Source organism: Thalassotalea ganghwensis (genome assembly GCF_053485795.1).
Genome location: NZ_JBQRUM010000018.1, coordinates 1 through 95,802, shown reverse-complemented (window position 1 = coordinate 95,802; position 95,802 = coordinate 1). Strand labels below are relative to the sequence as shown.

Below are 95,802 nucleotides of genomic sequence, written 5' to 3'. Positions count from 1 at the left end.
GGGTTTAGTATTATGATTGTTTATGGAGTTGCACATTGTTTTGGCATACCAATGCCTATGTTAAGACTACCTGCTAGTTAATTATTTCATAACTTATTGAAATCATTATGTATTTTAATAAGTAATATTTACAGTGTTTAATATGAAACGTCTGGTTTTATTGGGTTTGATAGAAAATTTGATTAAGCCTTCTGTTTGTTAAGGTTTGCATTTTGCTTAGAAAACAATTTTTTATCTTATTCAATAATATAGGAAGTATTATTTATGAAAAATTGTTCTAACATTCCAACAGAAAACTTTAAAAACCTTTTATGGAAATGCGGGTTTACAGACACTTCAACTAAAGGAAACGAGGATATCGCTAAGTACCTGTGTGTTAGTCCAAGAACAATAAGAAGATGGATTAAAACAAATAAACCATCTAAACAAGCCGTTAAAATTCTTAATGATAGAGAACGGATGCTTAACAACTACTGGGAAAACTTTAGAATTCTAAACGACAAAATTATGACCCCTAACGGCTATCGATACTCTGCACAAGAACTAAAAACTTTGTGTATAGAAATAGAAAGAATTAAAAGCCAAATACGTTATGAATAGACATCTATTGAGGACACGAACAAGTGTCCTTTTTAGTGATAGCCATTTTTATCTACTCATTGATTGTAGTCACATGGATTTATTATATTTTCAACAGTTTGCTTTATCTCAACTATTGAGTAGCTTGCTTTTGCTGGAAACCTTATCAATTTTAAGTTCGCCATTTCGCAAATTGAGTTTAAAAAAGCATCTCTTTTTTTAACTGATTTCTTATTATGGCTTTTATCATCTAGTTCAATAACAGCGACTAAATCCAAACTATCTTTATTACAAAGAACATAATCAAAATGTTTAGCTGAAATTCTGTTAAAAGCGATTTGCCAATCTTTTCTATTTAGTCCCTTCTGTGGAGATAAAACATCGGCTACTCTGACTTTTCCAAATATTCGATAATGTTCTGACACTGCCGAATCTAGTACACCAAGAAAAGAGCGCTCTGCTGGACTAAAAAGAGGACCATTTTGTCTATATGAAATAGGTTTATTTAAATTTTTCGAAAGAAACACAAACCCAATTATAATTATAAATAAAAATAGTAATACTAATACCAATTCCATCTGATAACTCGATTATAAAGAATAATTAATACGTTTAAAGTTTATTAAAAAATACTCTTGTTCCCTTGTTTCCTTTTTTCGGTAGCCCGTTGATGTTCGGCTTCTCTTTCCATATCCCTTTTTTTTAAGTCTTCTAAAGAATATGGATCAACAGGTAAAGCTAATGGGACTTTAAAGGAAACCTTACTAAGCGTTGAATTCGTTTCACTTGATTTAACACCACCTCCGATAGAAAGCACAGAAGCCACTTTTAGTTTTCCATCTGCTTCTGTACCAGTGTTTTCAGCTACAGAAATAGCAACATTAAAATCTACTATATATATATTTTGCCCATTAGGTAATGATGAAACATGAGAGTCTCCTTGTTTATGAACCCTTATTGCTGGATTAACCAAGCCACCTAAGTTTTTTACCGCTAATTGTGATTCACTTACCCCTTGTGCAATTTGTATTAATGATTCTGCTACAAAATCTTTTAAGTCCATAAGTTCAATTCTCCCTATTTGTTAGTGATTAACTTTAAAATAAATAATAATAAGTTTAAAGGGTAATTTTGTAGTATTCATCGTAAGATGCATTGTTCTGGTTAATCTACCCCCGTAATACATTTACGGGGGTTAAAGCGACACAAAAATCCTTGACGAACATTGACCAGGCGCAACAAGTTGCTGCTTGGTTAATAGCATTATTGTGATTATGCAAAAGTATCATTTATTAAGTTGTTATTTGCGACTACACTGTATGCGTCTTATTCAACAAACAAGGATTGTTATCATGAATAAAGTTTATTTGTGGTTATTGCTAGCTGCAGTTTTTTCTCCCAACGCGAATGCTTCTATTAAATGTCAGTCAGAATGGCAAAGCCTTAAACACACCCAACAATTAATGCGGCATAAATCTACTGAGACACTACGTCAAAAAGAGCATAAAAAAGCCAAAGCTTATCAAGATTGTCGTCGAGGGAAAACAAAACCCAAAATTGAAATAAATAAAAAAAATTTAACGACAAACTCTACTCATAAACAACGTCAGAACACGGCTTCAAAAAGTAAAATAAATAAAAGTGAGCCGATAAAGTATACGCGCAGCATTAACGTTAGCGGTAAATTTAGCGGTGAAAAGCAAGATGCTTGGTTAAAACATTACCAAGCCCCGAAAGAATGCGCTCATCCAAAAACAACACAGCAATTTGCTAAATGTACCGAGAATAGAAACGAACAAGCAACTAAGTTTTCCGTTGCATGGGAGAAAACAAGGCCAAGATAGTTGCTTGTTCGTTAACCTTCTAGGGTAAGCACAAATACATACTTACCCTATTCCACTTAGCCACTTTGGTTTTTAGTAAACCGTCCAGTAATTTACGCTAACTTGACCCTCATGATGAAGTTCAATGGTTTTGTTCCAGTAAACATCAGTACTGATTTCTGCCCAGTCATGCTCAAAGCTCATGTGATTTTTAGGGCCTTTATATTTGCACTTATATGTCGACTTTTTATAAATGTCAGCTTGTGGTTCAACATAATAATAAATGAACTGCTCTTCACAGCTATCTAACTGATAGTTACCTGCAATTAATTGAAACTTAACAATATTAGTTTGGTAACCCAGTTCAAACACTTCTTCACTGGTTTGGTAGCCAATAAAGGTATTTACGTCTGATAAATCGTTTGCGTAACTCGCATTAGCGGTAACTGCTAAGGCTAAACCAAGTAAAACTTTAGGTAATCTCATCATGTGATCCTTTTTGAAAAAAAAATTAAGGGAAATGTGAGCCAGTCCATCCAACTCACTGAGAATAATCTAACAATCTCAGATTAAGATTAGGTGAACGAAAAGTGATGTTTTTGTTAACTCAAGTTCTGCAACAAAATGTTTAAAAAATGATTTTTAGAAATAAAAAAAAGCCAAAAACAATTTGTTCTTGGTTTTGTTCAATAGTAGAAACTTATAAACGTTATGGGTTAGTCGATGATAGGCAACTTAATAATGCTTGAATTGGATGCCTAGTTTTTTGCCCTTCTAAACGCTTAACTTGGCTTCGACACGAGTACCCTGTTACGACAATTTGCTCTGGCGTATATTGATTAATTTTGGCTTGCCAACTCATTTGATAAAGTTGTTTTGAGTTATCAAGGTTAGCTTGCTCATGCCCATAAGTGCCTGCCATACCACAACATCCAACAGACACGGATGTTAATGAAAGTCCAAAGGCTGAAAATATTTTTTGCCATTGTTTTTCACTTCCTGCTAATGCGGTCTTTTCTGTACAATGAGCGAAGAGTTTAAAGTCAATTACACTGCTTAATTGCTTACTTTTCACATTTTGGTGATCGATCAGATTAATTAGCCACTCATGAGCTAACTGCACTGAAAAGTCACCTCGTTTCTCTTTGAGGATCTGCTGGTATTCATCCCTAAAACAAAGCACTAAAGAAGCATCTAGACCAATCATAGGAATATTAAGTTTGTGCAATTGATTTAGAAAATCAGCGGTATTTTTAGCTGTATTGGCAAAACGGTTGAGAAAGCCCTTTACGTGCTGCGGTTTACCATTGGGTTTAAACGGTAACAATACCGGTTTAAATCCTAGCGTATCAATCAATTGCATCATATCAAAAACCACGTCGGCATCATAAAATGAGGTAAACGGGTCTTGTACAATAAATACATATTCTTGACGCTGCTCTGATTGCATTTGTTCAAAACGAGCTAAGTTAAACGTTTCGTAGTGACTACGGTTAACGCGTTCTTCAAGTGTAGGCACTGATAATAGCGGAGTATCAACATAGCCAATAGTCTTTTTAGAAATCTTATTATAAATTTTAGATGAGAGCACCCTGTTAACCGTATTAGGGATCCTTGCCATCATAGGTGCCATTATTTCTACGTTGGCAACCAAATGATCTTTTAACGGTCTGAAATAACGAGAGTAATAAAGATTTATAAAGCGTGCTCTAAAGTCAGGTACATCGACTTTTATTGGGCATTGGCTAGCACAAGCTTTACATGCTAAACACCCACTCATTGCTTCCATGACTTCATAAGAAAAATCGGTCTTTTTAGCGCGTGTTAAACTGCTTTTTACTTTATTAAGCAGTTGTTTTACGGACCAACCGTTAATGTTTTCTTCTAACTTAAGAACATCTACGCCCTTTTCTTCTAATAATCTCAACCATTCACGCATTAATCCTGCACGACCTTTGGGTGAATGACGTCTATCACGAGTCACTTTACTCGATGGACACATTGGACTGTCAGCGTCGTAATTAAAACACAACCCGTTACCATTACAGTTTAATGCTGAATCAAAAGACTCTTTAACGGTTATCGGTATTTGCCGATCAAAACTACCTCGTTTTATGCCATCGACAGATACAAGTTCATCAGAAGAATCAATCGGGGTACAAATTTTACCAGGGTTCATTTTGTTGAATGGATCAAAAGCAGATTTGATTTTTCGTAGTTCATTAAACAAACTTTCACCGAAAAACTCAGGCCCATATTCACTACGATAGCCTTTTCCGTGTTCCCCCCACATCAAACCACCATATTTTGCAGTGAGTTTGACCACTTTATCTGAAATAACTCTTAATAGCTTTTCTTGTTCTGGATCACACATATCTAGGGCTGGCCTAACATGTAAAACACCAGCATCAACATGGCCGAACATTCCATAATGAAGATTATACTCATCAAGCAATGCTCTAAACTCTACGATAAAATCGGCAAGATTTTCTGGAGGAACCGCAGTATCTTCGGCAAAGGCTAATGGTTTTTGGCTACCTTTGGTATTTCCTAATAAACCTACGGCTTTTTTACGCATCGCATAAAGCTTATTGATACTGTCTAAGTCTGAGGTTACTTGATAACCGATGACGCCGTTATCGGATAAAATGTCTTTATCTAACTGTTGAGTTAATTGCTCAACTTGATGCGCCAGTTCTTCCTTACTATTGCCGTTATACTCGACAATATTAATACCATCCATTGTCTTATTATCTACATCAGAAATAAGATCACTTACTGAATGCCAAATAATATCTTGTTTGGCTAAGTTTAATACTTTCGAATCTATCGTTTCAACGGAAGTAGCGTTCGCTTTAACTAATGTTGGTGAATGACGAAGTGCTGAGTCAAAGCTGTCATATTTGATATTAATTAACGTTTTGGCTTCTGCTATTGGCGTAAGATTAAGTTTAGCTTCACAAACTATCGCTAAAGAGCCTTCTGAACCGGCAATAAGACGAGAAACGTCGACGTGGCTTAAATCTTCCGATAATGCATGTTCTAAATCATACCCGGTTAAAAAACGATTAAGTCTTGGAAATTTAGCGAGTATTTCTTCTCTTTTTCCTTTACAGGTATCAATTACCTGTTTAAGAATTTTACCGTAAGTGGTATCTGTTTGACTTAATTCACTCGCTTGTTCAAAAGTTAACGGCTGGGTGTCTATACGATCACCATTAGCCAGCACAGATGTCAGCGCAAGCACATGATCTGACGTTTTACCATAAACTAAAGAGCCTTGACCGGATGCGTCGGTATTGATCATACCACCAATGGTGGCTCGGTTGCTGGTTGATAGATCGGGTGAAAAGAAGAAGCCATAAGGTCTTAAAAAATCATTTAGTTGATCTTTAACAACCCCCGCTTCTACCCTAACCCATTTTTCCTCGACATTAATATCTAATATACGATTCATGTATTTCGATAAATCTACAACGATACCGGGTGTTAAACTTTGACCATTAGTGCCAGTGCCACCACCGCGGGCGCTAAACTTTATTTCTTTAAATCGTTGCTGATCGGATAACTGGCAAATGGTTTGAATATCTTGCACAGTGCGAGGATGCAACACTAATTGAGGCAGTTGTTGATAAATACTATTATCGGTTGCCACTGCGAGGCGAGAACTATAGTGACAGTTTATTTCACCTTTATAATTTTCGTTAGCAAGTGAATCAGCAAATTCTTGGTATAGTGGAGAAATAAGCTCAATATGAGATAAGCGAGGCAACATAAATAGGATGTTCGTCTAATTTTATCGTTTATTTGTCGACAATTATATCATGGTTATTTTTTAATTGGTGAATAGTAAATAAGAAATAAAACCGAGATTTATATAATTTTTAATAGGCGTACTTCTGATAAACGTCATCAATAACACCGTCATACTTTAACTGTGTTAGTGTTTCATCAATTACATTAAGTAAGTTGGCCTTAGCAGGTTGTACACGCATGCGAATCTTTGCACTATTTACCACTCCGCCTATTTTAAATTTTCGAAATTCAGGATAATTTTTTTGATAATACAAAATAGTGCGGTAACCAATGAATATATGATTGAGACGGTTTATTGAAAGTTGCTTTAATAAATTAATTTCAGAGACGTTTTCTACTTTAGTTATTCTTTGCGTTGCAAAAAGCTCGTCATAACCTGGATAGGAGTAACCTCTTACTACACCAACACGTTGACCGAATAAATCTGACATTTGTATTAGCTCAAAACTATGCTCTGGCGCTGATACAAGTACTTCAGTCGAAGTTTCAAACGCTATTGAATAAACACCAGGGACTTTACTACTCGTTCGCCAGAGTTCACTTACACCGGGCTCGATATCGATTGTCCCTTCATCAAACTCTACTAACACTCTCGCCATCGGCAGAATTTTAAATTCGAAAGTATAATCAGTACGCTTTTCAATTTCCTTGAATAGGTCGACAAAGATTCCACTTGGTATGCCGTTTTCAATGATTGTATAGGGAGGATTTCCACCAGAATAAAGTGAAACAACGATATTTTCAGCTCTAGCAATAAAACTGAACATACAAAGAATAAGGACATTGAGAAAATGCTTCATTTAACAACTCTAATTAACACCTCGCTTTTCAGTATAGTCAGGTTTTTTACAGGCAACAAAAAAGGTCGTGTTTTTCAACACGACCTCTTCTCTCAGTCTTTTATATTTTTAGCGGTTATATTGCTCAGCTAGATACAACCATGTTGGCAATACCGTATCAGGGTTAAGCGAGACACTGTCGATGCCTTGCTCTACTAACCAAGCAGCAAAATCAGCATGATCTGACGGCCCTTGACCACAAATGCCGACATATTTTCCACGTGCTTTACAGGCTTTTATCGCCATTGCTAATAACGCTTTGATGGCAGGATTACGTTCATCAAATAAGTGAGCAATTAAACCTGAATCGCGATCTAAGCCGAGAGTTAACTGGGTTAAATCATTTGAACCGATTGAAAAACCATCAAAATGATCAAGGAATTGGTCAGCTAATAATGCATTGGAAGGTAATTCACACATCATGATAATACGTAAACCATTCTCACCACGCTTGAGACCATTTTCTGCTAATATGTCGATTACTTGCTCTGCTTCTTCTAGTGTTCTAACAAATGGGATCATCACCTCAACGTTAGTTAAACCCATTTCATTACGAACGCGTTTAATGGCTTCACACTCTAGCGCAAAACATTCCCTAAAATCTTCGGAAATATAACGAGATGCACCACGATAACCTATCATTGGGTTTTCTTCATCTGGTTCAAACTCTTCACCACCAACTAAGTTGGCGTACTCATTTGATTTAAAATCTGACATGCGTACAATAACTTTTTCAGGCGCATAAGCTGCAGCAAGCGTAGAGATACCTTCGGTTAGTTTTGCAGTGTAAAACTCGACAGGGTCTGAATAACCTGCCATGTAATCACGGATTTCATCTTGTAAATCTTCAGATTGACTATCGAAATTCAGAAGTGCCTTAGGGTGTACACCTATCATTTTATTGATAATAAATTCTAGACGCGCTAAACCAATGCCTGCATGTGGCAGTTTCGCAAAGGCAAATGCTCGATCTGGGTTACCAACGTTCATCATAATTTTTAATGGCAACTCTGGCATCTTATCAACTTCAGAAGTTGTCACGGTATAATCAAGCTTACCTTGATAAATAAACCCTGTATCACCCTCTGCACAGCTTACGGTAACTTCGTCACCACTGGCAATTTTATCTGTAGCATCACCACAACCAACAACTGCTGGAATACCCATTTCACGAGCGATAATCGCTGCGTGACATGTGCGACCACCTCGGTTAGTGACAATGGCTGATGCTTTTTTCATGATCGGCTCCCAGTCTGGGTCGGTCATGTCTGTCACTAATACATCGCCCACTTCAATTTTGTCCATTTCGTCTAATGACGATAAAACTTTAGCTTGACCACTACCAATCTTTTGCCCGATTGAGCGACCTTGACAGACAATATTAGCCGTTTGGGTTAACTGAAATTGCTCCATGACATTGGCATTTTCACGACTACGAACCGTTTCTGGGCGAGCTTGAACGATATACAATTTGCCATCTAAACCATCTTTCGCCCATTCGATATCCATTGGACGTTGATAGTGCTTCTCAATAATTACCGCTTGTCTTGCGAGTTCCATCACTTCTTCATCAGTTAATGAAAACTGATTAGAAACTTCAGGTTCAACATCAACGATTTCAACCTGCTTACCGTGCTCTTGCGTTTCAGCGTAAACCATTTTAATGGCTTTGCTACCAATGTTTCTTCGAACGACAGCGGGTTTGCCGTTAGCAAGGGTTGGTTTATGCACGTAAAACTCATCAGGATTAACGGCGCCTTGTACAACCATTTCCCCTAAACCAACACTAGAAGTGACAAAAACGACGTCTTCAAAACCTGACTCTGTATCAATAGAAAACATAACTCCCGAGGCTGCAATATCACTGCGAACCATACGTTGTATACCGGCTGATAATGCCACACCACGATGGTCGTACCCTTGATGCACACGGTATGATATTGCGCGGTCATTAAATAATGAAGCGAAAACGTGCTTAATCGCCACCATTACAGCATCTAACCCTCTAACGTTTAAAAAGGTTTCTTGTTGACCAGCGAAAGAAGCATCTGGCATATCTTCGGCTGTTGCTGAGGACCTTACTGCAAATGAAGCATCTTCAGAAAACTCTCCAGCTAATTTTGAATAGGCTTGTTCTATATCAGCCTGCATTTGTGGAAGAAAAGGTGTGTCGATGATCCACTGACGGATGGTTTTACCACATTGGGCAAGCGCATTAACATCGCTCACATCTAGATCATCAAGTAATTGGTATATTTTAGAGTTAAGGCCACTTTGCTCTAAAAATTCATTGAATGCATAAGCGGTTGTAGCAAAACCACCCGGTACTTGAACACCAACGTTAGCGAGGTTTGAAATCATTTCACCTAATGATGCGTTTTTTCCGCCAACACGTTCAACATCATTCATTCCTAAATTTTCATACCAAAGTACATTTTCTTGCACGACAACTTCCCCGTAGTGGATAATTAAAAAATACGTCTATCACTCTAAATTTTAACAATTTTTGTATAAATTAAAGAGTACGGTAAAAATGTTTATGATTGCTATTATAAAAGCTTTCAGTAAGACTTACATTAACAATTTTTTGATAAGATAAAAAAAGAGAGAATAATGAGAACTGCTTTTTACGTCTCAGATGGTACCGCGATCACCTCTGAAGTCTTTGGTCATGCACTTTTGTCACTGTTTCCAACCCAATTTAAACATGAAACGATTTCTTTTGTTGAAACCAAAAAAAAAGCACTAGAAACAAAGGCAATTATTAACAAAGCCGCCAAAGCATCCGGAGAGCCCCCTCTCGTCTTTCATACATTTGTTAACCCAGAAATCAGGGAGATTATCGATAGCAGTGATGCAATAATTTATAACTTTTTAGAGCACTTTATAGGCCCTCTAGAGAATCAGTTAGGCATTAAAGCTAAGCCCAAAGCCCATAGAACACATAGTATTCACGAGAATAGTTATGACTATAGAATAGACGCGGTCAATTATGCTCTAGCAAATGACGATGGTTCCAATATCAGTAATTATGAGCATGCTGATGTTATTTTAGTGGGCGTATCACGCTCAGGTAAAACACCTACGTCATTATACTTAGCATTACAATACGGCATTAAAGCCGCAAACTATCCGTTTATTGATGATGATATGGATGATTTATCTATCCCAGAATTTTTAAAGCCCCACAAAAAGAAGTTGTTTGGATTAACCATCGACCCACAACGTTTAATGGACATTCGAGATGGACGTATGGCCAACAGTAAATACTCGTCCGCACGACAATGTCGTATGGAAGTAAGAGCTGTTGAAAACTTGTATAAAAAAGAAAAGATCCCTTTTCTAAACACGACCAAATATTCTGTCGAAGAAATCACCGCAAAAATACTCGCAGAAACAGGATTACAACGATATAAGTATTAACTTTTTCTAAAAACTAGGTAATAGAATAGCTAGCGTAGCACAGCAACATTACGCTAGCGTTTAGTTTGTCATCTATATTTGTCTGTTTTTTATGTTATTTGAACAACTGTTGGTGTTAATTTTGCTCAAATTCGATAAAGCAGTTCACATAAGCGGCTATTTTCGTTATGTTAGCGCCATATATTTAACCGTAAATAAGTAGTACGGTGTAATGACTTAATTGGAATGTCATGACCATTAAAACAGACGAATTTAGAACTACCCTGATTGAAAGTTTAGTATCACCTGCACAGCTTGCTGAACAAATCCCCCTAAATGATAAAACAGCAAACTTTATTATTGATAGCCGTCAACAAATAGAAAACATTTTAACCGGCAAAGATGATCGACTAATCGTTGTCATTGGCCCGTGTTCTATACATGATCCTGATGCCGCTATCGATTACGCAAAACAACTTAAAGCACTGCACGATGAATTTAGCGACGAATTATTCATTGTTATGCGGGTTTACTTTGAAAAGCCAAGAACAACGGTTGGATGGAAAGGGTTAATTAGTGACCCTGATTTAGATAAATCTTTTCATGTTGCAAAAGGATTAAACTTAGCCAGAACGTTATTAATGGATATTAATAAGCTCGGTTTGCCCGCTGGCACTGAGTTTTTGGATATGGTTACCGGACAATATATTTCTGACTTAATCAGTTGGGGAGCTATTGGCGCTCGCACCACTGAAAGCCAAGTACATAGAGAGCTAGCTTCTGCGTTATCTTGCCCTGTTGGTTTTAAAAATGGTACAGACGGAAACATTCAAATAGCCATAGACGCTATAAAAGCTTCAAGCGTACCCCACGTGCTGTATTCACCAGACAAACACGGTCAAATGTGTATCTATCAAACGCATGGTAACCCTTTTGCTCACGTTATTTTACGTGGCGGAAAAACGCCAAATTATCAAGAAGCACATGTTAAAGATACTAAAGAAAAGCTAGATAATGCGGCGATTGAAGCTGGGATTATGGTCGATTGTAGCCATGGCAATAGCAATAAAGATCATACGCAACAAATCAATGTTGCGCAAAGCATTGCACAGCAACTAAGGCAAGGTGAATCTAAAATTTCAGGGGTTATGATTGAAAGCTTTTTAAAAGAAGGTAATCAAAAAGTAGTACCAGGTCAGCCGCTTGTCTATGGTCAAAGTATCACTGACGCTTGCGTTAATTTAACAACAAGTATAGACATGTTGAGCCTATTAGCGGCTGCTGTTCAAAGTAAGCGTAAGCTTTAAAATAACCCATTAATATTACAAGGTTTATATGTAATTTTAATGGGTATACTTATCATAAGTGCTCAAATAAAACTTAAATCGCTTTATTCATCATATCGACTTTAGCTTTTGATTCATCGGCTGTTGGTACACCGCAAGCGATCCGTTGCTTATCAGATTTAGCTTGACGATCAAAGGGCTCTAATGTCCAAAGTCCATTTTCTTTTTTATATTGTGTTCCCCAGACTTGGGGCTTTCCTAAACTATGTAAATACCTATCCTCTGTCGCGCACGATAACCATTTCGCTACTTTATTGGTATTGTTAAGCTCTACTGATTTTTGAGCTAGTGAATGGGCTAGTTGATAATCTGATGGAGTCTTGCCATGTTGAAATATCATGGCGGCATGAAAGTAATCATCACTGTGAGATAAGCTATTTTCTTTAATAAATTGCCTTACTTTATCACGTCTAATCTCATCTTTTTTTGAAACGATTTTCCAATCGATATTGTTACTTTGACGATCACTTTGATCTTCTTGATATAATTTGTATAGCTCTTGGTTAATTTCGTTTAAGTATGCCGCCTGCCTAATTTCAATAAGTTTAACAACTTCTAGCCACCGAGGGTCATTTTGCAAATTTTTAAGGTCGGAATCTTGTTTTAACCAGTCGGCGTCTTTAAACCCTTTATTTACTGCTAATTTTAAATAATTAAATGCAGAATCTTTTTCATCAATAATCGCCTGACAACACGCCATGTTATATAACGTATTATTGCTCGCTTTATCAATGTTAAATTTTGCTTTTAGTTGCTGGCAATATTCATTATCAGCATAACTATTTAAAGACAATGTGGTAAAAGCTATCAGCGCTAAAAATGCCTTTTTCATACAATAAGTTCCTTTTAGTTTTATTCTTGGATACAGAAAATTAGCCTTTTAATCTCGCGATCAGCCCATCACTTGCATCTTCTACCATATCCAATACCAGTTTAAAGCCCCCTGCTCCACCGTAATACGGATCAGGTACTTCGGTATCGTTAAAGTTTTTTGCATATTTTAGAAATAATTCAAGTTTATCTTGGTGATTGGCTGGACATATAGCTCGCAAATTCGCTAAATTGTCTTCATCCATTGCGAGAATGAAATCAAATTTTTCAAAATCTTCCTGATTTACTTTACGGGCTTTAATTTTGTCAAATGAATACCCACGAGCTAGGCCAGCTTTTTGCGCTCTAGGATCTGGTTTTTGTTTTGCATGCGCACCAATCGTCCCTGCTGAGTCAATCAATAGATCTAAATTGTGCGATAACGCTTTATGGCGAAATACTGCCTCAGCCGTGGGGGAACGACAAATGTTACCCATGCACACAAATAAGATAGCGGTTTTATTAGAAGGTATCGCCATAACAAGTCCTTTGAATGAAAATAATTTAAAAAATAATCGATATAGCCTACTAACTTATTTTTTTTGTTCAAGATTTAAGTTGAATTTTAATGTTAAATAAGTTGTTTGCTACAATAAAACTTGTTAACCAAACTTTTAACTAATAAATAGAAGAAACCCTAAGTGGCGAAAATTTTACAAAACAAACTGTTTTATTTAAGCTCCCTACTCAGCTTTATCGCTGTACTTGTCGTTATTTTTAGTATCTACGCTCACAACAAACAACTTGTCTATCAGATCCAAAACCAAAATATCAGTGATATTGAAAGTCAATTTAGTTTTATAGAAGACGCTAATGATCAACTAACAATTGATCAGTTACTTAGTAAAACTTTACGCCTTCAAGAGGCACTAGATGGCGCTATTCCCTTTACCATGGAAAATCACCCTTATTGGATTCTTTTAAACATAAAGAACACAGGAAGCCAAAGCAAAAACATACAGTTATTTACCGATAACTTTATTTTAGAGCGATTTGATGTCTATCAAGTAAAAGGCAGTACTGTTACCTTGAAAACCAATGTGTTAGCAGGCTCTAGTAACGCAAATAGTTTTTACCCCAATATTTCGATAGCGTTAAACCATCAAGAACAGCATACGTATTATTTAAATATTAAAAGCAGTGCCGCGCCAGATATCCCCATAGTTTTATCTGAAGAATCAAGTTTTGCGTATTTAAACACGTTAACCATCATTGTGCTAAGTGCTTTTGTTAGCGTCATTTTGATCATGACACTATATAATTTGGTCATCTACGTGGCGGTGAAAGATAACGTTTACTTATTTTATATTGGCTATTTATTGTCAACATTGATTGTCATGGCGAGCATCAATGGCTTTGGGCGTTTTCTTTTTCCTGAAACAATAAACCAATGGTTTAATCACTACACTTTATTATTTCATTTCTTGCTCGTTATTTTTCTGACCTTGTTTACAATTTACTTCTTAAAAATAAATATTGAAAGCAGACGTTTTTATCAAGTTGGAATTTTACTGTGCATAATCGCCAGTATCGCGGCCTCTATAGGTTTCTTCTTTGAAAATACGTTACATGCTAAAGTATTCTTTGTTTTACAGCCGCTGTTTTATATATATTGCGTTGTCTTGATTTTAGTTCGATTAAGAAAAGACTTCTCATGGGCTAGATACTATTTCATATCATGGGTACCTTTGCTTTGTGGAGCGGCAATTCAACCACTTTCATTATTAGATATTATTGAACATAACTTTTTTACACGAAATGCTTTTTTATTTGCAGTTTTTATCGAAATTACATTAATGGCATTTGCATTAGCAGAGCGCATGCGAAGGTTAGAAAAAGAAAGGTTGTATTCAATTCAATATCATTCAGACACAGGACTGCCCCAAAAAGTAAATTTAGAAAATACCTTAGAGCGTTTAATTGACATATCGCATGCCTCAATCACCGTAATGACAATAAAACCCGAACATATTGATCGTGTAGCCTTATATTTGAGCCAAAAAGAAAAAAACGCTTTAATTAAAACGCTGTTTTTTAAGTTAGCCGCCTTATATCGGTTTAATGACGCCATTTTGTTTTTAACTGAACAAAGTGAAAAGATAGTTGTTACTGAAGAAAAGGCTTTTGTTGTCCTCATTGATGTAAAACGACTTGAATTACCAATAGAGCAGTTAATTCAATCAACCAAAGATGTTGTTAGACAAAACTTTCTTGTCGACAAGCTTAATTTACCCTTATCCGCTATTATTGGCCTCGCTAATTACCCAGATCATGGCGATAATGCACGCCAGATTATTAACAATGCTTTCTTGGCACAAAATATTGCTGAGCAAACCCCTCATCAATGGCAAGTTTTTCATCCTCAAAAGGTTCTAAAGAATAATAATACATTGCAATTAGCCAAAGCACTCTACAACGCTATAAATAACAACGAATTGGCGTTATTTCATCAACCTCAAATTGATTTAAATACTAATCGGGTATGCAGTAGTGAATGTTTGCTACGTTGGCAAACTAGCCAAGGTGACTACATTTCTCCAGATGTATTTATACCGATAGCTGAAGATATGGGGTTAATTTACCCGTTAACCAAATGGGTGATTAAAACAGCATTAACGCAACAACATCATATTATTAATGAACTTGGTTTCAATCACATGATATCAATAAATATTAGTGGCAAAGATATTTCTAGGACTTCATTTTTTATTGACGTCGTTGATATTATTGAAGCAAGTGGTGTTAGTGCAGACAAGATCATATTTGAATTAACTGAAACGACATCCATCGCTAATAATCTTGAAACGATAGCATTACTGGAAAAACTTACCGAAATTGGTATCACGATTAGTATTGATGATTTTGGAACAGGCTATTCGTCTATGACGCAAGTTAGTACCCTACCATTTCAAGAGTTAAAGGTTGATCGTCACTTTGTTGAAAACATATGCGCTAACCAAAAGCGTAAAATTATTACGCGTTCTACCGTTGAAATGGCAAAAGGGTTGGGCTTAGAAGTGGTCGCCGAAGGTATTAACAGTCAAGAAGACGAAGATACGTTAAGAAAATTTGGTTGCGATATTGGCCAAGGATACTTTTACGCTAAGCCGATGTCGTTTGAAGATTATTCAAATTGGTTAGAAAACTTAGATAAAGGTCGGATAAAACCCACACCGCCAATGCCAGCCCAAGAGTTCATACCTGCGACTAAAACTAAAGATTAAACAAAAAAAGAGGCATATGATATCGTATGCCTCTCGTGCACTTTATTTATTAGCCATTAACGATTTCTATTCGCTACTGCGTCGTTCAACTGTGCTAACAATTTTTCAGTATCTTGCCAACCAATACAAGCGTCAGTAACACTCTGACCATAGGTTTTGACCGTACCGTCAATGATGTCTTGGCGCCCTTCGACTAAGTGGCTTTCCACCATTACCCCAAAGATATCGGTATTCCCTGCTACAATTTGCTGACAGACGTCTTGGCAAACTAGCATTTGATTTTCAAACTTTTTATTAGAGTTTGCATGACTAAAATCTATCATTAGCTTGGTGTTAAGCTGTGCTTGTTTTAATTGTTCCGTAACGCTTTTTACACTATCTGCATCATAGTTAGTGGTTTTACCGCCACGAAGAATAATGTGGCAATCGGCATTACCTGTTGTTTGAACAATGGCTGAATGGCCATATTTAGTGACTGATAAGAAGTGATGAGATGCGCTTGCCGCCCCAATAGCGTCAATAGCAACCTTGATTGTACCATCCGTGCCATTTTTAAACCCTACTGGACATGATAGCCCTGACGCTAACTCTCGGTGCACCTGACTTTCGGTAGTACGTGCGCCAATAGCCCCCCAACACATAAAATCTGCCATATATTGTGGTGTGATCATATCAAGGAACTCACCAGCAGTAGGCATTCCCAAATTATTGAGATCAAGTAGAAGCTTACGTCCGATGCGTAAACCATCATTGAGTTTAAAGGTGTTATTGAGATAAGGATCGTTTATCAGCCCTTTCCAACCAACGGTCGTGCGAGGTTTTTCAAAGTAAACACGCATAACAACCTCAAGATTATCTGCATACTTGTCTCTTAATGCTAATAACCTTTCGCCATATTCAAGTGCTGCTTTGGGGTCATGAATTGAACATGGGCCTATAATAACCAGCAAGCGCTCATCTTTGTTATTGAGAATATTGCTGATTGCTGTTCTACCAGAAAACACAGTTTCAGACGCTTTTTCAGTTGCAGGAAATCGCTCAAGCAAAGCAACCGGTGGTAATAGCTCTTTTATTTTTTCAATACGAACGTCATCAGTTTGATAGAACATAGTGTTTACTCTTTTACATCAAAATTTATATTATATTTATGTCTAGACACCTAGATTAATAATCCCACTGGCTAATCTATCAGTGTTATTTATCGAATACCAACATAAAATACGAAAATATGCGTATAATTAATAAGAATAAACACTAAGTAAAAATTGTCGTTTAAAATCGGCTATTTATTGGACGAAAACACCTTATGTACAATCCTGCCTTACCTGTTATCGATCTACATCGACATTTAGATGGCAACATCCGCCCTGCGACTATCTGGCAATTAGCGAACAAAAACAGTATCGCGTTACCAACTAATGACTTTGCAAAGTTTTTACCTTTTGTACAAATACAGCATAGTGAGCCAAACCTCGTTGCCTTTTTAAAAAAGCTGGATTGGGGGGTAAAGGTATTAACAACATTGGACGATTGCAAGCAGATTGCCTTTGAAAATGTTGAAGATGCGTTTAAAGCAGGAATAGATTATGCCGAATTACGTTTTTCTCCCTATTATATGGCGATGACCCATCAATTAAATGTAGCGGATGTGGTAGCTGCTGTGATTGATGGGATAAATGAAGGTGTTAAGACTTATGATATCAAAATAAATCTTATCGGTATTTTAAGTAGAACATTTGGACAAGAAGCCTGTTTTAAAGAACTTGAAGCCTTGCTTGTTCATAAGCAACACCTAGTTGCTGTTGATTTAGCTGGTGATGAATACAATTACCCTGGTAGTTTGTTTACCGAACATTTTAACAAGGTTCAAAATGCGGGACTTCTTGTCACTGTCCATGCTGGTGAAGCAGCTGGCAGTGAAAGTATTTGGCAGGCTATTAATGAATTAGGCGCGACAAGAATAGGTCATGGTGTCGCTTGTCGTTATGATGAACAATTGATGGATTATATGTGTGAAAATTCTATCGCTATTGAATCTTGTTTAACGTCAAACTTTCAAACAGGAACAGTCACTAATTTAGCGGCGCATCCAATTAAAACGTTTCTCGATAAAGGTTTGCTAGTTTGTTTAAATACCGATGACCCAGCAGTTGAAAACATAGAATTAGCAGATGAATTTCAGCTCGCTAAAAATACGGTAAAATTAACAGATAAAGAGCTTGAGCAATTACAAGTTAATGCATTAAATGCGAGCTTTTTATCGTCTGAGGAAAAAGCTGAATTAAAAAACAAAAAAACAACTTAAATAAGGAGACGTTATGTCCGAAGTTTTACTAGCACTTGTTGCTGGCGCCCTCGTTGGTATCGTATTTTCAATGATTAAACTACCCTTACCCGCACCACCTGTACTTTCTGGCATCGCAGGTATTGTAGGCATCTATTTAGGAGGTATGGGATATCACTGGATCGTTGAAAGGTTTTTCAGCTAAACTTACCCTTCACTTAATTGTGGAACATTAAACATCAGTAAAACACCCTTGATAGCAGAACCGAAGTACTGGCTTGAAACTTACTGAGACATAAAAATATAAGTAATTATAAGGTTATTTCTCATGTCTACACCTCATATTGAAGCACAACCCAATGATTTTGCACCAACGGTTTTAATGCCGGGTGACCCCTTAAGAGCAAAATATATTGCTGAAAATTTTTTAGATGACGCCAAGTGTGTAACCAAAGTACGTAATATGTTTGGTTATACGGGTACCTATAAAGGTAAACCTGTCTCGGTAATGGGGTCTGGGATGGGTATCCCCTCGATTTCAATTTATGCAACGGAATTATACAAATTCTATGGCGTTGAAAATATCATAAGAATCGGTTCATGCGGCGCGGTGAGAGATGATGTGAAAATACGGGATGTCATTATTGGTATGGCAGCAAGTACAGACTCTAATGTTAATCGTAAACGCTTTAACCATTGTGACTTTGCAGCATGTGCAGATTTTCAGTTGCTAAGAAAAGTCGTCGACACTGCTGATAAATTAAATAAAAAAGTGCATGTTGGTAACGTGTTTACCGCCGATCTTTTCTACACACCACAGCCAGAAATGTTTAAAACCATGGAAAGTCTTGGAATTTTAGCAGTTGAAATGGAAGCCGCCGGCTTATATGGCGTTGCAGCAGAATTAGGCAAAAAAGCATTGGCAGTGTTCACCGTTAGTGATCACATAAAAACGGGTGAAGAAACTACTGCTCAGGAGCGCGAAACGACATTCAAAGACATGATGGAACTGACGCTAGAAAGCGTGCTTTAAATTTACGAAGAAGCCGCCAGTGTCCGACTGGCGGCTTAAATAAAAAAGTATTTAAATTTAAAACATAAACCGGCCTTCAATCCCCCAGAATCTCGGCTCATTTACTGCTGCAGTTTGATTTAAGAACGCAACGACATTTTCAACAACAATTTTATCGGTAATATTACGACCAACTAACGCCAACTCCCAATCATCATTATTCTGGTATGAGATTCTTACACCGCCTAACCAACGAGATTCAATGACGTATTCTACTGCCTCATACAAGAAAAAGTTGGACTCACTACGATATGTCCAATCTGTTTGCAGGTTAATAACCCCTGTATCTACAGGAATTTCATAATTTAGATGAATATTACCTAACCATTTTGGCGCTCTGGGTAACGGATTACCATCAATGAATACTGTGGTTACTGGGCCAAAATCGCCTTGAACGGTCTCAACTATTGGATCAGTCGCATTACAATAGGCAAAAGACATTGGATCTAAAGCACAACGTTCTGATTTCAATGTTTCTTGTTGGATTTCTGTTTTGTTATAACTTAAATTTAAGTTTAAACGTAAGTCATCGGTTAACATTGCCTCAAACATGGTTTCAACCCCAGCGCCAAAAGTATTATCAGCGTTTAATAAGGCATTAGTGTTACCGTCAATTCCTGTCGCTACAAGTTGATGGTCTTTTATATCATATGTATATGCAGTAATATGCCATCTCGCATCGCCATCCCAAACATCACCTTTTAACCCTACTTCATATGAAGTTAACGTTTCAGTTTCAGCTTCACTTGGGAATCCAAATCGACCAAGCGTAACTGGGCCTCTAGACGCATTACCTATTCGCGCAAAGCCTGTCCACTCATCATTAAATATATAGCGAGCTGAGAGATCCCAATTGACATAACTATCATCTTTGTCGATTTCAAAACTGATATCGCTACCGCCATTTGGCCTAATATCAAGCTCTTTATCATCACTGGTATAACGAAGTCCGAGCGTTATAGCCAATTGTTCACTACTTTTATATTCTACTTGGCCAAAAATCGCTTTAGAGGTAGTCAATTGATCTATCTGATAAAAATTTAATGTCTCCCCCTCAGATGTTAAATCTTTATTGTTAACGGTATAGTCTTCTCTAAAATAGTAAAGACCGCCTTGATAAAAAAGTTTGTCGGTTTGACCTGATAATCGAATTTCTTGACTAAACTGATAATGGTCATCTAGGCCATCGCCTGACGCTGCATTTCGAAAATATTTACCTAATTCATTTTGTTGTGCATTTACATCTGTATAGCCACCATCTATATCAGCAAAACTCCAACTTTCTAGAGTGTCATAGCCGGTAACAGCGACTAGCGTTAGTTCATTAAAATCATGACTAAATTTAAAACTACCGCCACGATGAGTCATCTCAAAACCTGACGGACTATCGTGATAGATTACTGCTTCATCAAATCCTTTTCTTAAGCCTGCTTTTCCAATTTCTATCGCATTAGCATAAAAAATAGATGGCATATCGCCTTCTTGTTCAAAACCGTGCAGTTTTAATAAAGCTTCAGTGCCTGCGCCATTGTCATAAAGAAACTGTAAGCGAAAAGCCAACTCTTCATAACCACCAACTTTTTCATCCCGAATGACGTTTTTCACCCAAGCATCACGTTCTTGATGCTTCACCGATAGCCTTGCGGCGACAGTTCCTGAAAGTTCGGCATTAATAGCCGTTTCAGCAAACAAGGTGCCGCGATTACCAAAACCAAAGTGAGCATAACCATCATTACTGTATTCAGGCGCGACCGTATCAATTTTTACTATGCCAGCAGGGGTATTTCGACCAAAAAGCGTTCCTTGAGGGCCATTAAGTACTTCAACACGCTCAACATCAAATAATGGTATACCTTTTAATACAGGGTTTTCTAAGGCAATTTCATCAAGCACCATTGAAACAGGCTGACTGGCATTAACATCAAAGTCAGTATTACCTAAACCTCGAATATAGAATCTTGGCGATTGCCGGCCATTGGTGGATTCAATTTGCAGACTTGGAACTCGACCGGCTAAAGCCTTTATATTTTCGCCTGCACCTAAATAATCATTTAGGTTCTCTGCTGATATCGCTGAAACGGTTGCAGGAACTTCTTTTACCGTTTGTATCCGCTTCTGTGCTGTAACGGTTATCGTCTCTAAGCCTTTCTCTTCTTGCTTTTCTTCTTCAGCTGATATGTCAAAACTTGTCAACAGCGCTGCGTTGACACTAATCGCAACAATGGTGTACCCGAACCTTTTCATTCATGCTCTCCCAAGAACCATAATCTAAAAATATTTCTATTTGCTATGTTTGAGAGTGATTGATTTTACATTTGTCGAATGACAGACTAAGCAATGAATTTTGATTAGATACATTGCTTAGTGAGAAGTTTAATACCGCTAAACTAATTTTTATTACAAAAATCAATGTACTCTTTGTAATATCAGTATAGACGTCATTTTTATTTTGGTAGTTTTATTTGCGAAAGAAAGCTTTCGCCGTATTTCAAAGCGTCTAAATCAAAATAATCGGCAATAGTTTGAGCGATATCAGCAAATGTTTTCCGCTCGCCTAAATCTATTGAGCTTATGTTGTGATGGTAAGCTAAAACAGGCACGTATTCACGCGTATGATCTGTTCCAGGCCACGTAGGGTCGCATCCATGATCTGCAGTCAGTATAAGTAAGTCATCGTCAGACATTTCTTGATAAATAGTTGGTAACAATTCATCAAAACCTTGCAAAGCATTCGCATAACCTATCGGATCTCGACGATGACCAAAGTCTTGATCAAAATTCACTAAATTCGTAAAAATAATACTATTATCTTTACTTAATTTAATTTGTTTAATCGTTGTCTCTACAAGTGCGTCAATTCCAGTGGCTTTATGTTTGTCCGTGATCCCTTGATGGGCAAAAATATCGGCTATTTTGCCAACGCTGATCACCTGACCACCAACATGGGTAAATTTGTCTAATACGGTTTCTGCTGGTGGTGCTAAAGAATAATCGCGACGGTTTCCTGTGCGAGTAAAATCTTCACTGTTAGTGCCAATAAATGGCCTAGCGATTACCCGTCCAATATTGTAGTCAGCAAGTAATTCTCTCACTTGCTGACAATAGCGATAAAGGTTATCCAAACCAAAGTGTTTCTCATGTGCAGCAACCTGAAAAACACTATCACCAGAGGTATAACATATTGGCATGCCGGTTTTGATATGCTCTTCACCTAAACGGGCAATTATTTCAGTTCCAGAGGCATGACAATTACCTAGCATGCCAGAATAACCCGTTTTTACGTTTATATTTTCGATTAACTCTGTAGGAAAAGAAGATTCTTTGTTAGTGAAATACCCCCAGTCAAATAATACCGGGACCCCCGCCATTTCCCAGTGACCACTCGGAGTGTCTTTACCAGAGCTTAACTCACGAGCATAACCATAGGCACCTTTAATAGCCTTGTCAGGCTCAATTGGAAAATCCTCTTTTCCAGCTGCCATACAAGCCTGAACCAACCCAAGCTTAGTTAAATTAGGTAATGAAAGTAGTTTATTGGTTTTCTTAAAATAATCCTGAGCGATATGAGCAAACGTGTTTGCTCCTAGATCACCAAATTTTTCTGCATCAGGCGCTGCTCCAATACCAAAACTATCTAAAACCAGAATAATTACTTTTGCCATAGTGAAAACCTTTAAATTTTATCATGACCAATTGGTCAAGATGTGGTAATTTAGCAGCATTAGAAAAAACAACAATGTTAAATTGCACACAATCGTTTTAATTATAGCGCTTTGGCTTAACTTTTTTATCACATTAACCAATGTTTAAATAATTAACTCGTTAGGCCAAGCTTATTGCTCAACATTGTTATATCGTATTATTTATATAGGTTAGTCCGTTGCCAAACTCTCGACCCACTATTATCGCAATCACAGGGGCATCAGCTTCTGGAAAATCATTATTTGCTCAAACTATATATGATGAACTCTTACCAGAAATTGGTGATCATGGTATCTCGATTATTAAAGAAGACGCTTATTATCGAGATCAAACCCATTTAACCATGGAAGAGCGTTTAACAACAAATTATGACCACCCTAATGCGTTCGAACATGAGTTACTAAGCCAACATTTAAAAGAGTTAGTTGGTAATCAGATTATTAACTGTCCAGTGTATTGCTATAAAACTCATACACGTAAAAATGAGTTGTTGCAGATAAAACCTACACCAATTGTTTTAGTAGAAGGAATTTTATTGTTTTCTAATCCACAATTAAGAGAACACTTTGATATAAAAGTATATATGGATACTCCTTTAGATATATGTTTAATTAGACGAATACAAAGAGACACTGTTGAAAGAGAAAGGTCGGTCGAGTCTATTACCAAACAATATTTAAACATGGTTAGACCTATGTATTATCAACACATAGAACCTGCTAAAGCTCACGCTGATATTGTTATTACCCGAGGTGGTAAGAATCGAATGGCTATTGAACTGCTTAAAGCAAAAATACGACAATTAATTTCAAAAAAATAATAATAACGAGGACTTTATGGAGTTATCCGCATTAAGAGGGCTATTAGGAGTTATTGCTTTGCTAGCCATCGCTGTAGCGTTTTCTCATCATCGCAAAGAAATAAATTGGCGAACAGTTGGGCTAGCGTTATTGATACAAATGTCATTAGGCGCATTTGTCCTGTACATTCCTTTTGGAAAAGATGTCCTAGCGTCAATTTCTGGAGGCGTGCAACAAGTGATTGACAGCGCGCAAGTCGGCATTTCATTCTTGTTCGGTGGTCTTGGCACCGATGCCATGTTTGAAAATGGTGTTGGTTTTGTCTTCGCCGTTAGAGTATTGCCTGTCATTATCTTTTTCTCATCGTTGATTGCCGTGCTGTATTATTTAAATATTATGCAATGGGTGGTAAAAATTATCGGCGGTGGCTTACAAAAGCTTTTAAAAACATCAAAACCTGAGTCTTTATCTGCGACAGCAAATATATTTGTTGGCCAAACAGAAGCCCCTTTAGTTGTAAGACCTTATATCGCTAGAATGACTCGCTCAGAGCTGTTTGCCATTATGGTTGGCGGTTTGGCTTCGGTAGCCGGCAGTGTCTTAGTTGGATATGCAACCTTAGGAATCGAACTCAAGTATTTAATAGCAGCTTCATTTATGGCCGCTCCTGGTGGGCTATTAATGGCAAAAATCATTATTCCTGAAACAGAGCACACTAAATTTGATGAACATGATCTGGGCGAAGAAAAACACGATACGCCAACTAACGTAATCGACGCCGCTGCTGCTGGAGCCGCATCAGGCTTAAAGTTAGCCGTTAATGTTGGGGCAATGCTATTAGCATTTATCGCGTTAATCGCGTTGTTAAATCATATTTTATCAGGCACCGCTTCAATTTTTGGTTTTGAAGGCATCACGATTGAATTTCTTCTTGGCTATTTATTTGCACCTGTCGCTTTTGTAATCGGAGTACCCGTCAATGAAATGGTCTCGGCTGGTAGTTTGATTGGCCAGAAAATCGCCGTAAACGAATTTTTTGCTTACATAAATTTCGTTGAAATCAAAAGTACATTGTCTGAGGGAACTCAAGCGATTGTTACTTTTGCATTATGTGGTTTTGCCAACCTTTCTTCAATCGCCATATTGTTAGGCGGGATTGGCTCTATGGCCCCCTCGCGTCGAAAAGATATCGCTCAACTAGGTATGAAAGCGATGTTCGCTGCAACCTTAGCAAACTTAATGAGCGCCGCAATTGCCGGTATTTTTGTCAGTTTATAAGAGACAAACGCTATGGAAAATTTAAATAAACAAAACGCTAAACTAGCCATTTCTTTAATGGACTTAACCAGTTTAACTGGTCACGAAACTGAACAAGAAATCATTAATCTTTGTCAGACGGCTCACACCACTTTTGGTAATACTGCCGCTATTTGTATTTATCCTCAATACATACCCATCGCAAAACAGCAACTGATAAAGCAAGGTACGCCAGAAATAAAAATTGCGACTGTTACTAACTTCCCTCATGGTTCCAACGACATTGCATTGGCGGTTAATGAAACCAAACAAGCAATAGAACTAGGTGCAGACGAAGTCGATGTCGTCTTTCCTTATAAAAGTTTACTCGCCGGTGATAGCCAAATAGGCTTTGACTTAGTGAAGGCGTGTAAAGAGGTATGTGGAAAAACCACATTATTAAAAGTCATCATTGAATCTGGTGAACTAGCAACCGAAGAGCTTATTAGAACAGCGAGTGAAATTGCCATAAAGGCTGGAGCTGACTTTATTAAAACATCAACAGGTAAAGTAAAAGTCAATGCAACACCGCAAGCGGCAAAGACGATGTTGGAAGTGATTAACAAATTAAACCCAAATGTTGGCTTTAAAGCAGCAGGAGGTGTAAAAGATGTTAATGACGCACAAGTATATCTGACACTTGCTTTAGATATTTTAGGATCAGCATGGTTAGATGAGAGTCATTTTAGATTTGGTGCTAGTAGCTTAATGACGAACCTTTTAGCGACTTTAACTGATCAAAACCCTCAACAATCGACATCTGATTATTAAATGGTAATAAAATGGCACAGTTATATTTTTATTACTCAACGATGAATGCTGGTAAGTCTACTCATTTACTGCAATCGTCATATAATTATCGAGAGCGTGGGCAAACTACCCTGCTCTATACGGCTAAAATTGATGATCGGTTTGCAAAAGGTAAAGTCGCTTCTAGAATTGGTCTTCAACAAGATGCTGAATTATTCGAACCAGATACTGAACTCTTTGAGCAAATAAGCGAACAGCACCTAAAACAAAAACTTGATTGCGTGTTAATTGATGAAGCCCAATTTTTAACTAAAGAGCAGGTTAAACAATTAACCTTAGTCGTCGATAGGTTAAATATTCCCGTATTAGCTTATGGTATTCGCACCGACTTTTTGGGGGAGCTTTTTGAAGGAAGCTCAGCATTGCTGGCTTGGGCAGATAAACTTGTCGAGTTAAAAACTATTTGTCATTGTGGTAAAAAAGCTAACTTTGTGATCAGAAGAGATTCTCAAGGTAGACCTGTAAACCAAGGCCAACAAATAGACGTTGGCGGTAATGAAAAATATGAGTCTTTGTGTCGACAACATTTTCGAGAATTCATATGGGATTAGCGACGTCTATAAGTAGTGATTATACTTTTATCGCGTTAACAATTTTAAGGACACCATAATGACTATTACGGTAAGCGAGCATCCGCTGGTTAAGCATAAAATTTCATTGCTTCGAGAAGACGCTATTTCAGTAAAAAGCTTCAGGGAGTTAACTAACGAAATTTCACAACTTCTCTTAGTCGAAGCGAGTAAAGACTTTCCTTTGACGCATAAACCAATTCATTGTTGGTCTGGCACTATATCCGCACCAATGCTTGCAGATAAACAACCTACTTTTGTCCCAATTCTTCGTGCTGGACTTGGCATGTTACAGGGAGCTTTAACTATCTTTCCGAGTGCAAAAGTCAGTGTCGTTGGCTTAAAACGCAATGAGCAGACCTTAAAACCAGATTGCTATTATGAAAATATTGTCAATGATATCGAAGAGCGAACCGCTATTATTATTGATCCAATGCTTGCAACTGGTGGTAGTGCGATAGCTGCAATCGATCTACTTAAAAAAAGCGGTTGTAAAACAATCATTGGTATCTTTATGGTGGCAGCACCCGAAGGTATTGAAGCGATGCAGCAAGCGCATCCAGATGTAAATTTAGTCATCGGTGCAAAAGACAAATGTCTTAATGAACATGGCTACATCCTGCCTGGTTTAGGCGATGCAGGTGATAAGATATTTGGTACATTAGCTTAGGGACTGTTGTTCTTTATCTAGTTTTCTAAAGCTTAATTGAACAAAACGGCGCTTAATTGCGCCGTTTTACTATTGCGGATATATAAATTCCTAGCGAATTGTTTCAATGATAGTGGCTGGAACTTCTGGCATGGTTTCACTAATACTCAGTGCGTCAATATAAGCCTGTTGCGCAAATTTAATCTGATCTTCATCACGTGCATGTAAACGACAGATTACATCGCCGCGATTAATACGTGTACCAACCGGTAAAATGCGATCATACCCGACAGAATGGTCAATCAGTTGGCCATTAGCAGAACGACCGCCTTTCATTGCAACAATTGCCATACCAATCGCTCGAGTATCCATCGCTGAAATAAATCCATGCTCTGGTGCTTTGATTTCAATGATATGAGCTGCTTTTTCCATAGATGCCCACGGATCATCCAACCAATCGGCAGGACCACCTAACGCATGGATCATTTGCGCAAAACGTTCTGCAGCGTCGCCACTTTCAAGCGCGGTGTTAATTTTATCCATAGCTTCGTTTTCGTCTTTAGCTAACTTGGCACTAATTAACATTGCTTTAGCAAGTGATGTCACTACTTGGTGTAATCTTGGCTCTCTTAATTTACCCGTTAAGTACTTAGCGGTTTCATACATTTCAAGCGCGTTACCCGCTGTACTACCTAAGACTTGATTCATATCGGTAATAATCGCTTGTGTTCTAACACCTGCTCCATTAGCGACATTGACAATGCTTTGCGCAAGTGAAACTGCATCGTCATAATTATTCATCATTGCGCCGTTGCCGACTTTAACATCCATAACCAGTGCATCAAGACCCGCAGAGAGCTTTTTAGATAATATTGATGCCGTAATAAGCGGAATAGACTCAACTGTCGCGGTAACATCTCGTATTGAATATAGCCTTTTATCTGCTGGAGCTAAATTGTCAGTTTGTGAAATTATCGCCATTCCGAGGTCTTTCACTATTTGTTTAAATCTCTGTTCACTCGGTGCAACGTCATAGCCGGCAATACTTTCTAATTTATCTGAAGTGCCTCCGGTATGACCTAAGCCACGTCCAGATATCATAGGGACATAAGCTCCACAAGATGAAACAATGGCAGCAAGCATAAAGCTCACTTTGTCACCTACTCCACCGGTTGAATGTTTATCAATAACAGGACCATCTAATTCCGGCCAACTGAGCACATGCCCTGAATTTCTCATCGACATGGTTAAATCAACAATCTCTTGCGTATTCATCCCTTGTTGAAATATCGCCATTGCCATAGAACCAACTTGTGCGTCGTTAAAATCGCCCGTTACTAAGCCGGAAACAAAACTTTCTATTTGTTCAGTTGATAACGATTTACCGTCTCGTTTAACTCGAATAATCTCTTGTGGAACGAACATTGGGTATCCTTACTTATCTAAAAATTTTGGGGTAAATGCGTTAGGCAAAAGTTCTTGTACCTGCCAATGTTTTTGCTCCCCCTTATGATTAATTGCTGAAATAGTCGCCTGTGGAGAAAAGAACTCACTGATCACTTGACGACAAGCACCGCACGGCGGCACTAACTCGTCTTGCTCTGTATAAATAACAAGTGTTTCAAAGCTTTTTTCATTTTCTACCACGGCACTAGCAATACAGTTTCGCTCTGCACAGGTCGTCAGTCCATAAGATGCATTTTCAACATTACAGCCATGATAAACGACACCATTTTTAGTCACTAGTGCAGCACCAACATGAAATTGGCTGTAAGGTGCATAGGCGTGTTTGAATGCACTAATCGCCTGTTGTACAAGTTTCTCTTCAATGGATAACTTCATGATATTTTCCTGACCACTTGGTTAGTTTATATTATGCTTTTTATCGTAAAAGTAAAGCAAACATGTTAAGAATATAGGAAATTAGCGATAAAAAAACCGCGCTTTAAGCGCGGTTTTGTTCTTTAAAATTTACGACTAATTAGAAGTTGTACTTAACACCTAACTTAATAGTCCAAGTAGAAGCACGTGCTTGATATTCAACCGGTGAGTCACCAGGTTCAACGTTTTGGCTCGTGTATACGTATTGGCCTGCATCGTTAATTTCATATCTAAACAAATTAGATGTCGATACACCGTATGGGTTTTTATAAACTTGAGCGCCTTCTTTATCAAAGATTGCTAAAGCATTTTTGATATCAAAGTAGAATAAGCCTTTGTGACCTTCCATAAATCCTGGGATTTCTTGTTCAAATCTGAAATCCATTGTCGATGACCAAGGACCACGGAAAGCATTCTTCTCTATGTATCCACCGTCTGTTGGGCCACCAATAGCGCTAACTTGAGAAATGATTTCGTCATAGCTCATACCGTTAACAAAATCTACTGCTGGATCATCAGCACCCGTTGGGATATATGGGATAAATGCGCTACCAAGATCTAAACCACCTGATAAGCCGTTTGAGCGGTTAGTACGCAATACCCAGCTATATGGACGACCAGATTTTCTTTCCCAGAACATGTGGAAACTTGACTTATAACCTTCAAAGAATTCTGTGCTATAAGATAAGTTTAATGTTAATCGATGCTTAGTTTCGAATGAAGAAGTTCCGATTTCTGGATTTTCAGGGTCAAATACAGGGTTATATTCATAAGCCGTATTAGTCGTAGTACCTGTCGCAGAAATTCTGTCTTCAATGTCTGAATGAGCATATGAGAAGTTAAGGTTTACACCATTATCGAACTGCTTAGCTAATGTAAACGTTTCGATTAAGCTGCTACCACCAGTAGTATTGCTTAACAATACGTCGCGTGCATCACGGTCTTCATCAGCAAAAGTATAAATTGGACGACCTTCTACCGTGTAACCATTGTTACCTTTTGAAGTATCAATTTTACGAGATAAATCAGACCAAATTAGATCGTCTTTAATATCTTTATAAAGGACTTCTGCACTTAAATACCAATCACTTCCTAAACCATATTCTGAAAAGTCGGCAACATAATCAGCAGCTAAGCTGTATTGCCATGTACTTGGAATATTAAAGTCAGGATCAATGGCATCGATGTTTGAATTACCGCTACCTAACTGAGTTGCCGCGATAATATCTTGAGCATGTTGAGGGACTGAGTTTGGATCAGCATTTTGTAAGAACGTATCAGCAGCAACTTGGTCATCAAATGTATCGTATATAGCAATACGGCTACCATCGTTAGTAAACGAGTTTGAAATAAATACGTTAGGACGTCCCCCGCTGAATAATCCGAAACCACCGCGCAAAGTTAGGTTATCTTGCACATCCCAAGTAAAACCAAAACGAGGTAAAATGATATCTTTACCATCAAGGTTTTCATTGTTCGGCATGTTGTAACGCTCAACAAAACCCGAGTTTAAGTTAGGCGCATCTGGAGCCGAAATGCGCTCATAGCGCAAACCGAAAGTCAGATTTAACACGTCAGAGTAATCGAAGCTATCTTCAATATATAACGCATGGTTGTTTAGCGTGAATGAAGCTGCTGCATCATCACGATTCAAACTAGGATTATTTTGATATTCAAACCACTCTGCAACACCTGCTTCAAAATCATCAATGCTTTCGAAATACCAAGAACCTAAGTAATGCTGCATAAAGATGTTATAAACATCTACTGACTCGTATTCCCAACCAAATGATATTACGTGATCTTCATATAGATACTCACCACTAAAACGTAACTGCAGTGTATCATTAGTTAATTTGTTAGCATGACGGCTATCATCTGGACCTAAATTAATTAAGCCACCTTCGTGTTCAATTTTAACTTCACCAAAATCATAACCTGCTAATGGAATTTGACCATTAACACTTTCTTTTGTAGAAACTTTAAATTCTGTAGAGAAGTCTTCTGTCCAGTTAGAAAATAATTGAGCTACGTATGTATCGTACTCATTTGAACGGTTGTACCAGTGTGAAGATAAATATAGTTCATCTGACCAACCGCTACCTACGTTACCAGCGTTATTGCTAAAGCCGTGACTATATGTGAATGTAGCTCGGTGATCATCATTGATGTTCCAATCAAGCTTTAATGAATATTTTTCATCTTCTAATGGAATTGATGAATCCCATCCACCTGCATCAAAACCGTACCTGTCTTTAGCAATACTGACAACACGATCAACATCATCTTGTGTAACGTTTCTTACTTCATTCGCTGCGCCAGAACCCGCAGGGCCTTTGTTTACACTACTAGGTGCTTCGAATGTTTCATATGATGCAAAAAAGAAAAGCTTGTCTTTGATAATTGGACCACCAAACGTAGCACCCCAACTTTCTTCATTAAAGTTTAATTCAATATCATCACCTGTTTCTGGATTTTCAGGCGTTCCACCCCAAGAAGCTTTTGATTGCTCTATAAAAACATTACCGTGGAATTCATTTGTACCAGACTTTGTCACAACACTGATTTGCCCACCAGAAAAACCACCTTCTTTAGCAGTAAATGGTGATATAGCAACGCTTAACTGATCTATTGAATCAAAAGCAATTGGAGAGCGTTCTGTTGGATAACCGTTACCTGCTAGACCAAAATCATCATTAAGGTTTACACCATCAACTTTCAAACTGTTATATCTAGGGTTACTGCCGGCTAAATAAAGAGATGAACCATCGTTACCAACAACAGCTAAAGGATTTTGTTTAACAATATCTTTTAAATCGCGGTTATAACTCGCAGATTTTGTTAAAGCATCGCCACTAAATGTACTTGATGAACCTTTTGAAGGGTCAAAGAATGACGCATTACCTGTTACAGATATAACTTCGGTATTATCATCTTGCATTACTTCACTGATACGCAAAGTTTCGCCTAGCGTCACGTAGATGCCTTCTAATTTTTTACTTCGGTAAGTTTGCGAAGAGATCTCAACAGTGTATGGACCACCAACACGTAAACCTTTCGCTAAAAAAGCGCCCGATTCATTTACAGAAAATGTTTTCTTAGTGCCTGTAGGTTCATGCGTAATAACAATAGTAGCGTTTGAGATAGCCGAGCCAGTTTGCGTAAGCAAATTACCTCTTATACTTGATGTTGTATCGTCTGCTAATGCAGAACTTGATAAACCAAGTGCTAAAACAATAGCGCCGGTGAGTTGTGAGAGGCGATGGGTTTTCATCTTAGTTTCCCTTGTGTCTATAGTGTTTATAATTTGTATAATTATTCAACAATTGACTTAACCTAGTACTCAGCCAAAAGTAGTCTATTTCTTTTTTAATGCTCAAATTTAAGCAAAATATTCTTACAATTTTATTACAGTATTTTAGAACGCCTAAAAACACAAGTTAACTATTTTTTTAAAAAAATAATAATAACCACCAATAATTTGTATTTTTACTCAACTTTACAATCACTTAAGAAATCTATAAAGATAATATAATAGCATTCTATAATTGAAATTTATTTTAATTATAACCAAGCAAAATGAAAGACAATGTAATTTTGTTCAATTGGTCAGGAAAAAATATAACAACCCAGAAAACCAACTAAACGAGCATCTTTAATTAAATATCCATATAACCATACAAACAACTTTAAATTACTAATGAATATAAAATCAGAAAAAATAAATATTTTATTAAACTATCGCACATTTTTGCTATTATTTTACACCAACTCTAATAAATAAAGCCTTATCTCTTGTTTTTAGTAGTTCTTTAGCATGACATTCAAGTAAATATATGACATTATTATCGGTTATAAATTACCCTATTCTGACCTTTTGGTCATAAGGCTAATTAAAACTTATAGTGACATCTACTCAGCAGATTGATAAAACCATCCATAACTTATTAAAAAGAATAGTTTTATGATTTTAACAACGGAAAATAAAGAAGATAAAGAAGATAAAAAACAAGGACAAATTCGCTTAAAAAGCGAGAAAAATATCCTTAATGCAGCCACCGAAGAGTTCATATTGCAAGGTTATCGAGGAACTACTGTTCAAGCCATTGCTGACAGAGCCTCGTTACCTAAAGCTAATGTATTGTATTACTTTAAAAATAAAGAGAACATCTATCATGCGGTGTTACAGCAGACTCTTGATATGTGGGATCAAGGTATTGGTGATATTACTTATGAAGATGGCCCTAAGCTTGCGATAGAAAAGTTCATTGCAGCGAAGGTAGCAATGTCATTTAACTACCCTGCTGCTTCAAAAATTTATGCGATGGAAATTATTCAAGGTGCGCAACACCTAAAAGAGTTTCCACGGACCTATTTACGTAAATGGGTTAGAGAAAAAGCAAAAATTTTCCAACAGTGGATTAGCGAAGGAAGAATGCAAAACGTCGATCCCGTTAAACTTATTTTTCTTATTTGGTCTACAACTCAACATTACGCGGACTTCGACACCCAAATATTGTCGGTAATGAATCGCGCCGATTACGAAGAAGAAGATATTGAAGAAGTTACTGAGTTTTTAACAAGTTTTGTTTTGCGTGGCATTGGGATAAATTAGGACGATATCGTGAATAAATTTGCATTAACTCTATTAGCAGTATGCGCTGGTTTGATGAGTACGAAAATTATGGCAACGCCTAAAAACACTATTCGAATTGCTACCTTTAATGTCAGCATGGAAGCAACTAACTATGTAGAAAAAGGCGCGAAGCTCTCAGGAAATGAGTTAAATGATGCCTTACGAAGTTCACATCAACAAATCAAAAACATTGCTGAAATTATCCAAACACTCGCCCCAGACATCATATTATTGAATGAATTTGATTATCAAGGTCCCAACGACAACGCATTACCGCTGTTTTTAAATAACTATTTAGCAAAGCCTCAAGGTAAACAACAAGGCACAAGTTATCCTTATCACTTTCAAGCACCAGTAAATACCGGAGTGTTAGCAAATGTCGACTTAAATGGTGATGGGAAATTAACACTTCCAGTCGATGCTCATGGTTTTGGACACTTCCCCGGTCAGTACGGTATGGTTTTACTATCTAAATATCCCATTGATCAACAGGCGGTGAGAACTTTCCAATACTTTAAGTGGAAAGATATGCCCGGAGCATCTCAGCCTATTAATCCGGATACGAAACTCCCCTATTATTCAGATAACGCTTGGCAAGAACTCAGACTTTCATCAAAATCTCACTGGGATATACCTGTCACCATAGATGGTAAAACAATACACGTGCTTGCAAGCCATCCAACACCTCCTGTGTTTGACGGCCCTGAAGATCGAAACGGTAAACGCAATCACGATGAGATTCGTTTTTGGCATGACTATATCACCGCTAAACAGTCAAGTTATATCTACGATGATAAAAATGTTAAAGGCGGAATAAAAGATAATAACGCTTTTGTAATCTTAGGAGATTTAAATGCATCAGCAACCGAAGGAAGCGCTATACGGGAGGGAATAACATCGTTACTAAATCATCCGAATATCGTTGACCCCATACCAGCAAGTCGCGGTGGTAAAGAACACAGTAAAGATAACGATAACGCTAAGTACCATACAGCCTTTTGGCGCATGAGAGCTGATTACGTGTTACCGTCAAAATCTGGTTGGGAAGTCGTTGATGCTGGTGTTTTTTGGCCGCAAGTAAACAGCACGGAATATCGACTCATTGATAGTCGTCAAGCATCTTCAGATCATCGCCTTGTTTGGGTTGATTTGAAATTTAACCATTAGTTTAAGAGCTTTAATAGATGAATAAAATACTAAAAATCAGTGCACTCACATTGCTAACCTTCAGTGGCATAACACTGGCAAACTCTGACGCTGCCACCTTAGACGAAAATAAAAAGGTTAAAAATGTTATTATGATCGTTGGTGACGGCATGGGGCCAAGCTATACCAGTGCGTATCGTTATTATATGGATGATATTAACACTGAAGAAATTGAGCAAACAGTGTTTGATCGACATTTAGTCGGTATGTCTTCTACCTATCCCGCTCAAGAATCAGGCCATGTAACTGATTCAGCGGCCGGGGCAACAGCATTAGCAACAGGTCATAAAAGTTACAATGGTGCTATCAGTGTTGATGTTGATAAGAAACCGCTTAGCACAGTGTTACAACATGCAAAATCTATCGGTAAAAAAACGGGTGCGGTCGTAACGTCTCAAGTTAATCATGCAACGCCAGCTTCTTATATTACGCACAATGAAAGTAGAAGAAACTATAATGAAATAGCCGACAGTTATATTGATAATGGCATCAATGTCGATGTGTTGTTAGGGGGTGGTACGCATTATTTTATTAGAGATGATAGAAATTTAGTAGAAGAATTCAAACAAAAAGGATTTCACTACATTGATAACTATCAAGGCTTAATAAACTTACCAAAAGATCAACCAGTGATCGGCTTATTTGCCCCAAAAGGCTTACCATGGGCATTAGATGATACAGAGCGTTATCGTTTATCTAAAATGACGAAAGCTGCATTATCACAATTAGAGAGTGATAACGGTTTCTTTCTATTAATCGAAGCTTCACAAGTCGATTGGGCTGGCCACAGTAACGATATCGCTGCTGCTATGGCTGAAATGGATGATTTAGCAAAAACAGTAGAGTATTTAGAACAATACGTTACCTCTAATCCTGATACATTAGTCGTAATGACGGCTGATCATAGCACAGGTGGTTTAACGTTAGGTGCAAACGGTGAATACAAATGGTTACCACAACAATTCAAGGCAATCTCGCAATCGCCAACAAGTATTGCTAAAACGCTCGCTGAACAAAAACTATCAAAAGCTGAATTAGAGTCTTTACTAACGTTTTCATTAAGTGAAGCGCAATACACAACACTGTTGGAAACAAAAAATGATAAAGCTTACAGCGATAACAATTATAAGAAGCAGTCAGCGTTGTATAAGGCGATAACCGCACTTATCAGTGAAAAAAGTTATACCGGTTGGACTTCAACTGGCCATACCGCGATAGATGTTCCCGTCTTTGCAATTGGCAAAAAAAAACAACGTTTTGAAGGGTTAATAGATAATACAGATATTGCCAAGTTAATTTATTCATTGATGTAAACCTGCATTAATACAAAGCAGACATTAAAAAAGCCGCTAAGTGAAAACTCTGGCGGCTTTTATGTATCTGTCTTATCAGTGCTTATGACCAATCATCATCATAATCATCATCAAAGTGTGGTCTACCTTTCTTTTTAGACTTCTTATTCGATATCTTTTTATGTGAACTACTAGCCGATTTATCTCGAAATCTTTTCGAGTGATTGCGTTCATTATGCCATGATAATTCAAAAGCCAAATCATCATTATTAGTATCAAATTGTTGGGTATTCATAACGTTCTCTTATAACAATGGTATTTACCATCTCACTAAATGTTGAACCGTTTTTGTTAAAATTCAAAATGAATAATATTTGTCATCACCAATAAATATTTTTATTGATAAATAGTAGCGCTAAATAATTTATCTTAGGTAAATTACAGCGAGATGACAAAATTCAAATACCTTTATTTATTAGCTAATTTATGAAACGATGCCCATAAATACATCAGCTCTAACCCAATTGTTGCCCCCGCAAGTGCCGTAATATCACCGCTATCATATGACGGAGCAACTTCGACAACATCCATCCCAACGAGATGAATACCGTTTAATGCTCTAATTATTTTTAGCACTTTATCAGTGGTTAGGCCTCCAATTACTGGAGTCCCTGTTCCAGGTGCATAAGCAGGATCCAAACAATCAATATCAAAGGTTAAATAAACGGGCAGATCACCTACCCTTTGTTTAATGGTACTGACAATTTCATCAACCGACCAATCATTTGCTTGCATAGCATTTACAACCGCAAAAGCATGTTTTTTATGGCTGTAATTCGTGCGTATCCCAATTTGAATAGAATGTTCAGGATCAATCAACCCTTCTTTGGGCGCATGATAAAACATGGTTCCATGATCATATCGTCCGCCTTGATCATAAGTATCAGTGTGAGCATCAAAATGTATTAACGCCATTTTGCCAAACTTTTTATGAAAAGCGCGTAAAATTGGCAGGGTGACAAAATGATCACCACCAAAAGATAACAAGGTATTGTTGTTAGCGATAAGCTCTTCGACAGCTCGTTGAGCCTGCTGACAAAACGCTTTTGCATCCCCAGCATTAAATACTAAATCACCGGCATCGACAATTTGGCAATGTTTGAGTAGATTAAACGACCAAGGAAACTTTTTACCTTCCCACGCCAAATTTGTAGACGCTTGTCGAATCGCCGTTGGACCCATTCGAGCCCCTGATCTACCCGTTGTTGCGAGATCAAAAGGAAAGCCTAAGACAACAATGTCGACACTATCTTCTATTGGAGGTCTTGCCAACGGTTGACGCAAAAACGTCATTGCATTGCCATATAGGGAGCTTTCCACCAAGCCAAATGCACTCTTCATTATCTGCTCTCTAGAAGTCTTCTAAGTAGGTATAACCATTAAGGCCGGATACGAGTTCTTCAAAGAGTGCCGCGCTTTCTTCTGGTGAAAATTTATCAACCAATAATTCAGAATAGGCTTTTTTAAAGGTATTAGCATCAAGATGTACATATGACAACATTTCTTCTACCGTATCTCCTTCATTTATTTCTGAGATTATCGGTTGGCCATGTTCATTAATCGATACTACTGCACTATGCGTATCACCAAATAGATTATGCATATCACCAAGAATTTCTTGATAAGCGCCAACTAAAAAGAATCCAAGCAAATAAGGCTCTTTTTCATTCCACGGTGGTACAGGTAATGTTGTTTCTATACCTTGCCCATCAACATAATGGTCTATTGTGCCATCTGAGTCACAGGTAATATCAAGTAAAACTGCTCTTCTCTCACCAGATTTTTCTAAGTTACTCAACGGTAACACTGGAAAGACCTGATCTATTCCCCACGAATCTGGTAAAGATTGAAACAAAGAGAAATTAACAAAGAACTTGTCTGCTAATTTTTCATTAAGATCATCAATAATGGGTCGATGAAAACGGTTTTTACTATCCATCAATTGTTTTAATTGGTAACAAACTCTTAGATTTACTTGTTCAGCCCATGCTCTATCTTTTAATGTTAATAAACCCATTGCGAACTGGCTATGTACCTCGGCCAAGTCACTTTGAGTATCATGATAAATTTCAATTAACGCTCTATCGTCATTACGGTTATTAAGTTCTTCAAAAGAACTCCACATGTTCTTAAGTAAAACAGAAGCGTCTTGTGATGGCGCTGCTAACTCTTCCGGTTGATAAGATTCGGCGCCGATAACGTTAGAGATCAAAACGGCATGATGAGCGGTAAGTGCTCTACCCGACTCCGAAATAATCATCGGCATCGGCTCACCATAGCTTTTACAAGCATCCCCTATGGTATGGACAATATTATTGGCGTATTCCGCTAGACTGTAGTTCATTGAATTATGTGATTGACTGCGAGTACCATCATAGTCAACGGCTAAACCACCACCAACGTCCATACAAGCAATACCAGCACCTAGTTGCCTCAACTCACAATAAAAACGTGCCGCCTCACTAACACCAACGCGCACATCTCTAATATTGGCGATTTGTGAACCTAAATGAAAATGAACAAGTTTTAGGGCATCCAAGAGTTGATGCTTTCTTAGGACATCGACAACCTTTAACACCTGAGAAGCTGATAAGCCAAACTTTGACTTTTCTCCACCACTAGCTTGCCACTTTCCTTTTCCTTGAGAAGCTAAACGAACACGTATACCTAACCGAGGTGTTACGTTTAATGTTTTAGCTTCTGCTAAGATCATTTCAAGTTCTGACATCTTCTCCAAGACGATGTGAACCTTATGTCCAAGCTTTTCACCAATCAAGGCTAAGCGAACATATTCTCTATCTTTATAACCATTACAAACGATAACAGAAGAGACTTTATGAGCCATCGCTAACACAGCCAATAACTCGGCTTTACTTCCCGCCTCTAAGCCTAATTGCTTATGTTCGCGGTTGTATTGACTAGCAAGAATTTCGTCAACAACTTCTCGTTGCTGGTTAACTTTAATGGGATAAACCAACAGGTATTTTTCTTGATAATCATACTCCTTTATTGCCTGATTAAAGGCTTCACAAAGGCTATATATACGATGATGCAATATTTGAGGGAAGCGCACCAAGGCTGGTAAAGTTAACCCTTTATCTTCAATCATTTTCGCAATTGTGGTTAACTCAACCTTTTGCTCTTTTCTTTGAACATTTGGTGAAACAAATACTTTCCCAGCATCATTGATACCAAAATAATCGCCGCTCCAATGGCGAACATTATAGATAGAACGCACTTTATCCAAGGCTGTTTTATTCATTAATTTTCTCAATCTTCACAATGTGTTAGCTAACTATTAATGGACTTTTATAGTGACTCCATCAATACCACTGAAATTATGGCACGCATTAGAATAAATGCTTAGTCGAAAGTCCAACAAAAATTACTGTATTTCAACAAAAATTATTTTGATGATGATACGAAAATACCTAATCATTAGCAGAGGTTGAATTAGTAACTTTTGGCATTCGTAACAGATTTGTTTCTATGGAAACAAACGGGTTACAAATCTGTCAAGTATCAATTTTTTTTTTTGCTAGAATGCTCGCCATACAATATTTGGATAAAAAATATTCAAATAATTTTGAGATTTATCTATCGCTTTAGCGAATAAGAGTTAAGAGGTCCTTATGAAATTTATAACGAACACAACAACTAATAGTGTACGTAAAGCTTTGGCGATAGCCAGCGTATCATCAATGGTATTAACATCTCCACACTTGCTTGCCGAAGAAGCAGAAAAGATTACCATTACTGGTTCTCGCATTAAACAAACCAGTGCTCAAATGACAACCCCGATGACTATTGTAGATGCAGAAATGATCGAGCAATCTGGTGTTAAAAATATTGGTGATTTAATGAATAAGCTACCTGCTTTACTGAGTGGTGTTGGTGGTAGCGCCATTAACAACAGTAATGGTGGTAACATTAATAATGCCGGTTTAGAGCTTGCGAACTTAAGAGGCTTAGGCACGAATCGTACATTAGTTTTAGTTGATGGTCGTCGTCACGTTGCGGGTTCTGCAGGAACATCTGCGGTTGATATGAGTATGATTCCAGCATCTATGGTTAAGCAAGTTGAAGTTATCACTGGCGGAGCATCTGCTATTTACGGAGCAGATGCTGTTACGGGTGTTGTTAACTTTATCATGCGTAAAAATTTTGAAGGTTTTGAACTCGACGGTTCATACGGTGAAACGAAGTATAATGATGGTGAATCAAGTGATTTATCGATGCAATATGGCATTAACTACGACAATGGCAAAGGTAATGTGACCTTCCATGTATCTTATTCAGAAGAAGAAGAAATTTCGATTCGTAATCGCGATTATGCTAATAAAAATCATACCTTTTCAGCAAACCCTGCTAACACTTCAAATAACGATGGTATACCAGATCTAGTATTTTATGATGATCAACGTTTCCAAGCGTTAAGCGCAGAAGGCTTATTTTACGTGCCTAACGAAAACTTTGTTTTTGGTGATATGCCTATCACTATGGTTTCGAGCATCGTTGGTGCACCAATATTTGCCGATGACCCATTTGGCTTCAATTACGATACCTATACGATTGACCGTGAAGACGGACACTTTAGAGACTTTATCGCTGGTACAAATTGTATGGTTGTACCATGTGAAGGTGGTGATGGTTTTAGAATCAGAGAAACAGGCACGCTGAATGTACCAAGTGAAAGAACCTTATTTTCAGTTTCTTCTCATTACGACATCAATAATGAGCATAGAATATACGCGGAAGCTAAATATGGTAAAACTGAATCTGCCGCCTCAGATCAGGCAAGCGTATTCCATGATGACAATTTTGGTCCGTTAATCACCATAACCAATGAAAACCCATTTAGACCTCAAGAGTTGGTTGATCTTATGGAAGAGCGTAACTTACAAACGGTTGGTTTAGCCGTGGTCGGTATGAACGCTCGTAGTCAAACTACCCGTGAAACTGCCCAGTTTGTATTTGGTGGCGAGGGTGAGTTAGGTGATTATGGTTATACCTACTATGCACAATATGGTGAAGTGAACTCTGAACTACTAAATGATGATGTATTAATAGACAATTATTATCGCGCTTTAGATGCTGTAACAGGTCCAAATGGTGAAGCATTGTGCCGTGATATGGAAACTGACCCAAATTGTGTTGCTTACAACCCTATTTACTTTGGCGCTTCTCAAGATGCGTTAGCTTACTCAGGCGTTAAGCTACTAACAGAAGAAAAAGTTAGTCAATTTAACTTACAAGCAACATTAGCCGGTACGTTATTTGAGACTGATGCAGGATATATTGATTTTGTTGTCGGTGCCGAATACCGAGATGAATCAGCATTAAGTACGCCTGATCCGCTTACGCAGCAAAAAGATGAAAATGGCGTAGGCTTAGGTCTTGTAGGTTCAATGAAAGGTACCACACCAGATACCAATTTATTTTTAAGTACAACGGATGGTAGTTACGATGTCAAAGAAGTCTTTGGCGAAGTACTTGTACCTTTAATTGAAGGAAAGCCTTTTGCTGAGGTTCTAGATCTTGAATTAGCTGCGCGTTATGCAGATAACAGCGTTACTGGTGGCGATTTTACCTATAAAGCGGCATTAAATTGGACAATTATGGAAGAACTTCGTGTTCGCTATACGTTATCTCATGCGGTGCGAGCTCCTAACATTCAAGAAATGTTTGCTCCTGAACAAGCAACTGGTGCAGTCATGTATGATCCCTGCTCTGCTAGCCGAATAAATTCAGGACCACTTGATGGCAATCGTGCCCAAAACTGTGCAGAACTCGGCATAGAAGAAGGTTTTGTATCATCTGCAGATTTTGGCTCTCGTATTGAGCTTCAAGGCGGAAATACAGAGCTATCTCCAGAGTCTGCCGACACATACACTGTAGGTTTAGTCTATACACCAAGTGACGACTTTAGTTTAGCGGTTGATTATTGGGACGTTCAAATTGAAGATGCGATCACCACGTATAACCCGACGTTTATTTTAAATAACTGCGTTGATGGTCAAACATTGAATAACGAATTTTGTCAGTTAATTGATAGAAGCGAAAGTGGTCACATTAACAATGTTCGTACATCATCAATTAATGTTGCTGCTTTTGTTGCATCTGGTGTAGACATTGACGCTAATTACTCTTTAGATATGGACAGTTTAGGTGCATTAAACTTCCATTTAACGGCAACGTATTTAGATGAGCGTCGTTTCTTTAACAACGTTGCAGATCCAAGCGACAATACAAGTTATGCAGGTCAAGCTGGTTCACCACGCGTTCGTGCACTACTTAATACGGTATATCGCTATGAAGATATAACGCTGGCATGGGGTATGAATTTTATCGGCGCTTCTTCATTCAACAAAGAAGCGACCGATGAAACTTACGAAGACTGGTTTGACAATAAAATAGGTTCATATGTTTATCATAACCTTAACTTTGATTACCAATACAACGACGAGTTAACAATGTATTTTGGTGTTAATAATTTAGGTGATAAACGTCCACCAGCATTACCAAATCTAAATTCAGGTGGCCTATTGTACGATGGTATCGGCCGTAAAGTGTATGCAGGTATTCGATACAAGTTTTAACAAAACAAATGAGAAACGAGCCTTTTACGGCTCGTTTTTTTACATTTAATTTCAGCCAGTTAATTGTCTCTTTTTACTATAACTCCTACTTTATTCCGTTTATCTATTTGTCCAAATAATGTTACAAAACCGCAAATTCTAAAAAATGTAAATTTTCAAACAAACAATTAATCTCAGAATAAATCTGGTACTTTGAGATTATTCTCATTAATAACAATAAGATTTACATTGAAGGAAGTAACATTTATGAAAAGCTCAATAAATCGTATAACTAAATCTATGTATTATGGTCTTACCATTACAACACTTTCGAGTTTAAGCTTAACTGCTCCAACGGTTGTTGCGGAAGAAGTAGAACCAGAGAAGATAACGATTACAGGTTCACGTATTAAGCAAACAAGCGCACAAATGACCACACCGATGACCATTATTGACACTGAAATGATCGAGCAATCAGGTGTTAAAAATATAGGTGACTTAATGAACAAGCTACCAGCCTTACTAAGTGGTGTCGGTGGCGGTGCGATAAATCGCTCAAATGGAAATAGCATAAATAATGCAGGTTTAGAACTTGCTAATTTAAGAGGCTTAGGTACTAATCGTACACTAGTGTTGGTTGATGGACGGCGTCATGTAGCGGGTTCAGCAGGCACTTCTGCGGTAGATATGAGTATGATCCCTGCTTCGATGGTTCAAAGGGTTGAAGTTATTACCGGCGGTGCATCAGCTATTTATGGTGCTGATGCGGTAACTGGTGTAGTAAACTTCATTATGCGTAAAGATCTTGAAGGTTTCGAACTAGACGCTTCAACAGGTGAAACCCGCTATAATGACGGGGAATCTAAAGATTTCTCTTTGAACTTTGGTACAAATTATGCCAATGGCGACGGTAATTTCACTTTCCACGCTTCATACTCTGAAGAGGAAGAAATCCCAATTAAAAGTCGTCCTTATGCTAATAAAAACCACGTTTTTTACGCAAACCCTCTTAATACCAGTAACGATGATGACATTCCAGATTTAATATTTTATGAAGATCAACGTTATCAAGCGCTAAGTGCTGAAGGTTTATTTTACGTTCCTAATGACCAGTACCTTTTTGGAAATATGCCAATTACTTCGGTTTCTACTATCATTGGAGCACCAGTTTTTGCAAACGACCCTTTTGGCTTTAACTACGACACCTATACTATCGATCGAGAAGATGGCCATTTTAGAGATTTTCAGCCAGGTACAAACTGCGTAGTCGTGCCTTGTGAAGGTGGCGACGGTTTTAGAATAAATGAAACCGGTACATTAAATGCGCCTAGTGAACGTGTACTATTATCTGCCAGTACTCATTTTGACATCAATCCAAACCACCGAGTTTATGGTGAAGTCAAATACGCAAAAACAGAATCTGCTGCCTCTGATCAAGCGAGCGTATTTCATGATGATAATTTTGGACCATTAATTACTATCTCTAACGAAAACCCTTTTAGACCGCAAGAGTTAGTCGATATTATGGATAATAGAGGACTACAATCAGTAGGACTAGCGGTTGTTGGTTTAAGCGCACGAGCAAATACTAAAAGGGAGACGACCCAATTTGTTTTTGGCGGTGAAGGATCAATAGGTAGCTACAACTACACATACTACCTACAGCATGGCGAAGTAAAGTCTGAGCGTTTAAATGATGACGTTCTAATAGAAAACTATGAAAGAGCATTGGATGCTGTAACTGGTGCCGATGGTCAAGCCGTTTGTCGCGATATGACAACAGATCCAAACTGTGTAGCATACAACCCAATATATTTTGGTGCTACTCAAGCTGCACGAGATTATGTTGGTGTCCAACTTCTCACTGAAGAAGAAATTGAACAAACAGTAATTTCAGCAACACTGGGTGGTTCATTATTTGAAACTGCCGCGGGGTACGCTGATTTTGTCGTTGGCCTAGAGTATCGAGATGAATCAGCATCAAACAATCCGGATGCATTAGCTCAAGCGCGCGATGAAAATGGCAGAGGTCTCGGCCTCTTAGGTTCTACACGTGGTACCACACCAGATACTAATATCTTTTTATCAACAACAAAGGGAAGTTATGATGTTTCTGAAGTGTTTGGCGAAGTGCTTGTACCGTTAGTTGATGGTAAGACAGGCATAGAGAGTTTAGACCTCGAACTTGCTGGACGTTATGCAGATAACAGTGTAACGGGTGGGGATTTTACCTATAAAGCAGCAGTAAACTGGGCAATACTTGATGAATTTCGTTTACGTTATACATTCTCACATGCCGTACGCGCCCCAAATATTCAAGAAATGTTTGCCCCTGAACAAGCGGTAGCAAACAATATGCAAGATCCTTGTTCAGCGAGTCGAATAAACTCTGGCCCATTGGATAGTAACAGAGCTGTAAACTGTGCAGCATTAGGAATACCTGAAGGGTTCGTATCTTCCGCTGATTTTGGTACTCGAATTGAACTTCAAGGTGGTAATACAGAGTTAAATCCTGAAAAGGCTGATACCTATACTTTAGGTGTTGTTTTTACGCCCACTGACAATTTTAACCTCGCAATTGATTACTGGGATGTGGACATCGAAGATGCGATTACTACATATAACCCTACGTTCATTTTAAATAACTGCGTTGATGGACAAGCGTTAAACAATGAATTTTGTCAATTGATCGATCGAAATTCACTAGGACAAATCAATAACGTAAGAACCACTTCTATCAATGTCGCGGCATTCGTCGCCTCTGGTGTTGATGTCGATGCAAACTACTCAATAGATTTAGGAAACGCAGGAGGTTTGAGTTTCCAACTTACCGCAACCTATTTAGATGAGCGTAAGTTCTACAATAATGTCGAAGATCCAAACGATAGATCTAGTTTCGCTGGGCAAGTTGGCTCACCACGTGTAAGAGCTTTGTTAAATTCAGTTTATCGATATGAAGACTTAACATTAGCATGGACAATGAACTACATCGGTCGTTCAATCTTTAATAAAGAAGCAACTGAAGAAACCTACGAAGATTGGTTTGATAACGAGGTTGGTTCATATGTTTATCATAACATTAATTTAGATTATCAATTTACTGATGGCCTATCTGGCTATGCGGGTGTTAGTAACCTAAATGATAAGCTACCTCCTGCTCTACCGGCGCTTAATTCGGGTGGTTTGCTCTATGATGGTATCGGCCGAAAAATCTATGCGGGTATTAGATACAAGTTCTAAGTAACAAGATAAACAATAGAATAAAAAGGCGCTGAAACATTAGCGCCTTTTTTTTAATAGTGATTTCAAATTATGGTGATCGGATATAGAAAAAACTCATAAGATTGGTTGAGCGTTTAATTTTGTGTACTCGTCTCAAAACGCTAGTTTATCAAAACTAAATTTGACGATTCATGTGCAAATAAACTTAATAAGTGAATGTGCCTAATCCATATTAGATACCATAGTTTTATCTATAAAAAACATGGTATGCTAACTACCAGTACCTATATGTTTAGCCATCATATAGCGATATAACATTTGATTATCTAGGGCTTCTGAACAGGCTAGCGCGTTCGTTACGCCCTTTTGATCGTCTACCGACCTCTGCTGGCCCAATTTATCTTTAGCTTCGATGGACGTAACCTTAATCTGAAAACCCACAATACCTTTTGCAAGTTTATTTTTATAGTCAGGATCAATAGTTAAACTAGGTTCATACTTTTTAACCGTTTCATCTAGCATCGCAAACGTAGTATCGTCATCTGTTAATTCGATTATTCCTTTAATATGAATGGCGGCATAATTCCAGGTAGGTACCGCTGGGCTGGAATGATACCAAGAGGGTGAAATATAGGAATGAGGGCCAGAGAAAACAACCAAAACTTCTGTATTGTTTACAGTTTTCCAGTGCTGGTTAGTTCTTGCAAAGTGTCCATATAACATCCCATGCTCTTCTAAATCAGGTTTGAACAGTAAAGGCAAGTGTGAAGCATGAAAATCATTAGATACAACAACGGCAAATCCAAATTGTTCAATAAATTGAATAATCTCTTGTTTAGCGTTCATTTTCCATTTTTCAGGTGTATGCATTAGTAGTACTTTATTATTAGTAATCAACAGGCGTTAAAATAAATCAAACCATGTTAAATACCAATAAATATTTAGATAAAAAAACGACGATAAAATGCCCTCTTTTAGGCCGTTTTAACACTCGCCTTTGTATGAATTTACTACGTGGTTTGACGTTTACTTTTAACACTAATGGTCAATATCACTAAACTTATTGAAATCATTAAAAAGTAAAAAGGAACACTTGCCTGCCAACTAGCAATCGGGTTGACTCCAAAAAAGTCAATATATAATGCTCCTTGAATTGGCCCCATATACCAAAGAGCGGGGTAAAGCACTTCAAACACTCTTTTGGTTCCGGTTAATACGCCACAACAATAAGCAAGAGCTACGGTAAATGAAACCGCAATAATGAGTTGAATGACTAACAGCCACTCTGCACTGCCAACGAAACGTATTAGGCTACCTAAACTTACTAAAACTAATAATATCCAAGCAGCACTGCATGATGCTGCGCTTTGTATTACCATTGATTTATTGCTGTAGGTGATCAACTCAATGGTGTTGTACTGCTTTTCCATTTGCCCTAATTGAGATATAACCAAAACACACCATAACCACGAAATAGGTAAAACTAGACTAACCAGCAATTGGTGACTAATAAACAATTGAATGATATTTAAAGCAAAAACAACGATATACCAATAGACCGATAAAGACTTAAGTTGTAATTTCAGCTCTAATCGCAATAAGCGAGTAAACGCAAAATGCTTTGTGAAGTTGATAAAAAGCTTATCTAGGTTATTTCCCAAACCATGCTTTATCATTTTACTTAACTTCGAAGGCTGCATATGTTCAGACATTGAAGCATTGCTGAATCGATCAAAGAATATAAACGCCATGACTAAACAAGTTAAACTAATGATTAGTAAAGGTAGCGCTCCCCATAAATGGAGTAAACTTGGCTCTATTCCCTGCCAAACAAAAGTACTTATGTCATTTACTTCCTCACTAATATTTATACCAATATTTGTCGGGCCTTGTTGTAAAGGAAAACGCTGTTCAACTTCTCGCTCAATATGTTCAAGTAGCGCTCCTACACCAGAAACACTTTCAACGGAGTGCACAATAGCGCCTACCCACAAAAAGAAATATACGACATTACCCAATCCTCCTTTTAGCCATTTTATTGACTCAAACATTAACGAAAGTCCTGAAATGGCTAACAGAATCGGTAAAACAAAAACAATTTGAGGCCATACTAACGCCCATAAGTTGATATGATAGCTTTCACCATAGTAAATCTGAATCACGAGGCAATTTATTAGCATAATCACAACAATAGAAACTAATATAAGTACATTAGTGAACCATTTTGCGATTAAAAAATTCAACTTAGTAACGGAAGTAGCCGCAATAAGCTCACCAGTCATTGATTTTCGGTCTAATTCAAGCGCATTTTTTATTAGGTAGAAACAAATAAGCGGTAAAAAAAGTACATTCAACATAGCAAGAGACGCACCAAGCCAAGCGCTATTGTATATGCCACGATAACCATTAATGACTAAGGTTTGATATTGGCTATCGGGGGAAGGAAAAAAGAGCAAGGTCAATACGGACATCGCCATTAATGTTACTACAAAGCTATTTTGGCGAGTTCGCTGTTTAAAGTCGGCTTGAATGCATTGAAAAATTTGATGCATTAATTCCCCCTTACATAATCAGTCTGTATTTGCTGATTACGGGTAAAGTATAAGTATGCATCTTCTAGAGTTGGGGTTCTTAAAATTGCACTCTCATCTGGGGAGTAATCCGCAACAATACTAAGATCTATTAAGTTTTCTTTTCTCATGCTATGGCTAACAATAAATTCATGCTGAATTCGCTTGAGATCACTGGCATTGGTACTTAATTGCCAACATTTGTTGGTAACCTTGTTTTGAAGCGCAATGGGGGAATGAAATTGAACTAGGCGCCCCGAATCGATAATGGCTATTCGATCTGCTATCGACTCTACATCAGCCACGATATGCGTGGATAAAATAATACAACGTTCACCCGCTAATTCAGTGAGTAATTGACGGAAATTGGATCGTTCTTGTGGATCCAAACCAACAGTTGGCTCATCAATAATCAATAGTTTAGGATCATTCAGCAATGCCTGAGCAATTCCTATGCGCTGCTTCATACCACCAGAATATCCTTTTAATGGCTGGTGAGCCGCGTGGGTTAAATTGAGTTTATCTAATAACTCTTCAATAACTTGCGTTGCAAGTATGCTATCTAATCCTTTTAAACTAGCCATGTATTGTAAAAACTCGATACCAGACAACTGATCGTACACGCCAAAATATTGCGGTAAATAGCCTAACTCTTTTCTTAGTACTTGAGGAGATACAACAATATCATGCCCTCGCCACAAAATTTTACCTTGGGTTGGCTTTGTTAATGTGGCGAGAATTCGCATCAAACTCGATTTTCCAGCACCGTTTGGACCGAGTAATCCCAAAATTCCTGGTTCAACTTGTAGAGATAGTGATTTAATCGCAAACTTTGTATCTTTGCCACGCTGATATTTATGGCTAAGTGATTGAATATCCAATAGCATTACACTTCCTTTATAAAAAAAAAAGCTCATTTATTCAGCAAATACAGTGCCAGAAAAATCCCGTTAAAAAACAGTGTATTGAAAGAAACCTTTCTTAGGAATTAAAAAAGCAATGGCGAATTTCGCTAACTTTTAGTGGAAGTTTGGTAAAGTGATTAGTTAAAAAGGATTAAATACCAATCTTATAAAAAGACACTTTAAATAGCAGATAACGCTATCAAGTTATTATGGAGCTAACTAAGCATTTATCGCTATTCAACAAAAAAAGGTAAAAAAAAACCGCAACATTTAATCGTTGCGGTTTTCTGAATATGGCGGTGAGATAGGGATTTGAACCCTAGAGGCGCTATTAACACCTGCTGGTTTTCAAGACCAGTGCTTTCGACCACTCAGCCATCTCACCTGATTGTAAAAAAGCGGTTTGCTTTTGAACGAGGCGAATATTAAAGTGTCAAAATCTCCTTGTAAAGCACTAATTTTAACTATTGAACTTAATTGCTAACTTTTTAATCACTTTGCTGCTCAATCAATCAATTTAAGGGAAAATAATGAAAAATAACGCCGTATGTCGTTGTCATTGGCTGGATGAAAGTAAGCCAGATTATGTTAAGTATCATGATGAGGAATGGGGTGTTCCAGTTCACGATGATAACATTATGTTTGAATTTCTTATCTTGGAATCAGCACAAGCAGGTTTGAGTTGGTATACGATATTGAAGCGCAGAGAAGGTTATCGGCAAGCGTTTGACAATTTTAGCGCAAACAAAGTTGCTCAATATACTGAGCTAGATGTCGCTCGATTGATGGAAAACCCTAATATTATTCGCAACAAAGCTAAAATAAACGCGGCCATAAACAATGCTAAAATATTTTTAGCACTACAAAAAGAATTTGGTAGTTTTAGCCATTACCTCTGGGGATTTGTTAACAACAAAACTATCGTTAACGAAATTTCTTCTTTGAAAGACTACCCTTCCACCACTTCTACATCAGATGCCATAAGTAAAGACCTTAAAAATCGAGGATTTAAATTTTTTGGGTCAACAATATGCTACGCCCATATGCAAGCATGTGGCTTAGTAAATGATCACAATCTACATTGCTTTCGTAGACAACAAATAATTGACCAATTTAATCAACAATAGCATTGGCAATTTAAAAACAGCGTGTCATAATATGTCACAAAGTTGGCGCTTAAATTAGAAACGACACTTGAACTTTCATTAAGCGACCTTATCTTAACTAATATAACTAAAGTTCGTAGAGGAATGTTTATGCAATCAAATATGGGTTTTCAAACAGCAAGTCAAAGCTCTGCTATTGAAATCAATAAGGTATTGAAAAATACTTATATGCTATTGTCTATGACCCTAGCATTTAGCGCAGTAACTGCTGGTATCTCAATGGCGATGGGATTATCTCATATGGCAGCGCTTGTTATGACTTTAGTCGCCTTTGGTTTATTGTTTGTTGTTCATAAGCAAGCAGACAAAGCTAACGGCATTTTTTGGATTTTCGCCTTCACCGGTTTAATGGGTGCTTCATTAGGGCCAATGCTAAACTACTATGCTGCTATGCCAAGTGGTGGCTCGTTAATTATGCAAGCATTAGGTGGCACAGCGTTGATATTTTTCGCTTTATCAGGCTACGCGTTAACCAGCAAAAAAGACTTCTCTTTTATGGGTGGTTTTTTAATGGTTGGGTTAATTGTGGTGTTAATCGCAGCAGTTGCTAATATCTTTTTCCAAGTTCCAGCACTTTCATTAGCGATTAGCTCAGCCATCATCATGATTATGTCTGGCTTAATCTTGTTCGACACCAGTCGTATTATTCATGGTGGTGAGCGTAACTACATTCGAGCTACGGTTTCACTATACTTAAATATTTATAATATCTTTACAAGCCTACTTCATCTACTAGGCGCATTTAATAGCGATGATTAACCTGCGCTAAAAAATGATTTATAATAAAAAGGCCTCATTAAGAGGCCTTTTTATTATCCGAATTCTGAATGCTTAAGGACATCCTTTGACACAACAATTAGCGCTGGTGGTTACGACTCCTCCTCATGTTAACCTAACACACACTGCTTACCAATTAGCATTGGCAGCGGCACAGGCACATCAGCTTATAAGTGTATTTTTTTATCAACAGGGTGTACTAAATGCTGCAAAGCACTTGCGTGTGCCGGCTGATGAATACCAACAGATCAGTGTATGGCAGCAATTGTGTAAAGATTACAATGTTCCTTTACACCTTTGTGCGACTGCAGCTGAAAAATTTGGCTTAATTGATGTCAATGATGATTATGCGAATATTCATAGCGAATTCATTCTTTCCGGTCTCGGTGAATTAGTTAAACTCTCAACTCAAGCAGATAAGGTAATTCAATTATAATGCCAGCAAAAAAAAAGCAATTTGCAATTCTAAATACGCAAGCCCCCTTTTCTACTGCTCATGCTAAAGAAGCCTTAGATGTCTCATTAATACTTGGCTCTTATGAGCAATCAACTAACCTTTTTTTTCAGGGCGATGGTGTCTACCAGTTATTGGAAAAACAATCTCCAGAAAGCATCAACAGCAAAAATTTTTTAAAGACATTTTCTGCATTTGAGTTCTATGATATCGAAATGATATATGTCTGTGAGCAGAGTTTAATAGAGCGAAACCTTAACGCTAACTTTCACATCGACGACGCTCAAGTGGTTTCAGCGGCAAAGTTCTCAGAATTGTTGCACCAACAAGAAGTCGTCTTTACTTTTTAAGAGTTATTATGAGTTCACTTCACGTTTTACGAGTAAGCGCACCTCATCAACAAGTTAGCTTGTGTTTATCAAACCTTAAAGATAATGACATGCTGCTATTGGTAGATGATGGTTGCTATAATTTACGCTTACCCATTATGAGTAAGTTTTTAGATACGATAACAATAGAACAATGTTTTATTATTAAAGAACATTTGATTGCACGAGGTGTTAATACCAGTGTTAGCAAAAGCAATCAAATCACCTACCAACAAGCGTTATCACTAATATTTAACGCACAGAATGTAATGACTTGGCAATAATGATCGAATTTAATCAGCAAAAAATTGAGACGGATGAGCAAGGGTATTTATTGGATTATAAGCAATGGAATGAAGCGTTAGCGCCTATTATTGCAAAACAAGATGGTTTGACGCTCACTGAAGCGCATTGGGAAGTGATACGATTCGTTCGTCAGTTTTATTTAGAATACAACACCTCGCCTGCAATACGTGCGCTTACCAAAGCAATGAAAGCAGAGTTTGGTCCAGAAAAAGCCAGTAGTCGCTACTTGTACAAATTGTTTTCTGAGGGGCCTGCAAAACAAGCAACGAAATATGCTGGCTTACCAAAGCCAGCACGATGTATTTAAAGGCACTATCTTTAAACCTTTATGTTAATTTGGTTGCCTTTACTAGCCGTCGGGGCGGGAACTTGACCATTAATATTAGCTGATTGAATTAGTTCCAGCGCCATTTGCCCTTCCAGTTCGGTCTGATTTTTAACAAGCTTTGCGGTTTTAACACCGTGCGCCGTTTCAGTGTTCTGTGCAACACTTGTATTGTTGCCAATTGTAATAGACATAAAACCTCTTTTAAAAAGTACTACTGTTTTAGTTAATATAGGTTATCGGCAGATAAATTGTAAACTTTAGGGATAAACAAAATAAAGGCGCCAACCGGCGCCCTTTGTTTTACTTTATTTAAAAAGTAAAAATTAAACTTTTGGTAATGTTGGAACAACAATTCCTGCCATTTCAAGCATGACGCGAACAACTTGGCAGCTGTAGCCAAACTCGTTATCGTACCAAACATAAAGTACGGCTCTATCATCTTCTACTATAGTGGCTTGTGAATCAACAACACCAGCATAACGGGAACCAACAAGGTCAGTAGACACAATTTCAGTTGACGCTGTGTAGTCAACTTGGTTTTGTAAGTCAGAGTTTAAAGAAATATTACGTAAGTAATCATTCAACTCTTCTGTCGTTGTACCTTTCTTAAGGTTTAGATTCATAATCGCCATTGAAACATTTGGTGTTGGCACGCGAATGGCATTACCCGTTAACAAGCCTTTTAATTCAGGTAATGCTTTCGCCACAGCTTTAGCAGCACCTGTTGAAGTGATAACCATATTTAATGGTGCACTACGACCACGACGAGGCGACTTATGATAGTTATCGATAAGGTTTTGGTCATTAGTGTACGAGTGAACCGTTTCAACATGGCCATTTTTAATCCCAAACTTATCATTAACCGCTTTTAATACCGGTGTAATCGCATTCGTCGTACAACTTGCCGCTGATACAATCTTATCTTCTGGTAAAATCATGTCATGGTTAACACCATAAACGATATTTTTGATGTCACCCTTAGCTGGCGCTGTTAATAATACTTTCGCAACGCCTTTAGACTGTAAATGCTGTCCTAAGCCTTCTTCGTCGCTCCAAATACCTGTGTTATCAACAACTAATGCATTATTGATTCCATACTCCGTATAATCGATTTCTGCTGGAGATTTAGCGTAGATAACTTGAATAAACGCACCATTGGCTTTAATAACATTATTTTCTTCATCAATAGTGATGCTGCCGTTAAAAGCGCCATGGACTGAGTCTCGACGCAATAAACTTGCGCGCTTTTCTAAATCACCTTCTTTACCTGGGCGGATAACGATAGCTCTTAAATTCATTGTTGAGCTTGGACCAGCACGTTCAATTAACAAACGAGCTAATAGACGTCCAATACGTCCGAAACCATACAGGACAACGTCCTGAGGGTCAGCTTTATTTGCTGCCTTACCGATTTCAGCTAATTCTTTTTCTAAATATTGTTCAATTGAAAGGCCATTGGCAGCGCCTTTAAATAAATAACGATACGCTAACTTACCAACATCGATACGCGCTGGCGCAATATCCATCTTATTTAATGCTTCTACAAAAGGGAAACTTTCACGTAAACGTAACTTGGTTTCTTCATGTAGTGCTACTGACTTGTGCGCCTTAATAATGTCTATCGCAGTTGCTGTCATTAATGGGCGACCATATACTGAAACCTCAATGCCTTTATTTCTAAAAAGCTGGCCAATAATAGGTTGCATGTTTTCAGCAAATGTTTGGCGCTCTTGCCAACTCTTTTGATATTGTTCCTCTAGATGAGAAGTCATTACGTAAACCTTTTTATTTCAGTCAAATGAACGATAAGCTATTCTATAGCACTTTTTGAGTATGAATAGCGAAATGCGGCGCATATTGTAATGTAAGCTGGAATATTTCGCCACCAGTTACATCGAAATATTTTTAATTATTTAGGAAACTTAATGCGAACTGCCTACTGCGCTTTTGTCTTGTTATTTATTTTTATAATTGGTTGTGACGCTAAGACAAGTCTTTCAACAATTTGTAATGAAAACCCAGAGCTATGTCAGGAGTTTAGTGAAGACACTTGGTGTCGATTAGAAAGAACTAATGTTATTCACTCGCGTCTTGCTAATAAAATACAGCCGAACGAACAGCATAAATTCGAGCTACTTGTAAATTATGAGAACTATCGGGATTGTTTAGCAAAATCATCATTAATTGAACACAGTGAGTTAAAGTACAAACAAACTAATCGGCAAAGTAACTTACTAAAAGTTAATGTAAAGATTGAACAACTTTCTGAACAAACGAGGTATTCTAAACACCCTAGGCTTTCTTACTATCACTGGTCTCGTAATGGCGATAAACAGGCGCTCGACAGACTTTTAGCAATGGAAGGAACCGAAGCTTTAAATAATCATGAATCACAAGTAGAGCTGGCCAGCTACTATGCTAAACGAGATAAAGATAAAACGATTTCTTTGTTATTTCGTTCGTTAGAGCTGGTAACCCCTGCAACAAAAATTAACGAAGAAGTTTTTAAAGCTATCGCGAACCTCTTATTCGATAAACAAGAATACCAACAAGCTTACATTTGGTTAAAAGTATCGAAACTTTACCGACCAGAAGACCCCGAAATTAGCGAGAGCACCTTGGATAAGGGGGTTGAGATGTATAACCTAGACGTGAATTTTTTAAATAAAGTCGCAGAAAAAACGTTATCAAATATTAAAGAAGGAAAATTTACTTCCCCTAAGCCCTAGCTTTAAAGTCTAAACTTAACGAGTTAACACAATATCGTTTAAAGGTAGGTTTAGGGCCATCATCAAAAACATGCCCCAAATGAGATTGACAATGCTTACATTGTATTTCAATACGATTCATGCCATGTGAATGATCCGGTAAATAAGCCACTTGTCCATCAATCGCTTGATAAAAGCTTGGCCACCCACAACCCGCATTGAATTTAGTATCAGAAGAAAATAAAGGTTGTTCACAGCAGGCACAATAATAAGTGCCTGTTAACCAATGATCGTTATATTTGCCAGTAAAAGGTCGTTCTGTCGCAGCCAGACGACACACTTTAAATGCTTCTTCCGAAAGTTTATCTTTGTAAGGATCTTGGCTCAATTCACTACCCCAAATCGATTAAATTCTTGTCACTGCTCGCCCACTCAACATGAAATTTTTTACCTAATGGTCTGTCCGTTCGTTCAAAGGTATGCGCTCCAAAATAATCACGTTGCCCTTGTAATAGGTTAGCAGGTAATACATTACTTCGCATCGAATCATAATACGCCAATGATGAAGAAAGCGCTCCCGTTGGAATACCAAGTAAAGCGATATCGGCGATCGCGCGTCGCCAGTTAGTTTGGTGTTTATTTAACTGTTCTATAAAAAAGGGATCTAATAACAAATTATCTAAATCAGGTTGACGACCAAATGCTTCTGTAATCGACTGTAAAAAGACTGCTCGAATTATACAACCAGCGCGCCAAATCTTTGCAATACTTGCAAAGTTCAACTTCCAACCATGTTCTTTCTCAGCATCTTTCATTAACTGAAAACCTTGTGCATAAGCACAAATTTTTGCGCAATATACAGCATCATGTAAGTTAGCAATAAACTCGGCTTTTTCAGAATCATCTAACTGATTGGGTTCTGGTCCTTGTAATAGTTGTGCACCTTGAACACGAAGTGTTTTCATCGATGACATTGAACGCGCATACACCGCCTGAGCAATAGTTGGAGCCGGAGTGCCTAACTCTAAGCTACTCATTGCCGTCCAAAGGCCGGTACCCTTTTGACCCGCTTTATCTAAAATAATATCAACAATTGGAATAGACTGACCATCTACATCAACTTTGTGCCGTAATACGTCTACCGATATTTCCATCAAATAACTATCCAATGGTCCGTTATTCCAAGATGCAAAAATATCAGCTATTTCATCTGTAGATAATCCAATACCATCTCTTAGTACATGATAAGCTTCACAAATAATCTGCATATCAGCATATTCGATACCGTTATGCACCATCTTAACATAATGGCCAGCTCCTGCAGGGCCAATATAGGCAGCACAAGGTTCACCTTTATTAACCACTTCCCCTGGCTGCGTACGTTCAATTGGTTTACCTGTTGAGGGATCCACTTTGGCAGAAATGGCCTCCCAAATAGGCTTGATGCGAGTCCAAGCATAAGCTGAACCACTTGGCATTAACGCTGGGCCAAACCTAGCACCAACTTCACCGCCAGACACCGCTGATGAAAACAATATAAATTGGTTTTGATATTTCTTCTCTCTTGCAACTGTATCAACCCACAGACTATTACCTGTATCAATCACAATATCATCTGGTTGGATACCTGCGCCGATTAAACTTTCACATACTTGATCTACAGGCGCACCGGCAGGAACAGATAAAACGATTAAATGAGGTGCTTTCAATTTTGAGAGTAACTCGGTATAAGAAGAACACCCATAAACTCTTGAAGTCTCATTTTGGCTTTCGTGCTTATCTTGTGCAATAGCTGCATCAACTTTATCTTTGTCAAGATCGAAAGCAGCAATGGTGTAACCATTATCAGCCAAATTTAACACTAAATTTTTGCCCATGACGCCAAGACCAATGAAGCCAATATCACAGAGGTTAGGTTGAGTCATTTGAGTTTATCCATACCAATAAAAATTGTGAGCATTTTATCACGGCAATTCCCTCTTTAATACAATATATCGCATTAAATCCGCCAAAAATTCGATTTTTATTGGTAATAATACGCAAACAAAGGTAAACAAGAGCACAAAATGTAATAAATTTACCAAATATAACTTGTATTTTGGCTAGAATGATGTAATTTTACTACATATTGATAATCTATGGAGTCGTTATGACAATTAGAGTAGGTATAAACGGTTTTGGTCGCATCGGCCGTTTTGTCTTTAGAGCTGCGACACTAAGAGACGATATTGAAGTTGTTGGTATAAATGACCTAATCGACATTGATTACATGGCTTATATGCTTAAATATGACTCAACTCATGGCCGTTTTAATGGCACAGTTGAGGTTGAAGGTAATGAGTTGATCGTCAATGGTAAACGTGTTCGTGTTACAGCTGAACGTAACCCCAGTGATTTAAAATGGGATGAAATTGGCGTTGATATTGTTGTTGAATCAACAGGCTTATTTTTAACCAAAGAGACGGCAAGTAAGCATCTTGAAGCTGGCGCGAAAAAAGTAGTGATGTCAGCACCATCGAAAGATGATACACCAATGTTCGTTATCGGTGTAAACCATGAAAGCTACCGTGGCGAAGCGATCGTATCAAATGCTTCATGTACAACCAATTGTTTAGCACCGCTTGCAAAGGTACTAAATGATAAGTGGGGTATTAAAGACGGGTTAATGACAACGGTTCATGCGACAACCGCTACTCAAAAAACTGTTGATGGCCCCTCTGCAAAAGATTGGCGCGGTGGCCGCGGTGCTGGACAAAATATAATCCCTTCTTCAACGGGTGCAGCAAAAGCCGTTGGTAAAGTAATACCAGAATTAAACGGCAAGTTAACGGGTATGGCATTTCGAGTACCGACGCCGAATGTTTCAGTAGTTGATTTAACCGTTAATCTTAAAAACCCAGCGAGCTATGAAGAAATTTGTCAGGCAATGAAAGAAGCTTCCCAAGGTGAACTAGCTGGTGTTTTAGGTTATACAGAAGACAATGTTGTCTCTAATGACTTTATTGGCGAAACATGTACTTCGGTTTTTGACGCTGGAGCAGGTATTGCATTAACAGATACATTCGTCAAAGTTGTTTCTTGGTACGACAATGAAATTGGTTATTCAAACAAAGTATTAGATCTAGTTAGCTATATCAGTGCCAACAATCATTAGTACTTATTAGCCTATACGCAAAACCGAACTATCGTCAGGTTTATTTACTTTAAACCTGACGATAACAATGCCTTAAAAGCTTAATCTAAGACTATGCGTCTTTTTACCTTCACAAAGCAAGCTACTTCTGTGTTAAGTAAAAGAAAATAACGACTTAACTGCTTTAATAGTTTTACTGACTATCCCCCCCTTTCATAAATTTTTACTTTCGTCGTCTTTGATTAGCCATCCACCGTTAATCTGTTTACTTTTACTGGATACATTATACAATCAAGCAAGATTCAATAACCTATTGGAGTATTTATATGGTGAGGTTTTCGTCTGCAGCCATTGCTATTGCACTACTTTCTGGATGCCAGCTAACTCATGAAAACGGTTCTAAAGTCAACACGGTATCTATTGCTGATTACCAACGTGCAGAGCAGTTTCTACCGAAAAATGTTAGCAAGCTCGTTCGCAATCTTGCGGTTGAGCCGCAATGGATAGACAAAACGAGTAATTTTTGGTTTAGCGAAGAAGATAAACAAGGCAATAAAGTTTACTCACTTTATCTGGCAAAAAGCTCAACTGTTGAGCCATTATTTGATCCGTTATTCGCTCGCCAACATTTTAACCTTAGTGAAAATGAGCTCTTCATCCCTAATATTGAAAAAGTTGACCTAAAAAATCAAAAAGTTACCCTTAGCATCAAAGGTGAACGTATTTCTTGTCAACGAAATATACAAAGCTGCATTAAAGTAACCGATGACGACAACCAGTCTGAACTACCTGAGTATTCCTCGCCAGACGGCAAGTATGGATTGCAAGTAAAAGATTGGAACCTCTACTTAATTGACAATAGTAGCAAAGAAACAACACAGCTCACCTTTGACGGAACTGAAGGTTACCCTTACGCGGTACAAAATGAAAACCCCAAGGTTCATATCAATAATAAGGGGGCTAGTACCACACCTAAACTGAGTGTTTATTGGGCGCCAGATAGTAAAACCGTCGTCACCCATCGGCTCAACAGACAAAAGGTTGGCAAGTTACACTTAATTCAATCGGTGCATGATGAAGGGTTGAGACCAAAGTTATTTAGCTATTATTACCCGCTAGCGGGCGATAAGCATATTCCAGAGGGAGAGCTTGTTTCCATCGATGTAGCTACTAAAAAGGCAACTAAGATCAATAGCCCTAAAATACTGCAAACGTATTATGGTGAGCCAATTTGGGGTTGGTGGGAAAGCAACAATCGTTTTTATTTTTTTAATGATAACCGCGGTAAAACCCAAGTTAGCTTTTACGAATATAACCCTAGTACATTGCAAGTTAGGTTACTCATTCAAGAAAACTCTGAGGAGTTTTTAGATCCATGGGCTCAAAGTGCATGGGTGCTACCAGAAAGCAATGAAGTAATTTGGGCAAGTCAACGCTCTGGCAAACAACAATATTACCTTTATGACTTAAACACAACTAAACTAAAAAACCAAATAACACAATGTGATTGCTATGTTCGTGTTTATCGCGCATTGGATAAAGAAAATAGAACGCTTTACTATGAAGCGTCTGGCGCTCACAAAGATAGAGATCCTTACCTTAGACATCTATATCGGGTAAATTTAGATGGTAGCGATCACACGTTACTCACTCCTGAACCTTTAGAGCATAGCACGCGAATATCTCCTGACTTTACAACGTTTGTTGATATTGCTTCGCTTCCTCAAACTGTCCCTACGAGCAAAGTAAGAAGTACCGAAGATGGACTCTTGATTGCTACGGTAGGTAACCCAGACGTAACTGAATTATATGCAACCGGCTGGCAACCACCTGAAACTTTTACCGTAACAGCTAGTGATGGTAAAACTAAGCTTTATGGTTTGCTTTACAAACCGTCTAATTTTGATCCAAACAAAAAATATCCGGTTATTGATGCAACTTATACCGGTCCTCATGGGTTTTTTACGCCAAAATCTTTTTGGACTTATTACCAACAAGCGCAATCTCTTGCGGAGCTTGGGTTTATTGTCATAAAAATGGATGGTAGAGGTACAAGTAAACGTGATCGAGCGTTTCATTTACACGCATATAAAAACCTTGCTGGTGGAGTCGATGACCACGTACAAGCGATTAAAGACTTAAGTAAAGTTCGTTCGTATTTAGACATTTCACGCGTGGGCATTTATGGGTTCTCAGCTGGTGGATACGATACTGCACAAGCAATGTTTAGACACGCTGACTTTTTTAAAGTAGGTGTCGCTGCATCAGGTAATCATGATTTTCGTACCGATAAAACCGGCTGGAATGAAACGTGGTTAGGATACCCTATTGATAAACATTGGGACGAGCAAACCAACCTAAATCTTGACAGTGTGAAAAAACTTAAAGGGAAACTAATGCTTGCACATGGTGAACTCGATGAGAACGTTAATCCAGCAGCAACCATGCAATTGGTCGATAAGTTAATCAAAGCGAATAAAGACTTTGACTTGATGATCTATCCAAATGCTGATCATGTATTAAATAAAAACGACTACTTTATTCGTCAACGATGGGATTATTTTGTTGAGCATTTACTTGGTGCTGAGCCGGTAAAAGAGTATCAATTTACGATAAAACAATAGACAAGCTTGACGGATTAATCGTTAAAAAAACACTGAACAATGAGATATTAAATTGTTCAGTGTTCGTCTTAATATTACGCACTCACTTGGTGTGCTTGTGAAACATGAGCTAATGCTTGCTGTGCCAGTTCGGTAATTTTGTACCACGATTTATTGGCAACAACATCATCAGGTACTAACCAAGAACCACCACAACACATCACATTTTTAAGCGCTAAGTAATCATTAATATTGTTAATATTAATGCCGCCTGTTGGGCAAAATCTCACGTCGGGAAAAGGACCGCCAATCGATGAGATTGCTTTTACACCTCCAGACGCTTCTGCAGGAAAGAATTTAAAATGATCGTAGCCTAAATCGATACCATCCATTAGTTCAGAAATAGACGATATCCCAGGAATCAATGCAATGTTGCCTTCTTTGCCTGCTAGTAATAAATCTTTAGTTAACCCTGGGCTAATCGCAAACTTTGCTCCAGCGTCTGCTGAACGTTGCAACAACTCACGGTTTGTGACTGTTCCCGCACCAACAACAGCTTCTGGTAATTCTTTCGCTATTTTTGCGATAACATCGATTGCTGCTGGCGTTCGTAAGGTTACTTCTAACACTTTTATATCAGCCTTTAATAAGGCTTCAGCAATAGGTAGCGCGTCTTCTACTTGCTTTATCACTAATACAGGAACAATTGGTCCCATTGCAAAAAGGTCGCTTGGCGCTACTTGCCATTGAGTAGATACTGTCATAATTCCTCTTTATTGTGTTGGCGAAGATAAGCCGATGCCCCCAAAATACCTGGTTGTGATTCTGTAATCACATAGGTAGGTATTGATGCATTAAAAGTCGCAAAGCGCCCTTTTGCCTCAAAACGACTTCTAAATTCACTATTTTTAAAATATTCAACAAAACGTGGCACGATACCACCGGCGATATAAACGCCACCGAAACTGGCCATAGTTAACGCTAAATTTCCAGCGAAACTTCCCAAAATTTGGCAAAATTGAGCCAAAGCTCGTTGACAGTAGTGACAACTTTCTTCAAGCGCTTTATTTGATATTTGAGAGGCGCTGAGTTTCGGTAACTCGACAGCATCAATATATGCTAACGCATTGTAGATTTGCTCTATACCAAGTCCTGACAAAAGTTGCTCATAAGAAACATGCTCATACTGAGTCGATAAGTATTGCAGTATTTTCATTTCCTCTTCGCAAGATGGCGCAAAATCGACATGACCACCCTCACCACCTAATGCCAACCACCCATGATCCGTAGGTACAACACTCGCTACTCCCAGTCCAGTTCCTGGGCCACAAATTGCGATAGGTTTATTACTGATAGCGTCCCCGCCACCAATTTTCACCTTTTGATCATTACCTAACAAAGGCACAGCATGAGCAATAGCGGTATAATCATTGATAAATAATAATTTATTAAAACCCAGTTCTTCTTTTAATTGCGATTTAGAAAATTGCCATGGCAAATTGGTCATTTTAATAACGTCACTATCAACAGGACACGCGATGGCGAAACACGCATTAATTTCGTCTGCGACAATCGACTTTTCAACAATAAATGTTTTAATGATCGCCGCTAAACTTTCGTAATGAGCACATTCATAAAGCGTTAACAGTGCAATTTCACCTTGTTCGGTCACCTGCCCAATTCTTAAGTTTGTGCCGCCGATATCAGCTACAAGATTTATTACCTTACTAACCATGGTTTGTCTCTTCGCCCGAATCATCAAATAAAGAACATGCACCAGTGTTAGCAGAACTTAAGTTTCGACGCATGAATCCGAACAACTCTCGACCTTTACCTTGATGATGGCCATTCACTTCAAACTGTGCCGTTGTACGCTTTTCAAGTTCTTGATCTGAAACATGTAAAATAAGTTCACCCGTTTCCGCGTTTAACGATATTAAGTCACCATTTTGAATTTTAGCTATCATGCCGCCATCAAGCGCCTCTGGACATAAATGGATTGCCGCTGGTACTTTTCCAGAAGCTCCAGACATTCTTCCATCAGTGACTAATGCAACTTTAAAACCTTTATCTTGTAACACCCCTAACGGTGGTGTTAATTTGTGTAACTCAGGCATTCCTCGCGCTTTAGGTCCCTGAAAACGAACGACAGCAACAAAGTCTTTTTCTAACTCTCCCGCCTTAAAGGCAGCTTCGAGTTCATGTTGATCTTCAAAAACAACGGCTGGTGCTTTAATGACCAAGCTACCTTCTCTTAGCGAAGAGGTCTTGATCACTGACACACCTAAGTTACCCTTCAACACATTTAAACCGCCATCAGCTTTGAATGGTTTTTGTGTCGTTGCGATAACCTCTGGATCACCAGAAGTTGAAGCGCCATCTACCCAGATAAGTTCACCATCTTTTAGCACCGGTGTTTGCGTATAATGCTTTAAACCTTTACCACAAATAGTTTCAACGTCTTCATGCAATAATCCAGCGCCTAGAAGCTCTTTAAACAATAACGCCATGCCACCAGCCTGTTGGAAATGGTTGATATCGGCAGAGCCATTCGGATAAATACGTGTAATTAACGGTACTGCTTGCGATAAATCATTAAAATCCTGAAAGTTAATAATGATGCCTGCGGCTTTTGCAAACGCAATAATGTGCATGGTCAAGTTGGTTGAACCGCCAGTAGCAAGCAAAGCGACAATCGCATTAACGATTGAGCGTTCATCTATCATCCGACCGACCGGTTTATAATTACCTGATTGTTGAGTTAAACGGGTTACCTGTCTGGCTGCAGCTTTAGTGAGCGCCTCTCTTAATGGAGAATTAGGCGCTACAAACGACGCTCCAGGAAGATGCAATCCCATGACCTCAACCACTAACTGGTTAGAGTTGGCCGTACCAAAAAATGTACATGTACCAGCACTATGGTAAGAGGCAGACTCGGCTGCTAAGAGCTCCTCCTTGCCAACTTCTCCTTTCGCAAACTGTTGTCTAACTCGCGCTTTTTCTTTGTTAGGAATTCCAGAAGGCATAGGGCCAGCGGGCACAAAAACCGTTGGCAAGTGACCAAAAGTCATACTTGCTATCAATAAACCAGGTACGATTTTGTCACAAATACCAAGCATTAATGCGCCATCGAACATGTTGTGAGATAAAGCGACTGCCGTGGACATTGCGATAACATCACGACTCATCAAACTGAGATCCATTCCTGGTTGGCCTTGCGTCACGCCATCACACATTGCCGGAACACCACCAGCAAATTGTGCTACGCCACCAGTTTCCTTGACCGCTTGCTTAATGATCGCAGGATACGTTTCATAGGGTTGATGTGCAGAAAGCATGTCATTATAAGCAGAAACGATAGCGATATCAGAGTGATTAATACCTCGTAACTTTTCTTTATCTTCTTTACCACAAGCGGCAAAACCGTGAGCAAGGTTGCCGCATGACAAACTGGCTCTATGAACAGTGGTTGATTTCTCTGCATCTATTTTTGCTAAATAAGCAGCCCTAGTGTCTTTACTTCGCGCTATAATACGCTCAGTGATTTCTTTAATTGTTTTATTCATCATTACTCCGCCCAATACACTTGCGTTGTTAAGTCTGGATCTTGCAAAAATGCACGTATTGGCATTTCTCTGACATCATTACCTGCAAGTGCTTGGTTTAATACTGTCTTTTTAGCTGCTCCACTAATATGTAAAAATGTATGTTTACTTTGTTTAAGGTAAATATAGCTAAAGGTGATGCGTTCGTATGGTGCAGTTTTAGGAACAACTTTAAGCAAAGGCCCTGTTGATTTTGCTAACGCTTCATCGATATGATCACTACAAGGAAATAACGAAGCAGTATGACCATCTTCACCCATGCCCAAAATTAATACATCTAGCGGTAAAATTGTGGATTTTGCTGCTATATTTAAGTCGGCCAATGTTTCTTGATTTAAAGTACTGCCCTGTTTTAAATGAAAAAACTTCGCCTTTGTTGCTTTATTTTGTAGTAGGTTCTCAAAAACCAATTTGGTATTACTATCGTCGCTAGACATCTCTACCCAGCGCTCATCAGCTAGCGTTACGGTAATATCGCTCCAGGGTAGATCCATCATAGAGAGTGCGTTAAAAAATCCTTTTGGTGTTGAACCACCCGATACAGCAATACTTGCTTTACCTCGTTCAGAAACAGCCTTAGTTAAAATATCTGCAACTTGTTTCGCTAACGCTTGGTCAAGCTCACTTCTTTGAGAAAATTCATTGACTTGATACATTATTCCACCCACTGTCGATCATCACGAGCAATTAGAGAAATTGAAGATACTGGCCCCCAAGAACCTGCTGGGTATGGTTTAGGAATTTCAGCAGTTTCCTTCCAAGCATCAATAATACTATCTACCCACTTCCATGCCGCCTCAACTTCATCGCGTCGAACAAAGAGTGATTGGTTGCCATTAATCACTTCAAGCATCAGTCTTTCATAAGCATCTACTACTCGCGTATCTTTATAAGCTTTTGAAAAACTCAAATCGAGCTTATTCTCATGAATTTTCATTTGTGACGCGATACCCGGGATCTTATTCATCATTTGTAACTCAACCCCTTCATCCGGTTGAAGTCGGATGGTTAATTTATTAGCAGGCAAGTCGAGATAACTTTCCCTAAAAATATTATGAGGCTGTTTTTTAAATTGAATAACAATTTCACTATGCTTAGCTGGCATGCGCTTACCCGTGCGCAAATAAAAAGGTACGCCAGTCCAACGCCAGTTATCTATTTCAGCTTTGATAGCGACGAACGTTTCTGTATTGCTATTTTCATTTGCATCCGGTTCGTTTAAATAACCCGGTACTGCTCTTCCTTCTAAAAATCCATCGGTATATTGACCACGAACCGTTTTTTCTTTGATATTTTGACGTGTGATAGGAACAAGCGCTTTTATCACTTTTAATTTTTCATCTCGAATGCTATCTGCTCCAAGATCTGCCGGTGGCTCCATTGCCAGTAAGGATAATATTTGCAATAAATGGTTTTGAACCATGTCTCGCATTTGACCTGCATCGTCATAAAATCCCCAACGGCCTTCTATACCTACACTTTCAGCAACTGTAATTTGGACATGGTCGATATGGTTTCGATCCCAGTTATTCGTTAGCAACGAATTAGCAAAACGTAATACTAATAAATTGAGTACCGTTTCTTTACCTAAATAGTGATCGATTCGGTAAATCTGTTGCTCTTTAAAATATTGTGACACATGATCATTAATGATTTTTGATGATGCTAAACAGTGACCAATCGGCTTTTCCATGACCACTTTATCGTTTTCACTAATTAATCCCGCGCTATTGAGCCCCTTACCAATATCACCATAAATAGCAGGAGGAGTTGAAAAATAGTAAACTCGGGTTTGGTGTCCATTTTCTAGTGTTTGCGCTAAATCTTTATACGAATCGGTATCAACAAAGTCGAGTTGCTGATAGACAAGTCGTTGATAAAACTTATCAGTAACATTGTCATCTAAGCCTTCTTTTACAAACTCTGTTAAGTTTGTTCTTACGAAATCAATGAACTCATCAACGGTATGCTCTTGTCGAGCTACACCGACAATTCTACTTTCAGGATTTAATAACCCTGCACGCTCTAATTGATAAAGCGCTGGTAGTAGTTTTCGTCGAGACAAATCGCCGAGTGCTCCAAATATAACAATCTCACTAGCAGCCTGATGATCAAAATTTTCCATAAAACAACTTCTCTTCTTTTAGTTTTTTAATGAAACTAAACTACATTTAGCGGTTAATTTAGCGTTTGTTGTCCGTTCAGTAAAGCATTATCTGTAATTTTATTACAAAACAATCCTGTTAAAGTTAACAAAAACAACTATCACGGCAGTTACTACTCAATAAAGTATTCATGTTCCGCCGTTTTTACAGGGTGATAATTAACTAAAACCGATGCTCTGAATAATGAAATAAATTTACATTTTCACTGTTATTCTTATAGAAAATAAATTACAGTAACAAAAAATCTAAGAGCTATGTCATATGAATATTTTAGAAAAAATTACTAACGAACTAGACACTTTTAGTAAGTCTGAGCGAAAAGTTGCTGATGTTATACTAGCCTCTCCCAGCACCGTTATACATTCAAGTATAGCCGCTCTAGCTAAGCAAGCTAATATCAGTGAGCCTACTGTTAATCGGTTTTGTCGTCGATTAGATACTAAAGGCTATCCAGACTTCAAATTACACCTTGCACAAAGTTTAGCCAACGGAACCCCGTATGTGAATCGTCATGTCGACGAAAATGATACAGCAGATGAGTACACTGCAAAGATTTTTGAATCGACCATGGCAAATCTTGATTTAGCTCGGAAAAGTTTAGATACCAACACCATTAATCGTTCTGTCGACTTGCTCACTCAAGCCAATAAAATTTCATTTTTTGGTTTAGGTGCTTCTGCTGTTGTCGCCCATGATGCTCAAAATAAGTTTTTTCGATTTAATGTGCCTGTTGTTTATTTCGATGACATCTTAATGCAAAGAATGAGTGCTATAAATAGTCGACAAGGTGATGTAGTGGTACTAATTTCTCATACAGGAAGAACGAAATCATTAGTTGAAGTTGCAAGTTTAGCGAAAGAGAATGATGCGACAGTCATTGGTATCACATACGAAGGTTCCCCGCTTGCTAAAGAATGTAATATTGTGCTGTCAATCGATGTAGCAGAAGATACCGACTTATATATGCCAATGTCTTCACGTATCGCTCAACTAACCTTGATAGATATATTAGCAACCGGTTTTACGTTAAGACGTGGAACAAAGTTTAGAGATAACCTCAAGAAAGTTAAAGATAGTTTACGCAGTTCAAGATTTGAACGAAAAGAGTAATAGTTATTAACCAACGAAAAGTACATATTTGTAAGGATAAAAATGCCTAGAAGAACCAAAATAGTTGCCACCTTAGGTCCCGCTACCCAAGATAGAGAAACGTTAAAAAAAGTATTAGCGGCTGGTGTTAATGTAGTTCGCCTTAACTTTTCTCATGGTGCACCAGAAGATCACATTGAAAGAGCCAATACAGTTAGAGAATTGGCAAGTGAATTAGGTATTTATGTTGGTATTTTAGGAGATTTACAAGGGCCTAAAATACGAGTTTCGACCTTTAAAGATGGGCCTATTAACCTTGTTGAGGGTGATAAATTTATTTTAGATGCTGCCCTTGGTAAAGGTGAAGGTTGCCAAGAAAAAGTGGGCATAGACTATAAAGCGTTACCCAATGACGTAAAACCAGATGACATTTTATTGCTAGATGATGGCCGTGTACAACTTAAGGTATTAAGCACTGACGGTACGGCGGTTTTTACTGAAGTAGTTGTTGGTGGTCCTTTGTCTAATAACAAGGGTATCAATCGCCAAGGCGGTGGTTTAACGGCCCCAGCACTGACCGACAAAGATAAAGAAGATATTAAGCTTGCTGCAAAAATAGACGTTGATTTTCTAGCCGTGTCTTTTCCTCGTGACGCAGCAGACATGAGAGAAGCTCGATTGCTCGCACAAGAAGCAAATTGCAACGCTAGGCTTGTCGCAAAAATTGAGCGAGCAGAAGCTGTAAATGACGATAAAGTGCTTGATGATATCATTCTCGCATCAGATGTTGTCATGGTGGCCCGTGGTGACCTAGGCGTAGAGATTGGTGATGCTGCTTTAGTAGGTAAACAAAAACACATTATCGCTAGAAGTCGTCAGCTAAACCGTGCCGTCATTACCGCAACCCAAATGATGGAAACGATGATCAGCCAGCCGATGCCTACACGCGCTGAAGTCATGGATGTTGCTAACGCTGTATTGGACGGTACTGATGCTGTCATGCTTTCTGCAGAAACAGCCGCTGGAAAATACCCTGTCGAGACAGTTAAGACAATGGCATCCGTGTGTTTAGGCGCAGAAACTCATCGTTCTGTTAATATTTCCAATCATCGTATCGAATTAACCTTTAGTGAAATTGGTGAAACGATTGCGATGTCGGCAATGTACGCTGCAAATCATCTAGAAGGTGTAAAGGCGATTATCTCGCTGACTGAATCAGGGCATACTTCAAAAATTATGTCGCGCATTACTTCTGGCTTACCGATTTACTCTTTGTCGAGACATCAAAAAACATTAAATAAAACAGCTATTTATCGTGGTGTCTATCCACTAGCTTTTGATTCTACCGAATGCAGCAATGATAATTTAGCGGCAAAAGTAATGGCGGTTGTGACAGAAAAAGCCAACTTGTCAGTCGGAGATAAAGTGATTTTTACTCACGGGGATATGATGGAAACCGTTGGGGCAACCAATACCATTAAAATTTTAACCGTTACTAAAAAATAAAAACACCTTCCTAAAAAAAGTAGCGCAAGCTACTTTTTTTTGCACAAATAATCTGCTCCAAATGCTACTATCTATTGTAATAATAAAATGTTTTCAATAAATTCAATCTCATACTTACGGATAGATTAAATCATGAAAAAAATAGCGTTAATCTGTAGTGGTGGTGATGCACCTGGCATGAATGCAGCGATTAGAGCGGTGGTATTAACCGCACACCATTACCAACTTGAAGTCATCGGTTACTACCATGGTTACAATGGATTGATTAACGGCGAACGTATTAAAATCACCATTGAAGATGTTAACGGCATTATTGGTAAAGGTGGTACGATTTTAAAAAGTGCAAGATGTCAGGATATGTATCATGAATCAGGCATCAAACAGGTTATTTCTACCCTCGAAAACAATGATATAGACGGGTTAATTGTTATTGGTGGTGATGGTTCATTCCAGGGGTTGTTGAAAATTGCTGAACATTGGAACGGTCAAGTAATAGGTATTCCCGGGACTATTGATAACGATATTGATCATACTGATTTTACGATTGGTTTTTCGACAGCGGTAAACACGGGTATTGAAGCAATCGATAAAATTCGCGATACCGCTGACGCATTTGAGAGAGTGTTTCTCGTAGAACTTATGGGCCGTCATAGTGGGCATATCACCTTTAATGTTGGTATTGCGAGTGCTGCGGAGCAAATACTGTCTTTTGAAAATTTTGATTGTACGGATCAAGATTCTCGGCTTAAAGAGCTTTGCCAAGATATAGAAAAAGTGCAGAAAAACCGTCACGCCAGTTATCTGATTGTCATAGCAGAAAACCTTTGGCCTGAGGGTACACAAGCATTAGCTAAAGCACTTACAGCGCAAACAGGTATAGACTGTACAGCGTGTATTCTTGGTTACATCCAACGAGGTGGCTCCCCTGTTGCTAAAGACAGAATTCTTGCCACAAAAATGGGCGTTGCAGCAGTGCAAGCATTAATAGATGACAAGAATAATGTCATGGTGGCTGAACTAAATAATGCGATGCAATTAATACCTTTAATTGATGCGGTAAAACATAATAAACAAGTGAATAAAAACTTGGTCGATGCGCAAACTAATATTTTGTCTGTAAGCAATCAAAATCAAGTTTAACTAACCATCAGAGAAAGATTGATGAAATATTTTGCCTATGGTTCAAATATGTCAACGAAGAGGCTTCAACAACGAGTTGCAAGTGCTAAACCTATCGGCGTCTATCAATTAATCCATCACAAACTAAAATTTCACAAAGAAGGCCATGACGGTTCAGCTAAAGGTGATGCATATGCGACGAATAATGTCGAAGACATCATTTATGGCGTACTATTTGAAATAGACGAGCAAGAAAAGTACCTTTTAGATCAAGTCGAAGGACTTGATAACGGTTATGATATTAAATGGGTTGAACTCTTAGCAGTTAAAGATAGCAGCGAACACACAAATCAATGTGTAAAAGCATTTACCTATTATGCAACGCAAATTAATACCACGCTATCTCCTTTCGATTGGTATTTGCAACATGTCATTGTCGGCGCACAAGAGCACCAGTTGCCAGCCGATTACCAAACTGACTTACGCGCCATTGAAACTATCGAAGACCCAAACAGCTTACGAAAAAATAGAGAGCTAACAATCTATACAAATTAACTATTGCAACAATCGTTACCTTGTTGAATTGGCGGGCATTTCACACTGCCGTCTGAGCAAAAAACACAACAATCTCCAGCCAAAGGTTTTAATAGCTGCTGACATGATGTGCATTGATAGTAATACTGGCAGGCGTTAGTTGGCATCATTTCCTTTTGCTTTGCCCCACATTGAGGGCAAGTAATAACAGAATATAAATTAAGCATATTAGTTAACTTCCTCACCGGTGGACGCAGGAGATTATTTGCAAAAGATAAAATCAATACTTATTTAAATAGATATTCTGAAAAAAAGTATTCTTTACTACAACCTTCTATTTGACTTTTTACCTGATAAAGTTTGGTTGTTCAAATGTAAAACCAATTCATCTACAGTGCCATTTTCATCTTTGACAAAATTTATTGAAGCATTAGCGTGCTTTAGAGCAAAGCTCTGCTCAGATATAGAAAATATCGGTAAAGTAGCGTCTCCGGTCGCAGTAATAAAAAGTGCCGCCCCGTTTTGGCTAACTTTTATCGCAAAGTCTGCTAACTGATAATTACCAACATATTGCCTTAATACTTCTTGGTTTAAAGTAACCTTAGAGAATAAGTGATTGTTGAGATTAAATATCGTTTGGGCTTGCTCTGTTTTATCATGCTTAAGCAGTAACTCGGCAAAATGATGTAACTCAACCGCATCAAGAACAACGTTTTGGTTAACTTTCATAGCACTGGCAATATCTAATGCCTTGTCATAGCCTTGTTGTTCTAACTTATGTTTAAGCCGTTTAGTATTAAGTGATAAACCGAAGTCATCTACAAAAAATTCGGCCAGTTCATCCATTAAATTTTCAGGCTGAGCGCCAGCAAGGTTAGTTAATAATACGATGGATAGTCCGTCGTTAGGGTAAACTGCTAACGCAGATTGCCCTCCTCCAGCTGTGACAATTTTCTTGTTCAACGAACGATTAACCGTATACCACCCCATTGCATAAGGGTGCATGTTTGGATTTTCCTTTGCCCATTGGTTGCTGCTAAGTGAAGCTTCTTGCCACAAGGTCGCTAGACTTGACTGATGTTCAAAAAACTCTCCTTTTTGAAGCGCTATGCTCCATCTTGCAAGCTCTTCAGCGGTCGAACTCATACCAGCACCAGCACGAATAAACGAAGGAAAATAGGTTAAGACATTGGTTAAGAGTCCATCATTTTTTATTCGGTAATCTCTAGCATGATGCTGATAAACCCCTTCAAAATGGGCAAAACCAGCAGCATCAGTGTTGTGCAAAGCTAAAGGTTTTAGCTGAGAACCTCTGATTAAGTCTGAGTAGCGTTGGCCACTGACTTTTTCAATAACTTTACCGGCGAGCAAATAATTTGTTTGACTATAATGAAATGCAGAGCCTGGCTCGAACATAAGTGGTTTTAATTTTACCGCATGCCATGATTGCTCTTCACCGGCGCTATCAATCATTTGAAAGCGTTCATTCATCACATCTGGCAACCCAGAAGTATGCGTTAAAGTTTGATAAACCGTAATGTCCTGCCATTTTTCTGGTAGGTCATCAATATAAAACGAAACGGCAGTATTAAGACTTATCTTTCCTTGTTCGACTAATTGCATTACCGCAACACAAGTAAATGCTTTAGTCATCGACGCAATATTAAATACGGTATCGTTGTCTACATTAATTTTGTCTTGAACATTGGCTATACCATAACTCGCCGTCTTCTCAATATTGTTATTTTTAACAATCGCTAACTGAACGCCAGGTATCTTTAGTTCGTTCATTTTCGTGTTAATAAAGTCGTCGACTTTATCTGCATAAACATTGTAGCTGATTAATGAAAAGCTAATAGTGCAAAGGGTGTTGCAGGTAAAAAGTGAAATTCTTTTTAAGATAAAAGCATACAACGTTAAAGTTCCTTCATTGGTCGTTTTAGCTGGTAGTCGTTCGAACACTAAAAGCACCAATAATTGAAAAGGAGGATTGTTAGTGTCTGTTATTATTTCTATATCACTAAGAGGTTTATTTTAGCTTACTCATTAACCGCTTGTTTAACCTTGTCTTTGTAACTTCGGCTAACTTTCAGTTCTTTACCATTGCTCATCACAAGGTAATATTCACCATTAAGCTGGCTACAGAACTTATCGATATAATGTTTATTAACAATAGTAGAGCGATGACTACGAACGAAAAGTTTAGGATCCAGCAAATCTTCAAGTTGCTTCATTGTTTTTCTTAAAATATGCGTATTTTCATCGGTATGGACGCACATATAATCACCTGCAGCGTCGATCCAAACAATATCTTTGGTAGGAACTCGAGTCACTTCTCCGCCATCTTTTATCGCTAATATGTCAGAATAATTGGTTAAACTGATTGGTTTATTTTGTTCAAGTTCATCTAGTATTGCTTGGCAATCGTTACCTGTGACCGAACTGACCAAGTCCACCAATTTCTTTTTATGAAGCGCGTCTTGATCACTTTGTAAGCTTTTTCTAATTTTATCAAGTGCTTGATTTAATCGTTCTTCATCAGCTGGTTTGAGTAAGTAATCTTGTGCATGAACATCAAATGCTTGCAATGCATATTGATCAAATGCAGTGACAAAAATCACCATAGGCATCTTTAAGCCTTGCTCCAAAATCGATTGAATCACTTCAAATCCATTTTGGCCAGGCATTTGAATATCAAGAAACATTAAATCAGGTTGATACGCCCTAACCGCTTCGATAGCTTCTCGACCATTGCTGCATTGTGTAACAATATTGATATCTTGATAGTCGGCAAGTCTAACGGCTAAGCCCCTGCGCGCCAAAGGCTCGTCATCGACAATAATCGTTGAAAGCGTAGTTGTCATGATGATTTTCCAACCTCAAACGGTAATCTAATATTAACTTTAACACCTTTAGGATCATTTTGGGCAATAACAAAAGAATACTTATCACCATACAATGCTTGAAGGCGCTCTTTGGTATTAGCTAAACCTACACCTTTATCTCGGTATACGGATTCAACTTTTAAATCTACACCCGGCCCGTCATCAGCAAGTTCAATTAACAAATCATTGCCGAAACGTTTTACGGTTAAGGTTATCGTACCACCCGCTTCTTGCGTTGCTATGGCATATTTTACTGAATTTTCAGCAAGCGGTTGTAAAATCATACTAGGTACTAATGCATTTGCGCAATCTTGATCAACCAAATATTTGATCTGTAATCGTTCTTCAAAACGCACTTTTTCAATATCTAAATATAAACGCAACGCATCAATTTCACTTTCTAAGGTTATGCGCTTCATCGGGTCTTTATCTAATGAATAGCGCAAAAATTCGCTAAGTTTTGTCACCATTTGGTTCGCGGTTTTATTCTCTTCAACTAAAATCAACGTTGAGATGGCGTTTAAGGTATTAAACAAAAAATGGGGATTAAGTTGATAACGTAACATTTTCAACTGCGCTTGGTGAGCAACACTATTGGCGTGCAATACATTCTGCTTTTCCGTCTGCAACATTTGGTAATATTTAGTACCAAAATAAAGCACACTCCAACTCAACATAATTGAGAAAGAAAATATACTGTTCTTCAAATAATAAATAAGGTGTTCAGGTCGATAACCGTGTTTATAAATTTCCCACAGGTTAATATTCTTGACAACTTGCCATACAACACCGGTTAAATAGGAAGAAATTAAAACAACCAAGGCTATTTTTAGTGGTGATGAATTCCATACTTTCTGATAAATATAGCGAAGCGGAATACTGATCAACCAGCCAGCATATGCGTTAAGAAAAATAATAATAACGAAAAGATCGCGTAAATCGTGGAGCAAAGAACCAAGATAATGTACTAATGCAAATCCAAACCATCCGGCAGAATGCATTAGCCAGAATAAATGATTTCGATTCTCTATCGTTGCTTTCCAATTCACTCAAAAACCTCAATTAACTACTACTTTTCGATTATGCAGTAATAGCTGCTAAAAGGCACTACCACTAATCGCGGCTAATAAACGGTTTATCTCATATAAGATGAGAAAGTAATCGACGATAATAAGAAGAAGTAACCTGCCTTACTTGATCGCGAGTCTCGTTTCTTGGCCTTGAACGAGCAATATCCACATCAGCACCATAAAACCATAAAGCGTTGATAATACAACACAAATCAAGGTAACGCGTGACCATGATATCAGAGATTTCAAGTGAATAACGTGCAAAATAGGCGCTGATAACCTCCAGCCAAAAGGATAACGAGTGGGATATTGTTAAGCCATTAATCGCTAACATCATTGCAACTTCATATTCAATATCAGCAACGACAGTATGTTCATAATCAACTAAATAGTTCGCTGATTCACCAACGAGTATGTTAGTAAAATTAAGATCACCATGAACTAACACTTTATCACTCGCGAGTTTGCTTATTTCGTTGATATCGTTTTCAACGGCATTTAACAGTAACTGCTGCTGGGTTAGAGGCAGAGCCTGATGACGAGCAAGCAGTTCGCTAATGACATTGCTGACATTTAATATTGCGGTGTTATCACACGATAGCCGACTAAAGCGCCTGATACTATCAAGTGCAAGGCTGACTTTATCTTCAATGGCTAAACCACTTTTTGCTAACGTAATACCGTCTATAAACTCACTAATAATAACGTGTTGATCTGCATAAACGGGTTTAGGAGCTAGGCCATGGTCGCTGGCATGCTTTTGATAAAAATGCTCACGCGCTAGTTGCTTAGGGCTACGATCGCTATATTGTTTAACAAAGTAAGCCTTACTCGCTACTGTCACTTTAACGCAATGATGACTTAGCCCTTGTTCTATCGTTTCAATAATGACATCTGGATGTGATGCAAAAAAAGGATGTTTCAGCAACGGGTGATGACTGGCATTTTTACTCATAAAGTATTTCGCTTAGTTCGCGCTAACTGGCCGTTGACAATCGCTCGCTTTATCAGTCGCCATTTCTTTTAACAATGATTGCCATTTAAATAAACCGTAAACTGCAAAAATAACAAATAACGCAAATAACAGCACGGTTGGATAAAGGGCCTTTTGCCAGTATAAATAGATAGAGACGGCGTCAATTACCAGCCAATAATACCAATTTTCCAACACTCGCTGCGTCACTAAATACGTGGTAAATACTGCAAATACCGTTGTTGCTGCATCAAGGTAAGGAAAATGCGTCGGTGTATACTCAGCCATGAGTTTACCAACGATCAGTGACACAATCGTTAGTATCACTACCGCTTTGCAATGAAAGAGTAATGACCACTGCTTAATGGTGTTATCTGGCCGTTCACTCGTGTCACCTTTACGCCAAGCCCACCAACCAAAAAGTGCCATCACTAAATAATAGAGCTGAAGCAAACTATCCGACCATAAATAGACATGATAAAAAATTAACGTATAAAGCAGCGTACTTACAAATGCTGCTGGCCAACACCAAATATTATTGTGTGCCGCTAAAACAACATAGAGCAAAGAAGAAATCACCGCGAGCCACTCTAAAACTGGCATCGCGGCGTAGTACTGAAGAACCTCTGACATATTATCTTGATTCTACTTGAGAGCGATCACCTGAAATAAACTTACAAACAAACACTGCACTGCCCAGTGTTTGGTGCACCTGTTTTACTTCACGCATCACGTGCTCAACCGCTAGATCATAATCGCCAAATACTTGTGTACTCATTCCGTTGGTAACCACCTTGAGACCATCAATAGCGTTTAATCTATTAATAAATCGCCAAATTTCGCTTTTAAAATTCTCGTTTGCTAGCGGATACAAGCTTATTTCAATTGAAATATCCATTAATTTTCCCTTAGGTTAAAAACGGTAATCTAACGTTAAGCCCCATTGTCTTGGCGCCGCATAGCGTTGATATTTTTTTGCTGCCCAACCTTGGTCTGGTTCATTACCAAAATAAAAACCACGCGTGGCAATTTTTTCATCGGTTAAATTACGTGCCCATAAATATATTGCCCAATTGTCTTTTTCATAACCAACTCTGGTATTAACTGTCGACGAACTATCAGCTTTTTCAGAGTGGCTATCAGAAAAATAAAAACCACTTTTTCCAGTGACATAGGCGTTAAAGAAAATACCATCGGTATGCTGATAGGTAGTTCCTAGACTGTAGGTAAATTTTGCCGCATGAGCAAGTTCTCGACCAGAGATGTCAATTAAACTGCCGTACTCATCAAAATAGCGATAGTCATCGTAACTGGCATCTAAATAACCTAGGTTTGCATAAGCTGACCAAGCACTGGTTACTTGCCAATCAAGTGCAGCTTCCAAGCCATGACTAGTCGAACTAGCAGCATTAGCGGTATAAATAGTAAACTTTTGTTTTTCTATACTATCTTGTTGTGACGCATTAACTTGTTGATCTTGGCGATCCATATAAAACAAGGCAAAACGCGTATTCACTTTGCCGTTATTAAATGAGCTGTTAATACCTAATTCGTAATTGAACAAGGTCTCAGTATCAAATTCCTTGAACTGTGCAAGCTTGTCAGACAAGCCCATATTAAAACCACCGGCCTTATAACCCTTAGCTATTCTGATGTAGCCTTGAGAATCTGCAGTTAAGGCTCTACTCAATGCAATGTGCCCGCCCCACATGGTTTCTTCAGGTGAAAAGGCTTCATTACTGCTATCTTGATACTGTGCGTCTCGTTGCTCAATTCGCAGACCAACAGATAACTGGTAAGTGTCATTTAACTCACTATCCAACTGGGTAAAAATAGCAAGATTATCAGCCTCATAATCAGCAAGTAAGGCATCATCAGACCAACCATTGTAGTAATCATCGGTTATGTTGCTTTCTTCTAATTGGCTTGCGTAAACACCAAACAACCAATCAGTTGTTTGATTAAATATCCGCTGCCCATCTTTATTACTAAAGCGAAATTCTTGGCTGATGACATCTCGCTCGGCGGTTTTTGACCAGGTGTAATCGTAAACACATGGAATCGTATCATCATAAGCGCCATTGCCATTTTCATCGTCGGAGTCAGGACATTGTTTAGCAGACCAATAATCGGCATTTGCCCAATCGCCGTCATAAGCGTGTTGATGATCGGTAGTTGATATACTGGTTATTGCGGTTAAATCGACATTGGTTAACCCCGTGTAGTGAAATTTAAACGAAGCACCTACCGATTTTTGATTATCAACACCCGGCTTGTCAGTTAAGGTAATAAAGCCGTTATTATCCAAGGTCCAAGCATCGAAGCCATTATCCATATCGGCAAATATCATTGTCGTATCAAACGTTAGCTCTTGAGATAATTGTGCTGAAAGCTTAATTTTTCCGGATAGCTCGTCAAGTTGATTGGTATCATCACGATTAAGAAATTGGTTATCACTGAAGCCGTTTTGTTGGTGATTTTCAAGGCTAACACGATAATTAACGTCATTTGTTAATGCGCCAGCGCTGTAGCCAGCGATGGTGACTAAATCATCATTGCCAAACGAGGTCGAGACACCATGTTCACTAATACCATCTGCTGGGTTTGATTGTATATACACTAACCCAGCTAAGGCGTTAGCGCCAAATCGCGTACCTTGTGGGCCGCGCAGCACTTCTACTTGAGCCACATCATACATATTTGCCGCCATGCCCAAACCAGACAAGTCGATATCATCAATAATAAAACCAACGGATGCGTTTGGCGCGCCTAAATATTCCGAACGTTCGCCAACACCACGAATTTGTAAATACTTAGGACGGGAAGTTCCACCGGCAAAGTTAACATTCGCTAGGCTTGAAAGGACATTATCGAAGTGTTGCATACTTTGGTCTTGAAGTTGTTGCTGACTAATAACGTCGATACTCAGTGGTGTACTAGCTAATGATTGCTTTTTAAAATTTGACGTTACTTCAATAGTTTCAAGTGCAGAAGATGAAGATTGTTCGTTTGCTTGTAATGCAAAAGTTGCAAGCGAAGCAGTAATGGCAATTGCTAATGTAGATCGTTTTAACATCGTTTATCTCTATATAATCAAGCAAAGACATTACTGGCATAAGAGAATAAAGTTAGATCTATTGAAGATTTTCCAACCATTCCTACGCCAGAATTATCCGGTTCAGGTTCTAAGGGTTCACAACAACGTGTCTCAGCCATTTCTGGCACCCCTTGGTTCGAGCGGCATAGTAACAACTTTAAAAAAAATGTACAGCGCCATACTGTACATTTTTCTAATATTTTGACATGAGTTATGCGCTTTTTATTAAACCATTGAGTTAAATAACCTCATGTTTGTATAAGAAATAGCACTAAAACAATAAAATCAAACGCTTAAGCTCACTGTGACTTGCTAGCAGGCTACTTTTTACTTAATTCAAAGCGTATTCTTGTAGGAATAGCCAGCTATTTCACGACAATATAACGCAGAAGTTAGGGCCTGTTGACCTTTGTTTATTTTTTCTGCAATAGGCTATTTTTAATTGTAGCAAAGCAGCGAGAGCGAAGTTTGGTTATTCCAAATGAACGAATGCTAATGCCGTTAGTACTTAAAATAGCCATTGCCCCTTTGATTAAGCTCTCGGGACTGAGGCTAAAATGACGCTACTCTGCGTTAAAACCACATCGTTTAGCTCACTAAACTTCATAGCTTTTGCCTTGATTACCTTCATTTTATCACTCAGCATAAACTTTAAACAAAGATCAACAGACCCTTGTAAAAATAGGTGTTAGAAATGCACTCCTTATGCAGAGCTGAGGTTAAATAGATAACATAGGTCCTAATGGCTCACCACCAACTAAATGCATATGAATGTGATAAACTTCTTGGCCGCCATGTTGATTACAGTTCATGATCAACCGATAACCATCTTCAGCAATGCCCTCTTCTTTAGCCAACTTCTTAGCGACACTGAACATTCTTCCAAGGATTAATTCATCGCTTTCTTCGATATCGTTTGCCGTAGGGATGATCTTATTAGGAATGATCAAGATATGACTTTTTGCTTTCGGCGCGATATCTCTAAAGGCGGTAACTAAATCATCTTGATACAATAACGGGGTCGGTATTTCTTGACGAATAATCTTAGAAAAAATGGTTTCTTCGGCCATCACTGCCTCTCCATAAAAATAAAAGGGTATCCATTTAGTGTAACTAACAACACTAAAAAGCAATACCCTTTTCCTTTGATTTAGTGAACTATTTTTTATCGTTCAAAAAACTATCTACAACTTATCTTTATGCGTTTGATAGCGTTAGCATCTTTTTTCCTTTGCTCGTCAATCGTTTCATTTCTTCAACAATCAAATAGTTCACCGGTACTAACAATAAGGTGATCATTGTTGCAAAGATAATTCCAAACCCTAGTGATACCGCCATTGGAATTAAAAACTGTGCCTGCGTTGAAGTTTCAAACAGCAACGGCATTAAGCCAATAAAAGTGGTTAACGAGGTTAGCAATACAGGTCTAAACCTTGCTTGCCCTGATGTGATCACCGCCTTCATTAACTCTTCACCTTTATCTCGTTGTTTGTTAATAAAATCAACCAACACCAAACTATCGTTTACCACTACACCAATAAGCGCCATTAAACCCAAGATACTCATAATGGTTAAATTCATGCCCATGATCCAATGGCCTAAAATAGCGCCGATAGCGCCAAAAGGAATAACCGACATAACAATTAAAGGTTGTATATACGACTTAAATGGGATCGCTAACAAACAATAAATAATGAAAAATACGAACATCAGTCCTAAACCTAGGCTGCCGAAAGATTCCGCTTGCTCTTTTGCTTCTCCTTCGAGCTCATAGTTTACCCCTGGATACTTGCCAACAAGATCATCTAGATAGGCTTTTAGCTCATTGTTCAATACCGTCATGTTGGTGTTAGCTTTTTCTACATCGGCAGTAACATTAACAGTACGGTAACGATCAATACGATTAATCGCCGACGGACTTTTCCCTGGTTTAAATGTCGCTACATGAGATAACGGCACTTTACCGCCACTTGGTGTATTAATTAACATATCCCCAAGACCTGCCAATGATTTACGCTCTTCTAGTGGGAATCTCAACATTACCCGAACATCATCTCGTCCACGCTGAATACGTTGAATTTGAGCGCCAAAAAATGCTTCTCGAACTTGTCGTGTTACCGTTGAGCGCGACATGCCCATGGCATAACCTTGCTCGGTTAATTCAATTTGAATTTCTTCCTTACCATTAGAGAGACTATCGGATATTTCAAATACCGTTGGATACCCTTGCAAGTGTTCGCGCACCTGCGCCGACACTTCTTTCAACGTTGAAAGCTCATTGGCACTTAACTGAATATCGATAGGATCACCACCTCGACCAATTTCTGCTCGAAAGTTTAAGCTCTCTGAACCAGGTATGATGCCGATAAGTCCACGCCATTCTCGTACCAACTGCCTTGAATCAACACCAGTATCATTTTGATCTGCTGGGATAAGCTCAAACATGACACGGCCAGTTTCATCTTGGGTAATTGCCATAATATTTAAAATAACACTGTCGCCATTTTCATCTCGGTATTTATCTTGGAGTGTTTGCGCAGCTTTTGACATTTTTTCAACATAACCATCAACCACTTCATAGGCGCTGCCAACCGGCATGGTTAATGTCGCTCTAACCACTTCACTTGGGATCCTTGGAAAGAAAGTAAAGCGCATCCAACCACTCATGATGAAAGCTAAAATCAGGATGAAAATACCAACAAACGCAGCAATCGTCGTACGTTTATTATTTACGGCTACTTCGAGCACTGGGCGATAATACTTAAAAATAAATTCTTCAAAACCGTCAGCAAAGCGTTCTTGCCACGCGCTAAAGCGCGATTGTTTGGTTTTTTCGCTGCGCAGTTTTAAATTCTTTAAATGCGAAGGCAATACGAACTTTGATTCAATGAGTGAGAACAACAATACCGGAATAACAATAACCGGAATTTGCGCAAATATTGCCCCGCGCAGCCCCTCGATAAAACCAAGCGGTAAAAACGCGGCGATGGTGGTTAACACCCCAAAGGTCACGGGCGTCGCCACCTCTTCGGTACCTTTAATCGCAGCTTCTAACCCAGAGCTTGCTGTTTGCGTATGGCGATAAATATTTTCTCCGGTAACAATCGCATCGTCTACGACTATCCCTAGAACCAAAATAAAGCCAAATAAACTCATTACGTTAATCGAGATCCCGAAAATCGGCATCAAAATAAACGCGCCCATAAAACTAACTGGAATACCAATAAACACCCAAAACGCTATCGATGGACGCAAAAATAAGGTCAGCAGCAACAATACTAAAAAGCCGCCTTGTAGCGCATTACTAACTAAGGTGTTCAAACGACTTTTAACGATTTGTGAGCGATCACGCCAATAGCCTAGCTCAAAGCCTTGGGGCAAAGAATCTTGTTTCGCATCTATATAAGCTTTAACCGCATCAGCAACTTCTATCGCGTTTTGATCACCGATACGATAAACCTCGATTAAGGCCCCCTGATTACCATTAAATCGCGCTCTTAGCGGTGTTTCTTCAAAACCATCATTTACGGTGGCTATATCACTTAAATGTAAAAACGTACCGTCGGCATTGGTTTTGATAACGATTTGCTCAAATTCATCGCGGCGGTATGCTTGACCTTTTGAACGCACTAATACATCACCACCCTCGGTTCGAACATTACCGGCTGATAAATCTTGAGAGCTTGCTTTAATCGCATTAGCAATGTCAGATAACGTTAACTGATACTGCTGCAGCTTATCTTGGCTAACATCAATATTAATTTCATAATTGCGCACTGCATCAAGAGACACCTGAGTGACTTCGGGTAGCTTTAATAAATCATCACGCACTTGTTCTGCAAATTCTCTGATTTCTTTTTCACTATGCACTGAAGATATCGTAACCGCTATTACCTCTCGTGTTCTTTGCAAAACAGAAGATGTCGGTTTTTCCGCTTCTACCGGAAAGGTGTTGATGGCATCAACACGGCTTTTAACATCTGACAGTAACTCCCTGACATCCTTACCCGATTCTGCTTCTATTCTTACGCGAGCAGCGCCTTCTAACGATGTTGACGAGATCTTTTTGATCCCTTCAAGATCTTGTACCGCTTCTTCAATACGAATCGTTACCCCTTGCTCAACATCTTCAGGTGTTGCACCACGCAAAGACACGCTTACGTTTACAACGTCAAGTTGAAACGATGGAAAAACTTCCAAGGGGATATTACTTTTAAGCGACAAAAATCCCGCCATAAAAATGGTGATCATTAATAAATTCGCCGCAACGTGATTTCTAGCAAACCATGCGATCATAACTATTCACCTTTTGATTTATTTGAAGGGCTTTTAGCCGCATCTTGTTGACGTTGAGGTTGGTTATTGTTTCTATTTGATGCCGTTTCGACTTGAACACCATCGTTCATATTAATAACAACTTTTGTACCCGAGTTAACTTGCCCTAGTGGTGTTAGCACCAATAACTCACCCTCACTTAATCCGGACTCTACAATAGCAACTTCGTCATTTTGCCAAGCAATATCGATATTGCGACGCTTTAACGTGCCGTCAGATACGGTATAGACATAACTGCCTTGATAAATGGTCTTATTCGGAATAACTAACGCATTGTCGACAAGCTTGCCACTGATTTTGGCATTGACATATTGACCAATTTTTATCGGTAAGCCTTCGCTTTGATTTTCACCGTATGGGTCGTCAATCTGCGCAACAACAAATAATTGTTGTGAAGATGCATCAAATGCGCCTTCTGTGCGAACTACTCTACCTTGCCATTCTTGGCGACGAGTTAACTCTGAAACGATACTCACTGCAGGTTGATAGCTTGCACGTTTATCAAAGCGATTACTTTCAGGTAACTCCATAAAAGCGAGGTCTTTATTTTTGATCGGAAGACGCACTTCGACATAATCAACCGCATAAATTTCTGCAAGCTTAGTACTTGGAGAGATAACTTGCCCAACATCCACTGATTTTGTCAGGATGCGCCCACGATATGGCGCCTTAATTTTAGTACGCTCTAAGGCTAATTGCGATTTAGCTAAACTAGCTTCAGCTGAATAGACTTTTGCTTGCGCCGCCAAAAGTTGTGGTTTTCTCAGCACTAACTCTGACGGTTCGCCCTCATTGCCAAGGCGTTTCCAATCTGCTTTTGCTTGTTCCGCTTTAGCTTGCTCTTCTAGGTAAGTTTGCTTAGCACTGTATAAGTTGGCTTGTGCAATTTTGATTTCCGCTTTGAGATCTCGGTCGTCTAGTTCAATTAAGATATCTCCTTGCTCGAAAAAGCCGCCTTCACGAAAATTGGGGTTAATCGCAATTATTTGTCCTGACACTTGTGGTAGCAAACTACTTTGTGTTCTAGGTTTAACCTTTCCGTAACTTTCTACCTCAACCGTATATTGTTGTGGCTTTAACGTCATCACATCAACATTTAACGACGCTACTGCGCTCGGGCGCCCACGTTGTGATTGCGGCGGGTTACTAAACACTAAATAAGCGAGTAATAAAAATAAAGAGATAACAACAAGTGGAATGATTTTTTTATTCTTTAACAACATAATTATTTACTCTGTCTGGAATCAGTTTTTGCCAATGTTGACAATGATTGGTCGGCGATACCCGTCATTGGAGAGCCACCTAAGGCAACAAATAATGAGATACGATTTTGCAATAGTTGATTTTGTAACTGAATCAGCGTCGATTGCGCATCAAACGCTCGTCGTTGTGATTCAAGCACTGTGGTATAGGTTACCAGCCCTTTTAAATATTGTTCAAAGGCAATTTTTTCAGCTGATAAGGCATTATCACTCGCCAACTTATAATGTTCGTAACGCTTCGATAAAGCGGTTGCGTTACTTAAGGCATTTTCTACATCAGCAAACGCTTGAAAAACCAGTTGCAAGTACTGTTGCTCTTTTTGCACAACCGACAACCTCGCTTGCTCTTCAAGTGACGCGAGCTTACCCGCGTTAAATAATGGCGTGGTTAAACTCCCCAATAACGACCATGCAAGCGCCCCACCATCAAGTAAATTCGTTAATTTATCTGATCTATCACTGGTTGAAGCGGTTAGTGACAGTGATGGAAAACGTTGTTTGTGAGCTACCGCCAAGCCAGCATCCAATGCTAACAATTGATACCACGACGCTAAAATATCAGGTCGGCGAGTTAACAATTGCGCCGGTAATTGAGGTGATATATCACTGGTAATGGTGAGTAAATCATCTTCTGAGTTAATTATCCCTTGTGGATAATCGCCGAGCAGTAATTCTAATTGCCGAGCTTTACTTAACACCTCTTGGCGCTGTTGCTCTACCCGAGCTTGCTCTCTACTGACATCATTTTGGGTAAGGTAGACATCTAGCGCGTCACTTAGGCCCAATCGATACGAGGATTGGATCATCTCTAAGTTATTACTTAAGTTGTTCGCTCTTTCTTGATATAGCGAAAGTAACGATTTCGCCTCTACTAGGTTAAAATAGGCCTTACTGACATTAGCGACTAAATCAAGTTCGGCTTGCTCATAGGCAGCTAGCTCAGCGGCATAGTTAAGTTTCGCTTGGCGTTGTTCATCCGACAACTTACCCCACATATCCACTTCGTAGCTTAGATTAAGACTTACACTCGCAGAATTTCCAATCGCACTACCGTTGTCCGCTACCGATTTTCGACGTGCTTGATCTGCACTTAAACTTAATGCCGGTAAGTCCGAGGAATCAGCAACGTCCACTCGCGTTTTAGCGATATCGCGTTTAGCAGCCTGCGCTTTTAAGTTATAGTTATTTTTTAACGCAATTTCAGTTAAACGCGTCAGGTTTTCATGTTTAAAGCTTGCTAGCCATTGGTCTATTGTCAGCACATCTTCAGGGGCAGTGTTTTGAGCACTGTTTTGTGCATGGTTACTAGACCATTGCTCTGGAGCGCTAAGCTGCTTACTTGCACTCGATACGCCGCTAGGAGCACTACAGCCACCTATAGCGAGCACTATCGGAACGACCAGTAAATGTAATTTAAAAGTACGGTTCATAGGTAATTTTTCTAATTATTATCGACAATAAAGTAAAGGTACGATGACGTATCATACGCCTAGGCGAATTCTCTAACAATTCTCTTTACATAGCTTTACATTTTAGATGAAGTCACGCTTTTGTACGATAATATGACAGTGTTCAGATCATCTTTGATAAATCTTAGTCATATCTTTTCCAAATCCATCGATTCCTGATACCATTAGCGCCCTAATAACGCTCGTAATTGACTTAAGGCACGATGAACTATTTACCGCTCAATGAATTTAAATATGCTTGGATTTTTAGGCATCAAAGCATGCCGTTAGCTACAACCATTAGCGAAAAAATCAAACCTATGAGCGCGATAAGAGCCAATAGTCTCTGGGATACTTTTATCAGTAAACAAGCCGACCACCCTGATTTTTTTAAAGCCAATGATTGGCCAAATCAAAAGAAAACCTGGCTTAATAGTGCGATGTGGGAACCTCGATGGGAAAGTGATGAACCGCAACTACCCGAATTAATCACTGAACACCTTAATTGGGATAGCAATACCGTGGTGTATTACTGTATCAACAGAAATTTGGTCTTGGAAACCACTTGGGAAGTATTTCAATTAAGTTGGAAAAACTTTTTATTTGTTGATGATGGCACTTTGCTTATTGGTAAAAAACGCTCGCAAGCAGTGCAATTTTTTAGTGATGGCTCTTTTAAAGTTGGCGCTAAACCCTAGGGTCTGAGGTTCTTTGTTTACTTTTTCTACAATAGGTCGTTTTTAATAATGGCAAAGCAGCGTGAGCGACGTTTGCTTATTCCAAATGAACGACTGCTAATACCACTCGTATTAAAAATGGCCATCGCCATGACACATCAATAAAGCGCTAAGCGACTGCTCAGCGCTTTATTAGGATTATTCTTGAACCAGTTTCTCTTCATCGCCCGAAAGCATAACCGCTAACCACTTACCATCTTGCGAGCTTTCTAAAGCAATTTTAATCACCATCGTTAATGGTACCGATAACAACATCCCAACGGTACCCAATAGCCATCCCCAAAAAATTAATGATAGGAAAACCACCAAGGTTGATAAACCAAGACCGCGCCCTAGATATTTAGGTTCAACAACATTGCCCATGACGGTATTAATGGCTAAATACCCTAAACCAATAAACCCTGCAGGAGCTAAGCCCAATTGCAAAATCGCCAATGACATTGCCGGTACCGCAGCAATAATCGAACCGATATTAGGAATGTAATTTAGTAAAAATGCCAGCACGCCCCACAGCAGGTAAAAATCTAAACCAAACGCCCACAGCATGACGGATACAGCGATTCCTGTCCCTATACTGACTAAGGTTTTTATCGCTAAGTAGTGGTTAACCGATGACAAAAATCGATCGATTTGTTGCATACGCATTTGCGGGTCATCGAGAGCTAAGTGGACCTTACGCGGCATCGCTGGTGCTTCAAATAGCATGAAAATAACGGTGATAATGATTAAAAATAAATTTGCCATTACATTACCCAAACCACTTAACATGTCAGCAGCTAGTCTCATTGCCGCGGCAGGATCAAAATATTCCACTAACAAATTAGTGGAAATAACTATGTTAAAGGCAGCAAGCTTTTCAACGGCCCATGTAAACTGCCCTTTTAGCTGCTCGCGATACTCTGGTAACGTTTGGCTTAACTCTGTTAATGATTTACCCACTAAGCCGGCTAGTGATAACGCGATGGTGACAAACACCACAATAACCAAAAGTACCGCAATAGGTTTAGGCACTTTGTAGCGCTCAATTTTTGCTACTAACGGATTACAAATAATCGCTATAAATATTGATAATAAAAATGGTACTAAAATATTGGTTGCTGTTTTTACACCTGCAAGCACTACAACTATCGAAGCAAGTACCAGCAGTACTTTTACAACGCCACTTTTTGTGTCTAACGAAGCCATAAATCCCTTATTTATTAATTATACTTTTCGCTATGATAGCGTGTTTTTAGCGCAAGCAACATACACTTACGCTAAGTAGACGTTTTACATGGTTCGTCTGATCAAGGTTACGCTCGACAATGACAATAAGCGCCAACAGCTGAGCATCCCCATAATACCAACAAAAGCACCGCCAGAGATAATACCGAGTAACCAAGCATCTAAATGAAAACTCGGATCCATCTCAAACACTTGCGTTTGTAGGATAAACACACCGATTTCCATTGCGATACTGGCCATAAGCCCCGCCACGACACCTAAGGCGACAAACTCAAACAAGATACTATTACGCAGTAACGACCCCTTAGCACCAAGGGTACGTAGTATCGCAAGCTCTCTTTCACGCTCTTCCATACTCGCTTGTACTTGTGCAACCAATACCAAACTGCCTGCTAACACCACCAGTAACAAAATCAATTCAATCGCAACGGTCACTTGCTCTATCATCTTATTGAGTTGCTTCATTATTGCCCCTAAATCAATAATTGAAATAGTGGGATATGTCGCAAATATCTGATAAATCTCAGCCTTTTGTTGATCTGGTATTTTCCAAGCCGATATCGACGTTGTTTCTATTCCTCTAAATACTGGCTCATTAAAGATCATGACAAAGTTTAGTTGACGGCTTTGCCAATCAACATCACGAATGCTGGTAACAGGTACTGAAATAACATCTGTACCAACGCTAAAGGTAAGTTCGTCACCAAGTTTTACCTCTAACCGTTCAGCAACCCCTTGAGCAATCGATACTTGAGGTGTTTGATCATCAGCTGACCACCATTGCCCTTCAACGATTTCGTTAGCTATAGGTAATTCTGTGCGCCAGGTTAACCCAAGCTCGCGCCCCATACCCTTTCGCCCTTGTTTTTCAGGCTTGGTTTGCTCGCTGTTCTCAGCATTCGTTGAATCTTTACGCTCTTGCGTGCGTTCACGACTTTCTTGATCACCGTCATCATTACTCACGTCAGCGACCGTTTCTTCACCATTAATCGCCGTTAATCTGCCGCGATAAACCGGATAAAAACCTTGAGTCGCGATATTATTTTGCTTAGCGAACTCTGCAAGCGGCGCGACCTGATCTTTCGTAATGTTGACCAAATAATGATTAGGGGTTTCTGGCGGGAACTGCGCTTCCCATTCACTGATCATTGCATCTTTCATAACACTGATCAGCAACAAGAGCTTAATCGCAATGGTAAAGCTGACTAATTGCACGCTGTTTTCAAGTGCACGTCGCTTTAAATTTGCCAGCGCTAGATGTAACGACTTACCCGCTTTACTGCCGGCACTTCGACTTGCGGTCATGATCAGTTGCCCTAAGCCCAGCAATATCAGTGACACCAATAAACCGCCAATCAGCAATGCTGCGCTCATTTTTACGTCACCGCTAAACATATAAAGCAAAATAAATAACGCTGCTAACGGCACCAGTTGGTAAACACCAAATTTCATTGAGCGACTGTTAGCAAAACCACGAATGACTGCAAGCGGTGAGGTTTTAACTAATTGAGACATTGGGTGTATTGCAAAGGCAAGTGCACACAATAACCCGGTAACCACTGCGGTAACAAAGGGTCTGTAGCCAATATCGGTGTTACCTAACTCAATAATATGGGCAACACCCGCCTCACCTAAGTTAATTAAGCCAAAACCGACAATCAGCCCGACTGAAACACTGATCAGACTCAAAAGCCCCCAATGTAAAACATATAATTTGACGATATGCTGATAACTTGCACCAAGTGCTTTAAATACAGCAACCGTAGGTTGATGTCGCTGCCCATAACGGCGACTGGCAACCGCAACTGCCACTGCCGCAAGAACAATACCGAGCATACTAGCAAGCGATAAAAATTTCTCGGCGGTATCTAAAACGCGCGAGAGACGATTTTGCGCAGCTTTTGCGTCATACCAACGCTCGGTATCATTTAGCTTAGGCTTAACCCACTTTTCAAAACGGTCAATATCATCTCGCTCACCAGCAAAAAGATATTTATGATTCATACGACTGCCAGGTTTGATTAACTCAGTTTTAGGCATGTCGTCAATATTCATGATAATTGCAGGGCCCGCGATAAACACTCGATAAGAGCGATCAGGAATATTGACCAAAATCCCAGCAATTTTAACTGGCAGAACGCCGATTTCTATCGTACCACCAACCTCAACTTGTAAACGGCTGAGCAAACTGGCTTCAACGAAGACACTGCCGACTGGCGGCGCGTTAACCACTTCAACTTCTGTATCGTTAAGATCACGTTTAATGGTTAAATCACCTCGCAGTGGGTAAAGTTCAGATACCGCATCGATTTCACTCAAGAGCATCCGATCTTCAGCAAAAACCATTGACTCGGTTTCTAACTTTTTGGCGACCTTTAACGATAACTCATCACTCTTGTCTAAAAACGTTTGATCTATCGGTTGCCTTAACCGCAATATCCTATCGGCTGCAATGGTATTGGTACTACTACTAACAATCGCTTGCTTAACTTGTTCGGTGAATCCTGCTAGAGAGAACACCGTAGCAACCGCCAAAACAATCGCTAAGAAAACAATGGTAAGCTCACCACGCTTTAATTCGTTTTTTAAAAGGCGCAGAGAATGATTAAACCAATGAGAGTTTTGTTGAACACTATTCACGTTAAACTCCTATCCCGCAGACGCATTGCGTGGTTGTTCTTCTTGCTCAGGAGTTGCGCTAGTTGCTGAGGTTACTTCTCTTAGTTCACCACTGTCCATCTCCACTTGGCGCTGACATTTAGCAGCAAGCTTAGGATCGTGAGTCACCAACACTAAGGTAGTGCCTAATTCTTGGTTAAGAGAAAACAATAAATCTTCAATATGATGGCCAGTTTTTGCATCTAAATTGCCGGTTGGTTCATCAGCAAATAAAATATCAGGACGGGTGATAAAGGCGCGGGCAATGGCAACCCGTTGCTGCTCTCCTCCAGAAAGTTGAGAAGGATAATGGTCAACACGATCACCAAGCCCAACTTGTTTTAGTAACGCGATACCTCTTTCTTTGGCATCACTAATGTTAGCGAGCTCCGCTGGCAACATAACATTCTCCAACGCGGTTAAGCTGCTAACCAACAGAAATTGTTGAAAAATAAATCCAACGTGTTTAGCACGAACTTGACTGCGTTGTTCTTCATTTAACTGGTGTAATGGGTGCTCTTTAAGATAAACTTCACCTTGCGTTGGTAAATCTAAGCCCGCTAAAATAGAGAGCAATGTCGTTTTACCTGAACCAGATGAGCCGACAATCGCAATCGATTCTCCTGTTTTCACCGTAAGATCGATTGGTTGTAATAACTCTAGGGTTTTATTTTCTAACGGTACTGACTTAGTTAACGCATTAACGCTTAAAATAACATCGGAAACTGACTGCATGAAAAAACATCCACTTTTATTTGGGTTCATATTATCGTTATATACGTTATTTAACACTGCTTGGGCCACTCAATCAATTTTATTGTTAGGTGACAGTGTCAGTGCCGGTTACCAAATGCCGGTTGAAAAAAGCTGGGTGTATCTATTAAACCAGCAGTTAGTGCAAAGCAATGCCAATTATAAAGTGGTCAATGCCAGTATCAGTGGAGAAACCACCAGTGGCGGTTTAGCGCGTCTTCCAGCGATACTCGACAAAGAAAAAATTGACCATATTGTTATCGAACTAGGTGGCAATGACGGGCTTAGAGGTTATTCGCCAAAAGTGATAAAACGAAATTTGTTACAAATGATTACCATAGCGCAAGCCAGAGATGTCGATGTTTCGTTAATGAAGATAAAAATTACCCCCAATTATGGGCCACGCTACCTTAAACTCTTCGAACAAGTTTATGATGAGTTAGCCGAAGAAACGGGCGTAAACTTACTGCCGTTCTTTATGGAAACTATCGCAACCGATGCGTCGTTAATGATGGATGACGGCATCCACCCGAATATCAAAGCGCAGCCACTGATCGCTGATTATGTTAAAGCTCAACTCGACAAACTGATGGTGAACAAATAACAATGGAATTTATCTGGATACTGTTTGCATTTATTTGTGGCTTACTAACCAAACTTATTTCGCTACCGCCTTCCATTGGCTTTTTAGCCGCCGGGTTTATTCTGCACGCCTTGGGGTTTGAAAGTGATCAGCTGATCACAGATTTAGCCAATCTCGGTATCACCTTAATGCTATTTACCGTTGGCTTAAAGCTGAATATTAAAGACTTAGTGAAAAACGAAATTTGGTTGGGTAGCCTATCTCACACCACGATGTGGATGGCTATCGGCTTATTTTTTATTAAGCTGGTTGCGATGTTATCTTTATCAGCATTTGCTGAATTGACCTTAGCAAGCGCTGCGATTTTGATCTTCGCCTTAAGCTTTAGCAGCACGGTATGTGTGGTAAAACTGCTTGAAGATCATGGCGAAATGCGCACCCGCCACGGTAAGCTCGCCGTGGGTATCTTGGTAATGCAAGATGTTGTTGCCGTGCTATTTTTAGTTGCTGCAACCGGTAAAATCCCCACCGTTTGGGCATTTGCGTTGTTACTGCTAATCCCCTTTAGACCGCTGTTATTGAAAATGGTTGATAAAGTCGGTCATGGTGAGCTTATCCCGCTATTTGGCTTCTTTTTGGCATTTGGCGGTTACGAGCTTTTTGAGCTAGTCAGTATTAAAGGTGACTTAGGCGCCCTACTCATTGGTATGTATGTCGCTTCGCATTCAAAAGCAACAGAAATAGCTAAATCACTGCTTAGCTTTAAAGATTTATTCTTAATTGGCTTTTTCTTATCGATTGGATTTACCGCCCTGCCAACATGGGAAATGTTAGGTATTGCCCTACTATTAACCTTGTTGTTGCCCATTAAATTCTTTTTATTCTACTTTATTTTAATCAAACTACGACTAAGAGGCCGCACCGCGTTTCTTTCATCGCTTGCCTTAGCAAACTTTAGTGAGTTTGGTTTGATCGTGTGTAATGTCGCCATGCAAGCGAGCTGGATCAGTGAAAAATGGCTGGTGATTTTATCATTAACCGTTGCGCTATCGTTTATTATAACCAACGTTATTTACAATCACGCCCATGAATTTTTTGCCAACCACATGAGTTGGTTTAAACGTTTTGAATCACCGAATAAACTGGCAGATGACCACTTTATTCAACCATGTGAAGCGCCAATTGTTATTATCGGTATGGGCCGTGTTGGTATGGGTGCCTATAAAGCGTTAGATGCCCAACATCCTAAACAAGCTTGGGGGTTAGATACCGATAAAGACAAAATCGCCTACCTCAACCAAAATGATGTTCAAGCTTACTTAGGTGACGCTGAAGACGCTGATTTTTGGGAGAACATCGACCTCGAGCATATCGAATTAGCGCTGCTTGCCCTGCCGTCAGTGCAAGATATTATGAGTATCACCACACAATTAAAGCTGCGTGGTTACCAAGGAAAAATCGCCGCGATTGCCCGCTATGAAGATGAGCGCATCGAACTTGAAGAGTTTGGTGTTGATAAAGTATTTAACTTCTACAGTGAAGCTGGGGTCGGTTTTGCCGAAGAAAGTATGGCCATGGTCAAAGGGTTTTCATCCTAATCACTATTAAACAAAACTGTTAACCTAAACTAAAAACCACCGACAAGCGGTGGTTTTTTTGATTGCTTAGAAGCTTTCTTCCATCTCTGTGCTTGGCACAAAATAACTAGCGCTTCTTGCTTCACTGGCCATAAAGCCGTGGCGTCGTTTAGATTTTTCAACCGCAGCTAAATACTTCTTCCAAAGCTTAGCGGCATACAATTGCGGCTCTTGCTCATCTTGAATTTGCATAATGAATTGCTGCTCTTCTTCATTATCTGGTGTTAATGTGCCTAAATAAAGGCCTTCTAATGTTGAGCCAAACATTTCAAGGTCTAGCGCTTCACGTTTATTAAAATAACCACTTCGCGAAAGGCCATGAGAAAATGTACTGTCACCGTAGAACATTCTCGCTCCAAGTCTGATCGTCGTATCCATAGCTATTTCCTACCTAATAAAGTTAAACAAAACCAATACCGCTGTCAGTGATTACCTTTATAACCGGGTATTGTTACAACAAGGTTAAGCCATCATTGTTGTACCTAAGGTGGAATGTAATAGAAAAAATCTGAACTAGAAAACAAAAATAATTTGTCGTATCGATAAGTTTTGCTTACATTTAGCCTATCTTGGTACTTTTGAATAACAAAATGGACATTAGAGTTTTAAAAACCTTCTTACAAGTTGCAGAAATAAAGCATTTTGGCAAAGCCGCTGAAAACTTGTACATTACTCAAGCCGCGGTAAGTGCCCGCATTAAACAACTGGAAGAATTCTACGACGCGCAGTTATTTATTCGCGATAAAAACAATCTTAAATTAACCGCTGCCGGTGAAGAGCTATTAAGTCACGCGCAACTAATGGTCGCGCAAATGGAGCAATCTAAGCAAGCATTGCTTGCTGCTAAGCAACAACGCTTAGCCTTTAACATTGCCGCGACCCCTAACATTTGGGATGCTTTTTTAAGCAGCCGTATTAAAGGCTCAATTGATTTTCTTAGTGAAGTTACCTTAGGTGTTGAAATATCGGTGCGCGAAGCCGTACAACGCAAGCTTACTGAGAAAAATTTAGATATCGGGTTACTGACCGATCCGATTAAAGATAAAGATTATGATAATCAGCTGATTGGCCATTTTGAACTGGCGTTGGTTGCCACCTCACCTGATATGAGTCAACTAGAAGATAAATACGTATTCGTTGATTGGGGATTAACCTTTAAAAAAGAGCATGCGCTGCACCATAAGTTTCAGCCTTGTTTAAAAACGTCAACGGCAATGATTGCCTTGGAGGTTATTTTATCAAAAGGCGGCTGCGCTTATTTGCCCCACGAATTGGTTGCACCTTATTTAACTTCTCAACAGCTTTTTACTATCGAGAGCCCTTTGGTGATCAAACGCCCTATTTATATGGTCAGTAAAAGCTCTACTCATCGCTATCGACTCATTAGCCAGTATGGTGACTATTTAGCACAAAGTAGTCATGACAAAGATTAATGCGATAACAATAATGTCCTTGCTATAACGAAAGCGCTGGGTATGCACCGGCGCAATGAGGAAAATGTTAGACAAGCAGACAAATAAAAAAGCCGACGCATAACACGTCGGCTTTTTTAATAAGTGGCATCCCTAAGGGGATTCGAACCCCTGTTACCGCCGTGAAAGGGCGGTGTCCTAGGCCTCTAGACGATAGGGACGCAGAATTTCTGTAAAAATTGAGCTATCTGCCCTCTTTTTACCTAACCGGTTACCCAGCTAGACGTCAAACAGTTTTAGTTTAGCACCAAGTGCTAACCAAGGATAAGTGCAGGACCTAGTCTACATTACCCTTTAAAAGTGGCATCCCTAAGGGGATTCGAACCCCTGTTACCGCCGTGAAAGGGCGGTGTCCTAGGCCTCTAGACGATAGGGA

At 38.8% G+C, this 95,802-nt stretch carries 80 protein-coding genes, 2 tRNA genes and 1 riboswitch; of the genes, 35 read left to right on the top strand and 47 right to left on the bottom strand.

From position 1 onward, the window contains the following. The first annotated feature begins 264 nt into the window (after nucleotides 1-264). Complete coding sequence (locus tag ACSLUH_RS16260; RefSeq protein WP_448568908.1) at nucleotides 265-600, top strand: DUF3653 domain-containing protein; 336 nt, start codon at nucleotides 265-267, stop codon at nucleotides 598-600. Between the two features lie 56 nt (nucleotides 601-656). Here the strand turns inward: ACSLUH_RS16260 and ACSLUH_RS16255 are convergent, their stop codons facing one another. Continuing rightward, nucleotides 657-1,157, bottom strand: coding sequence for a DUF2726 domain-containing protein (locus ACSLUH_RS16255; RefSeq protein ID WP_448568906.1), 501 nt, complete (start codon nucleotides 1,155-1,157; stop codon nucleotides 657-659). A gap of 44 nt (nucleotides 1,158-1,201) precedes the next feature. After that, nucleotides 1,202-1,642, bottom strand: a complete 441-nt coding sequence (locus tag ACSLUH_RS16250; RefSeq protein ID WP_448568904.1) for a hypothetical protein — start codon at nucleotides 1,640-1,642, stop codon at nucleotides 1,202-1,204. A gap of 289 nt (nucleotides 1,643-1,931) precedes the next feature. On the opposite strand from ACSLUH_RS16250, the gene ACSLUH_RS16245 reads away from it, so the two are divergent. Then, nucleotides 1,932-2,423, top strand: coding sequence for a hypothetical protein (locus ACSLUH_RS16245; protein ID WP_448568902.1), 492 nt, complete (start codon nucleotides 1,932-1,934; stop codon nucleotides 2,421-2,423). A gap of 72 nt (nucleotides 2,424-2,495) precedes the next feature. Here ACSLUH_RS16245 and ACSLUH_RS16240 read toward each other — a convergent pair whose 3' ends face one another. The 4 genes from ACSLUH_RS16240 to ppsA form a co-directional block, all read right to left on the bottom strand. Then, a complete protein-coding gene (locus tag ACSLUH_RS16240) occupies nucleotides 2,496-2,891 on the bottom strand; it encodes a hypothetical protein (protein WP_448568900.1) in 396 nt (131 codons plus the stop codon). 220 nt (nucleotides 2,892-3,111) lie between these two features. Beyond that, nucleotides 3,112-6,177 (bottom strand): D-2-hydroxyglutarate dehydrogenase YdiJ, encoded by a 3,066-nt coding sequence (gene ydiJ, locus ACSLUH_RS16235; protein ID WP_448568898.1) that lies wholly within the window; start codon nucleotides 6,175-6,177, stop codon nucleotides 3,112-3,114. Between the two features lie 109 nt (nucleotides 6,178-6,286). Then, a complete protein-coding gene (locus ACSLUH_RS16230) occupies nucleotides 6,287-7,018 on the bottom strand; it encodes a substrate-binding periplasmic protein (protein WP_448568896.1) in 732 nt (243 codons plus the stop codon). A 108-nt stretch (nucleotides 7,019-7,126) separates the two neighbouring features. Then, entirely contained in the window at nucleotides 7,127-9,502 is a 2,376-nt protein-coding gene (gene ppsA / locus ACSLUH_RS16225) for a phosphoenolpyruvate synthase (RefSeq protein ID WP_448568894.1), read from the bottom strand. Nucleotides 9,503-9,670: 168 nt separating this feature from the next. Between ppsA and ppsR the strand changes: the two genes are divergently transcribed. After that, nucleotides 9,671-10,480: a phosphoenolpyruvate synthetase regulatory kinase/phosphorylase PpsR gene (gene ppsR, locus ACSLUH_RS16220; RefSeq protein WP_448568892.1), complete on the top strand. Its 810-nt coding sequence runs from the start codon at nucleotides 9,671-9,673 to the stop codon at nucleotides 10,478-10,480. A 230-nt stretch (nucleotides 10,481-10,710) separates the two neighbouring features. Then, nucleotides 10,711-11,766 (top strand): 3-deoxy-7-phosphoheptulonate synthase, encoded by a 1,056-nt coding sequence (locus tag ACSLUH_RS16215; RefSeq protein ID WP_448568890.1) that lies wholly within the window; start codon nucleotides 10,711-10,713, stop codon nucleotides 11,764-11,766. 73 nt (nucleotides 11,767-11,839) lie between these two features. Here ACSLUH_RS16215 and ACSLUH_RS16210 read toward each other — a convergent pair whose 3' ends face one another. After that, nucleotides 11,840-12,637, bottom strand: coding sequence for a TPR end-of-group domain-containing protein (locus ACSLUH_RS16210; protein ID WP_448568888.1), 798 nt, complete (start codon nucleotides 12,635-12,637; stop codon nucleotides 11,840-11,842). Nucleotides 12,638-12,677: 40 nt separating this feature from the next. Next, the gene (locus tag ACSLUH_RS16205) at nucleotides 12,678-13,154 is read right to left on the bottom strand and encodes a low molecular weight protein-tyrosine-phosphatase (protein WP_448568886.1); all 477 of its coding nucleotides are present in this window, start codon (nucleotides 13,152-13,154) and stop codon (nucleotides 12,678-12,680) included. Nucleotides 13,155-13,316: 162 nt separating this feature from the next. Between ACSLUH_RS16205 and ACSLUH_RS16200 the strand changes: the two genes are divergently transcribed. Beyond that, complete coding sequence (locus ACSLUH_RS16200; protein ID WP_448568884.1) at nucleotides 13,317-15,899, top strand: EAL domain-containing protein; 2,583 nt, start codon at nucleotides 13,317-13,319, stop codon at nucleotides 15,897-15,899. A gap of 56 nt (nucleotides 15,900-15,955) precedes the next feature. Here ACSLUH_RS16200 and aroG read toward each other — a convergent pair whose 3' ends face one another. Then, nucleotides 15,956-17,008, bottom strand: coding sequence for a 3-deoxy-7-phosphoheptulonate synthase AroG (gene aroG, locus ACSLUH_RS16195; RefSeq protein WP_448568882.1), 1,053 nt, complete (start codon nucleotides 17,006-17,008; stop codon nucleotides 15,956-15,958). A 197-nt stretch (nucleotides 17,009-17,205) separates the two neighbouring features. Here aroG and add point away from each other — a divergent pair, with 197 nt between their 5' ends. The 3 genes from add to deoD all read left to right on the top strand — a co-directional run bounded on the left by add (nucleotide 17,206) and on the right by deoD (nucleotide 19,216). Further along, entirely contained in the window at nucleotides 17,206-18,204 is a 999-nt protein-coding gene (gene add, locus ACSLUH_RS16190; protein WP_448568880.1) for an adenosine deaminase, read from the top strand. A 13-nt stretch (nucleotides 18,205-18,217) separates the two neighbouring features. After that, nucleotides 18,218-18,388, top strand: a complete 171-nt coding sequence (locus ACSLUH_RS16185; RefSeq protein WP_448568878.1) for a XapX domain-containing protein — start codon at nucleotides 18,218-18,220, stop codon at nucleotides 18,386-18,388. A gap of 123 nt (nucleotides 18,389-18,511) precedes the next feature. Then, a complete protein-coding gene (deoD, locus tag ACSLUH_RS16180; RefSeq protein ID WP_448568876.1) occupies nucleotides 18,512-19,216 on the top strand; it encodes a purine-nucleoside phosphorylase in 705 nt (234 codons plus the stop codon). Between the two features lie 57 nt (nucleotides 19,217-19,273). On the opposite strand, the gene ACSLUH_RS16175 is transcribed toward deoD, so the two are convergent. Next, entirely contained in the window at nucleotides 19,274-21,499 is a 2,226-nt protein-coding gene (locus ACSLUH_RS16175; RefSeq protein WP_448568874.1) for a TonB-dependent receptor, read from the bottom strand. A gap of 200 nt (nucleotides 21,500-21,699) precedes the next feature. Further along, nucleotides 21,700-22,917, bottom strand: coding sequence for a phosphopentomutase (locus ACSLUH_RS16170; protein ID WP_448568872.1), 1,218 nt, complete (start codon nucleotides 22,915-22,917; stop codon nucleotides 21,700-21,702). A 218-nt stretch (nucleotides 22,918-23,135) separates the two neighbouring features. On the opposite strand from ACSLUH_RS16170, the gene udk reads away from it, so the two are divergent. Genes udk through upp form a run of 5 tightly spaced genes read left to right on the top strand, consistent with a single transcriptional unit; the run spans nucleotide 23,136 to nucleotide 27,102 of the window. Continuing rightward, nucleotides 23,136-23,777, top strand: coding sequence for a uridine kinase (udk, locus tag ACSLUH_RS16165; RefSeq protein ID WP_448568870.1), 642 nt, complete (start codon nucleotides 23,136-23,138; stop codon nucleotides 23,775-23,777). Between the two features lie 16 nt (nucleotides 23,778-23,793). Further along, the gene (locus ACSLUH_RS16160) at nucleotides 23,794-25,035 is read left to right on the top strand and encodes a NupC/NupG family nucleoside CNT transporter (protein WP_448568868.1); all 1,242 of its coding nucleotides are present in this window, start codon (nucleotides 23,794-23,796) and stop codon (nucleotides 25,033-25,035) included. Nucleotides 25,036-25,047: 12 nt separating this feature from the next. Continuing rightward, nucleotides 25,048-25,824: a deoxyribose-phosphate aldolase gene (gene deoC, locus ACSLUH_RS16155; protein ID WP_448568866.1), complete on the top strand. Its 777-nt coding sequence runs from the start codon at nucleotides 25,048-25,050 to the stop codon at nucleotides 25,822-25,824. 11 nt (nucleotides 25,825-25,835) lie between these two features. After that, nucleotides 25,836-26,414, top strand: a complete 579-nt coding sequence (locus tag ACSLUH_RS16150; protein ID WP_448568864.1) for a thymidine kinase — start codon at nucleotides 25,836-25,838, stop codon at nucleotides 26,412-26,414. Nucleotides 26,415-26,472: 58 nt separating this feature from the next. After that, nucleotides 26,473-27,102, top strand: coding sequence for a uracil phosphoribosyltransferase (upp, locus tag ACSLUH_RS16145; protein ID WP_448568862.1), 630 nt, complete (start codon nucleotides 26,473-26,475; stop codon nucleotides 27,100-27,102). 90 nt (nucleotides 27,103-27,192) lie between these two features. Here upp and deoA read toward each other — a convergent pair whose 3' ends face one another. From deoA to ACSLUH_RS16130, 3 genes are all read right to left on the bottom strand, one after another. Then, nucleotides 27,193-28,506, bottom strand: coding sequence for a thymidine phosphorylase (deoA, locus tag ACSLUH_RS16140; protein ID WP_448568860.1), 1,314 nt, complete (start codon nucleotides 28,504-28,506; stop codon nucleotides 27,193-27,195). 9 nt (nucleotides 28,507-28,515) lie between these two features. After that, entirely contained in the window at nucleotides 28,516-28,923 is a 408-nt protein-coding gene (gene cdd, locus ACSLUH_RS16135; RefSeq protein ID WP_448568859.1) for a cytidine deaminase, read from the bottom strand. A gap of 139 nt (nucleotides 28,924-29,062) precedes the next feature. Further along, nucleotides 29,063-32,236, bottom strand: a complete 3,174-nt coding sequence (locus ACSLUH_RS16130) for a TonB-dependent receptor (RefSeq protein WP_448568858.1) — start codon at nucleotides 32,234-32,236, stop codon at nucleotides 29,063-29,065. Nucleotides 32,237-32,926: 690 nt separating this feature from the next. Between ACSLUH_RS16130 and ACSLUH_RS16125 the strand changes: the two genes are divergently transcribed. From ACSLUH_RS16125 to ACSLUH_RS16115, 3 genes are read left to right on the top strand one after another with little or no spacing between them, the layout of a single operon-like run. Then, the gene (locus tag ACSLUH_RS16125; protein ID WP_448568856.1) at nucleotides 32,927-33,577 is read left to right on the top strand and encodes a TetR/AcrR family transcriptional regulator; all 651 of its coding nucleotides are present in this window, start codon (nucleotides 32,927-32,929) and stop codon (nucleotides 33,575-33,577) included. Nucleotides 33,578-33,631: 54 nt separating this feature from the next. Then, nucleotides 33,632-34,765 carry an endonuclease/exonuclease/phosphatase family protein gene (locus ACSLUH_RS16120; protein ID WP_448568914.1) on the top strand — a complete coding sequence of 378 codons (1,134 nt, stop codon included), beginning with the start codon at nucleotides 33,632-33,634 and terminating at the stop codon, nucleotides 34,763-34,765. A gap of 17 nt (nucleotides 34,766-34,782) precedes the next feature. Further along, complete coding sequence (locus ACSLUH_RS16115; RefSeq protein ID WP_448568854.1) at nucleotides 34,783-36,117, top strand: alkaline phosphatase; 1,335 nt, start codon at nucleotides 34,783-34,785, stop codon at nucleotides 36,115-36,117. A gap of 82 nt (nucleotides 36,118-36,199) precedes the next feature. Here ACSLUH_RS16115 and ACSLUH_RS16110 read toward each other — a convergent pair whose 3' ends face one another. From ACSLUH_RS16110 to speA, 3 genes are all read right to left on the bottom strand, one after another. After that, complete coding sequence (locus tag ACSLUH_RS16110) at nucleotides 36,200-36,391, bottom strand: hypothetical protein (RefSeq protein ID WP_448568852.1); 192 nt, start codon at nucleotides 36,389-36,391, stop codon at nucleotides 36,200-36,202. Nucleotides 36,392-36,564: 173 nt separating this feature from the next. Beyond that, nucleotides 36,565-37,497 (bottom strand): agmatinase, encoded by a 933-nt coding sequence (gene speB, locus ACSLUH_RS16105; RefSeq protein WP_448568850.1) that lies wholly within the window; start codon nucleotides 37,495-37,497, stop codon nucleotides 36,565-36,567. 10 nt (nucleotides 37,498-37,507) lie between these two features. Next, the gene (gene speA, locus ACSLUH_RS16100; RefSeq protein ID WP_448568848.1) at nucleotides 37,508-39,418 is read right to left on the bottom strand and encodes a biosynthetic arginine decarboxylase; all 1,911 of its coding nucleotides are present in this window, start codon (nucleotides 39,416-39,418) and stop codon (nucleotides 37,508-37,510) included. Nucleotides 39,419-39,788: 370 nt separating this feature from the next. On the opposite strand from speA, the gene ACSLUH_RS16095 reads away from it, so the two are divergent. Continuing rightward, nucleotides 39,789-42,755, top strand: a complete 2,967-nt coding sequence (locus ACSLUH_RS16095; RefSeq protein ID WP_448568846.1) for a TonB-dependent receptor domain-containing protein — start codon at nucleotides 39,789-39,791, stop codon at nucleotides 42,753-42,755. 246 nt (nucleotides 42,756-43,001) lie between these two features. Beyond that, nucleotides 43,002-45,974 (top strand): TonB-dependent receptor domain-containing protein, encoded by a 2,973-nt coding sequence (locus ACSLUH_RS16090; RefSeq protein WP_448568844.1) that lies wholly within the window; start codon nucleotides 43,002-43,004, stop codon nucleotides 45,972-45,974. A gap of 252 nt (nucleotides 45,975-46,226) precedes the next feature. Here ACSLUH_RS16090 and ACSLUH_RS16085 read toward each other — a convergent pair whose 3' ends face one another. The 4 genes from ACSLUH_RS16085 to ACSLUH_RS16070 all read right to left on the bottom strand — a co-directional run bounded on the left by ACSLUH_RS16085 (nucleotide 46,227) and on the right by ACSLUH_RS16070 (nucleotide 49,816). Continuing rightward, complete coding sequence (locus ACSLUH_RS16085) at nucleotides 46,227-46,826, bottom strand: FMN-binding negative transcriptional regulator (RefSeq protein ID WP_448568842.1); 600 nt, start codon at nucleotides 46,824-46,826, stop codon at nucleotides 46,227-46,229. Between the two features lie 140 nt (nucleotides 46,827-46,966). Next, nucleotides 46,967-48,508: a hypothetical protein gene (locus tag ACSLUH_RS16080; protein ID WP_448568840.1), complete on the bottom strand. Its 1,542-nt coding sequence runs from the start codon at nucleotides 48,506-48,508 to the stop codon at nucleotides 46,967-46,969. Continuing rightward, nucleotides 48,508-49,413, bottom strand: coding sequence for an ABC transporter ATP-binding protein (locus tag ACSLUH_RS16075; RefSeq protein ID WP_448568838.1), 906 nt, complete (start codon nucleotides 49,411-49,413; stop codon nucleotides 48,508-48,510). The genes ACSLUH_RS16080 and ACSLUH_RS16075 overlap by 1 nt, the downstream gene beginning before the upstream one ends. A 312-nt stretch (nucleotides 49,414-49,725) precedes the next feature. Continuing rightward, nucleotides 49,726-49,816: transfer RNA gene (locus ACSLUH_RS16070), tRNA-Ser, on the bottom strand. Between the two features lie 145 nt (nucleotides 49,817-49,961). Here ACSLUH_RS16070 and ACSLUH_RS16065 point away from each other — a divergent pair. The 6 genes from ACSLUH_RS16065 to ACSLUH_RS16040 all read left to right on the top strand — a co-directional run bounded on the left by ACSLUH_RS16065 (nucleotide 49,962) and on the right by ACSLUH_RS16040 (nucleotide 52,809). Continuing rightward, nucleotides 49,962-50,558 (top strand): DNA-3-methyladenine glycosylase I, encoded by a 597-nt coding sequence (locus ACSLUH_RS16065; protein WP_448568836.1) that lies wholly within the window; start codon nucleotides 49,962-49,964, stop codon nucleotides 50,556-50,558. Nucleotides 50,559-50,687: 129 nt separating this feature from the next. Then, entirely contained in the window at nucleotides 50,688-51,356 is a 669-nt protein-coding gene (locus tag ACSLUH_RS16060; protein WP_448568834.1) for a Bax inhibitor-1/YccA family protein, read from the top strand. 85 nt (nucleotides 51,357-51,441) lie between these two features. Further along, complete coding sequence (gene tusD / locus ACSLUH_RS16055) at nucleotides 51,442-51,810, top strand: sulfurtransferase complex subunit TusD (RefSeq protein WP_448568833.1); 369 nt, start codon at nucleotides 51,442-51,444, stop codon at nucleotides 51,808-51,810. Further along, nucleotides 51,810-52,178, top strand: a complete 369-nt coding sequence (gene tusC / locus ACSLUH_RS16050; protein WP_448568831.1) for a sulfurtransferase complex subunit TusC — start codon at nucleotides 51,810-51,812, stop codon at nucleotides 52,176-52,178. The genes tusD and tusC overlap by 1 nt, the downstream gene beginning before the upstream one ends. Before the next feature lie 8 nt (nucleotides 52,179-52,186). Continuing rightward, on the top strand, nucleotides 52,187-52,480 hold the full coding sequence (gene tusB, locus ACSLUH_RS16045; RefSeq protein ID WP_448568829.1) for a sulfurtransferase complex subunit TusB: 294 nt from the start codon (nucleotides 52,187-52,189) through the stop codon (nucleotides 52,478-52,480). Then, on the top strand, nucleotides 52,480-52,809 hold the full coding sequence (locus tag ACSLUH_RS16040; RefSeq protein WP_448568827.1) for a TusE/DsrC/DsvC family sulfur relay protein: 330 nt from the start codon (nucleotides 52,480-52,482) through the stop codon (nucleotides 52,807-52,809). Before tusB ends, ACSLUH_RS16040 begins: the two co-directional genes overlap by 1 nt. Nucleotides 52,810-52,820: 11 nt before the next feature. Here the strand turns inward: ACSLUH_RS16040 and ACSLUH_RS16035 are convergent, their stop codons facing one another. Together ACSLUH_RS16035 and ACSLUH_RS16030 are read right to left on the bottom strand one after the other, a co-directional pair. Continuing rightward, complete coding sequence (locus ACSLUH_RS16035; protein WP_448568825.1) at nucleotides 52,821-53,021, bottom strand: hypothetical protein; 201 nt, start codon at nucleotides 53,019-53,021, stop codon at nucleotides 52,821-52,823. Between the two features lie 132 nt (nucleotides 53,022-53,153). Beyond that, nucleotides 53,154-54,602, bottom strand: a complete 1,449-nt coding sequence (locus ACSLUH_RS16030; RefSeq protein WP_448568823.1) for a glyceraldehyde-3-phosphate dehydrogenase — start codon at nucleotides 54,600-54,602, stop codon at nucleotides 53,154-53,156. A gap of 153 nt (nucleotides 54,603-54,755) precedes the next feature. Here ACSLUH_RS16030 and ACSLUH_RS16025 point away from each other — a divergent pair, with 153 nt between their 5' ends. Then, nucleotides 54,756-55,559 carry a DUF2989 domain-containing protein gene (locus ACSLUH_RS16025; protein ID WP_448568821.1) on the top strand — a complete coding sequence of 268 codons (804 nt, stop codon included), beginning with the start codon at nucleotides 54,756-54,758 and terminating at the stop codon, nucleotides 55,557-55,559. Here ACSLUH_RS16025 and msrB read toward each other — a convergent pair. Together msrB and gnd are read right to left on the bottom strand one after the other, a co-directional pair. Continuing rightward, nucleotides 55,549-55,926, bottom strand: coding sequence for a peptide-methionine (R)-S-oxide reductase MsrB (gene msrB / locus ACSLUH_RS16020; protein WP_448568819.1), 378 nt, complete (start codon nucleotides 55,924-55,926; stop codon nucleotides 55,549-55,551). The two genes, ACSLUH_RS16025 and msrB, sit on opposite strands and share 11 nt — an antisense overlap. A 4-nt stretch (nucleotides 55,927-55,930) precedes the next feature. After that, nucleotides 55,931-57,463 carry an NADP-dependent phosphogluconate dehydrogenase gene (gene gnd, locus ACSLUH_RS16015; protein WP_448568817.1) on the bottom strand — a complete coding sequence of 511 codons (1,533 nt, stop codon included), beginning with the start codon at nucleotides 57,461-57,463 and terminating at the stop codon, nucleotides 55,931-55,933. 224 nt (nucleotides 57,464-57,687) lie between these two features. On the opposite strand from gnd, the gene gap reads away from it, so the two are divergent. Next, nucleotides 57,688-58,692: a type I glyceraldehyde-3-phosphate dehydrogenase gene (gene gap / locus ACSLUH_RS16010; protein WP_448568815.1), complete on the top strand. Its 1,005-nt coding sequence runs from the start codon at nucleotides 57,688-57,690 to the stop codon at nucleotides 58,690-58,692. A 305-nt stretch (nucleotides 58,693-58,997) separates the two neighbouring features. Continuing rightward, nucleotides 58,998-61,295 carry a S9 family peptidase gene (locus ACSLUH_RS16005; protein ID WP_448568813.1) on the top strand — a complete coding sequence of 766 codons (2,298 nt, stop codon included), beginning with the start codon at nucleotides 58,998-59,000 and terminating at the stop codon, nucleotides 61,293-61,295. A gap of 74 nt (nucleotides 61,296-61,369) precedes the next feature. Here the strand turns inward: ACSLUH_RS16005 and ACSLUH_RS16000 are convergent, their stop codons facing one another. From ACSLUH_RS16000 to zwf, 5 genes are read right to left on the bottom strand one after another with little or no spacing between them, the layout of a single operon-like run. Then, on the bottom strand, nucleotides 61,370-62,038 hold the full coding sequence (locus tag ACSLUH_RS16000) for a bifunctional 4-hydroxy-2-oxoglutarate aldolase/2-dehydro-3-deoxy-phosphogluconate aldolase (RefSeq protein ID WP_448568811.1): 669 nt from the start codon (nucleotides 62,036-62,038) through the stop codon (nucleotides 61,370-61,372). Then, a complete protein-coding gene (locus tag ACSLUH_RS15995; protein ID WP_448568809.1) occupies nucleotides 62,035-63,009 on the bottom strand; it encodes a glucokinase in 975 nt (324 codons plus the stop codon). The genes ACSLUH_RS16000 and ACSLUH_RS15995 overlap by 4 nt, the downstream gene beginning before the upstream one ends. Further along, on the bottom strand, nucleotides 63,002-64,840 hold the full coding sequence (gene edd, locus ACSLUH_RS15990) for a phosphogluconate dehydratase (RefSeq protein WP_448568912.1): 1,839 nt from the start codon (nucleotides 64,838-64,840) through the stop codon (nucleotides 63,002-63,004). Before edd ends, ACSLUH_RS15995 begins: the two co-directional genes overlap by 8 nt. A gap of 2 nt (nucleotides 64,841-64,842) precedes the next feature. Beyond that, on the bottom strand, nucleotides 64,843-65,535 hold the full coding sequence (gene pgl, locus ACSLUH_RS15985; protein ID WP_448568807.1) for a 6-phosphogluconolactonase: 693 nt from the start codon (nucleotides 65,533-65,535) through the stop codon (nucleotides 64,843-64,845). Then, nucleotides 65,535-67,004, bottom strand: coding sequence for a glucose-6-phosphate dehydrogenase (gene zwf, locus ACSLUH_RS15980; RefSeq protein ID WP_448568805.1), 1,470 nt, complete (start codon nucleotides 67,002-67,004; stop codon nucleotides 65,535-65,537). The genes pgl and zwf overlap by 1 nt, the downstream gene beginning before the upstream one ends. A gap of 301 nt (nucleotides 67,005-67,305) precedes the next feature. Between zwf and ACSLUH_RS15975 the strand changes: the two genes are divergently transcribed. The 4 genes from ACSLUH_RS15975 (at nucleotide 67,306) to ACSLUH_RS15960 (ending at nucleotide 71,313) form a co-directional block, all read left to right on the top strand. After that, the gene (locus ACSLUH_RS15975; protein WP_448568803.1) at nucleotides 67,306-68,154 is read left to right on the top strand and encodes a MurR/RpiR family transcriptional regulator; all 849 of its coding nucleotides are present in this window, start codon (nucleotides 67,306-67,308) and stop codon (nucleotides 68,152-68,154) included. A gap of 42 nt (nucleotides 68,155-68,196) precedes the next feature. Further along, nucleotides 68,197-69,639 carry a pyruvate kinase gene (gene pyk, locus ACSLUH_RS15970; protein ID WP_448568801.1) on the top strand — a complete coding sequence of 481 codons (1,443 nt, stop codon included), beginning with the start codon at nucleotides 68,197-68,199 and terminating at the stop codon, nucleotides 69,637-69,639. A gap of 132 nt (nucleotides 69,640-69,771) precedes the next feature. Then, a complete protein-coding gene (locus ACSLUH_RS15965) occupies nucleotides 69,772-70,779 on the top strand; it encodes a 6-phosphofructokinase (RefSeq protein WP_448568799.1) in 1,008 nt (335 codons plus the stop codon). Between the two features lie 21 nt (nucleotides 70,780-70,800). Next, complete coding sequence (locus tag ACSLUH_RS15960) at nucleotides 70,801-71,313, top strand: gamma-glutamylcyclotransferase family protein (RefSeq protein ID WP_448568798.1); 513 nt, start codon at nucleotides 70,801-70,803, stop codon at nucleotides 71,311-71,313. Here ACSLUH_RS15960 and ACSLUH_RS15955 read toward each other — a convergent pair. The 12 genes from ACSLUH_RS15955 to ACSLUH_RS15900 form a co-directional block, all read right to left on the bottom strand. Further along, entirely contained in the window at nucleotides 71,310-71,519 is a 210-nt protein-coding gene (locus tag ACSLUH_RS15955; RefSeq protein ID WP_448568796.1) for a GDCCVxC domain-containing (seleno)protein, read from the bottom strand. The two genes, ACSLUH_RS15960 and ACSLUH_RS15955, sit on opposite strands and share 4 nt — an antisense overlap. Before the next feature lie 97 nt (nucleotides 71,520-71,616). Further along, nucleotides 71,617-73,254: a serine hydrolase gene (locus ACSLUH_RS15950; protein WP_448568794.1), complete on the bottom strand. Its 1,638-nt coding sequence runs from the start codon at nucleotides 73,252-73,254 to the stop codon at nucleotides 71,617-71,619. A 77-nt stretch (nucleotides 73,255-73,331) separates the two neighbouring features. Then, complete coding sequence (locus ACSLUH_RS15945) at nucleotides 73,332-74,156, bottom strand: LytR/AlgR family response regulator transcription factor (protein ID WP_448568792.1); 825 nt, start codon at nucleotides 74,154-74,156, stop codon at nucleotides 73,332-73,334. Further along, nucleotides 74,153-75,226, bottom strand: a complete 1,074-nt coding sequence (locus ACSLUH_RS15940) for a sensor histidine kinase (protein ID WP_448568790.1) — start codon at nucleotides 75,224-75,226, stop codon at nucleotides 74,153-74,155. Before ACSLUH_RS15940 ends, ACSLUH_RS15945 begins: the two co-directional genes overlap by 4 nt. A gap of 91 nt (nucleotides 75,227-75,317) precedes the next feature. Beyond that, nucleotides 75,318-76,202: a phosphotransferase gene (locus ACSLUH_RS15935; RefSeq protein WP_448568788.1), complete on the bottom strand. Its 885-nt coding sequence runs from the start codon at nucleotides 76,200-76,202 to the stop codon at nucleotides 75,318-75,320. 12 nt (nucleotides 76,203-76,214) lie between these two features. Continuing rightward, complete coding sequence (pnuC, locus tag ACSLUH_RS15930) at nucleotides 76,215-76,853, bottom strand: nicotinamide riboside transporter PnuC (RefSeq protein ID WP_448568786.1); 639 nt, start codon at nucleotides 76,851-76,853, stop codon at nucleotides 76,215-76,217. Between the two features lies 1 nt (nucleotide 76,854). After that, nucleotides 76,855-77,118, bottom strand: a complete 264-nt coding sequence (locus ACSLUH_RS15925) for a hypothetical protein (protein WP_448568784.1) — start codon at nucleotides 77,116-77,118, stop codon at nucleotides 76,855-76,857. A 15-nt stretch (nucleotides 77,119-77,133) separates the two neighbouring features. Further along, a complete protein-coding gene (locus ACSLUH_RS15920; RefSeq protein ID WP_448568782.1) occupies nucleotides 77,134-79,296 on the bottom strand; it encodes a TonB-dependent receptor in 2,163 nt (720 codons plus the stop codon). Between the two features lie 62 nt (nucleotides 79,297-79,358). After that, nucleotides 79,359-79,459: riboswitch (TPP riboswitch) on the bottom strand. A 577-nt stretch (nucleotides 79,460-80,036) separates the two neighbouring features. After that, entirely contained in the window at nucleotides 80,037-80,387 is a 351-nt protein-coding gene (locus tag ACSLUH_RS15915) for an HIT domain-containing protein (protein ID WP_448568910.1), read from the bottom strand. A gap of 127 nt (nucleotides 80,388-80,514) precedes the next feature. Continuing rightward, nucleotides 80,515-83,613 (bottom strand): efflux RND transporter permease subunit, encoded by a 3,099-nt coding sequence (locus tag ACSLUH_RS15910; RefSeq protein WP_448568780.1) that lies wholly within the window; start codon nucleotides 83,611-83,613, stop codon nucleotides 80,515-80,517. 2 nt (nucleotides 83,614-83,615) lie between these two features. Next, nucleotides 83,616-84,875 carry an efflux RND transporter periplasmic adaptor subunit gene (locus tag ACSLUH_RS15905; protein ID WP_448568778.1) on the bottom strand — a complete coding sequence of 420 codons (1,260 nt, stop codon included), beginning with the start codon at nucleotides 84,873-84,875 and terminating at the stop codon, nucleotides 83,616-83,618. 2 nt (nucleotides 84,876-84,877) lie between these two features. Continuing rightward, on the bottom strand, nucleotides 84,878-86,344 hold the full coding sequence (locus tag ACSLUH_RS15900; protein WP_448568776.1) for a TolC family protein: 1,467 nt from the start codon (nucleotides 86,342-86,344) through the stop codon (nucleotides 84,878-84,880). 242 nt (nucleotides 86,345-86,586) lie between these two features. Here ACSLUH_RS15900 and ACSLUH_RS15895 point away from each other — a divergent pair, with 242 nt between their 5' ends. Further along, on the top strand, nucleotides 86,587-87,060 hold the full coding sequence (locus ACSLUH_RS15895; protein ID WP_448568774.1) for a DUF2947 family protein: 474 nt from the start codon (nucleotides 86,587-86,589) through the stop codon (nucleotides 87,058-87,060). Nucleotides 87,061-87,237: 177 nt separating this feature from the next. Here the strand turns inward: ACSLUH_RS15895 and ACSLUH_RS15890 are convergent, their stop codons facing one another. The 3 genes from ACSLUH_RS15890 to ACSLUH_RS15880 form a co-directional block, all read right to left on the bottom strand. Next, nucleotides 87,238-88,284: an AI-2E family transporter gene (locus ACSLUH_RS15890; protein ID WP_448568772.1), complete on the bottom strand. Its 1,047-nt coding sequence runs from the start codon at nucleotides 88,282-88,284 to the stop codon at nucleotides 87,238-87,240. A gap of 84 nt (nucleotides 88,285-88,368) precedes the next feature. Continuing rightward, entirely contained in the window at nucleotides 88,369-90,963 is a 2,595-nt protein-coding gene (locus tag ACSLUH_RS15885) for an ABC transporter permease (RefSeq protein ID WP_448568770.1), read from the bottom strand. A 9-nt stretch (nucleotides 90,964-90,972) separates the two neighbouring features. Then, a complete protein-coding gene (locus ACSLUH_RS15880; RefSeq protein ID WP_448568768.1) occupies nucleotides 90,973-91,716 on the bottom strand; it encodes an ABC transporter ATP-binding protein in 744 nt (247 codons plus the stop codon). Here ACSLUH_RS15880 and ACSLUH_RS15875 point away from each other — a divergent pair. Beyond that, complete coding sequence (locus ACSLUH_RS15875; RefSeq protein ID WP_448568767.1) at nucleotides 91,715-92,338, top strand: arylesterase; 624 nt, start codon at nucleotides 91,715-91,717, stop codon at nucleotides 92,336-92,338. The two genes, ACSLUH_RS15880 and ACSLUH_RS15875, sit on opposite strands and share 2 nt — an antisense overlap. A 2-nt stretch (nucleotides 92,339-92,340) precedes the next feature. Next, nucleotides 92,341-93,915: a cation:proton antiporter domain-containing protein gene (locus ACSLUH_RS15870; RefSeq protein WP_448568765.1), complete on the top strand. Its 1,575-nt coding sequence runs from the start codon at nucleotides 92,341-92,343 to the stop codon at nucleotides 93,913-93,915. 66 nt (nucleotides 93,916-93,981) lie between these two features. Here ACSLUH_RS15870 and maoP read toward each other — a convergent pair whose 3' ends face one another. Continuing rightward, on the bottom strand, nucleotides 93,982-94,332 hold the full coding sequence (gene maoP, locus ACSLUH_RS15865) for a DUF413 domain-containing protein (RefSeq protein WP_448568763.1): 351 nt from the start codon (nucleotides 94,330-94,332) through the stop codon (nucleotides 93,982-93,984). Nucleotides 94,333-94,544: 212 nt separating this feature from the next. On the opposite strand from maoP, the gene ACSLUH_RS15860 reads away from it, so the two are divergent. Beyond that, nucleotides 94,545-95,387 carry a LysR family transcriptional regulator gene (locus ACSLUH_RS15860; RefSeq protein WP_448568761.1) on the top strand — a complete coding sequence of 281 codons (843 nt, stop codon included), beginning with the start codon at nucleotides 94,545-94,547 and terminating at the stop codon, nucleotides 95,385-95,387. 124 nt (nucleotides 95,388-95,511) lie between these two features. On the opposite strand, the gene ACSLUH_RS15855 is transcribed toward ACSLUH_RS15860, so the two are convergent. After that, a tRNA-Glu gene (locus tag ACSLUH_RS15855) sits at nucleotides 95,512-95,587 on the bottom strand. Between the last annotated feature and the right edge of the window lie 215 nt (nucleotides 95,588-95,802).

Coding starts and splice junctions, on each gene's coding strand:
- ACSLUH_RS15995 (WP_448568809.1), bottom strand. CDS start 63,009: ATGGTTAGTAAGGTAATAAATCTTGTAGCTGATATCGGCGGCACAAAC.
- ACSLUH_RS15925 (WP_448568784.1), bottom strand. CDS start 77,118: ATGGATATTTCAATTGAAATAAGCTTGTATCCGCTAGCAAACGAGAAT.
- ACSLUH_RS16005 (WP_448568813.1), top strand. CDS start 58,998: ATGGTGAGGTTTTCGTCTGCAGCCATTGCTATTGCACTACTTTCTGGA.
- ACSLUH_RS16025 (WP_448568821.1), top strand. CDS start 54,756: ATGCGAACTGCCTACTGCGCTTTTGTCTTGTTATTTATTTTTATAATT.
- tusC (WP_448568831.1), top strand. CDS start 51,810: ATGCCAGCAAAAAAAAAGCAATTTGCAATTCTAAATACGCAAGCCCCC.
- ACSLUH_RS16245 (WP_448568902.1), top strand. CDS start 1,932: ATGAATAAAGTTTATTTGTGGTTATTGCTAGCTGCAGTTTTTTCTCCC.
- ACSLUH_RS16035 (WP_448568825.1), bottom strand. CDS start 53,021: ATGTCTATTACAATTGGCAACAATACAAGTGTTGCACAGAACACTGAA.
- deoD (WP_448568876.1), top strand. CDS start 18,512: ATGTCTACACCTCATATTGAAGCACAACCCAATGATTTTGCACCAACG.
- speB (WP_448568850.1), bottom strand. CDS start 37,497: ATGAAGAGTGCATTTGGCTTGGTGGAAAGCTCCCTATATGGCAATGCA.
- ACSLUH_RS16255 (WP_448568906.1), bottom strand. CDS start 1,157: ATGGAATTGGTATTAGTATTACTATTTTTATTTATAATTATAATTGGG.
- ACSLUH_RS16040 (WP_448568827.1), top strand. CDS start 52,480: ATGATCGAATTTAATCAGCAAAAAATTGAGACGGATGAGCAAGGGTAT.
- ACSLUH_RS16060 (WP_448568834.1), top strand. CDS start 50,688: ATGCAATCAAATATGGGTTTTCAAACAGCAAGTCAAAGCTCTGCTATT.
- ACSLUH_RS15905 (WP_448568778.1), bottom strand. CDS start 84,875: ATGTTGTTAAAGAATAAAAAAATCATTCCACTTGTTGTTATCTCTTTA.
- ppsR (WP_448568892.1), top strand. CDS start 9,671: ATGAGAACTGCTTTTTACGTCTCAGATGGTACCGCGATCACCTCTGAA.
- ACSLUH_RS15945 (WP_448568792.1), bottom strand. CDS start 74,156: ATGACAACTACGCTTTCAACGATTATTGTCGATGACGAGCCTTTGGCG.
- ACSLUH_RS16085 (WP_448568842.1), bottom strand. CDS start 46,826: ATGCATACACCTGAAAAATGGAAAATGAACGCTAAACAAGAGATTATT.
- ydiJ (WP_448568898.1), bottom strand. CDS start 6,177: ATGTTGCCTCGCTTATCTCATATTGAGCTTATTTCTCCACTATACCAA.
- ACSLUH_RS15880 (WP_448568768.1), bottom strand. CDS start 91,716: ATGCAGTCAGTTTCCGATGTTATTTTAAGCGTTAATGCGTTAACTAAG.
- upp (WP_448568862.1), top strand. CDS start 26,473: ATGACTATTACGGTAAGCGAGCATCCGCTGGTTAAGCATAAAATTTCA.
- ACSLUH_RS16250 (WP_448568904.1), bottom strand. CDS start 1,642: ATGGACTTAAAAGATTTTGTAGCAGAATCATTAATACAAATTGCACAA.
- pnuC (WP_448568786.1), bottom strand. CDS start 76,853: ATGTCAGAGGTTCTTCAGTACTACGCCGCGATGCCAGTTTTAGAGTGG.
- ACSLUH_RS16095 (WP_448568846.1), top strand. CDS start 39,789: ATGAAATTTATAACGAACACAACAACTAATAGTGTACGTAAAGCTTTG.
- ACSLUH_RS16150 (WP_448568864.1), top strand. CDS start 25,836: ATGGCACAGTTATATTTTTATTACTCAACGATGAATGCTGGTAAGTCT.
- ACSLUH_RS16000 (WP_448568811.1), bottom strand. CDS start 62,038: ATGACAGTATCTACTCAATGGCAAGTAGCGCCAAGCGACCTTTTTGCA.
- ACSLUH_RS15960 (WP_448568798.1), top strand. CDS start 70,801: ATGAAATATTTTGCCTATGGTTCAAATATGTCAACGAAGAGGCTTCAA.
- ACSLUH_RS16230 (WP_448568896.1), bottom strand. CDS start 7,018: ATGAAGCATTTTCTCAATGTCCTTATTCTTTGTATGTTCAGTTTTATT.
- ACSLUH_RS15870 (WP_448568765.1), top strand. CDS start 92,341: ATGGAATTTATCTGGATACTGTTTGCATTTATTTGTGGCTTACTAACC.
- ACSLUH_RS16125 (WP_448568856.1), top strand. CDS start 32,927: ATGATTTTAACAACGGAAAATAAAGAAGATAAAGAAGATAAAAAACAA.
- cdd (WP_448568859.1), bottom strand. CDS start 28,923: ATGAAGTTATCCATTGAAGAGAAACTTGTACAACAGGCGATTAGTGCA.
- deoC (WP_448568866.1), top strand. CDS start 25,048: ATGGAAAATTTAAATAAACAAAACGCTAAACTAGCCATTTCTTTAATG.
- ACSLUH_RS15935 (WP_448568788.1), bottom strand. CDS start 76,202: ATGAGTAAAAATGCCAGTCATCACCCGTTGCTGAAACATCCTTTTTTT.
- gap (WP_448568815.1), top strand. CDS start 57,688: ATGACAATTAGAGTAGGTATAAACGGTTTTGGTCGCATCGGCCGTTTT.
- ACSLUH_RS16030 (WP_448568823.1), bottom strand. CDS start 54,602: ATGACTTCTCATCTAGAGGAACAATATCAAAAGAGTTGGCAAGAGCGC.
- pyk (WP_448568801.1), top strand. CDS start 68,197: ATGCCTAGAAGAACCAAAATAGTTGCCACCTTAGGTCCCGCTACCCAA.
- ACSLUH_RS16170 (WP_448568872.1), bottom strand. CDS start 22,917: ATGGCAAAAGTAATTATTCTGGTTTTAGATAGTTTTGGTATTGGAGCA.
- ACSLUH_RS15875 (WP_448568767.1), top strand. CDS start 91,715: ATGAAAAAACATCCACTTTTATTTGGGTTCATATTATCGTTATATACG.
- ACSLUH_RS15975 (WP_448568803.1), top strand. CDS start 67,306: ATGAATATTTTAGAAAAAATTACTAACGAACTAGACACTTTTAGTAAG.
- ACSLUH_RS15910 (WP_448568780.1), bottom strand. CDS start 83,613: ATGATCGCATGGTTTGCTAGAAATCACGTTGCGGCGAATTTATTAATG.
- ACSLUH_RS15890 (WP_448568772.1), bottom strand. CDS start 88,284: ATGGCTTCGTTAGACACAAAAAGTGGCGTTGTAAAAGTACTGCTGGTA.
- ACSLUH_RS16185 (WP_448568878.1), top strand. CDS start 18,218: ATGTCCGAAGTTTTACTAGCACTTGTTGCTGGCGCCCTCGTTGGTATC.
- edd (WP_448568912.1), bottom strand. CDS start 64,840: ATGAATAAAACAATTAAAGAAATCACTGAGCGTATTATAGCGCGAAGT.
- ACSLUH_RS15920 (WP_448568782.1), bottom strand. CDS start 79,296: ATGTTAAAACGATCTACATTAGCAATTGCCATTACTGCTTCGCTTGCA.
- ACSLUH_RS16240 (WP_448568900.1), bottom strand. CDS start 2,891: ATGATGAGATTACCTAAAGTTTTACTTGGTTTAGCCTTAGCAGTTACC.
- ACSLUH_RS16175 (WP_448568874.1), bottom strand. CDS start 21,499: ATGAAAAGGTTCGGGTACACCATTGTTGCGATTAGTGTCAACGCAGCG.
- gnd (WP_448568817.1), bottom strand. CDS start 57,463: ATGACTCAACCTAACCTCTGTGATATTGGCTTCATTGGTCTTGGCGTC.
- aroG (WP_448568882.1), bottom strand. CDS start 17,008: ATGTTCTATCAAACTGATGACGTTCGTATTGAAAAAATAAAAGAGCTA.
- ACSLUH_RS16090 (WP_448568844.1), top strand. CDS start 43,002: ATGAAAAGCTCAATAAATCGTATAACTAAATCTATGTATTATGGTCTT.
- ACSLUH_RS15955 (WP_448568796.1), bottom strand. CDS start 71,519: ATGCTTAATTTATATTCTGTTATTACTTGCCCTCAATGTGGGGCAAAG.
- ACSLUH_RS16075 (WP_448568838.1), bottom strand. CDS start 49,413: ATGCTATTGGATATTCAATCACTTAGCCATAAATATCAGCGTGGCAAA.
- ACSLUH_RS15860 (WP_448568761.1), top strand. CDS start 94,545: ATGGACATTAGAGTTTTAAAAACCTTCTTACAAGTTGCAGAAATAAAG.
- ACSLUH_RS16215 (WP_448568890.1), top strand. CDS start 10,711: ATGACCATTAAAACAGACGAATTTAGAACTACCCTGATTGAAAGTTTA.
- add (WP_448568880.1), top strand. CDS start 17,206: ATGTACAATCCTGCCTTACCTGTTATCGATCTACATCGACATTTAGAT.
- pgl (WP_448568807.1), bottom strand. CDS start 65,535: ATGTATCAAGTCAATGAATTTTCTCAAAGAAGTGAGCTTGACCAAGCG.
- ACSLUH_RS15965 (WP_448568799.1), top strand. CDS start 69,772: ATGAAAAAAATAGCGTTAATCTGTAGTGGTGGTGATGCACCTGGCATG.
- ACSLUH_RS16120 (WP_448568914.1), top strand. CDS start 33,632: ATGAGTACGAAAATTATGGCAACGCCTAAAAACACTATTCGAATTGCT.
- maoP (WP_448568763.1), bottom strand. CDS start 94,332: ATGGATACGACGATCAGACTTGGAGCGAGAATGTTCTACGGTGACAGT.
- ACSLUH_RS16080 (WP_448568840.1), bottom strand. CDS start 48,508: ATGCATCAAATTTTTCAATGCATTCAAGCCGACTTTAAACAGCGAACT.
- ACSLUH_RS16205 (WP_448568886.1), bottom strand. CDS start 13,154: ATGGCGATACCTTCTAATAAAACCGCTATCTTATTTGTGTGCATGGGT.
- ACSLUH_RS16065 (WP_448568836.1), top strand. CDS start 49,962: ATGAAAAATAACGCCGTATGTCGTTGTCATTGGCTGGATGAAAGTAAG.
- ACSLUH_RS15915 (WP_448568910.1), bottom strand. CDS start 80,387: ATGGCCGAAGAAACCATTTTTTCTAAGATTATTCGTCAAGAAATACCG.
- deoA (WP_448568860.1), bottom strand. CDS start 28,506: ATGTTCGTTCCACAAGAGATTATTCGAGTTAAACGAGACGGTAAATCG.
- ACSLUH_RS16160 (WP_448568868.1), top strand. CDS start 23,794: ATGGAGTTATCCGCATTAAGAGGGCTATTAGGAGTTATTGCTTTGCTA.
- ACSLUH_RS16110 (WP_448568852.1), bottom strand. CDS start 36,391: ATGAATACCCAACAATTTGATACTAATAATGATGATTTGGCTTTTGAA.
- speA (WP_448568848.1), bottom strand. CDS start 39,418: ATGAATAAAACAGCCTTGGATAAAGTGCGTTCTATCTATAATGTTCGC.
- ACSLUH_RS16130 (WP_448568858.1), bottom strand. CDS start 32,236: ATGAAAACCCATCGCCTCTCACAACTCACCGGCGCTATTGTTTTAGCA.
- ACSLUH_RS15900 (WP_448568776.1), bottom strand. CDS start 86,344: ATGAACCGTACTTTTAAATTACATTTACTGGTCGTTCCGATAGTGCTC.
- ACSLUH_RS16115 (WP_448568854.1), top strand. CDS start 34,783: ATGAATAAAATACTAAAAATCAGTGCACTCACATTGCTAACCTTCAGT.
- tusB (WP_448568829.1), top strand. CDS start 52,187: ATGAGTTCACTTCACGTTTTACGAGTAAGCGCACCTCATCAACAAGTT.
- ACSLUH_RS16260 (WP_448568908.1), top strand. CDS start 265: ATGAAAAATTGTTCTAACATTCCAACAGAAAACTTTAAAAACCTTTTA.
- zwf (WP_448568805.1), bottom strand. CDS start 67,004: ATGGAAAATTTTGATCATCAGGCTGCTAGTGAGATTGTTATATTTGGA.
- ACSLUH_RS15895 (WP_448568774.1), top strand. CDS start 86,587: ATGAACTATTTACCGCTCAATGAATTTAAATATGCTTGGATTTTTAGG.
- ACSLUH_RS16210 (WP_448568888.1), bottom strand. CDS start 12,637: ATGAAAAAGGCATTTTTAGCGCTGATAGCTTTTACCACATTGTCTTTA.